General features: G+C 63.7%; 108 protein-coding genes and 1 tRNA gene (2 of these 109 running past the window's edge). 51 read left to right on the plus strand and 58 right to left on the minus strand.

What is annotated here, in order from left to right:
• Positions 1-406, plus strand: the 3' end of a protein-coding gene (gene ahpF, locus ACIPHM_RS08230; RefSeq protein WP_400326708.1) for an alkyl hydroperoxide reductase subunit F. It extends 1,181 nt beyond the left edge of the window; only the last 406 of its 1,587 coding nucleotides appear in the window; its start codon lies off the left edge, out of view; the stop codon is at positions 404-406.
• 127 nt (positions 407-533) lie between these two features.
• Here ahpF and ACIPHM_RS08235 read toward each other — a convergent pair whose 3' ends face one another.
• The 6 genes from ACIPHM_RS08235 to ACIPHM_RS08260 all read right to left on the minus strand — a co-directional run bounded on the left by ACIPHM_RS08235 (position 534) and on the right by ACIPHM_RS08260 (position 7,206).
• Complete coding sequence (locus ACIPHM_RS08235) at positions 534-2,201, minus strand: ABC transporter permease (protein WP_400326711.1); 1,668 nt, start codon at positions 2,199-2,201, stop codon at positions 534-536.
• Between the two features lie 2 nt (positions 2,202-2,203).
• Positions 2,204-3,142: an ABC transporter substrate-binding protein gene (locus ACIPHM_RS08240; RefSeq protein WP_400326713.1), complete on the minus strand. Its 939-nt coding sequence runs from the start codon at positions 3,140-3,142 to the stop codon at positions 2,204-2,206.
• Between the two features lie 39 nt (positions 3,143-3,181).
• Positions 3,182-3,901, minus strand: coding sequence for an ABC transporter ATP-binding protein (locus ACIPHM_RS08245; RefSeq protein WP_400326716.1), 720 nt, complete (start codon positions 3,899-3,901; stop codon positions 3,182-3,184).
• On the minus strand, positions 3,901-5,037 hold the full coding sequence (locus ACIPHM_RS08250) for a porin (RefSeq protein ID WP_400326718.1): 1,137 nt from the start codon (positions 5,035-5,037) through the stop codon (positions 3,901-3,903). The genes ACIPHM_RS08245 and ACIPHM_RS08250 overlap by 1 nt, the downstream gene beginning before the upstream one ends.
• Before the next feature lie 159 nt (positions 5,038-5,196).
• Positions 5,197-6,498, minus strand: coding sequence for an ATP-binding protein (locus ACIPHM_RS08255; RefSeq protein WP_400326721.1), 1,302 nt, complete (start codon positions 6,496-6,498; stop codon positions 5,197-5,199).
• 3 nt (positions 6,499-6,501) lie between these two features.
• Positions 6,502-7,206, minus strand: coding sequence for a response regulator (locus ACIPHM_RS08260; RefSeq protein ID WP_400326727.1), 705 nt, complete (start codon positions 7,204-7,206; stop codon positions 6,502-6,504).
• A 256-nt stretch (positions 7,207-7,462) separates the two neighbouring features.
• Here ACIPHM_RS08260 and ACIPHM_RS08265 point away from each other — a divergent pair, with 256 nt between their 5' ends.
• A complete protein-coding gene (locus tag ACIPHM_RS08265; RefSeq protein ID WP_400326729.1) occupies positions 7,463-8,359 on the plus strand; it encodes a MipA/OmpV family protein in 897 nt (298 codons plus the stop codon).
• Positions 8,360-8,402: 43 nt separating this feature from the next.
• A complete protein-coding gene (locus ACIPHM_RS08270; protein ID WP_400326732.1) occupies positions 8,403-9,509 on the plus strand; it encodes an SDR family oxidoreductase in 1,107 nt (368 codons plus the stop codon).
• Positions 9,510-9,583: 74 nt separating this feature from the next.
• Here ACIPHM_RS08270 and ACIPHM_RS08275 read toward each other — a convergent pair whose 3' ends face one another.
• The 3 genes from ACIPHM_RS08275 to ACIPHM_RS08285 all read right to left on the minus strand — a co-directional run bounded on the left by ACIPHM_RS08275 (position 9,584) and on the right by ACIPHM_RS08285 (position 12,363).
• Positions 9,584-10,492: a LysR family transcriptional regulator gene (locus ACIPHM_RS08275; RefSeq protein WP_400326734.1), complete on the minus strand. Its 909-nt coding sequence runs from the start codon at positions 10,490-10,492 to the stop codon at positions 9,584-9,586.
• Between the two features lie 72 nt (positions 10,493-10,564).
• Entirely contained in the window at positions 10,565-11,503 is a 939-nt protein-coding gene (locus ACIPHM_RS08280; protein WP_400326736.1) for a carbohydrate kinase, read from the minus strand.
• A gap of 68 nt (positions 11,504-11,571) precedes the next feature.
• Complete coding sequence (locus tag ACIPHM_RS08285) at positions 11,572-12,363, minus strand: sulfite exporter TauE/SafE family protein (protein WP_400326739.1); 792 nt, start codon at positions 12,361-12,363, stop codon at positions 11,572-11,574.
• 130 nt (positions 12,364-12,493) lie between these two features.
• On the opposite strand from ACIPHM_RS08285, the gene ACIPHM_RS08290 reads away from it, so the two are divergent.
• Both ACIPHM_RS08290 and ACIPHM_RS08295 read left to right on the plus strand, forming a co-directional pair.
• Positions 12,494-13,405 (plus strand): LysR substrate-binding domain-containing protein, encoded by a 912-nt coding sequence (locus tag ACIPHM_RS08290; protein ID WP_400326742.1) that lies wholly within the window; start codon positions 12,494-12,496, stop codon positions 13,403-13,405.
• A gap of 269 nt (positions 13,406-13,674) precedes the next feature.
• Positions 13,675-15,087 (plus strand): methyl-accepting chemotaxis protein, encoded by a 1,413-nt coding sequence (locus ACIPHM_RS08295; protein WP_400326745.1) that lies wholly within the window; start codon positions 13,675-13,677, stop codon positions 15,085-15,087.
• A 120-nt stretch (positions 15,088-15,207) separates the two neighbouring features.
• On the opposite strand, the gene ACIPHM_RS08300 is transcribed toward ACIPHM_RS08295, so the two are convergent.
• From ACIPHM_RS08300 to ACIPHM_RS08320, 5 genes are all read right to left on the minus strand, one after another.
• Positions 15,208-15,513: a hypothetical protein gene (locus ACIPHM_RS08300; RefSeq protein ID WP_400326748.1), complete on the minus strand. Its 306-nt coding sequence runs from the start codon at positions 15,511-15,513 to the stop codon at positions 15,208-15,210.
• Positions 15,514-16,017: 504 nt separating this feature from the next.
• The gene (locus ACIPHM_RS08305) at positions 16,018-16,602 is read right to left on the minus strand and encodes a hypothetical protein (RefSeq protein WP_400326751.1); all 585 of its coding nucleotides are present in this window, start codon (positions 16,600-16,602) and stop codon (positions 16,018-16,020) included.
• A gap of 114 nt (positions 16,603-16,716) precedes the next feature.
• Positions 16,717-16,854, minus strand: a complete 138-nt coding sequence (locus ACIPHM_RS08310) for an entericidin A/B family lipoprotein (RefSeq protein WP_400326754.1) — start codon at positions 16,852-16,854, stop codon at positions 16,717-16,719.
• Positions 16,855-16,944: 90 nt separating this feature from the next.
• Positions 16,945-17,151, minus strand: a complete 207-nt coding sequence (locus ACIPHM_RS08315) for a CsbD family protein (RefSeq protein WP_400326757.1) — start codon at positions 17,149-17,151, stop codon at positions 16,945-16,947.
• Positions 17,152-17,428: 277 nt separating this feature from the next.
• Complete coding sequence (locus tag ACIPHM_RS08320) at positions 17,429-18,841, minus strand: CHASE3 domain-containing protein (RefSeq protein ID WP_400326759.1); 1,413 nt, start codon at positions 18,839-18,841, stop codon at positions 17,429-17,431.
• Positions 18,842-19,185: 344 nt separating this feature from the next.
• On the opposite strand from ACIPHM_RS08320, the gene ACIPHM_RS08325 reads away from it, so the two are divergent.
• The 9 genes from ACIPHM_RS08325 to ACIPHM_RS08365 all read left to right on the plus strand — a co-directional run bounded on the left by ACIPHM_RS08325 (position 19,186) and on the right by ACIPHM_RS08365 (position 26,642).
• Positions 19,186-19,362 (plus strand): DUF1328 family protein, encoded by a 177-nt coding sequence (locus ACIPHM_RS08325; protein WP_042114863.1) that lies wholly within the window; start codon positions 19,186-19,188, stop codon positions 19,360-19,362.
• A gap of 116 nt (positions 19,363-19,478) precedes the next feature.
• The gene (locus tag ACIPHM_RS08330; protein WP_039374862.1) at positions 19,479-19,640 is read left to right on the plus strand and encodes a DUF1328 domain-containing protein; all 162 of its coding nucleotides are present in this window, start codon (positions 19,479-19,481) and stop codon (positions 19,638-19,640) included.
• A 186-nt stretch (positions 19,641-19,826) separates the two neighbouring features.
• Positions 19,827-20,384, plus strand: coding sequence for a bacterioferritin (locus ACIPHM_RS08335; protein WP_400327478.1), 558 nt, complete (start codon positions 19,827-19,829; stop codon positions 20,382-20,384).
• A 72-nt stretch (positions 20,385-20,456) separates the two neighbouring features.
• Positions 20,457-21,098, plus strand: a complete 642-nt coding sequence (locus ACIPHM_RS08340; protein ID WP_400326765.1) for a response regulator — start codon at positions 20,457-20,459, stop codon at positions 21,096-21,098.
• Between the two features lie 13 nt (positions 21,099-21,111).
• Complete coding sequence (locus ACIPHM_RS08345) at positions 21,112-21,534, plus strand: response regulator (protein ID WP_400326768.1); 423 nt, start codon at positions 21,112-21,114, stop codon at positions 21,532-21,534.
• A 158-nt stretch (positions 21,535-21,692) separates the two neighbouring features.
• On the plus strand, positions 21,693-22,727 hold the full coding sequence (locus tag ACIPHM_RS08350; protein WP_400326771.1) for a methionine ABC transporter ATP-binding protein: 1,035 nt from the start codon (positions 21,693-21,695) through the stop codon (positions 22,725-22,727).
• Positions 22,717-23,370 carry a methionine ABC transporter permease gene (locus ACIPHM_RS08355; protein WP_400326774.1) on the plus strand — a complete coding sequence of 218 codons (654 nt, stop codon included), beginning with the start codon at positions 22,717-22,719 and terminating at the stop codon, positions 23,368-23,370. The genes ACIPHM_RS08350 and ACIPHM_RS08355 overlap by 11 nt, the downstream gene beginning before the upstream one ends.
• A 58-nt stretch (positions 23,371-23,428) precedes the next feature.
• Positions 23,429-24,241: a MetQ/NlpA family ABC transporter substrate-binding protein gene (locus ACIPHM_RS08360; protein WP_400326777.1), complete on the plus strand. Its 813-nt coding sequence runs from the start codon at positions 23,429-23,431 to the stop codon at positions 24,239-24,241.
• Between the two features lie 634 nt (positions 24,242-24,875).
• Positions 24,876-26,642: a GGDEF domain-containing protein gene (locus ACIPHM_RS08365; RefSeq protein WP_400326780.1), complete on the plus strand. Its 1,767-nt coding sequence runs from the start codon at positions 24,876-24,878 to the stop codon at positions 26,640-26,642.
• A gap of 116 nt (positions 26,643-26,758) precedes the next feature.
• On the opposite strand, the gene ACIPHM_RS08370 is transcribed toward ACIPHM_RS08365, so the two are convergent.
• From ACIPHM_RS08370 to ACIPHM_RS08380, 3 genes are all read right to left on the minus strand, one after another.
• On the minus strand, positions 26,759-28,375 hold the full coding sequence (locus ACIPHM_RS08370) for an APC family permease (RefSeq protein WP_400326783.1): 1,617 nt from the start codon (positions 28,373-28,375) through the stop codon (positions 26,759-26,761).
• 412 nt (positions 28,376-28,787) lie between these two features.
• A complete protein-coding gene (locus ACIPHM_RS08375) occupies positions 28,788-30,239 on the minus strand; it encodes an NAD-dependent succinate-semialdehyde dehydrogenase (RefSeq protein WP_400327480.1) in 1,452 nt (483 codons plus the stop codon).
• A gap of 273 nt (positions 30,240-30,512) precedes the next feature.
• Complete coding sequence (locus ACIPHM_RS08380; RefSeq protein ID WP_400326785.1) at positions 30,513-32,063, minus strand: UbiD family decarboxylase; 1,551 nt, start codon at positions 32,061-32,063, stop codon at positions 30,513-30,515.
• Positions 32,064-32,631: 568 nt separating this feature from the next.
• Between ACIPHM_RS08380 and ACIPHM_RS08385 the strand changes: the two genes are divergently transcribed.
• Positions 32,632-33,690, plus strand: coding sequence for a transglycosylase SLT domain-containing protein (locus ACIPHM_RS08385; protein ID WP_400326787.1), 1,059 nt, complete (start codon positions 32,632-32,634; stop codon positions 33,688-33,690).
• Between the two features lie 191 nt (positions 33,691-33,881).
• Here the strand turns inward: ACIPHM_RS08385 and ACIPHM_RS08390 are convergent, their stop codons facing one another.
• The 4 genes from ACIPHM_RS08390 to ribBA form a co-directional block, all read right to left on the minus strand.
• Positions 33,882-35,084, minus strand: coding sequence for a pyridoxal phosphate-dependent aminotransferase (locus tag ACIPHM_RS08390; RefSeq protein WP_400326789.1), 1,203 nt, complete (start codon positions 35,082-35,084; stop codon positions 33,882-33,884).
• Positions 35,085-35,088: 4 nt separating this feature from the next.
• The gene (gene nusB / locus ACIPHM_RS08395; RefSeq protein ID WP_400326791.1) at positions 35,089-35,541 is read right to left on the minus strand and encodes a transcription antitermination factor NusB; all 453 of its coding nucleotides are present in this window, start codon (positions 35,539-35,541) and stop codon (positions 35,089-35,091) included.
• Positions 35,541-36,056 (minus strand): 6,7-dimethyl-8-ribityllumazine synthase, encoded by a 516-nt coding sequence (gene ribH / locus ACIPHM_RS08400; RefSeq protein ID WP_400326794.1) that lies wholly within the window; start codon positions 36,054-36,056, stop codon positions 35,541-35,543. The genes nusB and ribH overlap by 1 nt, the downstream gene beginning before the upstream one ends.
• Positions 36,057-36,183: 127 nt before the next feature.
• Entirely contained in the window at positions 36,184-37,305 is a 1,122-nt protein-coding gene (gene ribBA / locus ACIPHM_RS08405; RefSeq protein WP_400326796.1) for a bifunctional 3,4-dihydroxy-2-butanone-4-phosphate synthase/GTP cyclohydrolase II, read from the minus strand.
• Between the two features lie 146 nt (positions 37,306-37,451).
• Between ribBA and ACIPHM_RS08410 the strand changes: the two genes are divergently transcribed.
• Positions 37,452-37,784, plus strand: coding sequence for an ArsR/SmtB family transcription factor (locus ACIPHM_RS08410; RefSeq protein ID WP_400326799.1), 333 nt, complete (start codon positions 37,452-37,454; stop codon positions 37,782-37,784).
• A 2-nt stretch (positions 37,785-37,786) separates the two neighbouring features.
• Complete coding sequence (locus tag ACIPHM_RS08415) at positions 37,787-38,284, plus strand: SRPBCC family protein (RefSeq protein WP_400326801.1); 498 nt, start codon at positions 37,787-37,789, stop codon at positions 38,282-38,284.
• A gap of 191 nt (positions 38,285-38,475) precedes the next feature.
• On the opposite strand, the gene ACIPHM_RS08420 is transcribed toward ACIPHM_RS08415, so the two are convergent.
• The 6 genes from ACIPHM_RS08420 to ACIPHM_RS08445 form a co-directional block, all read right to left on the minus strand.
• Positions 38,476-39,177, minus strand: coding sequence for an ABC transporter ATP-binding protein (locus tag ACIPHM_RS08420; RefSeq protein WP_400326804.1), 702 nt, complete (start codon positions 39,175-39,177; stop codon positions 38,476-38,478).
• Positions 39,177-39,944 (minus strand): high-affinity branched-chain amino acid ABC transporter ATP-binding protein LivG, encoded by a 768-nt coding sequence (gene livG, locus ACIPHM_RS08425; protein WP_400326807.1) that lies wholly within the window; start codon positions 39,942-39,944, stop codon positions 39,177-39,179. The genes ACIPHM_RS08420 and livG overlap by 1 nt, the downstream gene beginning before the upstream one ends.
• On the minus strand, positions 39,941-41,215 hold the full coding sequence (locus ACIPHM_RS08430) for a high-affinity branched-chain amino acid ABC transporter permease LivM (RefSeq protein ID WP_400326810.1): 1,275 nt from the start codon (positions 41,213-41,215) through the stop codon (positions 39,941-39,943). The genes livG and ACIPHM_RS08430 overlap by 4 nt, the downstream gene beginning before the upstream one ends.
• Before the next feature lie 8 nt (positions 41,216-41,223).
• A complete protein-coding gene (livH, locus tag ACIPHM_RS08435) occupies positions 41,224-42,147 on the minus strand; it encodes a high-affinity branched-chain amino acid ABC transporter permease LivH (RefSeq protein ID WP_400326812.1) in 924 nt (307 codons plus the stop codon).
• A gap of 105 nt (positions 42,148-42,252) precedes the next feature.
• Positions 42,253-43,365 carry a branched-chain amino acid ABC transporter substrate-binding protein gene (locus ACIPHM_RS08440; protein ID WP_400326815.1) on the minus strand — a complete coding sequence of 371 codons (1,113 nt, stop codon included), beginning with the start codon at positions 43,363-43,365 and terminating at the stop codon, positions 42,253-42,255.
• Positions 43,366-43,796: 431 nt separating this feature from the next.
• On the minus strand, positions 43,797-44,702 hold the full coding sequence (locus ACIPHM_RS08445; RefSeq protein ID WP_400326817.1) for a LysR substrate-binding domain-containing protein: 906 nt from the start codon (positions 44,700-44,702) through the stop codon (positions 43,797-43,799).
• Positions 44,703-44,853: 151 nt separating this feature from the next.
• Here ACIPHM_RS08445 and ACIPHM_RS08450 point away from each other — a divergent pair, with 151 nt between their 5' ends.
• From ACIPHM_RS08450 to ACIPHM_RS08460, 3 genes are read left to right on the plus strand one after another with little or no spacing between them, the layout of a single operon-like run.
• Positions 44,854-45,063: a tautomerase family protein gene (locus tag ACIPHM_RS08450; RefSeq protein WP_400326820.1), complete on the plus strand. Its 210-nt coding sequence runs from the start codon at positions 44,854-44,856 to the stop codon at positions 45,061-45,063.
• Entirely contained in the window at positions 45,063-45,893 is an 831-nt protein-coding gene (locus ACIPHM_RS08455; protein ID WP_400326822.1) for a 2-keto-4-pentenoate hydratase, read from the plus strand. The genes ACIPHM_RS08450 and ACIPHM_RS08455 overlap by 1 nt, the downstream gene beginning before the upstream one ends.
• Positions 45,890-46,651: a 2-keto-4-pentenoate hydratase gene (locus ACIPHM_RS08460; RefSeq protein WP_400326825.1), complete on the plus strand. Its 762-nt coding sequence runs from the start codon at positions 45,890-45,892 to the stop codon at positions 46,649-46,651. The genes ACIPHM_RS08455 and ACIPHM_RS08460 overlap by 4 nt, the downstream gene beginning before the upstream one ends.
• Before the next feature lie 108 nt (positions 46,652-46,759).
• Here ACIPHM_RS08460 and ribD read toward each other — a convergent pair whose 3' ends face one another.
• The 5 genes from ribD to hemL form a co-directional block, all read right to left on the minus strand.
• Positions 46,760-47,869 carry a bifunctional diaminohydroxyphosphoribosylaminopyrimidine deaminase/5-amino-6-(5-phosphoribosylamino)uracil reductase RibD gene (gene ribD / locus ACIPHM_RS08465; protein ID WP_400326828.1) on the minus strand — a complete coding sequence of 370 codons (1,110 nt, stop codon included), beginning with the start codon at positions 47,867-47,869 and terminating at the stop codon, positions 46,760-46,762.
• A 14-nt stretch (positions 47,870-47,883) separates the two neighbouring features.
• A complete protein-coding gene (locus tag ACIPHM_RS08470; protein WP_400326831.1) occupies positions 47,884-48,402 on the minus strand; it encodes a TPM domain-containing protein in 519 nt (172 codons plus the stop codon).
• A gap of 35 nt (positions 48,403-48,437) precedes the next feature.
• Positions 48,438-49,331 carry a TPM domain-containing protein gene (locus ACIPHM_RS08475; protein WP_400326833.1) on the minus strand — a complete coding sequence of 298 codons (894 nt, stop codon included), beginning with the start codon at positions 49,329-49,331 and terminating at the stop codon, positions 48,438-48,440.
• Between the two features lie 10 nt (positions 49,332-49,341).
• The gene (locus tag ACIPHM_RS08480) at positions 49,342-49,956 is read right to left on the minus strand and encodes a LemA family protein (RefSeq protein ID WP_400326836.1); all 615 of its coding nucleotides are present in this window, start codon (positions 49,954-49,956) and stop codon (positions 49,342-49,344) included.
• A gap of 118 nt (positions 49,957-50,074) precedes the next feature.
• Positions 50,075-51,379, minus strand: coding sequence for a glutamate-1-semialdehyde 2,1-aminomutase (gene hemL, locus ACIPHM_RS08485; RefSeq protein ID WP_400326838.1), 1,305 nt, complete (start codon positions 51,377-51,379; stop codon positions 50,075-50,077).
• A gap of 148 nt (positions 51,380-51,527) precedes the next feature.
• On the opposite strand from hemL, the gene rnk reads away from it, so the two are divergent.
• Positions 51,528-51,953, plus strand: coding sequence for a nucleoside diphosphate kinase regulator (gene rnk / locus ACIPHM_RS08490; RefSeq protein WP_400326841.1), 426 nt, complete (start codon positions 51,528-51,530; stop codon positions 51,951-51,953).
• 163 nt (positions 51,954-52,116) lie between these two features.
• Here the strand turns inward: rnk and ACIPHM_RS08495 are convergent, their stop codons facing one another.
• Positions 52,117-52,719 (minus strand): phosphatase PAP2 family protein, encoded by a 603-nt coding sequence (locus ACIPHM_RS08495; protein ID WP_400326844.1) that lies wholly within the window; start codon positions 52,717-52,719, stop codon positions 52,117-52,119.
• 611 nt (positions 52,720-53,330) lie between these two features.
• Here ACIPHM_RS08495 and ACIPHM_RS08500 point away from each other — a divergent pair.
• Both ACIPHM_RS08500 and mgtA read left to right on the plus strand, forming a co-directional pair.
• The gene (locus ACIPHM_RS08500; protein WP_400326847.1) at positions 53,331-53,525 is read left to right on the plus strand and encodes a hypothetical protein; all 195 of its coding nucleotides are present in this window, start codon (positions 53,331-53,333) and stop codon (positions 53,523-53,525) included.
• Positions 53,526-53,599: 74 nt separating this feature from the next.
• Positions 53,600-56,356, plus strand: a complete 2,757-nt coding sequence (gene mgtA / locus ACIPHM_RS08505) for a magnesium-translocating P-type ATPase (RefSeq protein WP_400326849.1) — start codon at positions 53,600-53,602, stop codon at positions 56,354-56,356.
• Positions 56,357-56,468: 112 nt separating this feature from the next.
• On the opposite strand, the gene ACIPHM_RS08510 is transcribed toward mgtA, so the two are convergent.
• The 4 genes from ACIPHM_RS08510 to edd all read right to left on the minus strand — a co-directional run bounded on the left by ACIPHM_RS08510 (position 56,469) and on the right by edd (position 60,537).
• Entirely contained in the window at positions 56,469-57,062 is a 594-nt protein-coding gene (locus tag ACIPHM_RS08510) for a hypothetical protein (RefSeq protein ID WP_400326852.1), read from the minus strand.
• Positions 57,063-57,121: 59 nt separating this feature from the next.
• Positions 57,122-58,003, minus strand: a complete 882-nt coding sequence (dapA, locus tag ACIPHM_RS08515; RefSeq protein ID WP_400326855.1) for a 4-hydroxy-tetrahydrodipicolinate synthase — start codon at positions 58,001-58,003, stop codon at positions 57,122-57,124.
• Positions 58,004-58,070: 67 nt separating this feature from the next.
• Positions 58,071-58,559 (minus strand): hypothetical protein, encoded by a 489-nt coding sequence (locus ACIPHM_RS08520; protein ID WP_400326857.1) that lies wholly within the window; start codon positions 58,557-58,559, stop codon positions 58,071-58,073.
• Positions 58,560-58,689: 130 nt separating this feature from the next.
• Positions 58,690-60,537 carry a phosphogluconate dehydratase gene (gene edd, locus ACIPHM_RS08525; protein ID WP_400326860.1) on the minus strand — a complete coding sequence of 616 codons (1,848 nt, stop codon included), beginning with the start codon at positions 60,535-60,537 and terminating at the stop codon, positions 58,690-58,692.
• Between the two features lie 220 nt (positions 60,538-60,757).
• On the opposite strand from edd, the gene zwf reads away from it, so the two are divergent.
• The 7 genes from zwf to ACIPHM_RS08560 all read left to right on the plus strand — a co-directional run bounded on the left by zwf (position 60,758) and on the right by ACIPHM_RS08560 (position 69,029).
• Positions 60,758-62,233, plus strand: coding sequence for a glucose-6-phosphate dehydrogenase (gene zwf, locus ACIPHM_RS08530; RefSeq protein ID WP_400326862.1), 1,476 nt, complete (start codon positions 60,758-60,760; stop codon positions 62,231-62,233).
• A gap of 123 nt (positions 62,234-62,356) precedes the next feature.
• Positions 62,357-63,034, plus strand: coding sequence for a 6-phosphogluconolactonase (pgl, locus tag ACIPHM_RS08535; protein WP_400326865.1), 678 nt, complete (start codon positions 62,357-62,359; stop codon positions 63,032-63,034).
• Complete coding sequence (locus ACIPHM_RS08540; RefSeq protein WP_400326868.1) at positions 63,012-64,883, plus strand: bifunctional transcriptional regulator/glucokinase; 1,872 nt, start codon at positions 63,012-63,014, stop codon at positions 64,881-64,883. Before pgl ends, ACIPHM_RS08540 begins: the two co-directional genes overlap by 23 nt.
• A 128-nt stretch (positions 64,884-65,011) precedes the next feature.
• Positions 65,012-65,578, plus strand: a complete 567-nt coding sequence (locus tag ACIPHM_RS08545) for a MarR family winged helix-turn-helix transcriptional regulator (RefSeq protein WP_400326871.1) — start codon at positions 65,012-65,014, stop codon at positions 65,576-65,578.
• Between the two features lie 46 nt (positions 65,579-65,624).
• Entirely contained in the window at positions 65,625-65,834 is a 210-nt protein-coding gene (locus tag ACIPHM_RS08550) for a dodecin (protein ID WP_400326874.1), read from the plus strand.
• A gap of 126 nt (positions 65,835-65,960) precedes the next feature.
• On the plus strand, positions 65,961-67,460 hold the full coding sequence (locus ACIPHM_RS08555) for an AMP nucleosidase (RefSeq protein WP_400326876.1): 1,500 nt from the start codon (positions 65,961-65,963) through the stop codon (positions 67,458-67,460).
• Positions 67,461-67,652: 192 nt separating this feature from the next.
• Positions 67,653-69,029, plus strand: a complete 1,377-nt coding sequence (locus tag ACIPHM_RS08560) for a gluconate:H+ symporter (RefSeq protein ID WP_400326879.1) — start codon at positions 67,653-67,655, stop codon at positions 69,027-69,029.
• A gap of 106 nt (positions 69,030-69,135) precedes the next feature.
• Here the strand turns inward: ACIPHM_RS08560 and ACIPHM_RS08565 are convergent, their stop codons facing one another.
• Both ACIPHM_RS08565 and ACIPHM_RS08570 read right to left on the minus strand, forming a co-directional pair.
• Complete coding sequence (locus ACIPHM_RS08565) at positions 69,136-70,389, minus strand: Hsp70 family protein (protein WP_400326881.1); 1,254 nt, start codon at positions 70,387-70,389, stop codon at positions 69,136-69,138.
• A gap of 111 nt (positions 70,390-70,500) precedes the next feature.
• Entirely contained in the window at positions 70,501-71,889 is a 1,389-nt protein-coding gene (locus ACIPHM_RS08570) for an MFS transporter (RefSeq protein WP_400326884.1), read from the minus strand.
• Between ACIPHM_RS08570 and ACIPHM_RS08575 the strand changes: the two genes are divergently transcribed.
• A complete protein-coding gene (locus tag ACIPHM_RS08575) occupies positions 71,825-72,172 on the plus strand; it encodes a hypothetical protein (RefSeq protein ID WP_400327507.1) in 348 nt (115 codons plus the stop codon). The genes ACIPHM_RS08570 and ACIPHM_RS08575 overlap by 65 nt on opposite strands.
• On the opposite strand, the gene ACIPHM_RS08580 is transcribed toward ACIPHM_RS08575, so the two are convergent.
• Positions 72,130-73,329: a cytochrome P450 gene (locus tag ACIPHM_RS08580; RefSeq protein ID WP_400326887.1), complete on the minus strand. Its 1,200-nt coding sequence runs from the start codon at positions 73,327-73,329 to the stop codon at positions 72,130-72,132. The genes ACIPHM_RS08575 and ACIPHM_RS08580 overlap by 43 nt on opposite strands.
• 111 nt (positions 73,330-73,440) lie before the next feature.
• Here ACIPHM_RS08580 and ACIPHM_RS08585 point away from each other — a divergent pair, with 111 nt between their 5' ends.
• Positions 73,441-74,169 (plus strand): ArsR/SmtB family transcription factor, encoded by a 729-nt coding sequence (locus ACIPHM_RS08585; RefSeq protein WP_400326889.1) that lies wholly within the window; start codon positions 73,441-73,443, stop codon positions 74,167-74,169.
• A 331-nt stretch (positions 74,170-74,500) separates the two neighbouring features.
• Here ACIPHM_RS08585 and ACIPHM_RS08590 read toward each other — a convergent pair whose 3' ends face one another.
• The 4 genes from ACIPHM_RS08590 to ACIPHM_RS08605 form a co-directional block, all read right to left on the minus strand.
• A complete protein-coding gene (locus tag ACIPHM_RS08590; RefSeq protein ID WP_400326891.1) occupies positions 74,501-75,493 on the minus strand; it encodes a hypothetical protein in 993 nt (330 codons plus the stop codon).
• Between the two features lie 512 nt (positions 75,494-76,005).
• Positions 76,006-76,551 (minus strand): glutathione peroxidase, encoded by a 546-nt coding sequence (locus ACIPHM_RS08595; protein WP_400326894.1) that lies wholly within the window; start codon positions 76,549-76,551, stop codon positions 76,006-76,008.
• Positions 76,552-76,607: 56 nt separating this feature from the next.
• Positions 76,608-77,471: an NmrA family NAD(P)-binding protein gene (locus tag ACIPHM_RS08600; RefSeq protein WP_400326896.1), complete on the minus strand. Its 864-nt coding sequence runs from the start codon at positions 77,469-77,471 to the stop codon at positions 76,608-76,610.
• 57 nt (positions 77,472-77,528) lie between these two features.
• The gene (locus ACIPHM_RS08605) at positions 77,529-78,920 is read right to left on the minus strand and encodes an FAD-dependent oxidoreductase (protein WP_400326899.1); all 1,392 of its coding nucleotides are present in this window, start codon (positions 78,918-78,920) and stop codon (positions 77,529-77,531) included.
• A gap of 114 nt (positions 78,921-79,034) precedes the next feature.
• On the opposite strand from ACIPHM_RS08605, the gene ACIPHM_RS08610 reads away from it, so the two are divergent.
• From ACIPHM_RS08610 to ACIPHM_RS08620, 3 genes are all read left to right on the plus strand, one after another.
• Entirely contained in the window at positions 79,035-79,922 is an 888-nt protein-coding gene (locus ACIPHM_RS08610; protein WP_400326902.1) for an AraC family transcriptional regulator, read from the plus strand.
• On the plus strand, positions 79,919-81,013 hold the full coding sequence (locus tag ACIPHM_RS08615; protein WP_400326905.1) for an ArsO family NAD(P)H-dependent flavin-containing monooxygenase: 1,095 nt from the start codon (positions 79,919-79,921) through the stop codon (positions 81,011-81,013). Before ACIPHM_RS08610 ends, ACIPHM_RS08615 begins: the two co-directional genes overlap by 4 nt.
• A gap of 148 nt (positions 81,014-81,161) precedes the next feature.
• Positions 81,162-81,920: a hypothetical protein gene (locus ACIPHM_RS08620; protein ID WP_400326908.1), complete on the plus strand. Its 759-nt coding sequence runs from the start codon at positions 81,162-81,164 to the stop codon at positions 81,918-81,920.
• 100 nt (positions 81,921-82,020) lie between these two features.
• Here ACIPHM_RS08620 and ACIPHM_RS08625 read toward each other — a convergent pair whose 3' ends face one another.
• Both ACIPHM_RS08625 and ACIPHM_RS08630 read right to left on the minus strand, forming a co-directional pair.
• The gene (locus ACIPHM_RS08625) at positions 82,021-82,341 is read right to left on the minus strand and encodes a hypothetical protein (protein ID WP_400326910.1); all 321 of its coding nucleotides are present in this window, start codon (positions 82,339-82,341) and stop codon (positions 82,021-82,023) included.
• Between the two features lie 396 nt (positions 82,342-82,737).
• A complete protein-coding gene (locus ACIPHM_RS08630; protein ID WP_400327509.1) occupies positions 82,738-83,124 on the minus strand; it encodes a hypothetical protein in 387 nt (128 codons plus the stop codon).
• On the opposite strand from ACIPHM_RS08630, the gene ACIPHM_RS08635 reads away from it, so the two are divergent.
• The 3 genes from ACIPHM_RS08635 (at position 83,030) to ACIPHM_RS08645 (ending at position 86,194) form a co-directional block, all read left to right on the plus strand.
• On the plus strand, positions 83,030-83,254 hold the full coding sequence (locus ACIPHM_RS08635; RefSeq protein WP_400326912.1) for a DUF1353 domain-containing protein: 225 nt from the start codon (positions 83,030-83,032) through the stop codon (positions 83,252-83,254). The two genes, ACIPHM_RS08630 and ACIPHM_RS08635, sit on opposite strands and share 95 nt — an antisense overlap.
• A gap of 212 nt (positions 83,255-83,466) precedes the next feature.
• The gene (locus ACIPHM_RS08640; protein WP_400326913.1) at positions 83,467-85,479 is read left to right on the plus strand and encodes an acyltransferase family protein; all 2,013 of its coding nucleotides are present in this window, start codon (positions 83,467-83,469) and stop codon (positions 85,477-85,479) included.
• Positions 85,480-85,882: 403 nt separating this feature from the next.
• On the plus strand, positions 85,883-86,194 hold the full coding sequence (locus ACIPHM_RS08645) for a hypothetical protein (protein WP_400326915.1): 312 nt from the start codon (positions 85,883-85,885) through the stop codon (positions 86,192-86,194).
• 147 nt (positions 86,195-86,341) lie between these two features.
• On the opposite strand, the gene ACIPHM_RS08650 is transcribed toward ACIPHM_RS08645, so the two are convergent.
• The 4 genes from ACIPHM_RS08650 to ACIPHM_RS08665 all read right to left on the minus strand — a co-directional run bounded on the left by ACIPHM_RS08650 (position 86,342) and on the right by ACIPHM_RS08665 (position 88,889).
• Entirely contained in the window at positions 86,342-86,875 is a 534-nt protein-coding gene (locus ACIPHM_RS08650) for a hypothetical protein (RefSeq protein ID WP_400326916.1), read from the minus strand.
• Complete coding sequence (locus tag ACIPHM_RS08655) at positions 86,872-87,273, minus strand: hypothetical protein (RefSeq protein WP_400326918.1); 402 nt, start codon at positions 87,271-87,273, stop codon at positions 86,872-86,874. The genes ACIPHM_RS08650 and ACIPHM_RS08655 overlap by 4 nt, the downstream gene beginning before the upstream one ends.
• A 177-nt stretch (positions 87,274-87,450) precedes the next feature.
• Positions 87,451-87,535: transfer RNA gene (locus ACIPHM_RS08660), tRNA-Leu, on the minus strand.
• 184 nt (positions 87,536-87,719) lie between these two features.
• Positions 87,720-88,889, minus strand: a complete 1,170-nt coding sequence (locus tag ACIPHM_RS08665) for an ABC transporter substrate-binding protein (protein WP_400326921.1) — start codon at positions 88,887-88,889, stop codon at positions 87,720-87,722.
• Between the two features lie 524 nt (positions 88,890-89,413).
• Between ACIPHM_RS08665 and ACIPHM_RS08670 the strand changes: the two genes are divergently transcribed.
• On the plus strand, positions 89,414-89,764 hold the full coding sequence (locus ACIPHM_RS08670) for a hypothetical protein (RefSeq protein WP_400326924.1): 351 nt from the start codon (positions 89,414-89,416) through the stop codon (positions 89,762-89,764).
• Between the two features lie 19 nt (positions 89,765-89,783).
• Here ACIPHM_RS08670 and ACIPHM_RS08675 read toward each other — a convergent pair whose 3' ends face one another.
• A complete protein-coding gene (locus tag ACIPHM_RS08675) occupies positions 89,784-90,725 on the minus strand; it encodes a CysB family HTH-type transcriptional regulator (protein WP_400326927.1) in 942 nt (313 codons plus the stop codon).
• A gap of 133 nt (positions 90,726-90,858) precedes the next feature.
• Between ACIPHM_RS08675 and ACIPHM_RS08680 the strand changes: the two genes are divergently transcribed.
• The 5 genes from ACIPHM_RS08680 (at position 90,859) to cobA (ending at position 95,899) form a co-directional block, all read left to right on the plus strand.
• On the plus strand, positions 90,859-91,635 hold the full coding sequence (locus ACIPHM_RS08680) for a sulfite exporter TauE/SafE family protein (RefSeq protein ID WP_400326930.1): 777 nt from the start codon (positions 90,859-90,861) through the stop codon (positions 91,633-91,635).
• A gap of 104 nt (positions 91,636-91,739) precedes the next feature.
• Entirely contained in the window at positions 91,740-92,456 is a 717-nt protein-coding gene (locus tag ACIPHM_RS08685) for a phosphoadenylyl-sulfate reductase (protein ID WP_400327482.1), read from the plus strand.
• A 124-nt stretch (positions 92,457-92,580) separates the two neighbouring features.
• Entirely contained in the window at positions 92,581-93,528 is a 948-nt protein-coding gene (gene cysD / locus ACIPHM_RS08690; protein WP_400326933.1) for a sulfate adenylyltransferase subunit CysD, read from the plus strand.
• 146 nt (positions 93,529-93,674) lie between these two features.
• Positions 93,675-94,976, plus strand: coding sequence for a sulfate adenylyltransferase subunit 1 (locus tag ACIPHM_RS08695; RefSeq protein WP_400326936.1), 1,302 nt, complete (start codon positions 93,675-93,677; stop codon positions 94,974-94,976).
• Between the two features lie 134 nt (positions 94,977-95,110).
• Positions 95,111-95,899, plus strand: coding sequence for a uroporphyrinogen-III C-methyltransferase (gene cobA, locus ACIPHM_RS08700; protein WP_400326939.1), 789 nt, complete (start codon positions 95,111-95,113; stop codon positions 95,897-95,899).
• Between the two features lie 154 nt (positions 95,900-96,053).
• Here cobA and ACIPHM_RS08705 read toward each other — a convergent pair whose 3' ends face one another.
• Genes ACIPHM_RS08705 through lptF form a run of 3 tightly spaced genes read right to left on the minus strand, consistent with a single transcriptional unit; the run spans position 96,054 to position 98,711 of the window.
• Complete coding sequence (locus ACIPHM_RS08705; RefSeq protein WP_400326942.1) at positions 96,054-96,434, minus strand: sirohydrochlorin chelatase; 381 nt, start codon at positions 96,432-96,434, stop codon at positions 96,054-96,056.
• 10 nt (positions 96,435-96,444) lie between these two features.
• The gene (gene lptG / locus ACIPHM_RS08710; protein ID WP_400326945.1) at positions 96,445-97,584 is read right to left on the minus strand and encodes an LPS export ABC transporter permease LptG; all 1,140 of its coding nucleotides are present in this window, start codon (positions 97,582-97,584) and stop codon (positions 96,445-96,447) included.
• The gene (gene lptF, locus ACIPHM_RS08715; protein WP_400326947.1) at positions 97,584-98,711 is read right to left on the minus strand and encodes an LPS export ABC transporter permease LptF; all 1,128 of its coding nucleotides are present in this window, start codon (positions 98,709-98,711) and stop codon (positions 97,584-97,586) included. Before lptF ends, lptG begins: the two co-directional genes overlap by 1 nt.
• Before the next feature lie 91 nt (positions 98,712-98,802).
• Here lptF and ACIPHM_RS08720 point away from each other — a divergent pair, with 91 nt between their 5' ends.
• From ACIPHM_RS08720 to ACIPHM_RS08730, 3 genes are read left to right on the plus strand one after another with little or no spacing between them, the layout of a single operon-like run.
• Positions 98,803-100,314, plus strand: coding sequence for a leucyl aminopeptidase (locus tag ACIPHM_RS08720; protein ID WP_400326950.1), 1,512 nt, complete (start codon positions 98,803-98,805; stop codon positions 100,312-100,314).
• Positions 100,311-100,727: a DNA polymerase III subunit chi gene (locus ACIPHM_RS08725; protein WP_400326953.1), complete on the plus strand. Its 417-nt coding sequence runs from the start codon at positions 100,311-100,313 to the stop codon at positions 100,725-100,727. Before ACIPHM_RS08720 ends, ACIPHM_RS08725 begins: the two co-directional genes overlap by 4 nt.
• Before the next feature lie 2 nt (positions 100,728-100,729).
• The gene (locus tag ACIPHM_RS08730) at positions 100,730-101,098 is read left to right on the plus strand and encodes a DUF2486 family protein (protein WP_400326956.1); all 369 of its coding nucleotides are present in this window, start codon (positions 100,730-100,732) and stop codon (positions 101,096-101,098) included.
• Positions 101,099-101,182: 84 nt separating this feature from the next.
• Here ACIPHM_RS08730 and ACIPHM_RS08735 read toward each other — a convergent pair whose 3' ends face one another.
• The 3 genes from ACIPHM_RS08735 to ilvD (ACIPHM_RS08745) all read right to left on the minus strand — a co-directional run bounded on the left by ACIPHM_RS08735 (position 101,183) and on the right by ilvD (ACIPHM_RS08745) (position 105,620).
• Positions 101,183-101,575 (minus strand): c-type cytochrome, encoded by a 393-nt coding sequence (locus ACIPHM_RS08735; RefSeq protein ID WP_400326959.1) that lies wholly within the window; start codon positions 101,573-101,575, stop codon positions 101,183-101,185.
• A gap of 256 nt (positions 101,576-101,831) precedes the next feature.
• Positions 101,832-103,505 carry a dihydroxy-acid dehydratase gene (ilvD, locus tag ACIPHM_RS08740; protein WP_400326963.1) on the minus strand — a complete coding sequence of 558 codons (1,674 nt, stop codon included), beginning with the start codon at positions 103,503-103,505 and terminating at the stop codon, positions 101,832-101,834.
• Between the two features lie 246 nt (positions 103,506-103,751).
• Positions 103,752-105,620: a dihydroxy-acid dehydratase gene (gene ilvD, locus ACIPHM_RS08745; protein WP_400326966.1), complete on the minus strand. Its 1,869-nt coding sequence runs from the start codon at positions 105,618-105,620 to the stop codon at positions 103,752-103,754.
• Between the two features lie 228 nt (positions 105,621-105,848).
• Here ilvD (ACIPHM_RS08745) and ACIPHM_RS08750 point away from each other — a divergent pair, with 228 nt between their 5' ends.
• Positions 105,849-106,814: a LysR family transcriptional regulator gene (locus ACIPHM_RS08750; RefSeq protein ID WP_400326969.1), complete on the plus strand. Its 966-nt coding sequence runs from the start codon at positions 105,849-105,851 to the stop codon at positions 106,812-106,814.
• A gap of 190 nt (positions 106,815-107,004) precedes the next feature.
• Complete coding sequence (gene lgt, locus ACIPHM_RS08755; protein WP_400326972.1) at positions 107,005-107,895, plus strand: prolipoprotein diacylglyceryl transferase; 891 nt, start codon at positions 107,005-107,007, stop codon at positions 107,893-107,895.
• 117 nt (positions 107,896-108,012) lie between these two features.
• Here the strand turns inward: lgt and ACIPHM_RS08760 are convergent, their stop codons facing one another.
• Positions 108,013-108,684 (minus strand): GntR family transcriptional regulator, encoded by a 672-nt coding sequence (locus ACIPHM_RS08760; RefSeq protein WP_400326975.1) that lies wholly within the window; start codon positions 108,682-108,684, stop codon positions 108,013-108,015.
• Positions 108,685-109,034: 350 nt separating this feature from the next.
• On the opposite strand from ACIPHM_RS08760, the gene dctP reads away from it, so the two are divergent.
• Both dctP and ACIPHM_RS08770 read left to right on the plus strand, forming a co-directional pair.
• A complete protein-coding gene (gene dctP / locus ACIPHM_RS08765) occupies positions 109,035-110,081 on the plus strand; it encodes a TRAP transporter substrate-binding protein DctP (RefSeq protein WP_400326978.1) in 1,047 nt (348 codons plus the stop codon).
• A protein-coding gene (locus tag ACIPHM_RS08770; protein WP_400326981.1) for a TRAP transporter small permease crosses the window boundary here: on the plus strand, positions 110,078-110,346 show its 5' end (the start). It continues 334 nt past the right edge of the window; only the first 269 of its 603 coding nucleotides appear in the window; the start codon lies at positions 110,078-110,080; its stop codon lies beyond the right edge, outside the window. The genes dctP and ACIPHM_RS08770 overlap by 4 nt, the downstream gene beginning before the upstream one ends.

Below are 110,346 nucleotides of genomic sequence, written 5' to 3' on the forward strand. Positions count from 1 at the left end.
CAAACTGCGCAGCCTGCCTAACGTGCGTGTATTGATGAATGCGCAGACCACCGAGATCGTCGGTGACGGCCAGAAGGTGAGCGGTCTCACGTATCGTGACCGCACATCGGGTGAAACGTCGACCCTCGCGCTCGAAGGGGTCTTCGTGCAGATCGGTCTGGTGCCGAACACCGAATGGCTCAAGGGCACGTTGGCGCTCTCGCGTCATGGCGAGATCGAAGTCGATGCCAAGGGCGCGACGTCGGTGCCGGGTGTGTTTGCCGCGGGCGACGTGACGACCGTGCCGTTCAAGCAAATCGTGATCGCGGTTGGCGAAGGTGCCAAGGCATCGCTCGGCGCGTTCGAACATCTGATGCTCAGTTCGGTGGAAGACGAAGTGGCAGTGCCCGAGAAAGTGGCTGCCTGACGGACGTGCTGTACCGGTTGTCATCGTTGTACCGGTCTGACGAAAAAGTCCTCACGCGTGATGCGCGTGAGGACTTTTTTTCATGGTGCGCCGGTTGCGCCCGTTGTGCAGATACGCCCGGAGACGCTTAGCCGTTTGCCGGTTTCGCGTTGAGTTTCGAGGCGAGGCCGAGCAGCGTGCCGCTCACCGCCATCGACACGACCCCCATCGCCATGCCCTGACCGATGGAGCCCTGCTCGAACTGACGCCACACGAAGATCGAGACTGTCTGCACGCCGCTGGGCGCGAGGAGCAGCGATGTCACCAGTTCGCGCGAGGCGATGGCGAACACGATCATCAGCGACGCGCCGAGCGCAGGCATCACCAGCGGCAACGTAATGCGCCGCAACGCCACACCGGCAGGTGCGCCGTGCACGCGCGCCGCCGCTTCGAGCGAGGCGGCCGTCTGACGCAAGGCGGCGCTCGTATAACGCACCGGATACGGCAGCAGCAGACAGCTGTACGACAGCAGCAGAATGCCCCAGGTGTTGTATGGCGTCACGGGCCAGAACGGCAGGTTCCACGCGAGGATCAGCCCCACGCCGACGACGATGCCCGGCAAGGCATGCGGCAGCAGCGAAAGACCGTCGATCAGCAGGCGTGCACGCATCGTCGACTTCACGACACACCACGCACACAGGAACCCCAACACTCCGGTCACGAGCGACGTGCCCAGCGCCAGCGACAGACTCGTCGCCAGGGCTTCGAGACCTTCCGCGCCTTGGCCGAGCAAGGCCGCGAAGTGTGCTGTCGTCAGGTTGCCGAACGACAGACCGCCCGAGAGCGTGCCGGAGAACGCCGTTGCCAGAATCGAGAACAGCGGTGCAACCGTTGCCAGCAGCGCCACCAGTGCGAAGCCGGACAGGGCAAGGCCTTTATATCGTCCCAGCTCACGCGGGGGTGACGCAATGGGCTTGCCGGTCTGCGTCTCGAAGTCCTTGCCCGCCGCGAGCCGGTGCTGCAACACGAAGGCGAGCAGGGCCATGACCGCCAGCACCACTGACAGAATCGACGCCCCCGGCAGATCGATCGGCCAGTCGGCAAAACGGCCTTCGATCGCGGTGACGAGCACCGAGAAGCCGGCGCGTGCGCCCAGCGCTGCGGGCGCGCCGAACTCTTCGATGGCCATGGTGAACGCGAGCAGCAAGCTGGCCGCGAAGGCCGGAAGCGCCAGCGGCAGGGTCACGCGTGCAAACGCGCGCCATGCCGACGCGCCGTGCACGCGCGCGACGTCCGCCAGTCGAGAGCCTGTGGTGGCGAGCGCGCGTGAGACTGCGAAGTAGACGACCGGGAAGATGTTGAGCGTCATCACGAAGACGAGGCCCGGTAGCGAGAACAGGAACTGCCCGGCGTCCAGCCCGGTGAGCTGCTGGGCGTAGCCGCCCGTTTGCAGCAACAGCATCCAGCCGAGTGCCGCGAGATACGGCGGCACGAGAAATGGCAGGAGGAAGCACAGATCCCAGAGCCGGGCGCCCGGTACCTGGAACAGGCCGCGAACCGCCCCCAGCGCACCGCCGACCAACGCCGTGCCGAGCGCCACCGACAAGCCGAGCCGCAGCGTGTTGGTGACGAGCGGCAGCGTGCTGTCGTGCGACAGCGTGGGCCAGACAGCGGAGAAGGGCTCGCGAAATGCGTCCAGCGAGCCCTGCGCGAGATGCGCAAAGACCGCCTGTAACAGGACGAACGCGACCGGCAACGCCACCACGACGGCGAGGGCTGCAACCGTCGCCGCGGGGAGTAGTCGGAACGATTTCACCGTCAGTGCTGGCCGTTGAGTTTGGCGAAACGTGCCAGGACTTCGGCGCGCGAGGCGCTCGACGATTGGGCGTCGCCTTGCGGCAGCAAACGCAGATCCTTGAACGACGCACGCTTGATGGCGATGTCTTCGCGCGCCGGAATCAGCCACGCTTCGGCCACCATTTGCTGACCTTCTTCCGAGAGCACGTAGTCGATGAACTGACGCGCTTCGTTTTGCTGCTTCGACGTGTTCAGAATCATCATCGGACGCGGCGCGATGACCGTGCCGCTCGTCGGGAAAATCACCTTCACGGCTTCGCCATTGGCTGCGGCGGCATAGGCGACGTAATCGACTGCACCGAACACGGCCGCCTTCGCGCCCTGGAGCACCGGGTTGAGCGCCTGGGCGTTCGGGCCCGAGACGACCATGCCGTTGTGCTTGAGATCGTCGAAGAGCTTCCACGCTTCGCCGCCCAGGCGCGCTTGCAGACCCAGCAACAAGTCGGCGGAGGCACCCGAGAGTGCGGGGTCGGGCATCGTCACGAGGTTGCGGTAGGCAGGCTTGGTCAGATCGCGCCAGTCATGCGGCTCGGGCGTGCCCGATTTGGCGTTCCACACGATGCCGAGTGCCGAGAGACCTTGCGCGACGTAGTGCGACGTCTTGAACGGTGCAGGCACGCGCGAGGCGTTGGCGCTCTGGAACGGGGCCAGCCAGCCGCGCTTTTCGAGATCCTGCGCGGTGTCCCACGAGGCCGAGATCAGCACGTCGGCGCGCGGGTTGGCTTGTTCGGCTTCGATGCGTGCCATGACCTTGCCGGTCGTGGCCTGGAATACATCGACTTTGATGCCGGTCTTCTTCTCGAAACCTGCAGCAAGCTTCTTGCTGAGGTTGCCGGGGCCGGCGGTGTAGACGGTCAGCGCATGTGCGTGTTGCGCGCCGACGCTTGCAGCAAAGGCCATGGTGAGTGTCGCGATAATTTTGCGGTGGAGCATTATGGGCTACCTCGTAATACGTTTGTCAACGCGCCCGTGGGCGAGGATCACGATCTGGTCGGCTAGCGCCTCGGCTTCGTCGCGGTCATGGGTCACATAGACGGCGGTGGTGCCAAGGCGCGAGAGCAGCGCGCCGATGTCGGCGCACAAACGCGTGCGCAGATCGCGGTCGAGGTTGGATAGCGGCTCGTCGAACAGCAGCAAGCGCGGGGCCGAGACGATGGCGCGTGCGAGAGCAACGCGCTGTTGCTGACCACCGGAGAGTGCCTGCGGGCGGCGCGAGCCGAGGCCGGCCAGGCCGACGAGCGAGAGGGCGTCTTCGACACGCTCGGCGCGCTCTGTGCGTTTCACACCGCGCATCTCAAGCGGGAAGGCCACGTTGGCGGCCACACTCATGTGCGGCCACAGTGCGTAGTCCTGAAAGACCATGCCCAGCGAGCGCAGCTCGGGAGCGTGGCAAACGCTGGCGCTGGCGATAACCGTGTCGTCGAAACGGATTTCGCCCCCGGTGGGGGCGAGCAGGCCGGCGAGCAGTTTGAGCAAGGTGCTCTTGCCGCAACCCGAGGGTCCGAGCAGAGCGGTCGTGGTGCCGGCCGGGACATCGATATCGATGCGGTCGAGCACGCGCGCCGCACCGAAGGTCTGGTGCAGCGCGCGCAGCGACACGGACACGCCCGCCAACGACGGCGATGTGCCGCCCTGCATCGCGCGAGTGTCGCTGGTCATCAGAACGTGTGCTTGATGCCGGCCATCGTGCCGAACTGGTTCTTGCCGGCGACCACGTTGGTGCCGAACCCGTTCAGACCGAGGTCGGAGCCGTTGCGGTTCACGACATAGCCCATGTTGACGTAGACGTCCGTACGCTTCGAGAAGCTGTAGTCGGCGCTGACCTGGAACGATAGCGGGTCGCGGTTCGTACCGTAGAAGTCCTGGTACATGGCCGTGGCCGAGAGGTCGAGCGCCGGCGTGGCGTGCCACGTCGAGCCGATCCAGTAGTAGCTCGACGCTTCCACCGGGCTCTTGTTCAGGGCCGAGAGGTGGATCGCCTTGGCGTTCAGGTAGCGGTAGCCGACATAGAGGTCGACGCTTTGCAGCGAGTACTGCACGGCGGCGGCGATGCGTCGGTCGATGTTGCCTTCGTAGCCACCGACCTTCGAGGTCATGGCGGCGTTCGGCAGGGTCGAGCCACCGTTCTTCTGGTCGTAGGCGACGACGAACGACAGCGGGCCGTTGGCGTAACGCACACCGGCGTCGACGACCTGGGCGCGGCGGTTGTCGCCCGGCGTGGTGCTGGCCGCACCGAAGCTCACGTCGTCGTAACCCTTCGAGTACTGGACCATGGCTTCGAAATCACCGAGCTTGGCGGTGTAGCGGAAGCTGTTGTCCAGACGGTCGGAGAACGCCGTGTCTTGCATCTTGATGGCGTACACGGCGTTGTTGAGCGGGTTGAACTTGCTCACCCAGTCAAGGAACACGCCGCCCTGACGGCCGATCGTGAAGGTGCCGTACGCCTTGTTCGACAGGCCGACGTAGGCCAGACGGCCGAACTCGCGGCCGCCCTGGAGCGACTGGCCGTTGCCGAGGTTAAAGCCGTTTTCGAGCAGGAACAGCGCCTTGTTGCCGCCGCCGAGGTCTTCGGTGCCCTTCAGGCCCCAGCGCGAACCGGCGAGGTTGCCCGAGGTGAAGCGCGTGAGGTTGACGGTGCCGCCGGAGGCGTTCTTGTCGGCGTTGGTGAGGAATTCGACGCCCGAGTCGATCAGCCCGTAGAGCTGAACGTTTGACTGGGCCATAGCGGGCACGGGCAGGCTGCTGGCGAACGCCAGGTAGCACCCGGCCGCCGCGATGCGGAGGTTGGGTTTCATTACAAGGTCCTCTTTGGGATTAAATTGAGTCGCCAATGTAAGCGGCCAACATGTCGCGAACATGACAATGCATCGTCATCCGAAAGAGGGGCGGCCGTGCAAGCGGCCGGCGATGAGCGCGCCGGCCGTCAGTTTGGGGAGGGGGAGGGCGTCGGCCGTTCAGGCCGGCTGGGCGCCCGGCAACGTGATCGTGAAGCGAGCGCCGCCGAGTGGTGAGGTCTCGACGCCGACGCGTGCGCCGTGCAGCAGCGCGATGCGTCGTACGATGGCCAGCCCCAGGCCGAAGCCGCCGGTTGCGCGATTGCGGCTGCTGTCGAGCCGGTGGAACGGCTCGAAAATACGCGCGCGATCAGCGGCGGGTACGCCTTCGCCGTCGTCGTCGACGTAGATCAGGATCTCGCCGTTTTCACACGCCTTCGCGCCGCAGACAATGCGTCGCGAGGTGTGCCGCATGGCGTTGTTGAGCAGATTCTGCACCGCGCGCGCAAGCAGCTTGGGCTCTACTTCGACACGATCCGCCCCCGGCTCGGCCGAGATGTCGAGCGCAATCGAGCGCGTCGCCAGCACTTCGGTGCAATTCGCCGCGAGACTGTCGAACAGCAATCGCAACGACACGACCTGACGCGTCGGGGGCGTGGTGATCTGGTCGAGGCGAGCGAGCGAGAGCAATTCGGTGACGAGCTCGTCCAGTTCGCGGATGTCTCCCTTGAGCGCGTTGATACGGTCGTCTGCGTCAGGTTCGTGACGTCGCTGCTGCAGGATCTCCAGCCCGAAGTCGAGCCGCGCGATCGGCGTTCGCAATTCGTGCGAGACCGCGTTGATCATGTCCTTCTGCGTCTTGATGGAGCGCTCGATACGATCGGCCATCGTGTTGAACACCCCCACCAGCGCTGTCAGATTGGAGAAGCTGGAAACCTTTGCCCGCGAGCTGAAATCGCCTTCGCCAAAGCGGCTTGCCGCGCGGTTGAGCGACTTCAGATCGGTCCAGTACCAGCGCACCCACGTCAACACGGCAATCAGCATGAGTAACGCCACCACCGCGTACGCAAGGTAGTTGATCTGTTTCATGCTCAGGTCGGTGCCGCTCTCGGACGTCAGCACCCATTGCGAGTTGCGCAGGCGCATGGCGTAGTGCTCGCCATCGGTGCCGTTCACAATCGGCAGCCCGGCTTCGAGATCCTTGCGCACGTACTCGCGCACCAACGGAAAATTCTTCAGCGGTTTGAGTTCCAGCTTGTCCTGCGTCTTCAACGAGAACTCGGCAATGAACCTGGGCCACTCGGCTTCGGGAATGTCTCCGAGCTTTTCGTTGATCAGCCATGCATAACCCGCGAGCTGGGTCTGCGCCGAGCGGTTCATGATGTCGAAGAACAAGTACCCGAACGTGTAGGTGATGATGAGAATGGCCGCAACGATGGAAACACCCACGAGCGCATACAGCTTGAGCAGCACGCGAAACATGGTTCAACTCTCCCAGGCCGACGGGCTGAACAGGTAGCCCCGGCCCCAGACGGTCTTGATACGGTGCGGCTCGCCGTCGGTGTCTTCGAAGCGCTTGCGCAAGCGGTAAATGCCGACGTCGACCGTGCGGTCGATGCCGTCGAATTCGATGCCTCGCAATTGTTGCAGGATTTCGTCGCGCGTGACGACGCGTCCCGCGCCGCGCGCGAGAATCAGCAACAGGCTGAACTCGTTGGACTTCAGCTCGACGCTCGCGCCGCGCCAGAACACCATGCGGTCGCGCGGCACGATGCGCAACTGGCCGAACGTCAGCCCGTCGTCGCTGGCGACTTCCACCTCCGTGAGCGGCACGGCGCGCCGCAGCAGCGCGCGCAAACGCGCGAGCAGCAGGCGCGGCTCGACCGGCTTCACGACGTAATCGTCGGCGCCGACTTCCAGTCCGGCGACTTGATCGTAAGTGTCCTCGCGCGCCGTGAGGATGAGGATCGGTGTAGCGCTCACCGCGCGCAACTGGCGGCAGATTTCCATGCCGTCCATACCGGGCAACATCAGATCGAGCACCACGATATCCGGGGAAAACGCCCGGAAACGCTCCAGTGCGCGTGAGCCATCGCCGACGACCATCACTTCGAAGCGATAGGCGTGCAGATATTCCGTGACGAGCGCGGCCAGGCGCGCATCGTCTTCGACCAGCAAGACACGGTACATGACCGTATTCCTTTCATTTTGTGCCGTGCCGCACAACGCTGGCGGCACTCCCGTGGAACGCATTTTACTGCGCCGGAGCCCCGCCGGGCGGGCGTTTCAAACCTGCGAACAAATGAAAACATTTGTTCACAACTCTCCTAAATCGGATAACAGCCACGCGGGTGCTTCGCGCCTACCATGCGTTCACCTTGCGATCCGTCTGAAGGTCGCATAACCCCCCCAACTACCGAAACACACTGGATTTTGTAGGAGTGCCATGAAAAGCCGTCACGCCAGTTCCCTCTCTCATGTTTGCCTTAGCCGTAATCTTCGCCATTTTCATCGCTTCGCCGCGGTGAGCGCGGCGGGCCTGCTGCTCGCTGGTGCCGCTTCGCATGCGCATGCGGTCGAACCGGCGCGTTATAGCGGCATTCAGCCCGATCAGAGTCTGCCCACGAAGGCGGCGGACAGCGGCTATGAGTTCACCCTCGGCGGTGGCGTTGGCTATTCCCCCCGTTACATGGGCAGCGACGAATATCACGTCACGCCCGCACTGAATCTCGCGCTGCAAACGCCCTACGGCGTATTCGTCGGGCTGGGGGGCGTGGGCTACCGGTTGTCGCTGCCGGCAGGCTTCTTCCTGTCGGCCGCACTGTCGTATGACGGCGGTCGCAAGGACAACCCCAAAGGGCTCGACAACGGCTCCACCAAGCTGCGCGGCATGGGCGACATCAAGGGGTCGCTCTTCACCACGCTGCAAGCCGGTTATGCGATCGGCGATCTGGCGGTCGTGAGCGTGGCGAGCGATATTCCGCTCACGCAGCGCAATCGCGGCAACGTTTATCGCTTCGCGGTGGACAGCGTGCTCTACAAGTCGGCGTCGGATTCGGTCGGCCTCGGCGCGACGGCGCACTTCGCCAGCGGCAAGTACGCACAAACCTATTTCGGCGTGACGGCCAACCAGAGCCTGAATTCCGGCTTCGGGCAATACGCGCCCGGTGGCGGTCTTTACGGCGTGAGTCTCACGGCGAACTGGACGCACAAGTTCACCAAGCACTGGAGCACGACGCTTGCCGGCGGCGTGATGCATTACACCGGCAACGCGGCGAAAAGCCCCATCGTCTTCAAGAAGACCAACTATCAGGTCGCCACGACGCTCGACTACACGTTCTGATCGGTCACGTCGCGGTTCCGTTTTCTCCAGCGAGGCCAAAGCCATGCGAATTCTCGTCACCGGCAGTACCGGTTTTGTGGGCGGCGCCGTTATCGCCCAACTTCTCAAGGATGGGTTCGGACCGTCGTTGTTGCTGCTCGTGCGTGCGCGCACCCGCAGCGATGGCCTGACCCGTGTGCGCGCCGCGATGGATCGTTTCCGGGTCGCGCCGGTGCATCGGCTCTCGCTCACGGACGAGAACATCGTGTGCGGCGATCTTGCGCAGCCGGTCACGTTCGACGACGATCCGCGCATGCGCCGCGTCACGCACGTGATTCACGCCGGGGCGATTGCGAGTTTTTCGGCGCATCCGCAACTGGAAGCGGTGAACGTGGGCGGCACCTTGGCGCTCGCGCGTGCCGTCGCAGTGTCGCCGGTGCTGGAGCGCTTCGTGCATGTCGGCACCGCCATGGCGTGCGGCGATGCGCTGTCGGGTGTGGTGCAGGAGTCGCACGATCTCGCGCTGGCCGATCATCAGGTGGTGGCCTACACGGCGTCCAAGGCCGAAGCCGAGCGACGTTTGCGACGCGAGTGGTCCGGGCTGCCGTTGGTGGTGGCCCGTCCGTCCATCGTGGTGGGACACACGCGCCTTGGTTGCGAGCCGTCCGGCAGCATCTTCTGGATGTTCCGGATGGTGCAACTGCTCGGGGCGTTCACCTGCGGGCTCGATGACCGGCTGGACGTGGTGCCGGTCGACTTTTGCGCCGATGCGCTGATCGACCTCGCGTTCCTGCCGCATCTGCGTCACGACCTTTATCACGTGTCGGCGGGCGAGGGCAGTGCCCGCACGATTCGCGAGATCGAAGCGGCGCTGGCGAAGGCGCGTGGCGTAGCGCCGCTGGGTGAGCGGTTCCGGCACATTGGCGCGGCGGAGATCGAGCGTCTGACACCTGCGCTGGCGCATCAACTGGGCCACGGCAATAGCCGTCTGATGGCGAAGGCGTTGCGTCGCTACGGCGCTTTCGCTGCGCTCGACTACGTGTTCGATAACGGCCGTCTGCTCTCGGAGGGGACGCCCCTGCCGCCGCCCGTCACCGATTATCTGGACGTGTGCGTGCGCTCGTCGGCGTCGACCTCAGTGGCCGAGCAGATGGCGTGGGATTTCAAGTGAGACAGTAGGCGGCCGGTTCGACTCGACCGTCGGGTGAAGTATTGCGCTGGGGGCGTCGTTACGTCGGTATCCCGTTAGCGTGTGACGCCCGCATCGGCGGCATCTCCCGCGAAGCATTGCGCGAGAAAGCGCTCGGTGGGACGTGACAGAGCATCCGCGTGTGGCACGAGCGCGGTCAGCAAGCGCTTGAGGCCATGCGGCGGATCGATGCGTACGGCAGCGAGTGCGGCATCTTCATGGCGCATCGACATCGCGGACACGAAGCCCACGCCCATGCCCGCGCGCACGGCTTCCTTGATACTTTCCACGCCGGCGAGTTCGAGCGCCACGCGCGGTTCGAGCCCCGATACCGAGAATGCGCGAGCCACCAGCGCCCGCACGCCGGAGCCGGGTTCGCGCATGATCAGCGCATACCCCGCGATGGTCTGCAACGAGGCGCCTTCGGGGTGTTGCGCCAGCGGATGATCGGCGCGAGCGATGGCGACGATTTCGTCGTCTCGCCACGGACGCACCGCGATCTCGGGTGACAAGCCCGGCGGCACGGCGCCTTCGATGAACGCGACGTCGAGCTGGTCGAGTTGCGTCACGATTTCGCTGGTGTTGCCATCCACGATATGCAGCGCAACCGCAGGGTAGCGCTGATGGAATTCCGCAATGACGTAAGGCAAGAGGTAACTCGCGGGCGTGGTGCTCGCCCCGATGCGCAAGGCACCGGTTTCCAGCCCGCGCAGGCCGTCTCGCAAAGCCATCGCCTGCCGATAGTCCTGACGCAGTTTGTTGGCGTACACCGCCACCTGCTCGCCCACTGCCGTGAGGCGGATGCCACGGCCGTCGCGCCGGTACAGCGGTTCGCCGAACGATTCCTGCAAGAGCCGCAATTGCCCCGACACGGCGGGTTGCGACAGGTGCAAGGCCTGCGCCGCGTGGCTGATGTTGCCCAGTTCGGCGACCGTTGCGAAGGTCAGGAGTTGGTCCGGCGTCATGTCGAATTCATCGGATATGGTGATGATTGGCTCTCATCATAGCCATTATTCGGATGATTGGCGCGGCAGTGCTTACGCGGGGCGATGGACGCGTTGGGCGATCACGAGCGCTTCGACCTCATTCCATTGCGGGGCATGTGCCCCGGTGCGGGTGCAGGCGAGGGCTGCCGCCGCAGCAGCGCGATGAAGGTGTTCGGCAAGCGGAGCGTGCGGGGCGCGCGACAGGCTGGCGAGCCAGCCGCCGATGGCGGCGTCGCCCGCGCCGACCGTGTCCGCGACGTCGACGGTGTAGGCTGGTTGGACGAACGTCGTGCCGTCGGGCATCTGCAATTGCATGCCGCGCGCGCCGTTCGTCAGCAACAGGCCGGCCTGCGGCGCGATGCGGCGGACTTCGGCCAGCGCGTCGTCGTCCGTGAGCGAGGGGTAAAGCCCGCGCAGGTCTTCTACCGAGAGCTTGAGCCATGTGGCCAGCTTCGCCATGCGAGCGAACGTCGCGAGGTAAGCCGGGCCCATCAGATTGCGCAGGTTCGGATCGAAGCTGATCGCCACACCGCGGGCATGCAACTGCGCCGCGATCGATAGCAGGGTGCCCGCCAACGGCTCTCTCACCAAACTGATGCAGCCGAAATGCGCGACGCGAGCGGCGTCTTGCCAGCCAGCAGGCAACGCCGCGGGGTCGAACGCCAGATCGGCCGCGCCTTCGCCAAGAAAGAAATACGCTGGCGGATCGTGACGATGCACCACGGCCACGAGCGGCGGCGCGTCGACCGCTTGCAGGTAGCGTTCGTCCAGCCCGGCCTCGCGCGAAAGGGCGAGCAGTTCGGTGCCGAACGGCGCATGCGTGCTGATCGCGCCGCCATAGCCCGTCGCCACACCCATCGCAGCGCACACACGCGCGACGTTCCAGCACGCCCCCCCTGCGCGGCTCACCCATTGGCGCGCGTCGCCATCCGGTTGACGGATCAGATCGGTAAGGGCTTCGCCGAAGACGAGCAAGGCGGGCAGGGACATGACGTGAAGACCTTGGGGGCAGCAAAGGCTGTCAGCATACCTGCTTGTGCGCGGCGTGCTCACCGTGCTTACCGGCTGCGCAGCAATAGCGCGATACCCGCTGCCAGCACCACGACATTCACCGCTTTGACGAACTGCTGGCGCGAGAGGCGCAGCGTGATGTGCTTGCCGAGCCACATGCCTGCGATCATCGCGGGCACGAGCGAGGCGGCCGTCACGAGCATCGAGACGTCGGCGTAGACCCCGGCGAACAGAAACAGCGCGGCGCGTGCGAGCGTGCTGAAGCCGATGAGCGTGGCCTGCGTCACGCGCATCGCCTCGACACGCTCCAGGCGGCTCGTCAGATAGATGGCGAAGACGAAGCCGCCGCTGCCGAACATCGCACCGAACATGCCGCCCACGGCGCCGAACGGAATCGCCCACGCCCGCGACAGACGCGATTTCGCGCGCGGTCCGATCAGGGCGAATACGGCGTAACCACAGACGAACCATGCGAGCGCACGCAGCAGCACTTCCGGTCGCAGATGCAGCAGCAGTGCGCCCCCGGCGAGGCTGCCCGCGAGGATGGCGGGCAGCAGGCGGCGCAGTTCGTCGAGGTCTGCGGCGCGGGCGTTGCGCACCACATTGCCGGAGGCGGCGCTGAAGTCGAGTAGCGCGAGCATCGGCACGATCTGCGCGACGGGCATCGCGTACGCGAGTACGGGGCTCGCCACCAGCGCCGTGCCGAAGCCCGCAATGCCGAAAATCACATAAGCGATCACAAGGACGGCACTCATCAGCAGCCAGTGGCCCGGTGTGGGGAGCGCGGCGAGGAGTGTGTCGAGAGACGCGGCGGGCGTGGCGAACAGCGTTGAGAACATGGTGACGATTGGGCAAGACCCTTCGGGGGCGGGCGCGAACCCTGACGGCACGCGGGTTTTCCGTCAGCATAGGGCCGCGTGCGGGTGTCGCGCCAATATAGAATGTGGCGGTGTTCGATCTCGAAACGGCATGGTCATGGTGTCGCTGCGGCAGTTGCGTTATTTCCTGGAAGTGGTCGATGCCGGCGGGTTCAGCGCGGCGGCGGAGCGTCTGTTCGTTGCGCAATCGGCGTTGAGCCGCCAGATTTCCGAGCTTGAGCGCGAATTGCAGGCGGTGCTGCTCGAACGCTCGTCGAAAGGCGTGACGCTCACGCCAGCCGGACGCACGTTCGTCGTCGAGGCGCGGCGGGTGCTCACCGAACTCGAAGGCTCCGTTGCGCTCACACGCAGCGTGGCGCGCGGCGAGCAAGGCACCGTGCGGCTGGCGCACTCCAGTTCGGTGCCGTTCGCCGGGCCCTTGCCCCCGGCGCTGTATGCGCATCTGCAAGCCAATCCTGGCGTAAGCGTCGATATCTCGACGCTGTCCTCCGAACAGCAACAGGACGAAATCGAAGCCGGCCGGATCGACGTGGGGCTCGTGCGCTTGCCTGTGCTGCGTCCGGCGCCGTCGCTTGTTTGCGAGACGATTGTGCGCGAGCGCCTGCTACTGCTCGTGCCGCAGGGACATGCGCTGGCCGGTGAGACGTCGGTGAGCGTGGCGGCGCTGGCGTCGGAGCCGTTTGTATCGCTGCCGCATCGGGAGCGCGGCGGGCTGAGTTATCGTGTGGCGCAACTGTGTCAGCAGCACGGGTTTTTTCCGGTGGCCGCAAGGGCGACATCGCGCAAGGCGACGCTCGTCAATCTGGTGGCTGCCGGGTTTGGCGTGGCCATCGTGCCGGAGAGTCTTGCCGCGCTGGCCGGGGCAGACGTGCGCCGCGTCGCGCTCAACGAGGCGAATGCCGACAGCGAAGTTGCGTTGCTGCGCCGGCGCGACGCCGGCGGGCTGGTCGTGGCGTTGGGGAGTGCGTTGCGGGAGGCGTTAGGCGCAGTAAGTCACGCGTAAGCCTTGCGTGAGAGTGTGGCTCCATCAAGTCGATGAGATCCATAAGATCTTTCAGGTCCATCGCGCCGGAGAACACGAATGGGCGAGCTGCGACAAGGGAATATTCCCTCAAGTCAGCCGAAATTTCGCCCGTTATACTCTTCGGCACAGGGTGAATACACCCGTACGTGTGGCGCAGACGTCTATCCGGCGTTTTTCGTTTCCGGCAGTTCCGGCGACCGTCCCGCCCTCGTCATAACAAGCAGATCAGCGATGCTAGGAGACTGACGATGGGGCTTTTTACGCGCTCAAGGGGAGCCGCGCATTCCGTCAATATCATGAATGAGGTGGCCGCCAACGCGGGCACCCTCGGCGTCGAGTTGTGCGATATCGCCGGTAACGTCGACGAAATTGCCGTTCGAATCAAGCGCCAGGCCGAAGTGTTTCAGGAGCTTCGCCGGGCCGCCACCGACACCAGCGAAGGCAATCAACGCATCGCCGGCGCGGCACGCGAAGCACGCGATGTGGCCGACCGGGCCAGCGCGGAAATCTCGGCGTCGCGCAGTACGGCAGACGCGTCGCTCGCCTCGATCCACGGCCTTGTCGAGGGTGTGTCCGGCATGGCGGACGAGATCTCCGGCTTGCGCGAAGCGCTCGATCACGTCGGTAAAGTGGCTGAAGGTATTTCGGTCATCGCCCGGCAGACCCATCTGCTCGCGCTGAACGCGGCCATTGAAGCCGCCCGTGCCGGGGTGGCCGGACGCAGCTTCGCGGTGGTCGCCAGCGAGGTCAAACTGCTGGCGAGCAAGACGGCCGAGGCGACGCAGCAGATCGAGCACACGCTGGCCGCACTGGCCGAGCGCACCGAGCGTCTCATGCGCGAGAGCAACACCAACGTGGCGCGTGCCAACGACGCCCGCGAAGGCACCCGCGCCATTGCCAGCGTGATCGAGACGGCCGGCACGGCGCTCGACACGTTCGACCGTCAGGCCGGACAGATTGCGCAGGCGAGCGAAGCCATCGAAAACGACTGCAGCACGCTGGCCGCTCACGTCGATGAAATGGCTGACGGTGTGGCGCACTCCGCCGATCACGTCGAGAGCGCCCGCGAGCGCATTAATGGCTTGCTGGGCGTGTCGGAGCATTTGATCGGGCTGATCGCCGAAGCCGACGTCGAAACCGAGGACACGCCGTTCATTCGCGCTGTGCGTCGCGCCGCCAAACAGGTCGGCGAGAGTTTCGAAGCGGCGCTGGCCAAGGGCAAGATCAGCGAACAGGAGCTGTTCGATCGGCGTTACGAGCCGATTCCGGGCTCGAACCCGCAACAGTTGATGGCGCGCTTCACGCGCTTTACCGACGAGACACTTCCCGCGATTCAGGAGCCGCTGCTCGGCATGAACGAGCGCATCACCTTCTGCGCGGCCGTCGACGAAAACGGCTATCTGCCGACGCACAATCGCAAATTCTCGCAAGCACCCACGAACGATCCAGTGTGGAACGCGGCGCATTGCCGCAACCGGCGGCTCTTCAACGACCGCACGGGCGCCGCTGCGGGCCGCAACACCAAGCCGCTGTTGCTGCAAACGTATCGTCGCGATATGGGCGGCGGGGAGTTTGTCGTGATGAAGGACGCTTCGGCGCCGATCTACGTCAATGGCCGCCACTGGGGCGGCTTCCGGATTGCCTATCGGGTTGCGCTCTGAACGTCACACCTTGCTCGCCGGGCATAAAAGAAACGCGCCGCCGACCTCGCAGTCGGCGGCGCGTTTTTTATTTCGGATCATCCGTCGATGCAAAGGGGCCGTCGACGCATGGTCCGTGGATCAATAGGCGTACCAGCGGCCGTGACGCCAGTAGCCGTGGCCGTAGTATCCACCATACGGACGACCGTAATACGCCGGCGGAGGACCGTAGTAGACCGGTGCCGGTGCCACGTAGACGGGCGGCGGGGCAACATAGACCGGGGGAGGCGGCGCCACGTAGACCGGTGCCGGTGCATAGACCGGACCCGGGGCGATCAGCGGTACACCAATACCGATACCGACCGACACGTGCGCCTGCGCCGTCCCGATCGCACTCGCGGCGAGCGCGACCCCGGCGATGGCAAGGGCGGCAAACTTGGTTTTCATGACATTTCTCCTGCGGACTTGGCAGCGTACTGATGACAGCGCTCGGACGGCACCATGCCGCTCGACGCGCCCGGTGCCCGCCGGCACCGTGGTTCGTCTGATTCGTTGACTTAACTGTACTGAAGTTCCGAAACGCAGGCGCAGCCCAATTGTTGCAAAGTATGCGCATTCGCCAGGTGTGGGGAACGTTCGGGCGTAGAAAAGCGGCCGCCAAACGTGTAAATCAGACCCCCATTCTATTCATAATCAACGGTTTGCGCTGGTTTTGGTTGACGTCACCCCGCACGGCAGTCGTGCCAGGCGGTGCCCGGCAGGCGACACTTGTTACATTCATTTACATGACGTCCGCCGTGTGTGGCGCAAAAACAGCGGGCGAATGCCACTTGCGCGACATTCGCCCGTTGCCGGCGTCGAGCGATATTCGCGTCAGACGCCTTCTCCTCCCTGCCTAACCCCGTGAACCGGTGAAACAAACTTTGGGAAATACCCTGTCAGGACCTGCGCTTACTGGTTGAAACGCGTCTTGGCGTCCGTCACGCAGTTGTCCTTGCTGGTGCCCGTCAGAGCGTCGCAACGCTCGAGCGCGGCTTTGTAATCGGCCTTGTTCGCGTCGGCATTGGCGTCCTGGCGGGCGGCCGACGTGTCCTTGGCCGACTCGCGGCTCGTGCGCATGACCTTGGCGTCGCCGTAAGCCTTGGTCTTGGCGGCATCGGCGTCTTTCACGCAAACGTCCTTGTCGTTGCCCTTCTTGTCGTCGCAGCGCAGCTTGGCGACGCTGTAATCGGCGTCTGCCTTCGTTACGGCGGCGTCATACCGCGCCTTGGGCGTTTGCTTGTAGTCGGCTTCCGCGTTGGCCTTGGCAATCTTTTCCTTGCCCTTTGCGTCCTCGGCGCAGACCTTCTTCGCGTTGTCCTTCAAGTCGTCGCAACGTGCGGCCGACGCCTTGTAATCCGCCTCTGCGGACTTTTGGGCGGCTTCGTAGCGATCCTTGGCGGCGGCGTCAGCGGCATTGGCTGCCGTTACGCTCAGCATGCCTGCGGCGGCAAGGCAGGCGCAGGTCAGGACGTTCATGGCGATTCGATGTGGCATCTCAGAGCCCTCCTTGGCTGGGAGTGTGACGGGCGGATGGCGCGACGCCTGAGCGTTGCCCATCGCCTAACGGGGGGACGTTGATTCAGCGCTCGGTTGCGCTACGGCGCAGCGTTACTTGTTGCGGTCGGCAGCGCCTTGAATGGCTTCGCCGCCCTTCTGGACGTCCTCGCCCGCGCCATGGATGGTGTTGCAGCCGGCCAGGCCCAGTGCGAAGCCCGACAGCAGTGCGATGGCGATCAATCGTTTCATTTTGATTTCTCCTTGGAAAGATGATGTCGTCCGCGGCGCGGTACAAGTGCGAGGGGAGGCCCGCCTCCCGGCGGGCGCGACGATGCTCGCTTACCAGATCTTGTGCTGCTTGTTCCACGTGTCGACTTCGCGTTCGGCGTCGGCCTTGGCCTTGCCGTAGCGTTCCTGAATCACGCCGACGAACTTGTCGCGATTGCCTTCGATCTTGAGCAGATCGTCGTCGGTCAGATTGCCCCATTGCTTCTTCGCTTCGCCCTTGAGCTGGTTCCACTTGCCCTTGATCAGATCCGAGTTCATAACAACTCCTTAGTGTTGGGTTGCGTTCAGGTACTTCTCGCGGGAGATTCCGCCATTCGGCACGCACAGTGCGGCGCGCGCTCAGAAACCAGAATCCGCGCCCCTTGGGGGCGGCGGCAGGTGATTCCATGGTAGGGAGTGCGAAGTGTGGGCGCTGTCAGCCGCGGGTGCGTCGCGGTGTAGGCGGAGTCGGGTTGCGCTGTCAGTGCATTCCGACCGGAGGGTGGGGGGCGAGGACGGGGAGAGGGATGCCGACGCCGGCGCACTCGCTTCGTCGTCAGCCGTGGGGTACACCGGGCATTTGCGGGCCGGCAGTCTGAACGACGGTGCTCTCGGTGACTTCGGTCGCGATTTCCGGGGCGTCGGCCGGGTTGCACAGCGGCAATACGACCTGAATCTCCGTGCCGAGACGCTGCGGCAGCGAGTGAATGTCGATGCGCCCGCCTTTGGCCGAAACTCGTTGACGCATGCCAAAAAGGCCATGGGTCTTGGGCTTGTTGAATTGATCGCGCGTGAGCCCGATGCCGTTATCGATCACTTCGAGACGCACACGCTGATCGTCGCAGGCGAGCGCCACGCGTACCGTCGTTGCACGAGCGTATTTGCCGGCGTTCGTCAGGGCCTCCTGTGCGACGCGAAACAGCACGATAGCCGTCGACTCGGGCAGGGCGAAGTCTTCTGCCGGCAGATCGAGATCAAGTTGCCAGTGTTGCTGATCGGCGGCCTCTTCGGCAAGCGAGCGCAACGCAGTGACGAGACCGAAATTAATCAGCACCGTCGGGCGAAGATTCTCGATGATGCGGCGCTTGGTCTGAATCCCGGAATCGAGATTGCGTTGCGCACGCGCGAGTTTTTCCGCGACGACCGGCTCGACGCTGCGCAGCTTGTGATGGGCCCACGTGACGTCCATCTTGCAGGCGGTGAGAATCGCGCCGAGCTCGTCGTGCAGTTCGCGCGACAGACGCGTCTTTTCGTCCTCGCTGACGTTTTGCAAGTGCGTGGCCAGTTCGTCGAGTTGTTCGGTGCGCTCGCGCACGAGCCGGTCGAGATGCGTCTGTTGCTCGTGCAATTGATCGCGTGCGAGCTGTTCTTGCCGCATTTGTCGGCCAAGCGTGCGGAACAGCAGCACGAACAGCAGGATCGTCAGCAGCGACAGCGCACCCGCACTTACGGCCGAAATCGCCTGATCGAAGCGGCCGTCGTCCTGGGCGGTGCGTGCGCGCGCCAATTCGCGGTTGTACAGATCGGTGATGCCGTTTTGCACCGGCTCCATGGTGCCGATACCGAGATTGGCCGGCGCGAGGGCTTCTTCCAGCGTCATTTCGCCCTGCGTGACAGCCGCGCGAGCCGTGTCCATGGCGGCGATGCGCTGGGAAAACAGCGTCATGACGCGCGCGAACTCGCTTGTTGCCTGCGTATCGCCCACATCCTGATAGTGCTGAACGATGAGTGCGGCGAGATCGCGAATCCGGCGCACGGCGGCGAGATACGGATCGAGATAGATGGGATTGTTCGTGAGCAGGTAACCGCGCTGGCTGGCCACCACGGTGGAGGTGCGCGCAATGATCTCGTTGAGTTCGTTGGCCGCGATCATGCCTTGCAGCGCGGCTTCGTAGGTCGACGCGAGCCGGCGGTGCGCCGATTCCAGCCCGATCAGGCTCCCGACCGTGATGACGATTGCGGCGATCATGGCGATGATCCAGCTTCGGCGACGTATCCAGGACGTAAACAATCGGGGCATTGGGGGCGGGGCCGGTGGCGGCGTTGGAGGCGTTGATGACGTCGATCTTGTTGGTCTTGTGGATCCTGCTGAGGGGATCTGCTTTCGATCATACGGCGAAAATTGCGTCATTCCGGCAATTGTCAGTCAATTCCTACGCAAAAACCAGCGTCGTCCGGGCATTCCCGTCAGCGAGGTTTTTCTACTATTCATACAGCACCCGAGAGTTTGCGCGCCGCTGTTCAGGCGGCACACCTTCCGATGGGGGTCAGGAAAGTCTCCGGGAATTGACGAAATAGACCAAGGAGAACGCCATGCTGAAGTGGGCTTTGTTGTTCGCACTGATCTCGATCGTGGCCGGCCTGTTGGGCTTCACCGGGATCGCTGCCGGTGCTGCCGGGATTGCGAAGATTCTGTTCGTGCTGTTCCTGGTGTTGTTCGTGATCTTCCTGCTGCTTGGGTTGACCGTCGCCAAGAAGATCGTGGATTAGAGGGTGCGCTGCGGCACCGCCATGAATGGCGCGCCGCAGCGACACCGCGACGCGCCGCAGCGGGCAGCTCGCGGTGCGCATGAGCCAAAGGGCCATCCCTATTGAAGGAGGTTGCGATGCTTCACTATGCCGTCGTGTTTTTCGTGATCGCGTTGATCGCCGCGGTTTTCGGGTTCACCGGAATTGCCGCCGGTGCGGCAGAGATCGCGAAAATCCTGTTCTTCATCTTCCTGGTGATCTTCTTGGTCACGCTGCTCTTCGGGGTGGTCCGACGATAGTCGCAGCGATGGCGCGAAGGGCGGCCCTTGCCGCCCTTCGCCATATCAAGCTCCATGGCGCGCAGCGATGTTCGATCTCCGAACACCGCTTACCGCGCCAAAGTCGTAAAACCGCAACAGGAGGATTCGCTAATGCATACCGCCAAGCAAGCCAAGCAGCCAGCCAAGCATCAGGGAAAGCGCACGATGACAGGCAATGGTCACGGCCCGCACGCAGGCGAGGACTTCGAAATCGACGTTCGCGCCCTGCGCGAGCGCGCTCGTGAGCATCTCGACGACGGTGCCGTCACCGAGGACTACCGCGCCGATCGCGATGCGGTCGTGCATATGCTCAACGACGCGCTGGCGACCGAACTGGTCTGCGTGTTGCGCTACAAACGTCACCATTTCATGGCCAGCGGCATTCACGCCGAGCCGGTAGCGGCCGAGTTTGCCGAGCACGCGACCCAGGAGCAGGAGCACGCGGATCGCATTGCGGCGCGTATCGTGCAACTGGGCGGCGAGCCCGATTTCTCGCCGGACAGCCTCTGCGCGCGCAGCCACGCCGAATACGTCACCTGCAACAACCTGCGCGACATGATTCGCGAAAATCTCGTCGCCGAACGTATTGCGATTGAGAGTTACCGCGAGATGATTCATTATTTGGGCGATCGGGATACCACGACACGTCGCATGCTCGAAGAGATCCTTGCGGTCGAAGAGGAGCATGCCGACGATATGCGGGATCTGCTCGACCGGGAGTGACGGCCATGGCGCGCGCCTCGAAACCATTCAAGCGCGGCCAGGAGGCCGACGGGGACAGTCTCTGGAGCTTAGATGTCACTGACAATAAAAATCCTCATTGCCGACGATCACGCGATAGTGCGTACCGGCTTCAAGCAATTCATCGCCGACGAGTCGGATATGGAAGTGATGGGCGAGGCCGCGAGCGGGGACGAGGTGATTCGTGCCGTGCGCGAAACCGCATTCGATGTCGTGCTGTTGGATATCGCCATGCCTGACAAGAACGGCATCGATACCCTGCGCGTGATCAAGCAGTTGCGGCCCGAGCAGGGGGTGCTGTTCCTGTCGACGTATCCGGAAGCGCAATATGCCGTGAATCTGCTGCGCGCCGGGGCCGACGGGTATCTGATGAAGGATGCGGCGCCGGAGGAGATCATCCGCGCCATTCGCACGGTGGCGCGCGGCCACCGTTATGTCAGCGAGGTCACGGCGGACCTGCTCGCACAGAAGCTCGACAAGCCGGTCGACGAGCCCATGCACGAGCAGCTCTCGGAGCGCGAGTTTCAGGTGTTCTGCAAGCTCGCGCAGGGGCGCACGCCCACCGAGATCGCCGATGAGTTGCATCTGTCGGTAAAGACCGTCAGCACGTATCGCGCGCGTGTGCTGGAAAAGATGCATTTGAAAACCAACGCCGATCTGACGCTCTATGCGCTTAAGAACGGTCTGATAAGTTGAGGGAGAGGCTGTCATGTCAACCGGGAACGCGGCAACGCTTTCGGGGTCCCGTTTGCCCCTCAAGGTGCTGTTGATCGAAGACTCGGCGGTGATTCGCGAGAGCCTGTCCGAAGCGCTCGGCTCGACCGGGATGCTGGAGGTCACGGGCGTGGCGGAGACGGCCGACGACGCGGTTCGCACACTCAAGGAAAATTCGTTCGACGCCGTGATCGTCGATATTCAACTGCGCCGCGGTTCGGGCATCGATGTGCTGTCGTATCTGCACGATACGGGCATGTTGCAGAAGCTCATGGCCATCGTGCTTACGAATTACGCGCTCGCGACCTACCGCAAGCGCTGCCAGCAGCTCGGCGTGCAGTACTTTTTCGACAAATCCCTGGAGTTCGACCGGGTCATTGAAGTGCTCGACGAATTCGCCACCGGCCGGCAGGCCTGAGCCCGGCCATCTCTACATCCCCAAAACGGTATAAAGAGATCAAAATTTATTATTTTCAACTATTTAGACGCATGGGCTAGAATGTCGCCTTTGCGCTAAATAGACTCTTGGCGGCGGCACTGCGAGCAGTTTTGGCAGTGGGGCTGCTATTTTTTTGCATGATCGAACTCCAGAACATTACCCAGCGTTTCGCTGGACCCAAGGGGCCGATCGACGCGCTTTCCAATATCAGCCTGTCGATCGAGCGCGGCGAAGTTTTCGGCATCATTGGCCGAAGCGGCGCCGGCAAGAGCACGCTCGTGCGTGTGATCAACCTGCTTAACCGTCCGAGCGACGGCACGGTGCGGGTCGACGGCCAGGAACTGACGTCGTTGTCGTCCGACGAACTGCGTCAGGCGCGCCGTCGCATCGGCATGATCTTCCAGCACTTCAACCTGCTCAGCTCGCGCACCGTCTACCAGAACGTGGCGCTGCCGCTGGAGCTCGCGGGCATGTCGGCCGACGAGATTCGTGCGAAGGTGCTGCCGCTGTTGGAGCTCGTGGGGCTGAGCGCGCAGAAGGATCGCTATCCGGCGCAGATTTCCGGCGGCCAGAAGCAGCGGGTGGGCATTGCCCGCGCGCTGGCGAGCGAGCCGCAGGTGCTGCTCTCTGACGAGGCCACGTCGGCGCTCGATCCGGAGACGACGCGCTCGATTCTCGAACTGCTCAAGCGCATCAATCGCGAACTGGGCCTGACCGTCGTGCTCATTACGCACCAGATGGAAGTCATCAAGCAGGTCTGCGACCGTGTCGCGGTGCTCGATGCCGGCCGTGTGGTGGAGCAGGGCGCCGTGATCGACGTGTTCCTGCGTCCGCGTCACGAAGTCACGCGCGCGCTGATCGGCGACGTGATTTCGCAGGAACTGCCTGCGGGCGTGCGCGAGCGCGTGGCGTCGCGTATCGGCAACGGTCATGACCATCTGTATCGTCTGGCGTTTTCCGGGGCGGGCGTGGATCAGCCGCTGATCTCCGAGGCCATTCGCCGCTACGAACTCGATTTCAACATCCTGCATGGCCAGATCGACGAGATCCAGGGGCAGGCGTTCGGATCGCTCGCCGTGATGGCGGGCGGCACCCCGGCCCGCGTGGCCGAAGCCATGGCGTTCCTCGCCAGTGAAGGCGTTGTCGTTGAGGAGCTGAGCCATGTGGAGTGAAATGTTCGATCTGTTCGTCTCCTCGTTCTGGGAGACGCTCATCATGGTCGGGATCTCGGGCCTCATCGGCGCCGTTGTGGGCGTGCCGCTCGGCGTGCTGCTGTATCTGACGGACCGCAACGGGGTGCTGCAGAACCTGCCGACCAATCGCATCGTCGGCATTCTCGTGAACGCCGTGCGCTCGACGCCGTTCATCATTCTGCTCGTCGCCGTGATTCCGTTCACGCGACTGATCGTCGGCTCGTCCATCGGCACGATGGCTGCCGTGGTGCCGCTCACCATCGCCGCTGCGCCGTTCGTGGCGCGTCTGGTGGAGACCGCGCTGCGTGAAGTCGACCGCGGCCTGATCGAAGCGGCGCAGTCGATGGGTGCGACGACCGCTCAGATCGTCACGAAGGTGTTGCTGCCCGAGGCGCTGCCCGGCATCGTCGCCGGCCTGACGATCACGTTCGTGAGCCTGGTCGGTTACTCGGCCATGGCCGGTGCCATTGGCGGCGGCGGTCTGGGCGACCTCGGCATTCGTTACGGCTATCAGCGCTTCCTGCCCGAAGTCATGATTACCGTGGTGCTGATCCTGATCGTGTTCGTGCAACTGGTGCAGACCTTCGGCGACTGGCTGGTGCGCCGCCTGAGCCACAAATAACATCTCAAAATAACGACTTGCCGGCGATCCGGCACGTCATTCACACGCGAGGTTTTCCATGCAACGTCGTACGCTTTTCAAGCTGCTGGCAGGTATCGGTGCCGCCACGGTTTTCGCCACGCAGTTCGCCGCGCCGGCTGCGGCCGCTGACGCCATTAACCTGAAGATCGGTGTTACGGGCGGCCCGCACGCCCAGATTTTCGACGAAGTGAAGAAGGTCGCCGCCAAGGATGGCCTGAACATCAAGGTCATCGAATTCAGCGATTACGTGCAGCCGAACGCCGCACTAGCCTCGGGCGATCTGGATGCGAACAGCTACCAGCACCAGCCGTACCTCGACGCGCAGGTGAAGGACCGCGGCTACAAGCTCGAATCGATCGCCAAGACGGTGATCTTCCCGATGGGCATCTATTCGAAGAAGATCAAGTCGTTGGCCGATCTGAAGACGGGCGACAAGGTGTCGCTGCCGAACGACCCGACCAACGGCGGCCGTGCGCTGCTGTTGCTGCAAAAGCAGGGTCTGATCAAGCTGCGCGCCGACGCCGGTCTGAAAGCCACCCCGATCGACGTGGCGGAGAACCCGAAGAAGCTGAAGTTCGTGGAACTGGACGCCGCCCAACTGCCGCGCTCGCTCGACGACGTGGCCGTGGCCGTCATCAACACCAACTTCGCGATGGAAGCCGGTCTGAACCCGAAGAAGGATTCGATCGCCATCGAAGACGCGAACGGCCCGTACGCCAACGTGCTGGTGATTCGCTCGGCCGACAAGAACAAGCCCTGGGTGGCCAAGCTGATCAAGGCTTACCACTCGCCGGAAGTGAAGGCCTTTATCGAACAGAAGTTCGGTGGCTCGGTCGTGACGGCCTGGTGAGTGCCCGGATGATGTGAGACGACGCGCCGGTTGACGGCGCCTCGTGCGAAAAACGGCAACGCTTTGCGGCGTTGCCGTTTTTTTTCGTTCTTGTGCCCATCTGGCATCTCGCTCACGCTACGCATTCCCGCGTGGCGGGACGCTGGGCGGCGTGCGTTCCCGAGATTTGTGGCAATTCCGATGCTGTCACCGTTTTGTCAAATAACGGCGATAGCCTGAATACCAAGCATAAGAGAGGGTGCCTGCGGGTACCGTCACAAGACGCGGATATGGGCCATAGAGCAGCGACCGCACGCGAAGCACGGGGAACGGGTGAGACTTCATCGGGGCGCATGGCCTGCGGTGCGTATGAGTGTGCCCGACACATGCCCGCACGACGTAAAGCTGTTTGCATGACGGCGGCGCACCGCACCGACTTACGGAGTCTCAGTTGAACCCTGTCCCGCCTGCCACAATTGCCGGGAATCCTGCAAATCCCGCCAATCCCACAAATTCAACGAATTCAGGACTGCGTCCGCCCGAGCGCTGCAACGCGCAAGCGGGAGCACGCGATGGGAAAACCGCATCGACACCCGCCTCAACACCCGCCTCAACGCCCGCGACCGGACCCTACGCCGAACCTGACGAAGCGTCGATGCTTGCCGAACTCTGCGAGGGCATCGGCCTGACCTGCGTGTTCCAGCCGATTCTCGACTTCCGGACATCGGAAATCGCCGGCTACGAAGGGCTGGTGCGCGGGCCTGCCGGAACGTCGATTTACTCCCCGATGGCGCTCTTCGCCGCCGCACGCCGCCACGGTCTGCTCGGTCCGCTCGAACTCGCCTGCCGCCGCGTGGTGCTGCGCGGCTTCGTCGAGCACGATCTGCCCGAGCGTCTGTTCCTGAACATCGGCCCGGTCATGCGGGCGCTGCCTGGCGGGGGCGTGAGCGAGTCGCTCGGCCTCGACGAAACGTTTGCCATGCTCCAGTCGTTCCGCCTCGCGCCCGAGCGCGTGGTGCTCGAACTCACGGAGCACGCACCCACGCTGGATCTGGCGAGCACGCGCGCGTCGCTCATGGCGTATCGTGCACTCGGCTTCGAAGTGGCGCTCGACGACATGGGCGAGGGTTACGCGAGCTTGCGTCTGTGGTCGGAGCTGCGGCCCGATTACGTCAAGATCGACCGGCATTTCGTTGACGGCATCGATAGCGACACCGTCAAACTCCAGTTCGTGCGCTCGATGCGCCAGATCGCGGAGACGAGCGGCACGCGTGTGATTGCGGAAGGCATCGAACATGCCGAGGAGCTTCAGGTCGTGCGCGATCTCGGCATTTTCCTCGGTCAGGGATATTTCATTGCGCGTCCCGAGGCGCAGCCGCAGCGGGCGATCACGGCGAATGTGCAGGAGGTCGTGAACGAGCGTCGTGCTTACGTGCATCAGCAGCCCAGCCAACTCGGGGCCGGCAATGTGACGCTGGAGCGCATTGCGTCGTACGTCGCACCGGTGTCGCCGGACACGCGCAGCGAAGATGTGGTCGCGCGCTTCGAAAGCGATCCGACGCTGGAGGTGCTGCCGGTGGTCGAGCGCGAGCGCGCCGTCGGGCTGATCGGACGGGCGTCGCTCATCGGCCGCTTCGCCCGACCGTTCACACGTGAGCTGTATGGGCGCAAGCCGTGCTCGGCCGTGATGGAGCCGCGCCCGCTCACGTTCGACAAGGCGGCGCGTGTGGAGGACCTGAGCCGGATGATTGCCGAAGGAGCGAGCCGGCAGATTGCGGCGGGCTTCATCGTGACGGATCAGGGACGTTATTTCGGCGTGGCGCAGGGGCATGCGCTGATGCGTCACATCACGGATATGCAGTTGGACGCGGCGCGTTACGCCAATCCCCTCACGCTGCTGCCGGGGAACGTGCCGATCGACGACTATATGGATCGCATGATCGGCGAGCGGCAATCGTTTCACGCCTGCTACGTCGACCTGGACAACTTCAAGCCGTTTAACGACGTGTTCGGCTACCGCCGCGGCGACGATCTGATTCAACTGGTCGCGCGTGTGCTCATGGCGGTACGCAATCCCGAGCGCGATTTTCTCGGGCATATCGGTGGCGACGACTTTCTGATTCTGTTTCGCAGCCCCGACTGGGAGGCGCGCTGCCGCGAAGCGCTCACGCGTTTCGGTGAAGCGGTGACGGAGTATTTCCATCCCGACCAGATCGCCGCGGGCGGCTTCGAAGCAGAGGATCGTCGCGGCATGGTCATCTTTCATCCCATCACCAGTCTGTCGATTGGCGTGGTCGCGGTCACGCCTGAGAGTTTCCCGTCGCACGTGGAAGTCTCGGCCGCTGCCGCGGACGCCAAGAAGATGGCCAAGCGTGCGCTCGGCAACAGCTTGTTCATCGAACGGCGGCGAGCGCACCGGTGACGCGGTGCGTCGTCTGCCGTCAGCCATGAAAAGAGCCCGCCGGTTTGGCGGGCTTTCGTTGGGCGACGGCGCGAGGCCGGGCGCCTGGTGATTCAGTACCCGAGCGCCTCAATACCTCAATGCGACAACGCAGGCATGCCTTCCATGCTGGCGGCATCCTGTTCGCGCTCTTCCGAGAGGTACGGCGTGCGCCAGCCGGCCTTCACGCCCCACTGGTAGAAGGCGAGCGAGAGGACTGCCACGACTACCATGTCCCATCCGTACGGCAACACGCCGAGGCCGCCGAATTCCTTGCTGCCGATGTACGAGCACAGCGCCATGCAAGGCAGATAACCGATCAGCCACCACGACGCCTTGAGGTCGCGGCCGAAGCCTTGCCACTTGTCCTTCGCCTGATAGTAGAAATACACGGGCAGCGCCACGACGACCAGCACGATGATCTGGCCCGTGAGCGGCCAACGCGCCCAGTACAGAATCAGCGACGCACACACGAAGGCGAACGGCGCGATCAGCGACAGGCCGGGCAGGCGCAGCGGACGGTGCAGGTCCGGCGCGGCGCGGCGCAGCGCCATCACGCTGATCGGACCCGTCAGGTACGAGATCACGGTGGCGACCGAGATCACGGCAGCCAGCGAATCCCAGCCGCGGAAGAAGAACATGAAGATGAACGAGATCGCGAGGTTGAACCACATTGCCTGACGCGGCACGCCATACAACGGATGCACGCGGCCGAAGATCGCGGGCAACGTACGATTGCGCTCCATCGCGTAGATCATGCGGCTGGTCGTGGCCATGTACGTGGTGCCGGTGCCGCTCGGGCTCAGGAAGGCGTCGAAATACAGCACGATGGCGAGCCAGTTCAGACCAAGGGCAATCGCCAGTTCCGCGAACGGCGAACTGAAGCTCACCATGTGCCAGCCGCCCGCCAGTTGCTCGGGCGAGAGTGCGCCGATGTATGCCACCTGGAGCAGCAGATAGATGACGGTCGCAAGCAGGATCGAGCCGACCACAGCGAACGGGATGCTGCGGCCCGGGTCGCGCGCTTCACCCGCGAGGTTCACGGGGCTCTGGAAACCGTTGAACGCGAACACAATGCCCGAGGTGGCCACCGCCGTGAGCACGGCCGACATGCCGTTCGGCGCGAAACCGCCGTGCTCTGCGATGTTGAAGTTGCCCGGGTGGAAGCCCGCGATCATCAGGCCGGCGATGGTCAGGGCCGGAATCGCGAACTTGAACAGCGTGATCGCCGTGTTGGCGCGGGCGAAGAGCTTCACGCCCCAGTAGTTCAGCATGAAGTAGACGATCACGAGCAGGGCGGATAACGCCAATCCGCTCGTGGTGAGCGTGCCGTCCACGAACAAGGCGTGCGCCCAGTCGTACGGCCACGTGCTCATGTACTGGATCGACGCTTCGGCTTCGATCGGGATCACCGAGACGATGGCGATCCAGTTTGCCCAGGCGGCGATGAAGCCGACCAGACTGCCATGCGAATAGCGGGAGTAGCGCACCATGCCGCCCGACTCGGGGAACATGGCGCCGAGTTCGGCGTAGGTCAGGGCAATGGCAAGAATGACGACTGCGCCGATGAGCCAGGCGAGCAAGGCGGCTGGGCCGGCGATCTTGGCGGCCTTCCAGGCGCCGAACAGCCAGCCGGAGCCGATGATCGAGCCAAGACCGGTCAACATCAGGGCGAACGGCCCGATGTTGCGCATGAGGGATTGGTTGTTATCCATACGATGTCTTCTCCACGCCCGGGGGGAGCATGCGGCAGCCTCACGGGGGGCGGGGCTGCACGTTGCGCGAGGGCGGACAAACTGCCGGCAGGCCGGTCGCCGTCACAAGGAGCATGACGGCGCGGGGGCGGCGCTGACGGACGCAACTTCTGTTGATCGGCTTCGCGAAGGTCAATGGGCTTCCGGCATCGGCCGCAAGGGGGCTTGCGGTACCCGAATTGGGGTCGGAGTCGCCGTTCGCGAAAAAAAGCGCGATTCTACCCGAGCCGGCCCCCCTGTGTGGGACTTTGTAACACTTTCGTGTTGGCGTCCCGTTCGGCGACGTTAGGTAAAAATGCGCGCAAGCCAGTCGCGACGCGGGTCGCGACGTGGGAAAGTGCCTATTACGAGATATTAAAGGGTCAGATCGACGTCACATCCCAGCGAGGCAGAGATACTTCATTTCAAGGTACTCGTCGATGCCATACTTCGAGCCCTCGCGCCCCAGGCCGGACTGCTTGACGCCACCGAACGGGGCGACCTCGTTCGAGATCAGGCCGGTGTTGATCCCGACCATTCCCGCCTCGATGCCCTCGGCTACACGCCACACGCGTCCGACGTCGCGCGCGAAGAAGTACGAGGCGAGACCGAAGTCGCTGGCGTTGGCCAGACGAATGCCGTCGGCTTCGTCCCTGAATCGGAACACAGGCGCGAGCGGACCGAAGGTTTCTTCCTGGGCGACGAGCATGTCGGCGCTGGCGTCGGCCACCACGGTTGGCTCGAAGAAGCGGCCGTGTAACACCTTGCCGCCGACGGTGACGCGCCCGCCCCTGGCGATGGCGTCTTCAACGTGGCGCTCGACCTTGGTAATGGCGGCGTCCTCGATCAGCGGGCCGATCACGACGCCCGGCTCGAAACCGTTCCCCACCCGCAGCTTGCTCACCGCGGCAGTGAGCTTTTCCACGAAGGTGTCGTAAATGCCGTCCTGCGCGTAGATGCGGTTCGCGCATACGCAGGTCTGACCGGCATTGCGGAATTTGGAGGCGATGCAGCCTTCCACGGCGGCATCCACGTCGGCATCGTCGAAGACGAGGAAGGGCGCGAGGCCGCCCAGTTCGAGGGCGACTTTCTTGATCGTCGACGCGCATTGCTCCATGAGTTTTGCGCCGACGGACGTCGATCCGGTGAAGGAGAGATGGCGCACGCGCGGGCTGGAGGTGAGCACGTTGCCGACGTCGGACGAGTTTTTCGACGTCACCACATTGAACACGCCCTTGGGCAGACCGGCACGCTCGGCCAGCACCGCGAGGGCGAGGGCCGACAGCGGCGTGAGTTTGGCCGGTTTGACGACGATGGTGCAGCCCGCCGCAATGGCCGGGGCGATCTTGCGGGTGATCATCGCGATGGGGAAATTCCAGGGCGTGATCGACGCGCACACGCCGATGGGCTGCTTGAGCACCAGCAGGCGCTTGCCGCTTTCGGGGGAGGCGAGCACGTCGCCGTCGATGCGCTTGGCTTCTTCCGCGAACCACTCGATGAACGACGCCCCGTAAGCCACCTCACCCTTGGCTTCGGCCAGCGGCTTGCCTTGCTCGGCGGTCATGATGGCGCCGAGATCGTCCTGGGCCTGCATGATGAGGTCGAACCAGCGGCGCATGATGCCGGCGCGCGCTTTGCCGGTCTTGCCGCGCCACTCGGGCAGGGCGGCTTCGGCCGCGACCAGTGCGCGCTCGGTCTCTTTCGCGCCGAGATCGGCGACATGGGCAATGTCGGCGTCGGTGGCCGGATCGTTGACCACGAAGGTGGCGCGGGAGTCGGCTTGCGTCCAGGCGCCGTCGATATAAGCGTCGGACCTGAGCAGTTCGGGATCTTTGAGACGTGCCAGCGCGGGATGCGTCTTGGTCGACGTGCTGGACTGTGTGCCGTGCTGGGATTGGCGGGATGATGACACGATCAGCTCCTTTCGATGGCCGGGCGGCGCTGTCGGGGGACGTTGCGCCACACGGGGACGGAAACGGATACGTCTTATCTGTCTGTCGGGTGCCAGCATACGCCTGAAAGGCGTGTCGTTCGTGACGCTCGTTCGTGACGCTCGAAAGCACAAACGCCGGCAGTCTGACGGCCGCCGGCGTTCGGCATGGCAAGGGATTGGCCAGTCTTACAGGCCGAGATCCCTATATAGAGCAGCCATGCGCGTGTCGACGTCGGCGGTCATTTCAATCGGACGTCCCCATTCGCGCGAAGTTTCGCCCGGCCACTTGTTGGTCGCGTCGATCCCCATCTTCGAGCCGAGCCCCGCTTTGGGCGAGGCGAAGTCGAGATAGTCGATGGGCGTCTGGTCGACGAGCGTGGTGTCGCGGGTGGGGTCCACGCGCGTGGTGATCGCCCAGATGACTTCCTTCCAGTCCCGGATATCGACGTCTTCGTCCACAACGACGATGAACTTCGTATACATAAACTGGCGCAAGAAGCTCCAAACCCCGAACATGACCCGTTTGGCATGGCCCGGATAGGCCTTCTTCATCTGAACGATGGCCATCCGGTAGCTACAGCCTTCCGGCGGCAGATAGAAATCGGTGATCTCGGGGAATTGCTTTTGCAGCAACGGCACGAACACTTCATTCAACGCCACACCGAGCACGGCGGGCTCATCAGGCGGCTTGCCTGTATACGTAGAGTGATAGACGGCGTTGCGACGCATCGTGATGCGCTCGATCTTGAACACCGGGAACCACTCCTGCTCGTTGTAATAGCCGGTGTGATCGCCATAAGGACCTTCCAGTGCATGTTCGTACCCGGCGGTCGCGCCTCGCGACGGGGGGGGCGGCGCGCCATCGGGGGCAACCGGTGGTCGTTCGGACGGATAAATAAAGCCTTCGAGCACGATCTCGGCGCGAGCCGGTACCCGCAGCGACTCCAGTCCCGGCGTGAGGCACTTGGCCAATTCGGTCCGGCTACCCCGCAGCAGGCCAGCGAATTGGTACTCGGACAACGTATCCGGCACAGGCGTGACGGCACCGAGCATGGTCGCCGGATCGGCGCCGAGCGCGACGGCGATCGGGAAGGGCTTGCCGGGGTTCGCCTGTGCGAACTCGCGGAAGTCGAGTGCGCCGCCGCGATGCGCGAGCCAGCGCATGATGACCTCGTTACGGCTGATGACCTGCTGGCGGTAGATGCCCAGATTCTGGCGCTTGCGGTGCGGTCCCTTGGTGATGACCAAGCCCCACGTAATTAGCGGTGCTGCGTCGCCTGGCCAGCAAGTTTGAATCGGCAGACGCGCGAGGTCGACATCGTCGCCCTCCCAAACGATCTCCTGACACACCGGGCTGCTGATTTCCTTCGGGGCCATATCCCAAACTGCTTTGGCCATGCCGAGCAGTTTGCCCGCCTCCTTGAGTCCGCGTGGCGGTTCGGGTTCCTTGAGCGCCGAGAGAAGACGGCCGATATCGCGCAGCGAGCTCAGGGCGTTGTCCCCCTGCTCGACGCCCATGCCCAGCGCCACTCGCTCAGGGGTGCCAAACAAGTTGGCGAGCACGGGCATGTCGTAACCCGTCGGCCGCTCGAACCACAGCGCCGGACCCCCCGCTTTGAGCACGCGGTCGGCGAGCGCGGTCATCTCCAGTACCGGCGAGACGGGCACGTCTACGCGACGAAGCTGGCCGGATCGCTCCAGTTGCGCGGTGAAGTCACGAAGATCGAGATATTTCATGAAACAAACCGTTACCAAAAATTTTTACGAAATTCATACGTCCAGGGAAAACGGCCGTTTGAATCCGGTAAAAGTCGGGGTGACACCCTTGTAAACGCAGGGTGGGGCAGGGCATTTTACCGGTCAGGACGACCGAACGTCACGGCAAAACGACCGTTACAAATTACTTTTAGTAATGATTTTTCATAATAATAGTATTGACGGTTTATATATCACTGCTACAATCCGCCCGTTGAATCCAGAAAGGCGGCTTCGATGACGGGTAGGCCAACCCGCTCGAGCTTAGCGACAACTACAACATCGACGTGGATTTTCAGTGGCTGGTTTTCTCACCGAGGTCGGGAAACCAGTGTTTTAGGAAGCAGCGCGAGCGATAGCTCGTCAGCGCCGGGGACCTGAACAGGTCGGCGCGCTGCGGCGGTAGCGGCATCGTCCATGACAAACACGATGCACCGCCTTGTCCATATGCCGTAAATAAGCGCTTCACGGGATGCCTGGCGGGCATACCGGCTTATTTCCTTACGCCTCGGGGCCACCCCGTGGTGACGGCGTAACCGGAGTACGTAGTATGAAGAAGTCTGGTTTATCACCCTGGCTACTGGCCGCTTTCCGTGCGCTTGGCGCGCGTGGTGCGGCAACGGTAGCCGCGGCTCGTCGCGATTGGCGTCGCCTTGCATGGCACGGCGGTCGTGTTGGACTCTATACGTCCAGCGCGGTCGGCTTGGTCGCCGTGGTCGGCACGCTGGCGCTGTGGGCCCGACCGACGTGGCGTGCCGATCTGGCATCGCACGTGGGTCCGCTGCTCGAAGCAGCCACTGGTTCGGCCAATGCGGCCAGCCAGGACACCACCACCGGCAGCACGGTCGCACAGGGTTCCCTGTCCGACTCCGCGATGATGGCGCAAGCGGCGCAGCACGTGCCGTCGGCCGCTGTCCTCGCTGCGTATATCCCGAACCAGCGTGTGGCCGCCGATGCGCGCGCCACCAAGGCGCTGGATACGCGTGAACAAATCGCCGTCGCTGATTATCTGGCCCGCCGTTATCGTGTGGCGGGCGACGTCACTGGCAACCTTGTGCGCGCAGCGTACTCGACCGGCAAGGAAGTCGGCCTCGATCCGCTGCTGCTGCTCGCCGTGATGGCGATCGAATCGGGCTTCAACCCGTATGCCGAGAGCACCGTCGGTGCGCAGGGCCTCATGCAGGTCATGTCGAAGGTACACCGGGACAAGCTCGAGTACTTTGGCGGCCCCGAAGCTGCCTTGCACCCGCTCGCCAATATCAAGGTGGGCGCGCTGATCCTGAAGGAATGCATCGCACGCGGCGGTTCGCTCGCGGGTGGTCTGCGTCTGTATGTCGGGTCGACCAGTGTGGGCGACGGCGGCTACGGCGCCAAGGTGCTCGCCGAGCGCGATCGTCTGCGTGGCGTGTCCACGGGACGTAAGGTTTCGCCGAATGAGCCGCAAGCGCCGGTGATCGTCAGCTCGGCTAAGCCGGTGACGAAGCCGGTCTCGGCCGGCAAGTCGGACGACTCGACGCAATCGCTGCCCGCACCGGCAGCATCGACGTCGGCAGGCAAGGCGGCAGCGACCACCAAGCCGCTCGAAGCGGACGACAGCACGGCGGCCTGAGCGGCCATCGACCTCGCGTGATGCGCTACGGCCGGCGCGTCCACCGGCTCGCAATGCTATCTATATAGAGACGCAGTGCGCAGCCAACGAAAAACCCATCGAAGCGATTCGGTGGGTTTTTTGCTTTCCGGGGATTTTCGGGACTTTCCGCCGGGCAAGGCAGAAAAGAGGCGCGGAGGAGCGAGGAGCGCTCAGCCTGCGGCGAACACCTTGCCGATCCGGTCCATCGCTTCGTGCAGTTGCGCGAGCGACGTGGCGTACGACAGGCGAATATACCGGCGGGGTTCGGCAAAACCAAAGTCCAGGCCCGGCACCAGTACTACATCGGCCTGCCGGAGCAGCGCCTGCGTGAGGCGATCGCTGTCGGCGGCGTCCGGATGCGCAACGCCGGTGCCATCGGCATATACGTAAAACGCGCCGTCCGGCATGACCGGCACCTTGAAGCCGATACGCTCCAGCGCGGGCACGATAAAGTCGCGGCGCTCACGGAACGCGTTCTTGCGCTGCTCGTAAATCGCCAGCGTTTCCGGAAGGAAGCAGGCCGTCGCGGCGTGTTGGGCAACGGCAGACGGGCAGATGAACAGGTTCTGCGAGAGCTTCTCGAACGTCGCCGTCATCGACGGTGGTACGACCAGCCAGCCGAGACGCCAGCCCGTCATGTTGAAGTACTTCGAGAAGCTGCTCACGACCAGAACGTCATCGCCGAAGCTCAGCGCCGTGGTGGGCTTGCCGTCGTAGGAGAGGCCCTGATAGATCTCGTCGACGAGCGTGAAGCCCCCGCGAGCGCGCACCGTCTTCACAATGCGCGCCAGTTCTTCCGTTTCGATCGATGTGCCCGTCGGATTCGAGGGCGATGCGAGCAGCACGCCCTTCGTCGCCGGTCCCCAATGCGATTCGATGCGCTCGGCGGTAAGCTGGAAGCGTTCCGCCGGGCCCGAGGGAATCAGCACCGGTTTGCCGTCGAACGTCGACACGAAGTGCCGGTTGCACGGATAGCAGGGGTCCGGCATCAGCACTTCGTCGTCCCGGCTCACGAGCGCCGCACAGGCCAGCACGAGCGCGGCCGATGCCCCAGCCGTCACGACAATGCGCGACGGATCGACATCGACCCCGTAGTCATGACGGTAGTGCTCGGCGATGGCCTCGCGCAGCGCGGGAATGCCCATGGCGCCGGTGTATTGCGTGCGACCGTCGCGCATGGCCTTCGCTGCGGCCTCGATGACCGCCTCGGGCGCCGTGAAATCCGGCTCGCCGATCCCCATGTGAATCACCCGGTGTCCCGCTTTTTCACGGAGCGCGGCCTGTTTGGCCAGCTCCATGACGTGGAACGGGGCGATGTGCTCGACACGCTGTGCGAGTGTCAATGCGGGGGCGAGGTCGGACGTGCGGTCCATGATGTCAGGCGCTTTTGCCGCGGCCGCCGTGACGATTGGCGGCGACTTCTACCGGACGCACTTCAGCGGCGAACTTGTCGAGCACGCCATTCACGAAGCGATGACCATCGGGGCCGCCGAACGTCTTGACGACTTCGACAGCCTCGTTGATGACCACGCGGTACGGCACGTCCTGAAGATGAATCAGTTCGTACGCACCGGTGATGAGCGCGGCGTGTTCGATAGGCGAGAGTTGCGCCGCCGGCCGGTCCAGGTAAGGCTGGAGCTGCTGCGACAGGGCATCCGCCTCGTTGATGCTGCCGTACAGCACAGCCTCCAGGAGGGCGTGGTCGGCCTTGTCATAGCCGGGGGTGGAGCGCAGGTGAGCGTCGATCTCCCTCGCGTGGCCGCGCGAAATCAGCCATTGATACATCCCTTGCAGCGCAAATTCGCGCGCGCGGCGGCGTGCACTCTTCATTACCGATCTTCCTCTTCTTCATCTTCGTCTTCGCCCTCCCCGTCGTCGCCACCGAGCATGTCGACGGCTTCGAGCAGGTTGGCCATTTCCACCGCCACGCGGGCAGCATCGCGGCCCTTCTCGGCGGCGCGCACTTCGGCCTGTTCGTCGTTTTCGGTCGTGAGCACCGCGTTGGCGATGGGGATGCCGAAATCGAGACCGATGCGCGAAATGCCGGCACCGCTTTCGTTCGACACCAGCTCAAAGTGATACGTCTCACCGCGGATCACCGCGCCGAGCGCGATGAGCGCGTCGAACTGGCCGCTTTCGGCCATCTTTTGCAATGCCAGCGGGATTTCCAGTGCACCGGGCACCGTCACGAGCAGCACGTCTTCGCCGTCGACACCGAGGCGGTCGAGTTCGGCCACGGCGGCAGTGCGCAATGCGGTGCAGACGGCGTCATTGAATCGCGATTGCACGATGCCCACGCGTAGGCCTTCACCGTCGAGTTCCGGCTGGTATTGTCCGATTTCCATAATGGGCTTCCTCAAAAAAGTACCGTCCAGGCGGTGCGGCCAACGTTGTGCCGGCACGCCCGAGACAGGCAATGCTCGGCAAGATAACGCCCCGCCTTCTACGGGCGGGGCATCGATACGGGAATGCTCAGGCAGTTGCGGCGCCGGGCATCGGTTGGAAACCGGTTACCTCGAGGCCATAACCTGCCATATTGGGAATCTTGCGCGGGCTCGAGAGCACTCGCATTTTACCGACGCCCAGCTCGCGCAGGATCTGTGCGCCGACGCCGTGCGTGCGGAAGTCCACCGGGCGACGCTTGGCGCGCGCGGCCTTCTCGGTTTCGTCGAGTGCTTCGAACTGATTGAACAGATGCTCAGGGGTTTCCACGCAGTTGAGCAGCACCACCACGCCCTTGCCGGCTTCGGCAATCGCCTGCATCGCGCCCGCGAGGGTCCACGAGTGCGTCGACACGCCGGTCTCGAGCAGATCGAGCACCGACAGCGGTTCGTGCACGCGCACCAGCGTTTCGTCGTCGGGGGAGGGCACGCCGCGAACGAGTGCCAAATGCGGATTGCCGCTCGGCTTGTCCCGGTAGAGCGTTGCCTGGAACGTCCCCCAGGCGGTCTGCATTTCGCGCGAGGCGACCGTCTCGATCATCGATTCGGTGCGGCTGCGATAGTGGATCAGATCGACGATCGTGCCGATCTTGATGCCGTGCTGCTCCGCGAATTCCAGCAATTGCGGCAGACGCGCCATCGTGCCGTCGTCGTTCATGATTTCGCAGATCACGGCGGCGGGGGTAAGGCCTGCCATCGCCGTCAGATCGCAACCGGCTTCGGTGTGACCGGCGCGCACGAGCACGCCGCCCGGCTGCGCCATGATCGGGAAAACGTGACCCGGCTGGACGATATCTTCCGGACGCGCGTCGCGCGAAATGGCCGTCTGCACCGTGTGCGCGCGATCTGCTGCCGAAATACCGGTGCTCACGCCCTCGGCCGCTTCGATCGACAGCGTGAACGCCGTGCCGTATTGCGTGCCGTTGCGGTAGGTCATGAGCGGCAGGTTGAGCTGCTTGCAGCGCGCCTGCGTGAGCGTGAGGCAAATCAGGCCGCGGCCGTACTTCGCCATGAAGTTGATGGCTTCGGGCGTCGCGAATTCGGCCGCCATGACCAGGTCGCCTTCGTTTTCACGATCTTCCTCATCGACGAGGACAACCATGCGGCCGGCCTTCAGCTCGGCAATGATTTCTTCTGTAGTGGCCAACGGCATAGCGACAACGCGGGGGCTGAATTTGGAAAGGCTCTATTCTACGCCAAGCCGGTGCGCGGCTGCGGCCGATCTGGTGCCCCGGCCAACGGAAATGTCGCAATACAAAGGCATTGACCTAAGTAATTGCGGCCACTATAGTCAGCCACATGACTACCCCCTCCATCCCGCTCGACCGAATCTTCCAGGCACTGTCCGATCCTACCCGGCGTGCGGTCGTCGAGCGTTTGACCTTGGGTCCTGCGTCGGTGAGCGAGCTGGCGCGTCCGTTTTCGATGGCGTTGCCCTCGTTTTCGCAGCATCTGGGCGTGCTGGAGGAGAGCGGTCTGGTCGTCTCGCGAAAGACCGGACGCGTGCGCACGTACGCGCTGGAAACCGAAACGCTGGCAGGTGCGCAGGATTGGCTCCAGTTGCAGCGCGACCAGTGGACGCGCCGCCTCGATCAACTCGATAACTACCTGCTGCAGATGAAGGAGACGTGAACATGAGCCGTGCCAACCTTTTCTCCGTCGACCCGAAGCTCGATCTAGTGCTCGAGCGCTATGTCGATGTGCCGTGTGAGCGCGTCTGGGCGGCGTGGACGCAGCCGGAGCATCTCAGGAAGTGGTTCACCCCCGCGCCGTGGCAGACGGTGGAATGCGAGATCGATCTGCGCCCGGGCGGCTTGTTCCGCACGGTTATGCGCTCGCCGGAAGGACAGCAGTTCCCGAACGTGGGGTGTTACCTGGAAGTGGTCGAGAACTCGCGACTCGTGTGGACGAATGCGGTGCTTCCCGGTTTTCGTCCGGCACCCGCACCGGTCGCCGAGCACGGCGGTTTTCACTTCACGGCCGCTGTGCTGATGGAGGCGCAAGGCAAGGGCACGCGCTACACGGCGATTGCGATGCATGGCAACGAAGCCACGCGTGCGCAGCACGAAGCCATGGGCTTCCATGACGGCTGGGGCAAGGCGCTCGATCAGTTGGTCGAACTGATGCAGTGAACGGCAACGCAGGCGTCTTCGCCGTCACATGAAAAAGGGAGATATGCCCGAAGGCATGTCCCCCTTTTTGCTTGACAGCGAGCTGCCGCGCCCCCCTGGCAATCGACGTCATCCGTAGCGAGTCTTACCGCGGCAAGCCTCGCCGCAGCGCGTGACGCCATGCGCCGGGTCACGCGCCGGGTCACGCCAAATTACGCACCGAGATAAGCACGCTTGATGTCGTCGTTCGCGAGCAGATTCGAGGCCGAATCGGCGAGCACGACGCGTCCGGTTTCGAGCACATAACCGCGATCGGCAACGTGCAGCGCCTTGTTCGCGTTCTGCTCCACCAGAAACACCGTCACGCCTTCCTCGCGGATTGCACGAATGATGTCGAAGATCTGCGCGATCACGAGTGGCGCGAGACCGAGCGTCGGCTCGTCGAGCAACAGCAGGCGCGGACGGCTCATCAACGCCCGCCCGATCGCCAGCATCTGCTGCTCGCCACCGGACATCGTGCCTGCGCGTTGCTTGCCGCGTTGCGCGAGTCTCGGGAATAGCTTGAAGACGTGGTCCATCCCGGCATCGATCTCGTCATTGGACGCAAAGAAGCCGCCCATCTTCAGATTCTCGATGACCGTCAGACTCGGAAACACGCGACGGCCTTCCGGCGAAATCGCCAGCCCCATGCGCATGATTTCGTGCGTGGGACGGCCGGTGATGTCATTGCCCTCGAACATTACGCGACCGCTCGAGGCGCGCGGCGTGCCGCACACGGTCATCATCAGCGTGGTCTTGCCCGCGCCGTTACTGCCGATGAGCGTAACGATCTCGCCCTTGTTTACTTCGATCGACACGCCCGAGAGCGCTTCGACGGCCCCGTAATGGGTATGGATCTGTTCGAGCTTCAGCATTATTCCTCCCCGAGGTAGGCCTTGATGACGCGCGGGTCGTTGCGCACCTCGTCGGGCTTGCCGGTCATGATCGGCTTGCCGTGTTCCATCACGAGAATCCGGTCCGACACGCCCATCACGAGACTCATGTCGTGTTCGATGAGCAGCACCGAAATCCCGAACTCGTGACGCAGGTTGTCGACGAGCTGCTGCAGCTCGACCTTCTCCTGCGGGTTCAGACCGGCAGCCGGTTCGTCGAGCATGAGCAGACGCGGCTCGGTAATCATGCAGCGCGCGATTTCGAGCCGGCGTTGGTGCCCATACGACAGCGTGCCCGCCTCACGGTTGGCCACGGCCGTCAGGCCGAGGCGGTCGAGCCACGTCTTGGCGCGTTCGAGCGCCGTGCGCTCGGCACGACGGAACGCACCCGTCGAGAACAGCCCTTGCAGAAAACCGCTGTGCACTCGCATGTGCTGCGCGACCAGCAGGTTCTCCACGACCGTCAACTGACGGAACAGACGAATGTTCTGGAACGTGCGCACCAGACCGCGCCGGGCCACCATATGACTCGGCAGGCCGGTGATGTTGTCGCCGTCGAGCATGATCGAGCCACCGGTCGGGCGATAGAAGCCACCCACACAATTGAAGACGGTCGTCTTGCCGGCGCCGTTCGGGCCAATGATGGCGAAGACTTCGTTCTTGCGGACGTCGAACTCGACGCCATCGACCGCCAGCAGACCGCCGAAGCGCATCTGCAGGCCGGAGAGTTTCAACAGTTCTGCACTCATTGCGGCAACTCCACATGCGGGCGGGTGGCGGGCAGCAGACCTTGCGGACGCCACATCATCATCAGCACCATCACCAGACCGAAAATCAGCATGCGGTACTCGGCGAAGTCACGCGCCACTTCCGGCAGGACCGTCAGCAGAATGGCCGCGAGAATCACGCCGATTTGCGAGCCCATGCCGCCGAGCACCACCACGGCGAGAATCAGCGCCGATTCGATGAACGTGAACGACTCCGGCGTCACCAATCCCTGACGCGCCGCAAAGAACGCACCGGCGAGCCCCGCGAACGATGCGCCCAGCGTGAACGCCGAGAGCTTGATGCGTGTGGGGTTCAGACCGAGCGAGCGGCAGGCGATTTCGTCTTCGCGCAGCGCTTCCCACGCACGGCCGATCGGCATGCGGATCAGGCGGCTGGTCACGAACAGCGTGAAGCCCACCAGCGCAAAGGCAAGCAGGTAAAGGAAGATCACCATATGCGAGCCGCTGTATGGCAGGCCGATCAACTCGTGGAATGTCGTCGCGCCTTCAACGCTGGCCGAGCGCGCCATTTCGAAGCCGAACACGCTGGGCTTCGGAATGCCCGACACGCCGTCTGGACCGCCGGTGAGGCTCGTCAGATTGTTGAGCAGCAGGCGAATGATTTCACCGAAGCCCAACGTCACGATGGCCAGATAGTCGCCACGCAAACGCAATACCGGGAAGCCCAGCAGGAAGCCGAACGTGGCCGACATGAGCGCGGCGAGCGGCAGGCATTCCCAGAAAGTCAGGCCGAAGTACTGGTTGAGCAGGGCGTACGTATAACCGCCCACCGCGTAAAAGCCGACGTAACCCAGATCGAGCAGACCGGCGAAGCCCACCACGATGTTCAGGCCGAGACCCAGCACGCAGTAGATGAGGGCGAGCGTGGCCACGTCCACCGCGCCGCGCGAGCCGATGAACGGCCACACGAGCCCGACGGCCAGCAGCACCCACATCGCGCTCAGTTGCTGACGACGCCCCATGGTGGGCATCGTCGGCAGCTTCACGGCTTGCTTCGTACGCAACAGAAACGGCTTGAGCAACTGGAAGACGAACACGATGGCGGTCGCGATCCAGACCGGACGCCAGTGTTGTTCGAGCACGACCTTGTAGCCGTCGAGTTTCAGTTGCAGGCCCAGGATCGGGGCCGTGAGAACGATCGTCACGAGGGCGGCGATGACCGCACCCTTGAGCGTCTCGCCCGCCGGTGCGCGGTTGGCGGCACCGGACTTCAGAGTGAGTTGTTGTGTCATGGTCGACCTCAGACTTTCTCGACGTCAGGCTTGCCCAGCAGGCCAGTCGGGCGGAACAGCAGCACCAGCACCAGCAGGCAGAACGCCACGATGTCCTTGTACTCGGAGGGCATATAGCCCGAGGCGAGCGTCTCCGCCAGCCCCAGCAGCACACCGCCGAGCATGGCGCCGGGAACGCTGCCGATACCGCCCAGCACCGCCGCCGTGAAGGCCTTGATGCCGGCGATGAAGCCGATATACGGATTGAGCTTGCCGATGGTCAGGCCGATCAGCACGCCGCCCACGGCCGCGAGCATGGCGCCGAGCACGAACGTGAACGAGATCACGCGGTTCGTATCGATGCCGAGCAGGTTGGCCATGCGCATATCCTCGGCGCAGGCACGGCAGGCGCGGCCCATGCGCGAGTTGGCGATGAACAGCGTCAGCAGAATCATCAGTGCGATCGTCACACCTACGATCAACATGCGAGCGTAGGGAATGGTCACGGTGAAGTCACCCATCGGGATGTCGACGGCACCGGAGATCAGCATCGGCACGGAAACATCGCGCGCGCCCTGACCGATCTGCACGTAGTTCTGCAGGAAGATGGACATACCGATCGCGGAGATCAGCGGTCCGAGGCGAGGTCCGCCGCGCAGCGGGCGATACGCCACCCGCTCGATCGCGAAGCCGTAAAGGCCCGTGATCAGCACCGATACCAGCAGCGCTGCACCCAGCACGAGCGGCAAGGGGTAGCCCGCCGCCGTTCCGATTGCAGTCAGTGTGACAAGCCCGACATACGCGCCGATCATGTAGATCTCGCCGTGGGCAAAGTTGATCATGCCGATGATGCCGTAGACCATTGTGTAGCCGATGGCAATCAACGCGTAGATCGCGCCCAGCGTCAGGCCATTGACCAGTTGCTGGGCAAGCTGTGGGAAAAATTCGTTCATGCGGGAAGCCTCGCGACAAGCGGGGGCCGAGCGCGAATGCGAGCCGCCCGCCGGGGTCGGCGGGCGGCTAGAGGGTGATTCGCTGGCCGGTAATGCGTCAGGGAATCAGTTTGCGGCGGTCTTGGTGGCGTCCTTGTGCCAGGTGAAGACGACGAACTTGAACGACTTCAGATCGCCCGCCGCGTCATACGCGACCTTGCCGATCGGCGTGTCGAACGTATTGGCGTGGAGGTACTTGGCCACCTTTTCCGAGTCCGTGCTCTTCGCACCGGCAATGCTCTTGGCGATCAGTTGCACGCCCGTGTAGGCCGGCATCTGGAACGGACCGTTCGGATCACGCTTGGCATCGGCGAAAGCCTTCACCAGTTTGGCGTTGGCCGGATCGGCGGCGAAATCGGCTGGCAGCGTCACGAGCATGCCTTCCGAGGCCGGGCCGGCGATGGCCGTCACGTCCTTGTTGCCCACGCCTTCCGGTCCCATGAACGTGGCCTTCACGCCTTGCTCACGTGCCTGACGCAGCAGCAGGCCCATTTCCGGGTGGTAGCCGCCGAAGTACACGAAGTCCACGCCCTGTGCCTTGAGCTTGGTGATGACGGCCGAGTAGTCCGAGTCACCGGCGTTGATGCCTTCGAACAACACGACCGGCACCTTGGCGGCGTCAAGATCCTTCTTCACCGACGTGGCGATGCCCTGACCGTACGACTGCTTGTCGTGCAGCACGGCGACCTTCTTCGGCTTGACCTTGTTGATGATGTACTGAGCGGCTGCCGGGCCTTGCTGGTCGTCGCGGCCGATGGTACGGAAGATGAAGTGACGCTTCTTGCCTTCGGTGAGCTGCGGCGCCGTGGCCGACGGCGTAATCATGACCACGCCTTCGTTTTCGTAGATGTCCGATGCCGGGATCGTCGAGCCCGAGCATACGTGACCGATCACATACTTGATCTTCTGGCTGACGATCTTGTTGGCGACGGCGACAGCCTGCTTCGGCTCACAGGCGTCGTCCATGAACACGGCTTCGAGCTTGTTGCCGTTCGCACCGCCTGCGGCGTTGACTTCTTCGATGGCGGTCAGCGCACCGGCCTTGACCATGTCGCCGTACTGAGCAACCGAGCCGCTGAACGGACCGGCGATGGCGATCTTGACGGTCTCTGCATTCGCAGCCGTTCCGAAGAGGGCGAGAGCAGCGGCAACGAACAGGGATTTGTGACGAAACTGCATTCTGAACATCTCCTTGATTTGTATTTTTTGACCACCCAGGTGTTCGAGGGGGCCTGATCGACTGCTGATTCTGGTCGGTATCGGATCATTCAAGCCGTTGTCGGCGGGAACGATTCGCCATAGTAGCGTAATACTCTCTCCAATAGAAACAGGTATCCTGAGTTCCCCGGAAACCCGCATGGACAAAGGGCTTCAAAGGGGTCAAAAGAAAAAAATAAGAGTCCTCACAACGATTATCCGTAGTACTACGCAGATTGGAAAAACATAAAAAACGCTTCAAATCGGCGAATCGGGGCCACGTTGAATGGTGATGAAAAATTACGCATCAGGACATTTTGGATACAATCTGTCGAAAATTGAAATCCAATCATGATGTTTTGCATCCCATCTGTTGACGGGAGATGTGATAAGCCGTTTTGCGGCCGAAATTTTCACATCGATAGCGCGTGACGCCGGTTGCGAGACTGCCGGATGCGCGCGAGAAATGCGGCGAGGATCGGTGAGTCGTCGTCGCGCCGGTACATGCAGTTCAGTTCGATCGATCGCAGCCGCTGCGATTTCAGTGGGCGATACACCACGCCGGGCAGACGCAGGTTCGCGGCCGACTCGGTCGTCACGCAAATGCCGAAGCGGCTCGCCACCAACGCAATCGACGTCACCACGTCCTCCACTTCCTGTTCCACGCGCAGCGTCACGCCTTCGGCGCGAAACGCAGCGGCGACTTCTTCCGCCAGCCCCGGCACCGGGGCGTTCGGATAGAGGATCATGCGTTCGTTATCGAGATCGGCCAGCGTCAGCGACGCGCGCTTGCACAGCGGATGCTCCTCGTAGAGCGCGACCAGAAAGGGTTCGCGATGAATCCAGTCGACGACGAGATCCGGCTCGTCCGGAATCAGACGATTGAAGCCGATGGCGATGCGCCGCTCGCGCAGGGCGGCGATCTGCGCCGTCTTCGAGAGGTTGTGCAGGCCGATCTTTACTTCGGGACGTTCGGAATGAAAGCCCGCCAGCAGTCGTGGAATGACGTTGAGAATGCCTGAGCTGAAGATGCCGACGTCGAGCCGCCCGATGTAGCCTTCGCCAGCCAGGCGTGTCTGTTCCTCCGCCCGCCGCGTGAGCGACAGGATATTCGGCACCTCCGCGAGCAGCGTCTGCCCGGCGGCGGTCAGCGTGGCGCCTTTGGGCGTGCGCAGGAAAAGCGGCGCGCCGAGCTGTGCTTCGAGCGCGTGAATGTGACGGGTGAGCGGCGGTTGCGCCATGTTCAGCCGTGCGGCGGCTCGTCCGAAATGTCCTTCCTGCGCGACGGCCAGGAAGTACCGCATTTGCTTGATGTCCATGAATTTCCCCTCCCAAGCGCGTTGTCAGTGCAAAACAGCGCAATACCGAAATGGTATCGGAAACTGAAAATTTGGTATTGGACGGTATCTTCCGGTGCACGCATGATGGCGTACGAACCCGCTTGCTCGGGCATTTTCAGGGGACAGCATCATGCCGATCGTACATATCAACCTGGTGGAAGGTCGCGACGACGCCACCGTAAAGGCCTGCGTGAAGGCCGTCGCGCGCACCGTGCACGAGACGCTCGGCGCGCCGCTCGAATCGATTCGCGTTTATGCCACGCAGGTGCCGGCCGCGCACTGGGCCGTGGGCGAGCGCACCAAGGACGAGCCGGTCGCGCCGGCGAAGGCAGGCGCGTAATGGGCGTCTCCCCCCAACGCGACGCCGCCGCGCAAGCACGCCTCCAGCAGGCCGCCGACGCGCTGCTCGAAGCCGAACGCTCGCGCCGCTTCATCGCCCCGCTACGCGACACGTACGCGCCGCTCACCATCGACGAGGCCTACGCCATCCAGCGCATCAACACCGAGCGACGCCTCGCCGCCGGACGCCGCATCGTCGGCTGCAAGATCGGCCTGACGTCGGTGGCCGTGCAGAAGCAGCTCGGCGTCGATCAGCCCGACTTCGGCATGCTGTTCGACGACATGGGCTATGGCGACGGCGAGCCGATCCCGGCATCGATCCTGACGCAACCGAAGATCGAAGCCGAGATCGCCTTCGTGATCGGGCGCGATCTGGATGTCGAAAATCCGGGGCAGCTCGATGTCCTCAATGCCATCGAATACGCGCTGCCTGCGCTGGAAATCGTGGGTAGCCGCGTGGCCGACTGGAATATCCGCATCACCGATACGATTGCGGACAACGCCTCGTCGTCGGCCTACGTGATTGGCAATACGCCGAAGACGCTCGCCGAATTCGACGTGCGCATGTGCGGCATGGTGATGGAGCGTCGCGGCGAGCCGGTGTCGGTGGGCGCAGGGGCGGCCTGTCTGGGCAGCCCGATCAACGCCGTGGTGTGGCTCGCACGCACCATGGCCGCCGTGGGCACGCCGCTCAAGGCGGGTGATCTGGTGCTCTCGGGGGCACTCGGCCCGATGGCCGCCGTCACCCCTGGCGACATCTTCGAGACCCGTATCAACGGCCTGGGCTCGGTCCGCGCCGTTTTCGAAACCGCCAGCGAGGCTGCACGATGAGTCATATTCACGATTACGCCAAGCGGCTCGACGATGCCGCGCACTTCGCCCACGAGGTCGAGCAGTTCGACACCGACAACCGTCTGTCGCTCGACGACGCCTACGCCATTCAGGCCGCGTCGCTCGCGCGCCGTGCCGAACGCGGCGAGACGCGTGTGGGCGTGAAGATGGGGTTCACGAGTCGCGCGAAGATGATTCAGATGGGGCTGTCCGATGTGATCTGGGGACGGCTGACGTCCGGCATGCAGGTCGAAGAGGGCACGGCCATCGATTTCAAGCGCTATGTGCATCCGCGCGTTGAGCCCGAGATCGCGTTCATTCTGAAGAAGCCGCTCGAAGGCAACGTCACCGGCCCGCAGGCGCTCGCGGCAGTCGAGGCGATTGCCCCGGCCATCGAGATCATCGATTCGCGCTACAAGAATTTCAAATTCACGCTGCCAGAAGTGATCGCCGACAACGCGTCGTCGAGCGGCTTCGTGATCGGTGCGTGGCACGATCCGTACGTCGACTTCTCGAATCTGGGCTTGGCGATGACGATCAATGGCCGCACCGTGCAGGTCGGCTCGACGGCGGCGCTGCTTGGGCATCCGCTGCGCTCGCTGGTGGCGGCGGCGCGTCTGTCGGCGGCCGCTGGCGAGCCGTTGCAGGCTGGCTGGATCGTGATGGCGGGCGGCGCGACGCCGGCTGAATACATCGCGCCGGGCCAGTATGTATCGGTCGAGATGGAGTCGCTCGGTCGCGTGGGTTTCCACGTCTGAGCGGGCGCAAAGTCCGGCGCGGCGGCGCTTTCCGCGCGCGCTGCATCTGTCATGCAAAACGGGGTGGGCCACACGGCTCACCCCGTTTTGTATTGTGTGCGGCGCCGCTTAGTCGCCCTTTGCGCGAGCCACCACGCGCGCCATCACGCGAAGGTCGTCTTCGATCATGCGCACGTCGGTGAACTTGAGCGCCAGTTTGTCGTCGAGCGACGTGAGCGCAGGCAGATGGAACATGCCCTGCGCCTCGCCGACGATGCTGGGCGCGAAATACGTCAGCAGTTCATCCACACAGCTCTCGCGCAGCAGCGAACCGTTGAGTTTGAAGCCCGCTTCGACGTGAATTTCGTTGAACTGACGCTCGCCAAGCGCACGTAGCAGTGCGGGCAGCTCAACCTTGCCGCTCGCGTTGGGCAGGTCGAGGACTTGCACGCCCAGATCGCGCAGCCGCGACACACGGTCCGGATCGCCGTTAGCGCAGACCACGAGCGCGTTGCCGTGCGCGAGCACCTTGGCGCCCGGGGAGATGTCCAGACGCGAATCGACGACGATGCGCAGCGGCTGACGCGTCGTTGGCACCTCGCGCACCGTTAGCGACGGATCGTCTTCGCGCACGGTGCCGATGCCGGTGAGAATTGCGCAGGCGCGCGCACGCCATGCGTGGCCGTCGGCGCGCGCGGCCGGGCCGGTGAGCCACTGGCTCACGCCGTTGTTCAGCGCGGTCTTGCCGTCGAGACTGGCGGCCACTTTCATGCGCACCCACGGCGTGCCGCGCGTCATGCGGGCGATGAAGCCGATGTTCATTTCGCGCGCTTCGTTCTCCAGCAAGCCGCAGCGCACTTCGATGCCGGCGTCGCGCAGCATGCCCAGACCGCGTCCGGCGACAAGCGGGTTCGGGTCTTCCATCGCAGCGATCACGCGCTTCACGCCCGCTTCGATGAGGCCCTTGGCGCACGGCGGTGTGCGGCCGTAGTGGCTGCACGGTTCAAGCGTGACGTAGGCCGTCGCGCCGCGCACCGATTCGCCGCGCACGCGGGCGTCTTTCATGGCCTGGACTTCGGCGTGGTCCTGACCGGCGGGCTGTGTGAAGCCTTCGCCGATGATGCGGCCGTCCTGCACGATCACGCAGCCCACGCGCGGGTTCGGCGTGGTGGTAAACATCGCGCGCTCGGCCAGTGCCAGCGCGCGGCGCATGTAAGCAAAATCCTGTTCGGAAAACATGAGACGTCGGATCGTCAGATCATCAGCGGCCGGTCGGTCAACGCATTGTCCGGTGCTGCGCCGGCATGGGCCGGCAGGGATTCGCGCGCAATGCCGCGCAGGGTGTTCAGCGCGTCGAGCACGCTCTGGACATAGCGTTCATCACGAAAACCGGCGCTCATCTGCGCGACGACGCCGTCCCATTTCCGGTCGGCCACCAGCGCATTGACACCCTTGTCGGCGATCAGCTCGATATCGTGATCGGCGATGTTGATGTAAAGCAGTATGCCCGTGCGCTCGCCCGTATGGGTCACGCCGAGATGATGAAACAGTTGAACGGCGCGTTGACGGCACGATTGCCCGTGCCAGACTGCCGCAAGCGGCATGGCCGCTTCGATCACAAGGCGTATCTCGCAGCGATGCTCGCGCTCCGATTCGCGAATGGCGGTCTCGAGCGTGTCGAGCGCCTTGTCGGGGAAAATCCAGCGGGCATGCGCACGCCAGGTGCCGGCATGACGCAGCCAGCGCGAGACGTCGTGTGGCTTGTGTTGCATCGCGAATGCCTCCTCGTGTGCGGTTGCCATCGCTGTCACCAGTTCCCCGACGAGCCGCCGCCGTCAAAGCCACCCCCACCCCCGCCGCCGAAACCGCCGCCGCTGTCTCCACCGCCGCCGAATCCGCCGCCGTCGTTGCGTCCCCAGCCGCCCAGTCCGCCAGCGATACCGCCACCCAGCCCGGCACCGAAACCGCCGGCACCGATGCGTCCGCGTTGTCCCGTGAGCACGCGCGAGCGCGGATCGCTGGGGGGAGCGCCCGGCAGTCCCGGTCCGCTGAAGCGTCGCCGGCTTTCCATGATCACGACCATCGCGATGATGAAGACGATGAAGAGCAACGGCAGGAAATCGGACAAATCTGAATGCTCGGCACGTGTCGACGGTAGGTTCGGTGCGGGCAGGGGCTCGTTGTTCATCGCCGCTTGCACGGCGGCTACGCCGGCGGCCAGACCGCCGAAGAAGTCGCCGCTGCGAAAGTGCGGTGCCATCACGTCGCGCAGGATTCGCCCGGAGATGGCGTCGGTGAGGGAGCCTTGCACACCGCGTCCGACTTCGATGCGCATCTTGCGCAGGTCGTTCGGATTGTCCTTCGCGACGAGCATGATGACACCGTCGTCCACGCCCTTGCGGCCGGCCTTCCAGGCATCGGCCACGCGGATGCTGTACTGATCGAGGGTCTCGGGCGCGGTGCTCGGCAGCATCAGAATGAAGATCTGACTGCCGCGTTGCTGCTCATATTGCGCGAGTTGCGTCTCGAGTGCGTTGCGTTGCTCGGGCGTGAGCGTGCCGCTCAGATCGGTCACGCGCGCCGTGAGCGCGGGCACGGCCACCAGCGCCTGCGCGCCGGCCGGCAGCGCCAGCCAGCACAGACTTGCCAGCGCCAGGGCGCGGAGCACCCACAGCAGACGCTTCGGCTGGATGAGCGCCATGGCCCGCTCCTCAGAACTTGACGGTCGGCGCCGTCGAAATCGCTTTCTCGTTTTCCACCGTGAAGTTCGGCTTCGGTCCGTAGCCGAACATCTTGGCCGTCAGATTGTTCGGGAACTGACGGACATACACGTTGTAATCCTGCACCGACTGGATATAGCGATTGCGCGCCACGGTGATGCGGTTTTCCGTGCCTTCGAGCTGCGATTGCAGGTCGCGGAACAGGCCGTCGGCTTTGAGGTTCGGGTAGTTTTCCGAGACGGCCATCAAGCGCGAGAGGGCACCGGACAATTCGCCCTGCGCCTGCTGGAAGCGCTTGAACGCGTCGGGGTCGTTGAGCGTTTCGGGCGTGACCGTAATGCTGGTGGCCTTGGCGCGGGCATTGATCACGTCGGTGAGTGTCGACTGCTCGTGCGTTGCGTAGCCCTTGACCGTATTCACCAGATTCGGCACCAGATCGGCGCGCCGCTGGTACTGGTTGACGACCTCGCTCCAGGCGGCCTTGACCGCTTCGTCCTTGACCTGGATTTCGTTATAGCCGCAAGCGCTGAGCAGCGACGTGAGAAACCCCAGCGCCAGCCAGCGCATGAACGACTGACGGCGCTTGATCGGCAGCAGCGTTTGCATGATGTTCCCCCTTGTTATGGCCGGAATGGCCGGACAAGCGTCCGGCGGACTACGCATGACGTGTAAAAAGCCGCGCTGCCCCTTGTGGCAGACGAGCGCGGCATGACCGACGGATGGCTCACGCAATCACCGCGAACGCGTCGCGCGCGGCGTCGAGCGTGGCGTCGATGATCGCGTCGTCGTGCGTCGCCGAGACGAAGCCCGCTTCGAACGCGCTCGGTGCGAGATAGACGCCGCGATCGAGCATGGCGTGGAAAAACTTATTGAAGCGCGCGACGTCCGAGGTCGTGACTTCGGCAAAGCTCTGCGGCACGTTGGCACGGAAATACAGCCCGAACATGCCGCCGACGCTGTCGCCGGAGAACGGCACACCGGCGGCCTGCGCCGCATCGACCAGCCCGTTCACGAGCTTCGACGTACGTTTGGCCAGATCTTCGTAGAAGCCCGGCGCCTGAATCAGCTTGAGCGTAGCGAGACCGGCGGCAACGGCGAGCGGGTTGCCCGAGAGGGTGCCGGCCTGATAGACGCCGCCCAGTGGCGCCAGATGCGACATGATGTCGCGACCGCCGCCGAAGGCGGCCGCCGGCATGCCGCCACCGATGACCTTGCCCAGACAGGTGAGGTCGGCCGTGATGCCGTAGAGCGCTTGCGCGCCGCCCAGGCCGACGCGGAAACCGCACATCACTTCGTCGAAAATCAGCACAGCGCCATGCGCCGTGCACAATTCACGCAGCGTCTGCAGGAAATGACGCGAGCCGCGCACGAGATTCATGTTGCCCGCGACCGGTTCGACGATCACGGCGGCAATTTCGCCGCCCTGGCCCGCAAACAGCTCGCGTAGCTGCTCGACGTTGTTGTACTCGAGCACGAGCGTATCGCGCGTGACTTCCGGTGGCACACCTGCCGAAGACGGGGCGTTGCGCGTGGAATCGGCGAACGTGAGCAGGCCCGAGCCGGCCTTGACCAGCAGGCTGTCGGCGTGGCCGTGATAGCAGCCTTCGAACTTGACGATCTTGTTGCGGCCCGTGAAGCCGCGTGCCAGACGCAGCGCGCTCATCGTCGCCTCGGTGCCGGAGGACACCAGACGCACCTGTTCGATGGACGGCACGAGACGGCAGATTTCTTCGGCCATCACCACTTCGGCTTCGGTCGGCGCGCCGAAGCTGAAGCCTTGCGACATGGCGCTCTGCACGGCGGCTACGACGTCCGGATGCAGATGGCCGACGATCATCGGGCCCCACGAGCCGATGTAGTCGATGTAGCGCACGCCCTCGGCGTCCCACATGTAGGGGCCTTGCGCGCGGGCAATGAAGCGTGGCGTGCCGCCGACCGAGCGGAAGGCGCGCACCGGCGAATTCACACCGCCGGGAATGGTTTGCTGGGCGCGCTCGAAAAGCGCGGCATTCGTAGTGTTTTCGGACATGACTTCAGCTTTGCGGCGATTAGGCCTATTCACCTTAATGCGTCGATTCTAGCGGATGGCGGTCAAGTCCGGGACTTCTCGCCGCGCGGGGCTTCTGTTAGATTGAAGGCAACTTTCTCAACGCCAAGGAAATTCAGGGCCCGTCGACATGTCCACCGTCAACTCGCAACGTCCTTCGATCACTGTCTCGTCTCTCGACCTCGATCGTCTCTATTCGGTCATCGAGAATGCGCCGCGCACGGCCTTGCCGTATGTGGAGGCACTCGAAACAGAGCTCGCCCGGGCGAGCGTCGTCGATCCGGAACAAATGCCGGCCGACATCGCCACGATGAATTCGGTGGTGCGCTATCGTGACCTTGCCACGCAGCAGGAGCATCGTGTCACGCTCGTGTATCCGCAGCATCTGGCGGCCACGGAAAACGGTATTTCGGTCTTGGCCCCGGTGGGCAGCGCCTTGCTGGGCCTGCGCGTCGGCCAGTCGATTCACTGGCAGGTGCCGGGTGGCAACCTGATCGAGCTCGAATTGCTCGGCCTCGATTACCAGCCCGAAGCCGCTGGCGAATACCACCGCTGATTGACATCTCCGCAGCATCATTGGGAGATTCGGATCTCCCGAGTCTCCCAACCCTTAGCTTCACCGCCGCTCTACCCCTCTCTTCCCCCCGCGCCGTTTCCGAAGTTCCCGTAGTTCCCTGAATCCCACAGTTTTCCCCGGAAATTCGCCGGTTTCCCGTATTTCAGCGACGCAGCCAGCCGCGCGCGATCGGCCACGCCAGCAACCGTCGATAAACGCCTTCGAGGATCGCTGCGACGATACGGCTGGTCTCGCGAGCGCCTGTCGTGCGCATGATGAGCGCCACGACGATCGACACGACCAGCGCGCCGACCATGTCGAGCGGCCAGTGCACGCCGAGATAAACGCGCGCCCAGCACACCGGCAGCGCACAGAGCAGCAGAAGTTTGCCGAGCATGCGCGGCGTGCGTGCGAGCGTGCCCATCAGCACGAAGGCCGAGGTGAACATGATCGCGCCATGGTTGCTCGGAAAGGCGCTCGTCGGGGCGTGCGCGAGCATATTGGTGCCGAGGCCGACGACAAACGGCCGGGGCTCGAACCACGCGAAGCCGATCACCGAATTGATCAACAGCACGAGGCCCACGCCCAACGCGCCATGCACGGCGCCTTCGCGATCGCGTCCCCCCGCAAGCCACAGCGTGACGAGACCGACCGGCAGCAGCAGGATCAGATATTTGGCCAGAAAGACGGCAACGGCCAGTTCACCTTCACTCACATTGGGCGAGGCATTGATGGCAAGAAAGAGGGCGCGGTTGAGCGAATCCATGAGCTCCGGAGGGATCGGGTGCCCGCCGGTCGCGCGCGGCGCGCGGCCATACATTCGGTACGGGGGCGGCGCCTCGACGGCCGCCGGCTGGCGGTTTGTGACGAAAACATGACAGATTCTGACCGAGCTGCCGCGCGGAGGAAAGTTCGATTTGTCATCAATTTGTAACACGTTGAATTGTCACTTTTCTTTCGACGCACTCGGGGGTAGAATCGCGCCGTCATAGCTCTCAGGAGGTCCTTCCGTGGACAGTAGTTCTAGTGGTAGTTGCCGGTCGACTGACGTCGACACCATCACCGCGAGTTAGTCCCCGGGATCTTCCCAGCCGCTAACTCGCATTGTCGGGTTGGCGCGCAACTTCAGATGTTCGCACCGAATGCCTTGCCCCTTTCTCACCGCCTTGCTGGTGACGAAGGGATGTGTTGGGCCATATCGATAGCGTCCGTCTTTCGTAGCACGCTCCCTTATTAAGTTTTACGTCTGCCGTTCGGGCTGTCCCGTCGTGCGCGTGTGTTCGCGTGGTTTTTCATGCCGTCTGCCTGATGCACCGGTCATGAAACGCGAGCCCCACGCTGGCGCCGGACGGCTGCCGTGTGGCCGGGAGATTCATCGTGTTCCGTTATTCCATGACCCTGCGCGGAGGCAATCCGCAAGCCCTGATGCTGCCGTCCGAGTGCCTGCATCACTATCACGTCGACGTGCATGCCGACGCCGCCGTTGCCAACGACGCCGCAGCGCGCGCCAGTGTCCGGGCGCGTCTCGGGCAGTGGCTGCGCACCGTCGTGCGCCGCGACAAGCGCGGCTGAGCTGACGCCTTGCCGTTTCCCGGGGCACTGGCGCTTGTCCGGTGCCCCTCAAAGCATTTTTCTGGATGTATCCGATGCAACAAGCTCTCACGCTCAGCGAGCGACTGATTGCGGTGCTTGGCGCGCGCCTCGGCCTGCGCTTTTTCCGCCGCCGCGACATGCTCGAAACGCTCGACGCGCCTGCGCATGGCCATGAGGCGCCGCCAGGTTTGCTCGAGGCTGCCCGCGATACGGGCCCTGACGTGCTCGCGCGCCTGCGCACCACGCGTGAAGGGCTGTCGAACGACGAAGCCGCCACCGTGCGCGCGCACGTCGGCCCCAACGAAGTCGAGCATGAAAAGCCGTTGCCCTGGTGGCGGCACCTCTTCAACTGCTACCGCAATCCGTTCAACCTGCTCCTCACTGCACTGGCCGCTGTGTCTTACGCGACCGACGACACCGAGGGAACGATCATCATCGCGTCGATGGTGATCATTTCCACGGTGTTGCGATTTGTGCAGGAAGCCCGCTCGAACAAGGCGGCGGAGAAGCTCAAGGCGATGGTGAGCACCACGGCCACGGTGTTGCGTCGCGAGTCGCCGGGCGTGGGCGTGGGTATGGGCGAGGCGGAGAACATGCGGCGTCTTGGTCGCATGGGCCGCGAAATCCCGCTGGCCGAACTCGTACCGGGCGATATCGTGCTGCTCGCGGCAGGCGACATGATCCCCGCAGACGTGCGTATCCTTGCGGCCAAAGACCTGTTTGTCTCGCAATCGGCGCTCACCGGCGAGGCGCTGCCCGTCGAGAAATTCGCACATCCCTGCCAGGCGGGTGGCGCCGGCGGCAGCAATCCGCTGGCATACGACAACCTCGCTTTCATGGGAACGAACGTCGTGAGCGGCTCGGCCACGGCGGTCGTGGTGGCCACGGGCGGTCGCACGTTCTTCGGCTCGCTCGCCCAGCGGGTGACGGCGCAGCAACCGAGCGTCACGTCGTTCCAGCAAGGCGTGAATCGCGTGTCGTGGGTGCTCATCCGCTTCATGATGGTCATGACGCCCATCGTTCTGCTCATCAACGGTTTCACGAAGCACGACTGGCTCGAAGCCTCGCTCTTCGCGCTGTCGGTGGCGGTCGGGCTCACGCCAGAAATGCTGCCCATGATCGTGACGGCGACGCTGGCCAAGGGCGCCGTCGTGCTCTCGCGCAAGAAGGTCATCGTCAAGCGGCTCGACGCGATCCAGAACTTCGGCGCGATGGACGTGCTCTGCACCGACAAGACCGGCACGCTCACGCAGGACAAGATCTGTCTGGAGCGTCACACCGACGTCTGGGGCCATTTCTCCGAAGACGTGCTCGAGTACGCCTATCTGAACAGCTTCTACCAGACCGGCCTGAAGAATCTGCTCGACGTGGCGGTGCTCAACCATGGCGAGCTGCATCAGCGTCTGGATGTGGTCAATCGCTATCGCAAGATCGACGAGATTCCGTTCGACTTCCAGCGCCGTCGCATGTCGGTGGTGGTGAGCGAGAACGGCGACCATCACGAGCTGATCTGCAAGGGCGCCGTGGAAGAAGTGATGGCGGTGTGCGATCGCGTGCAGCATGGCGCGAACGTCGAGCCGCTCACGCCGGACGTGCTCGCGCGTTTGCGTCGTGTGACTGCCGATCTGAACGCTGAAGGGCTGCGCGTGGTGGCGGTGGCAACGCGGCATCTGCCGCCCGTGCGCGAGCGCTACAGCGTGGCGGACGAAAGTGAGCTCGTGCTCGTGGGCTATATCGCCTTTCTCGATCCGCCCAAGGAGTCCGCTGCGCCGGCACTCAAGGCGCTGGCGGCTTCGGGCGTGGAGGTCAAGGTGCTCACGGGCGACAACGATCTCGTGACGGCCAAGGTCTGCCGCGAAGTCGGCCTGAAGGTGAGCGGCTGCGTGCTGGGCGACGACATCGAATCGATGAGTGACGCCGAACTCGCGCAAACGGTCGAGCGCGCCAACGTCTTTGCGAAGCTCACGCCCGCGCACAAGGAGCGCCTGGTGCGCATGCTGCGTGCGAACGGGCACGTCGTCGGGTTCATGGGCGACGGCATCAACGACGCCCCGGCGCTGCGTGCGGCCGACATCGGCATTTCGGTGGACACGGCGGTGGACATCGCCAAGGAAGCGGCCGATCTGATCCTGCTGGAAAAGAGCCTGATGGTGCTGGAGCAGGGCGTGATCGAGGGGCGTCGCACGTTCGCGAACATGCTCAAGTACATCAAGATGACGGCCAGCTCGAACTTCGGCAACGTTTTCTCGGTGCTGATCGCGAGCGCATTCCTGCCGTTCCTGCCGATGCTGCCGTTGCAGTTGCTCACGCAGAACCTGCTCTACGATCTGTCGCAGACGACGATCCCGTTCGATAACGTCGACGACGAACAACTGACCAAACCGCAGCGCTGGAATCCGGCGGATCTGTCGCGCTTCATGGTGTTCTTCGGCCCGATCAGCTCGATCTTCGACGTGCTGACGTTCCTCGCGATGTGGCATTTGTTCGGTGCGAACAGCGCCGAGCACCAGACGCTGTTCCAATCCGGCTGGTTCGTCGAGGGGCTGCTGTCGCAGACGCTCATCGTGCACCTGATCCGCACGCGCCGTCTGCCGTTCGTGCAGAGCCGCGCGGCGTGGCCATTGCTGCTGATGACGGGCGCGGTGATGCTGATTGGCGTGATGCTGCCGATGTCGCCCTTCGCCGAGACTTTCAGGATGCAGGCCCTGCCGCTCGCCTACTTCCCGATGCTCGCCGCGATTCTGCTGGCCTATGCCGTGCTCACACAGATGATGAAGGGGATGTTCGCCCGGCGGTTCGGATGGCAGTGACGTTTCCTCCGTAGCGCGAGACAACAAAGCCAGCGGCGAGTCGCTCACCGCTGGCTTTTTTCATTGCGATGCTTTATCGATCCACGCACCGGTCAACCCACCGCTCAGTCGTCTACCCAAGTCTCTGACGGCCGGTCGAAGTGCTGGCTGCGTGGAGCGAAGACGTCGCGTGCGTCGTCGAGTTCGAGTGTAGACGCACCGCTTCGCCAACTGAAGGATAAGGACGGAGGCCCGCCTCCAAACGGCGTTTGGCGGAGACGGCGATGCCCAGTTCCGCGTACAGCTCGTCGAGCGCTTCGCGGGTGCCGACGAGCAGCGCCGTCGTTTGTCCGCTAATGTCGGTGACAACGCTCACCAGCGTCTTGCCCTGACACGTCTCGCGCGCGGCGACGAACCGCGTCGAGGTCAGCGCAGCGAGGGTTGCGAAACGTTCGGCCTGCACGAGCCCGTTGATCTGGAACACCGGTTGCGTCGCCCCCGTGGCGCGATGCGCGAAGCGAACGTTCACGCCATCGCTGCACACGCCGAGCGCCGCGAACAGCTTTTCGCGCCCCTGCGGCCCGAGTGCACAGTGATCGCCATGCACCCATCGCGAAATTGTGTTGCCGGTGATGCCGGTCGCGTAGGCGAGCCGTGCCAGCGTGGTGCCCGAGAGCTTGATCAGCAGACGGGCGACGGTGCGGTGACGTTGTTCGATGTCATCCATGGCGAGAGTCCTGTCGTGAGTGCGGGTGCGAAATCCGGGGGCCGTGGCGGCGTTTTGTGTCAGAACGCCATCGTCACTTCAAGCTGTGCCTCGATATCTCTGCGAAGCGCGGCAGAGCAGGGCATGAGTGGGCGGCGAACCGTCTCCGTGCACAACCCAAGCGACGTGAGGGCGGCCTTGATCGCTACCGGATTCGGCTCGGAAAACAAGCGCCGGATCAGCGGCCTCATGCCGTTGAAGAGTTTTGTCGCATGGTCCGTGTCGCCTTCGCGCACGTAGCGAACCAGCTTCAGATAAAGGTCGGGACGAATGTGCGCGGCGGCCGAGATACAGCCCACGGCACCGGCTTGCAGGGCGGGCAGAATCTGCATGTCGTCGCCGCACAGCATGCGCATGGTGACTTGCGAGGGCAGATGGGTGAGCGGATGCGCGTCGCATTCCTTGATCGCGGCGAAGGACTCGTGCGACGCCAGTTCGCGAATCGTGTCCACGCCGAGCGTCACACCGGTGCGCAACGGCACGTTGTAGAGCACCAGCGGCTTGCGCGTACCGGCGGCCAGCGTGCGGTAGTGCCAGAGAATGCCCTCCTGCGACGGACGCAGGTAATACGGCGGCGGCACGAGGTAGCCGGCGAGCGGCAGGTCGTCGAGATTGCGGATCTGACGTGCAGTGTTCGATGTGTCGGCAGCCCCGGCACCGGCCATCACCGGCGCGTGACCGTGGGCGAGATGGCAGGCGGTCTCGACGAGCCAGCGACGCTCGTCGTCACTGAGTAGGGTGCCTTCCCCCGTGGTCCCGGCCACGACAAGGCCGTCTACACCGGCAGCGAGGTAGTAATCGACCAGACGCGCGAACGCGTTGCGATCGATCTGGGCGCCATTGGCGCCGGTCATGGGCGTGACGAGCGGAACCCACACGCCTTCGAAGATGGCTGTGTTCATAACCAGATGAAACGGTGTTAGCGGAGAACGTAAGAGATTTGTCGCATGTCGGCGGGAATCATGCGGCTCATGCGGCAGGGCGCAGTCGCAGCGCGCCAAATTCGGCTTCAGGCAACGACTGCATGACGACATCCATGGCACGCGAGGCTTCGATACGCGGCAACGCAATCGACACCACGGCGGCCGTATCGCGCCGGATCGGCCGAATCGTCTCGACGCGCCACGGCAGCGGCAGACTCATCGCCAGCGTGACCGCGAGCGATGAGACGGCGGCACGGCTGAGCGTGATGTCGAGCGTCGCATCGAGGCGTACGCGAGGGTTGTGTCGATTGCGTTGCCGCGCGGGGGCGAAAGCGTCGGCGGGCGGTGCGGTCTGGGTGCTGGCCGCAGATGCTGCGAAGGCAGTGCCGGCAGACGAGACCGAAGCGCGGGCGGCAGGTGCCGGCGCTGTGCTGTAAGTCGAGCCGTAAGTTGCAACGGCGGCGCGCGAGGCGTCGGTCGAGGTGGCGTTCGCACCAGGAGGTTCAAGGCTGGCGCGCTGAGCGATGGCGGGCATGGCAACGTGTCGTTTGACGACTGAAGTGACAACGAAGCCAGTCTAGGGAGGCGCAGATAAAAAAGGCGTCAAGATTTTTGACGCCTGCCGGATGCCGGGTATCGGGTATGGAACCGAAGCAATGTGAGCGTCAGTCGTGCTTCGGATATTGCGTGTCGTCGAACAGCACGCATGCGCCGTGGGGCGCGGCACCGACGTTATTGCGAAACAGACCGAACACGTTGCGCCACGGATCGAATGGCCGCTGCGGCACGGGCTCCGGTGTGCGGGCGGCGAGCGTGGCGTCGTCGACTTCGCAATGCAGGGTATTCGTCTCGCAGTCGATGCAGAGGATGTCGCCGTCCTGCACGCGCGCGAGCATGCCGCCTTGCTCGGCTTCCGGCGAGAGGTGAATGGCCGCAGGCACCTTGCCCGAGGCGCCGGACATCCGCCCGTCCGTCACCAGCGCCACGCGATGCCCTTCGTCCTGCAACAGGCCGAGCATCGGCATGAGTTTGTGCAACTCCGGCATGCCGTTCGCCCGCGGCCCCTGGAAGCGCACCACGACGATCACGTCGCGCGTCAGCTCACCCGCCTTGAACGCCGCCTGTGCCGACTCCTGATCCGAGAACACGCGCGCCGGGGCGCGCACCTTCTGGTGTTCCGGTTTGACGGCGGACGACTTGATGACGGCGCGTCCCAGATTGCCGGCGAGCATGCGCAGGCCGCCTTCCGTTGCGAACGGCCGCGACGCCGGCCGCACGATGTTCTCGTCGAGGCTCTCGGCGGGGGCCTCGTGCCAGGAGAGAACGTCGTCGCGCAGGAAGGCCTCCTGCGTGTAGGCGCGCAGACCGTGACCCATGACTGTGGTCACGTCGTTGTGCAGGAATCCGGCGTCGAGCAGTTCGCGAATGAGGAAGCTCAGGCCGCCTGCCGCGTGGAACTGGTTCACATCCGCTTTGCCGCTCGGATAGACATGAGCGAGCAGCGGCGTGACGTCCGAGAGCTCGGCGAAGTCCTGCCAGTCGAGCAGAATGCCGCCCGCGTGCGCCATTGCGACGAGGTGCAGCGTGTGATTGGTCGAGCCGCCGGTGGCGAGCAGGCCGACTACGCCGTTGACGAACGCGCGCTCATCGAGAATATGCGACGTGTTGATGCCGGACTTCGCCAGCGCCACGGCACGCGCCGTGGCGGCCTGCGTGAGCGCGTGACGCAACGGCGTGTGCGGGTTGACGAACGACGCGCCCGGCAGATGCAGGCCCATGAACTCCATGAGCATCTGATTGCTGTTGGCGGTGCCGTAGAACGTGCAGGTGCCTTCGGTGTGATAGGCGGACAGTTCGGCATCGAGAAGCGCGGCGCGCGTGACGCGGCCTGCGGCGTACTCCTGCCGGATGCGCGACTTCTCGTCGTTGGGCAGCCCGGAGGGCATGGGGCCTGCCGGGCTGAACACGGCGGGCAAGTGGCCGAACGCCTGGGCTGCGATCACCAGACCCGGCACGATCTTGTCACATACGCCGAGGAACATGGCGGCGTCGAACATCTGGTGCGAGAGCGCGACGATGGACGCCATGGCGATCACGTCACGCGAGAACAGCGAGAGCTCCATGCCCGCGTAGCCTTGCGTCACGCCGTCGCACATGGCGGGCACACCGCCGGCGACCTGGGCACTCGCGCCATGCGCACGCGCGGCGGATTTGATGATGTCGGGGAATTCGACGAACGGTGCGTGCGCCGAGAGCATGTCGTTGTAAGCGGTGACGATGCCGATGTTGGGCATGCGCTCGGAACGGATCTTGAGACGATCGTCGGCGGGCGCGGCGGCCAGCGCGTGGGCAAGGTTTGCGCAACCGATCTTCTCGCGACCGGGTTGCCCCTCGGTAGCGCGGGCCACGCCTTCAAGATAAGCCTGACGGGACGACCGGCTGCGCTCGATGAGGCGCTCGGTCACGCGTTGTACCACCGGATGCAGCGACACGTTATGAGATGACTGGGTCATGGTGATTCCGGGACGTGGTGGGGCGCCCATGCGGTCATCCATCTCAGTGCTCAGGCCTGTCGGAGGTGCCCGGCGTGCCGCATGCTGGCGTTCAATGTGCCCTGTCCGACATCTCTTGCGAGATGTAGTCAAAACACGAGATTTTGTTGAATTTAAGTGTAGTTAAACTACAATGCAGTGTCAAAGTTGCACTTTCCCAGTGACACGCGGACGTCTGCTCATGAACACGCCTTCACCCTATACCTTTGTGTTGTTCGGCGCTACCGGCGATTTGTCGCTGCGCAAAGTGGTGCCCGCCCTGTTCCGGGCCTACCGTACCGGGCAACTCGGCCCGGACGACGCGAGCGCGGCGGGCCGCATTCTCGCCGTCTCCCGCAAGCCGATGGACGACGCCGAGTACCGCGCATGGTGCGAGCAGCACGCGCGCGATCACATCAAGCCAGATGTCTGGGACGAGACCGCCTGGAAGTCTTTTTTGTCCACCATCGACTACATGCCGCTCGACCTCGGGCGTGAAGCCGAATTCGGTGCGCTGGCCGAGCGGCTGGCGAAGCGTCCCGGCGTGCGCATCTTTTATCTGGCGACTGGTCCGTCGCTGTTCATCCCCATTTGCGAAGGCCTTCGCAGCGCCAAGCTCAACGAGAACAGCAGGATCGTGCTCGAGAAGCCGCTGGGGAACGATCTGGCGTCGTCCGAGGCGATCAACAACGCCGTGGGTGCGAGCTTCCGCGAAGATCAGATCTACCGTATCGATCACTACCTCGGGAAAGAGGCGGTGCAGAATCTCTTGGCGCTGCGCTTCGGCAATGCGATTTTCGAGCCGCTGTGGCGACGCGAGTTGATCGACAGCATTCAGATCACGATTGCCGAGGAGATCGGTGTCGAAGGGCGCGGCGAGTTCTACGAGCAGACCGGCGCCTTGCGCGACATGGTGCAGAACCATCTGCTGCAACTGCTTGCCATCGTCGCCATGGAGCCGCCGCTGTCGATGGACGCCGACGCCGTGCGCGACGAGAAACTGCGCGTATTGCGCTCGCTGCGTCATCTCGACGACGAGACCGTGGCGCGCAACGTGGTGCGCGGGCAATACGGCGGCGGTGCGATCGGCAAGTCCGCGGTGCCTGCGTATGTGGACGAGCCGGGCGTGCCGGCAGACAGCCAGACGGAAACGTTCGTCGCGCTCAAGGCCGATATCGACAACTGGCGCTGGGCGGGCGTGCCGTTTTTCCTGCGCACCGGCAAGCGTCTTGGCGAGCGTGTGGCGGAGATCGTCGTGAACTATCGCGCCACGCCGTACCCGTTGCTCGGCGACGTGACCGCGCAGCCCGGCGTGAATCGTCTCGTGATTCGCCTGCAACCGAACGAATCGATGCGGCTGTACTGTCTGGCGAAGCAGCCGGGTGAGGGCATGACGCTGCAATCCGTTCACCTCGATCTGGCATTCGATCAGTTCTTCAAGGGACACCGGATGGATGCATACGAGCGTTTGCTGCTCGATGTCATCAACGGACGTCTCGCGCTCTTCGTGCGACGCGACGAGCAGGAGCAGGCGTGGCGCTGGGTCGCACCGATTCAGGCGTACTGGTCGCGTCAGCACAAGGGGCCGAAGCGCTACGCCGCCGGCACGTGGGGGCCGCCTGCCGCGAGCGCGTTGCTCACGCAATACGGCACGAGCTGGGTTGAAGAGGACAACTGAGTCATTCGAGTGATCGCAGTGATCTGAGCGATCCGTGAGATAACGATAGAGACCGATCGCCGCACGCGGCATCACGGCGTCCGGCGCATTTCGTCCACCGCCAAGGCAGGGAGGCAGACACGCATGATCCACTGGCGAACATTTCCCACGCGCGAGGCGCAGGCGCACGCACTGGCCAACGCTGTCGTGGCAGGCGTCGACGAAGCCCTGACCATTCGGCGGCGCGCGTTGCTCGCCGTCTCGGGCGGCACCAGTCCCCGAGCATTTCTCTCGCAATTGGCGCGGCTGCCCGTTGCCTGGCGCGACGTCGACATCACGCTGGTCGACGACCGCTGGCTGCCGTCCGATCATGCCGACAGCAATGCGCGTCTCGTGGCCGAGACGCTGCTGCCTGGCGCCAGCGGTGCGCGCTGGCTCCCGCTTGTCGACACGGCGACGGCGGCCACGCTGCAAGTGCGCACGCTCAACGACTCGTGGACCCATGGGGTGCCGCAGGTCTGCGTGCTGGGCATGGGCGAGGACGGCCACACGGCGTCGCTCTTTGCCGACGCCCCGCAATGGCAAGACGCCATCACCACCCACGACAAGTTCGTACTCGTGCAGCCGCAGCACGCGCCGTATCTGCGCGTGTCGTGGTCGCTCGCCGCGCTCGCGGCCTGCGACCGGCTGATCCTGCAAATTCAGGGCCCGGCCAAACGTGCCGTGCTCGAAGCGGCGCAGGCGAACGAACAGGACAACGCCATCTCCCGGCTGATCCACCGTGAAGGAGTCAAGATCGATGTCTTCTGGAGTGAGGAATAACCCGCCGCATCTGAGCGGCCCGCGCCTGCTGGCTGACATCGGCGGCACCAACGCCCGTTTCGCGCTGGAGATTGCGCCGGGCGATCTCGTCGAAATTCGCGATTACGCCTGCGACGACTATGCCGGCGTGCCCGAGGTCATTCGTGCTTATCTCGACGACGCCGATCACGCCGAGCCGGTTCTGCATGCGGCGATTGCCATCGCCAACCCGATCGAGGGCGACGAAGTCCGCATGACGAACCGCGACTGGCACTTCTCCATCGAAGCGACGCGTCGCGCGCTGCGCTTCGAGACGCTGCTGGTCGTCAACGATTTCACCGCGCTCGCGATGGCGCTGCCTTATCTCACGCCCGCGCAGCAGCACCAGATCGGAGGCGGCGAGCCGCGCCCGAACGGTGTGCTCGGGCTACTCGGTCCGGGCACCGGCGTGGGGGTTTCCGGCCTGATTCCCGCAGGGGATCGGTGGATCGCTCTGGGCAGCGAAGGCGGCCACACGACCTTCGCTGCGGCGGACGAGCGCGAAATCGACGTGCTGCGCTACGCCTGGAAGCATTTCCCGCACGTGTCGTTCGAGCGTCTGGTGGCTGGGCCCGGCATGGCGCTCGTCTATCAGGCGCTGGCCGAGCGCGCGGGCGCACGCGTCGAATCGCTGGAGACGCCGGCCATCGTCAAGCTGGCGCAGTCGGGGGACGCGCTCGCGCGCGAGACCGTCGATTGCTTCTGCGCGATGCTCGGTACGCTCGCGGGCAACGTTGCCGTGTCGCTGGGGGCGGTCGGTGGCGTGTATCTCGGCGGGGGCGTGATTCCGAAGCTCGGCAAGTTGTTCGAGGACTCGCCGTTTCGTCAGCGCTTCGAAGCGAAGGGACGTTTCGAAGCGTATCTGAAGAAGATTCCGACGTATGTCATCACGGCCGATCATCCGGCGTTTCTCGGCACGTCGGCGATGCTTGCCGAACAACTCGGCACGCATGCCGCCGGGGCGGGCGCGTTGATCGACCGTCTGCATCGCCTGCGCGACCGCTTGAGTCCCGCCGAACAACGTGTGGCCGAACTGACGTTGAAGCAGCCGCGTGCGCTGCTGGCCGAGCCGGTCGCCGAAATTGCGCGTCTGGCGCGGGTGAGCCAGCCGACGGTGATCCGTTTTTGCCGCAAGCTCGGCTGTCAGGGGCTGTCCGACTTCAAGCTCAAGCTCGCGAGTGCGTTGACGGGCACGCTGCCGGTGCGTCACGGACAGGTGCACGTGGGCGATACGGCGGCGGAATTCAGCGCGAAGGTGCTCGATAACACCGTGTCGTCGATCCTGCAATTGCGCGAGCATCTCGACGCGCGCACCGTCGAGGCCGCCGTGACGCTGCTCGACGGCGCGCGGCGCATCGAGTTCTACGGATTGGGCAACTCGGGCGTGATCGCGCAGGACGCGCACTACAAGTTCTTCCGCTTCGGCAAACCGACCATCGCGTACGGCGATCCGTACCTGTTGCAGGCGTCGGCCGGCTTGCTGGGAGAGGCGGACGTGGTCGTGGCGATCTCGGCGTCGGGCCGCTCGGCGGATCTGAACCGTGCCGTCGACATCGCGTTGGCGCGCGGCGCGCGGGTCATTGCCCTCACGTCGCGCAATTCACCGCTGGCCCGCAAGGCGACGCTCGTGCTGCCCAACGATCACGTCGAGACGATGGGCGCGCACGTCACGATGATCGCGCGGATTCTGCATCTGGCTGTGATCGATGTGCTGGCCGTGGGCGTTGCGATACGTCGCGCAGGCCCCGGGGCGGAGACGGCGGGCGAGGGCGCGCTCGACTGGCTCGGCCACGGCAGCGGCCAGGATTCGGGTACACCCGCCGCGGCTTGAGATCCGTTCGGATTCCGGTGGATTTCGTATTTGGGGACGGATGGCCGCGCAAGACATGACGGGACTATGCCGGACGCCGAATCTTCGGCGTCTTGATATCCCTAAACATGTTTAGCATAATGCGGCATATGAAAGTGTCCGATTCCGCCCAACGTTTCGGCTTTCTCGTAGCAGACATCCAGCGTCTGTTCGGGCGCCGCTTCGAGCAGTTCGCGCAACGCACGCTGCCGATGACGCGCGCGCAATGCCGCTTGCTCGCCTATCTCGCCGTGAACCGCGGCGTGAGTCAGACGGTGCTCGCCGATATTCTGGAAACCCCCGCGCAGACGCTCGCCCGTACGCTGGCGGGCATGGAAGAAGCGGGATGGGTGCGGCGTCGTTCGGACGCTCGCGATCCGCGTATCGAACGCCTGTTCGTCACGCGTGCCGCTGTCGCGCAATTGCAGATCGCCCGCAGACTCTCGGACGAAGTGCGCGACGAGGCGCTGCACGGCCTGACCGCGTTCGAAGCGGTGCAGCTCACGCAGTTGCTGCAAAAGGTGCGGCGCAATCTCGGCAACGTCGTACCCACACCGCTCGATACCGTCGTGCCCGCCACGCTGCGCCGCGCGCAGGGCGACGACACTCCGCCATCGCCCCACATCGACGGCGCCGACGACGGTACGTCGGAATTCCCCGACTTGCGGCCTCGATAGCACGCGCCTAGCATGGAAAGTCTCCCTACCAACCCCGGAGACTGGCATGAAGAATCACGTGTACAAGCAAATCGAGCTCACCGGCTCGTCGACCAAGTCCATCGATGATGCAGTCAAAGGCGCCATCGAGCGCGCGAGCAAGACACTGCGCAATCTGAACTGGTTCGAGATCACCGAAACGCGCGGTCATATCGAGGACGGGAAGGTCGCTCACTGGCAAGTCACGCTCAAGGTCGGCATGCGGCTGGAGGACTGAGCGCGCCGGCGTCCGACGGGCTGGGAGTGATGTCGCATGCTCCCAGCATGTCCCGCAGATGTCGTACAGTCGTGTCACAATAGGCGCGTACTTCGAGATCATGAAAAAGACAGAAGAGGTTTGCGTATGTCGGAACAAGAACCGGTCCATGCCACCCGATCGATCGCTGATCCGGTGGGAGCCGTCGCCTACCTGAAGACGATTTACGACGCCAATACGGCCTATCTTCGCGCCGCTTTCGAGCGCTTTTGCAAGCAGAAAGACCTGGCGCGGCGGGTGAGCGCGCATTACCCGTTCATCCGCGTCACCACCGAAGACATCACCCAGCTCGACAAGCGCCTGTCCTATGGCTTCGTGTCGGGGCCGGGCAGCTATCAGACCACGGTCACGCGCCCCGATCTGTTCGAGAACTACTACATCGAGCAGCTTCGCCGTCTCGCGCACAATCACGGCGCGGCCTTCGAAGTGGGTGTCTCCGACGAGCCGATTCCTGTGCACTTCGCCTATCAGGACGGCGTGTACCTCGAAGGCGATCTCGATCAGACGCACCTGCGTGCCATGCGCACCGTGTTCGACGTGCCCGATCTGGCCAAGATAAACGACAGCATCGTGAACGGCACGCGCGATCCGTTGCCCGGCGAGATCCTGCCGCTGGCGCTGTTTACCGCGCCGCGCGTGGACTATTCGCTGCTTCGTCTGCGCCATTACACGGCGACGTCGCCCGAGAATTTCCAGAACTACGTGCTCTTCACTAACTATCAGTTCTATATCGACGAGTTTGTCGAGTTGGGCCGCGAGTTGATGAGCGCCACCGACGACCCCGCGCTGCGCGAGTATCGCAGCCAGTACACGTCGTTCGTCGAGCCTGGCAACGTGACGCACTGGAACCAGAACATCGAGACGCGCGAGGCGCAGGGCACGCCGCTCGCGCGTCTGCCGCAAATGCCGGCGTATCACCTCGTGCGCCCGGACAACACCGGTATCACAATGGTGAACATCGGCGTGGGGCCGTCCAACGCCAAGACCATCACCGATCACATTGCCGTGCTGCGCCCGCATGCGTGGGTGATGCTCGGGCACTGCGCCGGGCTGCGCAATTCCCAGCGCCTGGGAGACTACTGCCTGGCCCACGGCTACGTGCGCGAAGACCATGTGCTGGACGACGACCTGCCGCTATGGGTGCAGGTGCCGCCCCTGGCCGAAGTGCAGGTTGCGCTTGAGCGTGCCGTGGCCGACGTCACGCAGTTGGACGATTTCGAACTCAAGCGCGTGATGCGCACGGGCACGGTCGTGACTGTCGATAACCGTAACTGGGAATTGCGCGATCATCGCGAGCCGATGCAGCGCATGAGCCAGAGCCGCGCGATTGCGCTCGATATGGAGAGTGCGACGATTGCCGCGAACGGGTTCCGCTTCCGGGTGCCGTATGGCACGTTGCTGTGCGTGAGCGACAAGCCGCTGCACGGCGAGCTGAAGCTGCCCGGCATGGCGGACCGGTTCTATCGCGAGCGCGTCGATCAGCATCTGAAGATCGGCGTGAAGGCGATGGAACTGCTGCGTGATAACGGTCTGGATCGTCTGCATAGTCGCAAGCTGCGCAGTTTCAACGAAGTCGCGTTCCAGTAACGCTCCCCGCTGCGAAATATATCGTTTTGCGATGTTTCATCGACTGAAACTCGCAGCGGCACCCCCTCTGCCCCGTATCACGGGGCGTTGCGCCCCATGCGTGCATGCAGGCGCCATCGGTAGCACAATTCCCGCACACACCGGCCGCGCGCTGCGCGCCGGTGTTCTCGTTTCTCGTCATCAAGGATCATCGTGGAGATAGTCAACCACGTCGTGCCCTGGGCAGCGCACGACACTCGCCTTCTACTGTCCTGTCTTGTCGGCCTCGTGGCCATCATCGTTTTCATCAGCGCGCTAAAGCTCTCGCCGTTCCTGTCGATTCTCATCGGCACGTTCATCGCGGGTCTTGGCGCGGGCTTGCCCCTCGAAGCGGTGGCGAGTTCGTTCAGCAAAGGCGCGGGCAGTCTGCTCGGCGACGCCGGCATGATCATCGCGCTCGGGGCCATGCTCGGTGCGTTGATGGCCGATACGGGCGCGGCCGACCGGATCGTGACCGTCTTGCTCAAGTTCGCGAAAGGCTCGGCGCTACCGTGGATGATGGCGCTCGTTGCGATGATCATCGGCCTGCCGCTGTTCTTCGAGGTCGGTCTGGTCATGATGGTGCCGATCATCTTCGTGATGGCGCGCCGTGCCAATACCCCGATTCTGCGTGTCGCGATTCCGGCCCTCGCCGGCATGACGACGCTGCACGCGCTCGTGCCGCCGCACCCGGGCCCGCTGATCGCCGTGTCGGCGTTGCACGCGGATCTGGGCATGACGATGGGCCTCGGCCTGCTGATCGCCATTCCGGCCGTGATTCTCGCGGGGCCGCTGTACGGGATGTGGCTTGCGCCGCGTCTGCATGTCGAGGCGCCGCAGCAACTGGGTGACCTGTTCACCAAGCGCGACGACGACATCGCACCGCCGCCGTTCGCCGCCGCGCTGCTGGTGATTCTGCTGCCGGTCGTGCTGATGCTGGGCCGCACGCTGGCCAAGGTCGCGCTCACGCCCGACACGCCCGTGTTCGATGCGCTGAACTTCCTCGGCGAGCCGATCATTGCGCTGGCGCTGACGGTCGTCGTGGCCATCGTCGTCCTCGGCTGGGGACGAGGCTTGCCGCGTGCGCGCGTGGGCGAAACGCTGCGTCGCGCGCTGCCGCCGATTGCCGGTCTGTTGCTGACCATCGGGGCGGGCGGCGGTCTGAAGCAGGCGCTCGTGACGGCCGGTATCGCCACGACCATCGGCAAGGTCGCCGTCGGCACGCATATGCCGCTGATTCTGCTGGCGTGGCTCATTGCCGTGGCGCTGCGTCAGGCCACGGGCTCGGCGACGGTCGCCACGACCACCACGGCCGGCATCGTCGCGCCGCTGGTGATGCATCTGCCGCCGGTGCAGGGCTCGCTCATCGCGCTGGCGATTGGCGCGGGGTCGGTGTTCTTCTGCCACGTGAACGACGCGGGTTTCTGGATGGTGCGCGAGTACTTCGGTCTCAAGCTCAAGGAGACGTTGTGGGTCTGGTCGGTCTTGCAGACCATCGTGTCCGTGGTCGGGCTGGTGATGACGCTGTTGCTCTGGCAATTGCTTGTCTGAGCCGGCTTGGCTGACGGCATAAAAAAAGCGCGCTGACCTGTCGGTCGCGCGCTTTTTTCGTCCCCGGCCCTACGTTCCGGGGCCGGGGTGCTCAGGGCTCAGGCGTTCAGGAAAACACGCGTTTGGCGTGAATGCCCAGACCCAGCGCCACGCTGGCGAGGCGATCGCCGAAGACCGGCGTGGCGTTCGGGAACGCGGCGCACATCGCGCCGGACAGGCAGCGCAGGCCGGTCGAGCCGCCGGTGAAGTAGAGCGCATCGACGTCCTGCGCACGCAGACCAGCCAGCGAGGCCGTGTGCACTGCGCCCGCCGTAATGCTCGCGATTTCGTCGCTGACGGCTTCCACCAGCCCGGCTTCCGAGAAGGCGACCGCCAGATCGCGTTCGATGAGCGATAGATCGATGCTCGTCTCGCCGCCGGCGCTCACGTCGATCTTGGCGTCTTCCGCATGGCCGACGAGGGCGTGGCCGAGGCGTTGCTCGACGGTGCGCATGAGGCGGCGGTGATGCGTCGGATCGGCATAGAGATGCGCCGTGAGCGCCAGTTCGCCCACGCGTTTGGGCGTGTAGACGGTATTGATCAGATGCCAGGTAGCCAGATCGAAATAGATCCGGTTGGGGACTTCCTTGCCGTCCGGGCCGAGGGCCTTGTAGCCGATCTCGCGCAGGATCGTCGCCAGTTCGATGCGACGGTCGAAGTCCGTACCGGCGATGTGCACGCCGTGGTGCGCAAGCACATCGTCCTTGCGATCCAGATGGCGGGCGCGATCCGGGCCGACGCGCACGAGCGAGAAGTCCGACGTACCGCCGCCGATGTCGACGACGAGCACTTGCTGTTCTGCCGAGAGACGCGACTCGTAATCGAAGGCGGCCGCAATCGGTTCGAACTGGAATTGCACGTCCTGAAAACCCACATCGCGCGCGCTTTGTTCGAGCGAGCGTTGCGCGGCGGCGTCTGCGCGCGGGTCGTCGTCGACGAAGAACACCGGACGGCCCATGACCACCTGACGCAGATCGCCGCCGTCGGCCTTGAGCGCGTGCGTGCGCAGATGGCGCAGGAACGTGGCGATGATGTCGATGTAGCGCATCGCCGAACCGTTACCGAGGTCGGTGGTGCTTTCGATCAGGGAGGAGCCGAGCAGGCTTTTGAGCGAGCGCATCAGGCGCCCGTCGTAGCCGTCGACGTAATCGGAGACGGCCTGACGGCCGAACGAAGCGCGGCCGCCTTCATCGGCGTTGAAAAACACGGCCGTGGGCAGCGTGCCGTAGCCGGCCTCAAGTTCGACCAGACGCATGGTGGCGTCGCCTTGCACGGCGACGGCAGAATTCGAAGTGCCGAAATCGATGGCGCAGAAACTCATGGCATTTGCGGCCCGCGCTGGCGAGCCGTAAAAGGTCGGCAGTGTAGCACGGCCGGACGGTCGGCCGAATTAACGCACCGAGCCGCCGCATGCGGCCCGGTCGTTCCCCGCTCAACGGTCAGACGTTTTTGCGTCCGGCTGGGCGGAGGGCAACGTGCGCAGGCTGCTCACAATGGCCGCAACTGCCGCGAACACAGCCGCGACATACAGCGACGCGCGCGTGCCGTATCCCTGCGGCGAGACACTGAAGACGAGCGCCACGAGCGCGGCGCCCGTTGTCTGCCCGGTCAGGCGCGCAGTGCCCAGCATGCCGCTCGCGCCGCCGCTGCGATGCCGGGGCGCAGACATGAGCATCGCGTAATTGTTGGGCGACTGGAAGAGGCCGAAACCGAAACCGCACAGCGCCATGCGCCAGATGATGTCGAGCTGGCTCGGTTGCTCGGGCAGCAGGCCGAGCGCGAGCAGACCCAGCGCGAAGGCGGCCATGCCGATGGCGCCGAGCAGGCCCGGTTTGTAGTACTCCAGCAGACGTCCGGCCAGCGGGGCGACGACCACGATGGTGAGCGGCCACGCCGTCATTAGCAGGCCGGTCTGCACGTGGTCGAAGCCGAGCGTGTCCTGAAGGAAGAACGGCAGCGAGACGAACGCGAGCATCTGCGCGCAGAACGATGCCATCGACGTGCAGATCGACAAGCCGAAAATGGGAATTCGCAGCAGATCGAGAGGCAGCAACGGCAAGGGCTGACTGCGCTGGCGATGCACGAAGATCGTGCCGATGACAACGGCGGCAACGAGTTCGACGGCCACGAGCCAGCGCTCCTGGCCATGACCGAAGGAATCGATGCCGGAGATGAGCAGCCCGAACGTCAGCGCACTGAGCACCGCGCCCGTCCAGTCGAACGGATGCGAGGCGCGTGTGCTGTCGGGCAGCGAGCGCACGGCAATGGCGAACGCGACGATGCCCAGCGGCACGTTGATCGCGAAGAGCCACGGCCAGTGCGCGATCGACAGCACCCCGGCGGCAATGGTCGGCCCGGCGGCAGACGAGACGGCAACGATCAGCGAGTTGAGCGCGACGCCGCGTCCGAGCCAGCGCGACGGATAGATCGTCTTCACCAGCGCCGTGTTCACACTCATGATCCCGGCCGCGCCGAAGCCCTGCGCCACGCGCGCGAGTGTGAGCGTGACGAGCGAATCGGAGAGGGCGCACGCCAGCGAGGCGACCGTGAAGAGCGCCAGCCCCACCGTATACACGCGCCGATAGCTCACGATCTCGCCCAGCGCGGCGAGCGGCAGCAACGAAATGGTGATGGCCAATTGGTACGCGTTGACGATCCAGATCGACGTGGCGGGGCTGGCGTTCAGATCGCGCGCGATGGTCGGCAACGCGACGTTGGCAATGGCGCTGTCGAGGACCGAAAGCGAGATCGAAAGCATGACGGTTGCAATGGCCCAGACCCGGGCGGGCATGGGCATTCCGTCAGAAAGTGTGTCGGACATGAGGGCGGCGAAAGACCAGACGATCGCGCATCGGTCGCGCGCGGGAATGCCGCGATGCGGATGGGCGAGGGGGAAAGCGTCATCCTGCCCGAAATCCCGAAGCGACGACGAAGGCCCGCGCAAAGCCTTGTGTTTACAGGGTTTTGTGTTTCTGGAATCGGTTTTATCTGATGAAATTAATATTTCATCAGATAAAACAAATGACTTGAGCGCAAGCGCAGCGTTCGAATGCGCCAATGCCTACGCGCAAAAGCGGGCGATGCGCACGTTCCCCAGCGGGTGATAAGCCGTGCCGCTGGCCAGCGACGAAAGATCGACGCCACTGTCGAGAATCGCGTGAACCCCGACGGCGGCAATCGTGCTGGCGGGCGAGCGTCCCGGGCAGGTGTGTGGGCCGTGTCCGAAGGTCCACGCGACGTCGTCGGGCGAGGCGCCGCCCGACGACACCGACGCCAGCACGACGAGAATCGCGTCGCCACGCGCTAACTCCCGTTCGCAGACAACGGCCGGCATGTGCAGAAAGCGGCGCGTGTTCTGCACCGGCGGATCCATGCGGATGACGTCGCTCACGGCCTTGGTCGCGACGGCGAGATCCGCAGGCGCAGGCGTTGTCGGTGCGTGCCGAGCGAGCCGTCGCACGCTGTTGGCGACGAGCCCCGCGCAGGCGTCGTGCGTTTGTGTGAAGAGACCGACGACATTCGTCGTCAGCTCGCCGAAGTCGATACTGTCGTCGCGTGCGGCGCATCGCGCGGTGTCACGCAACCAGGTGACGGAAGCCGCGCCGGTATCGAGCCAGCGGGCGGCGCGACTGCGCAATGCCGTGGCGGCGCGGTGTCCTGACTTGATCTCGTCGGCGCGTGGGGTCGATCGGGCGGATTCCGCCATCGCGGCAACGAGTCGATGGACGTCTTCATAGACTTCGGTCCACTGCGCAGGCGGCACGCCGAGCCACGCCGCGAGTCCGTAAATCGGCTGGCGGAAGACGAAATCGTCGAGACGGGCGGCGGGCGTTTCGCCGCAGGCGAGGTAAGCGTCGGCGCACGCGGCCTGACTGGCGTCGCGCAGCCGGGCGAGCGTATCGCGGTCTGCGCGCAGGGTAGCGAGTTGTGCCTTGAGCCATGGCTTGATCGCGGCGTGTGCGGTGCCGTCGTTCATGCGCATGAGCGCGCCGAACCAGTCGCCTGCCGGGCCGCTGGCCAATGCGGTGGGTACTCTCGCACCCGCGGGGCGCACACCGCAAGCGGCATGACGCAGCACTTCGGCTGCCGCCTGCGGCCCGGCAGCGACCCACATACCGAGCGAAGCATCGAAGTCGAAGGGACGCCGCGCGGCAAGCGAGGCGTAATAGGGATAGGGATCCGGATGCACGACGGCGTCCAACGGATTGGCGGGGCGCAGCGTTCGCTGTGTGCTGGGGGAATCGACGGTGGCGACTGACATGACGGGGTGCCCTTGGCGAATGTCTCGATGATGCCCAGCATGCGCCCCGACACGACCGGCATGTTTCACCGTGTCATGAAGTGTTGCGCGCATCGCCGGGCCTATACTGCGATGCATGTTCCTCACAGGAGTCCCGCTGTGGATATCGCACGAGATCCCGCGCCCGGTGTCAGCTCGCTAGCGGCGCTTCTGGCCGATGCCGGCCGCATGACCATGCTTTGGGCATTGATGGACGGCTCGGCACGTCCGGCGGGCGAGTTGGCGCTGGTTGCCGGGCTATCGCCGTCCAGTGCGAGCGGGCATCTTGCGCGGCTGGTCGACGGCGGCGTGCTCGCGCAGGCGTCTCGCGGACGCCATCGTTATTTCCGGATTGCCACGCCAGAGACGGCCGCGGCTATCGAGGCGCTCGCCAGCGCCGTGCTCGCCACGCGCGAACTTCGTCCGAGGCCGGTGCCGGTCAGCCGCGCGACGCCCGTCCCCTTGCGTCACGCTCGCACCTGCTACGACCATCTTGCCGGCGAGATCGCCGTCGACCTCTTCGCCCGGATGCATGACCATCGCTGGCTTCGAATCGATGGCAGCGACGTGGCGCTGACCGACGCGGGTGTCAGCGGGCTGACGGCGCTCGGCGTCGACCTCACTGCGGCTCGTGCACGTCGACGTCGCTTCGCGTGCACGTGTCCCGACTGGAGCGAGCGCAAGCCGCACCTCGGCGGCGCTTTGGGCGCGGCACTTCTGAGCGCCTGTCTCGATGCCAAGTGGCTTGAGCCGACGCGCGAGCCGCGCGCCTTGCGCGTCACGCCGCTCGGTGAGCGCAAGCTCTCGCGCATCGCGCTCTGATCCGTAGGTCGTGAGCACCGGGTACTGACTATCGGTCTGGACGAGCGAGCCTTGCGCGTCGATCAGTGCCTGACGCACCTGAGCGCGCGGCACCGTCAGCCTTTCGCTATACACGCGCGATTGCCAGAAGAGGTTTCGTTCGGATATCCATTGCCGCCGGTGCCTGCGAGCGCAGTTGGGACAGCGACCGAATCGCCTCGAAACCCTCGTGAAATAAGCGTTTCAAGGCATCGGTCGACACAGGGCAATGTCGAATAGCGCTTCTAATGAATAAGTTAATAAAAAGGATTCCGATAGGATGTGGAAGTCCAGAGTCGGCTTACGTGCGGGGTCAGAACTTGTAGCCGACGCCCGCGAGGAAGATGTCGCTGTCGCGGTCGTAGCCCGTCACGACACGGTTCCATGACACGCGCGCGACCCAGTGGTCGGCGAAGCGGTAGGCAGCGCTCATCGTGAGCAGGCCAGCCACGACATTCTGGGCGCCGTCCGCTTCACGATTCTGCTTGTACTTGTTCCACGTGACGTATGGCCCGAAGCCCAGACCAAGACTGAAGCGGCTGTTGAAGAAGTCGTTCTTGACCCATGCCTGAGCGGCCACGCCCTGGCGGTTGCCGAGGTTGCTGTGTCCTTCGTTGATGAGAGAGACGGTGCCGTCGAAGAAGCGGCCGAAACCGTGCCGGTATTCGATCGCTTCGGCAGCAGCGTTCTGCGAGTCCAGACTGTTGACGATAGACAGGCCCGCCATCACGGAGAGCACATCGCCTGTCGGTACGGCTTGCGAATTGCCGCCCGTGAGTGGGCCGGCGGACGCAGGTTTTTCGAGCTGATAGCCCACGCCGAGCAGATACGTCACGGTATTGATGCTCGATGGCGACTGGACATAATTCGCACGCGCCTGGAGGTACCAGCGGCTCTCGAAATACCACGTTGCGGCGACCGATAACATCGCGCCCCAGCCGTGATCGTCCTGATAGCGGTTGCCGCGATTGGCGGCGACGGTGTCGTAATAGCGATAGGGGCCGACACCCACCGCGAGGTCGAAGCGCCGGTCGAAGAATGGCTGGTGCGCCCAGAATTGCAAGGCAAAACCGTCACGATGATGGTCCGGCACGTGTCCTTCGTTCATCCACGTGAAGCTGGCGGCGAAATGCTCGCTCAGCGCCTGTCGATAGTCGAATCCCCACGAGTAAGTGTGCGCATTGTCGTCGTTGCGAGCGTTCATGCCACCTGCGAACACCGTTGCTTCCTGTGCCTGCGCAAACGCCGAGGCACCGCAAAACACGCCAGCCAATGCCGCGTGTTGCCACCACCGATAGTTTTTCATATCTTCCCTTACAAAACGCACGGCCGTATGTGTCTTCCATCGCGACGCGGGACCGCCTGACATGGAAAATGCTAGCAATTGCGCGCGACGGCGGGGGCTTTCAGAGGACAAGGAAAGGGAGAAACCGCGTTACGGATTATTACGCAGCTTGCTGCTTCGGTGTGCCAGAAATTGCGATTGACCTGCTCGCGATACAACACCGTACGGGTGTCGGCAGGTCAAGCCTATGAAAGTCGGGCAATGGCAGGCTCAGGCGCGTTCCTCTGTGGCGGGGAAGGCTGACACGTCTGTCAGTAATACGGCGAGATTGGTGATGACCCGACTTTGCGGTGTGGCGGGGAGCGCTCGCGGGGGCAGGCAACGCTACGGGATGCCAATGGTCCGCTGAGCGCCTGGCGAACGCCATGGCTGGGGCCATTCGCATGCTTGAGCCGTGTGACTTCGCTCAGGGGAATGGCGCACGCGTCCGGCCTGGGCGACGACGCGTGCGTTTGTCTTCTCTTTGCTGCGGCTTACTTTGCCAGTTCGGCGTCGATGGCGGCCACGAGACGCGGGTCGTCGGCCTTCACATCCGGCGAGAAACGCGCCACGACCTGACCGTTACGGCCGATCAGGAACTTCTCGAAGTTCCACAGCACGTCGGCAGGGTTTTCCCGCTCGACGCCGAATCCTTTCAGACGCTCACGGAATGGGCCTTCGCCAATCGCTTCGGGCTGTGCCGTGACGAGCGCCGTGTAAAGCGGGTGACGGTCGTCGCCCAGTGCCGAGAGCTTGGCGAACAGCGGAAACGTGACGTTGTATTGCGTGGTGCAGAAATCGAGGATCTCCGCGTCGGTGCCCGGTTCCTGGCCCTTGAAATTGTTCGCGGGGAAGGCCAGCACTTCAAGACCGGCGGCGCGCTTGTCTTCATACAGACGTTCGAGGCCTTCGTACTGCGGCGTCAGACCGCACTTCGATGCCACGTTGACGACCAGACGCACTTTGCCGGCGTAGTCGCCCAGCGTTGCGGCGGAGCCGTCGTTACGATTGAGGGCGATGGTTTCGATGTTCGTGCTCATGGGAATTCCCTGTCTTTGATGAGTCCGGCGAGTGTAGCGCAAGCGCGCTCGACGCGTCAGGTCTCGCGAACCAGCGCTGCGATGGCCTCCGGGAGCGTGACGTCGCCACGCAAAGCGTATTTGCCGTCGTCGCGGAATCGGAAGGTGCCGTCGTTGAAGCCGTCCAGCATCTGAATGCGTGGCAGCGGGTTGCGCATGCCTTGGGCGCGGAACAGCGGATCCCAGCCGGCGTGCGGTACCGCCTCGGCGCGCACGTCTCGCACCAGCGCGCGTGCCAGCGCTGCGGCGATGTCGTCAGGGGAATAATGCTCGGGGCCTTCGATCTCCCAGATGCGTTCGTCGCTGAAATACTCCTGCATGGCGCGCGCGGCGAAGTGGCCCACGTCGTTGGTCGACACCATCGGAATGGCGCGATCGACTGGCGCGAGATAACTCGGCAGCTCACCGCGTTCGCGCGCGGGCGCAATGTCCCAGGCGAAGTTTTCCATCAGCCATGCGGGACGCAGAAAAGTCACTGGCAGATTCAGCGACACCATGGCCGTCTCGAACATGCGCAACGCGCTGAGCAGGCTCGGCGCTTCACAATCGGCGCCGATGCTCGACAGGCACACCACACGCGCCGGACGGGTTGCCGCGAGCGCCTGGCGGACGGCGTCGATCAGGTGCCGCGCGTGGGAGAAGTCCGGCTCGGGATCGGCGTTCGGGGGGAGCATGACGAAGACTGCCTCGCTGCCGTGAAAGGCGTTGGTGAGCGCATCGACGTCACCGTTCTCGGCGACCGCGATTTCACCGCCAAGCGTCGCCCATCGGCTCGATTTGACGGGATCCTGAACAATGGCCCGCAGCGGCAGCCCTGCCTTGAGCAAATCGTGGCCGATAACACCGCCAACCCGGCCCGTGATACCCATTACGGTGTACATGGTCACTCCTAGCGCGCAGTCACGTTACCGTAAAAGTAACACGGGAGGGCGGGCGTCTCACAGAGGCATGGCGTCGGCGGTGGTATGTATGGGCGGGGGCAGGGGGTGGCGACGCGCGTTGAGCAACGCAGCGCCGGCGTCGGCGAGACGAACGGCTTCTCGTGCGCGCTCGCACATGTCGCGCTCGTACGTCGCGATAGCCTGCGACAGCGGGGTGCGCCCATGTGCGACGGCCTTGAGATGCGTGGCCAGCCGGGCCGCGTCGCGCAACGCGGTGTTGGCGCCGAGTCCGCCCGCGGGACTCATGGTGTGCACCGCGTCGCCCAGCCCGGTCACGCCGTCGATCTGCCAGGGCAGCGGGCAGGTTGTGCTGCGCACCGGCATCGTGCGAATCGTCTCGGGAACGGCATGCGCGAACAGCGAAGTGAGGTGCGGATGCCAGGTGTGCGTGAGCGCGTCGATGCGAGCAACGGGAGAGATCCCAGACATGCCCGCGCTGGTGTGAGGGGCGCCCAGCAGCGTTTGCGCGGGGCCGATGAACGCCCAATAGAGGTAGTCGGACACGGGCGTGAGCGGCATGCGCCCGGGGGACGTGTCGGGCGGCGTCGAGGCAAGTGTACGAGTCGGGCGAAGTGGACGAAGTGCGCCAGGCGCACCAGGTGCACCAGGTGCACCAAGCGGGCGGCGGAACAGCATCGCCTCGATGACGACGGCGAATCCGTCGGCAAACACCACGGTGCTGCCTTCCATCGTCGTGGCTTCGCCGTGCGCGTCCATCAGCACGAGCAACGCGGTGGACACCGGCGTCAGGCCGTAGATGCAAACATTGCCGGTGTCGCGCGGCGCCATGCCCGGCAAGAGGTATTCGCGCACACGCGAGTGCGTGCCGTCGGCGGCGACGACGAGGCCCGGTGCGCTCTGGGAGCCGTCGTCGAAATGCGCGATGCGACGGCCGTTTTCGGCAGTGGTCGTGCGTGAGAAGGACTTCCCGAAATGCACGCGATCGAGAATGCCGTCGAGCAGGATTTCGCGCAGCGTTTGGCGATGCAAGCTGACGTCGCCCGGAATTTCAGGCAAATGCGGCGCCGGACGTGCCGCAACGCTCGCGGTGCGACGGCGATGCGCACTTACGCTCGTATCCATGTGGGCATCTTGCCAACTGGGGGGCAGGACGACGTCGGCATCGTCCAATTGAGGCGTGACGAAGCGTCCGCCCGTGCGTGCGACGGCCGCGCGCTCGCGCACCCGATCGACCTGGCCGCCGGGCAGGCATTGGGTCAATGCGTCGAGGCCGTCGGCGTCGATCCGCAGGCGGTACCCCTGGAAGCGGGCTTCGGGCGCTTCGTCGCGCTCATAGACATCGAACGAGATACCTGCGCGACGCAGGCCCTGGGCCAGGCACAGGCCGCCCAGACCCGCGCCGATAATGGTGACATGCAAGGCTGACATGATTTGAAAGGACGCCCGAAGGCGCCTGCAGTGGCACTGCATCCATTGTCTGCGTGGCGCGGGCTGACCTGATAACATTGTTTGGTCATAAAACAATGCCAATCGGACAAAGCTATGCGCATCGATCCTTCGCGAAATAAGCCGGGCGTATCCACGATGACGCTGGAGGATTCGCCGTTTGCGCGTTACAAGCCCAACGACCGGCTCGACGGGCCGCCGGTCTGGGCGTTTGGCGGCAGCGACCATGAACGCAGTCTCTTCAGGATCGGCACACGTGAGCTGGACTGGCATTCGCACGTGCGGGGTCAGTTGTTTTGCATCCACTCGGGGCTGGTTCATGTGCACACGCCTTACGGTGCGTGGGTATTGCCGCCTTACCGCGCGGGATGGATTCCGTCGGGGGTGACGCATCGCGTGTCGTTTGCCGGCGTGGTGAGCGGATGGATCGTGCTGGTCGCGCCGAGCGCCGCGCAAGAGCTGCCGTCGGCGCCTTGTGTGGTGGGCGTCTCGGAGCTATTGGCGGCGCTCGTCAAACGGGCGGTGTCGTGGGCTTCGCGTGACGTGCTGGCGGAGGACGAAATGCGTCTCGCCCAGGTGTTGATCGACGAGATTGCGCGCGCGCCCGCCGAGCCGCTCGGGTTGCCCATGCCGATCGACGCGCGCGTGGTGCGGGTGGCGCGCGCGGTGCTCGACGATCTGGGCGGACAGGCGTCGCTCGAAATGCTGGCGCAGCGCGCGGGGGTGTCGTCGCGCACGGCGCGGCGGCTTTTCGTCGCCGAGACGGGGATGGGATTCACCCATTGGCGGCAGCAGGCGCGTCTGGTGAGTGCGTTGGAGCGACTCGCCAATGGGGAGCCTGTCGGCACCATTGCCGACTCGCTCGGGTACTCCACGCCGAGCAATTTCATTGCCATGTTCCGTCGCGCTTTCGGTGAGTCGCCCGGACGATATTTCCGGCAGATCGGGCCACGCATGCAGCCGGATGAAGAGGACGCGACATGAGCTGGCGCGAGACGGCATCGCTGCGTCACGTCGACACGCTTGTGGTCGGTGGCGGGCAGTCGGCACTGGCGACGGCGTATTTCCTGCGCCGCTGGCAAGTGAGCTACGCCGTGCTCGACGATCAGGACGCGGCGGGCGGTGCGTGGCAGCGCGCCTGGCCGTCGTTGCAACTCTTTTCGCCCGCGCAGTGGAGCTCGTTGCCGGGATGGCCGATGCGCGGTGGTGAGCAGCACTATCCGTCGCGTGACGAGGTCGTGACGTATTTGCGTGAGTACGAGGCGCGTTATTCGGTGCCGGTGGAGCGTCCCGTGCGTGTGACGGCGGTCGTCGCCGAGCCTGATGGACTGCGCGTGCAGACGGACCGTGGTCACTGGTTGGCGCGCACGGTAATCAGTGCAACGGGAAGCTGGCGCTCGCCGTATTTGCCGTCGTATCCCGGACAGACGTCGTTTCGCGGCCGTCAGATGCATTCGGCGGATTACGCCGGTGCACAGGCTTTGCAAGGACTGCGCGTGCTGGTCGTCGGCGGGGGCAACTCGGGTGCTCAGATATACGCCGAGGTATCGCGTGTGAACGAGGCGACCTGGGTCACGCTGAGCCCGCCGTCGTATTTGCCGGACGATGTCGACGGCCGTGTGCTGTTCGAACGCGCGACGGCGCGATGGCAGGCCGCTCAGCGCGGCTTGCCCGATCCGTACCCCGACAATGGACTGGGGCACATCGTCATGGTGCCGCCGGTGCGCGCGGCGCGTGGGCGCGGGGTGTTGCATTCGGTGCGTCCGTTTGTGCGATTTGTCGACGACGGCGTGATATGGGAGGACGGCACGCATTCGCCCGTCGATGTCGTCATCTGGTGCACCGGATTCCGGCCATCGTTGGCGCATCTGACGTCGCTGCCGATTGCGCAGGCGGACGGACGGATTCGTCTGGCGGGCACGCGTTCCGTAGATGAGCCGAGGCTGTGGCTGGTCGGCTATGGCGAGTGGACGGGGTACGCGTCGGCCACGTTGATTGGCGTGATGCGCAGCGCACGTGCGACCGCGCAGGAGGTCGTGGCTTACCTCGACGCGCCGGCGGCAGCAACTACGTAGCGCCGAAACGGCGGAGCGACGGGTAGAGTGGTTCCCATGCAGTGACGAGAGCTAACGGTTCGGGCGCGTGTGACCCGAAAAATACCGGGGATTTGATACGAAACCTCTTGCGCTGCACATCGTTTTTCAACGCGTTGACGTCTGCGAAGTGAGTGCGAAGACGCGGCAGAAGGTGCAGATGAAAATGGGAACACTCCGGAAAATTGACTCACGTGTCGCGCGTTCGAAAGCGAGTCACGGCGATGCCAAAGACAAGCACGACGAGATGCTGTTGCACGAACGTATGACGGCCATCGAGGCGGTACTGCCTAAGCTCGCGACGAAGGAGGATCTGGCCAGAGAGATCGGGACCGTGTGTGCCGAAATGCATCAGCAGAACGGCGGGTTGCGAGCTGAAATGCACGAAGGCTTTGGCAGCTTACGGGTCGAGATCCATGAGAAGCACGGTAGCTCACGAGCCGAAACGCATCAGGGGTTCAGTAGCCTGCGCACTGAAATGCATCAGGGGTTCAGTAGACTGCGCACTGAAATGTATCGGGAGCTTGGCGGTTTGCGAACTGACATGCATCGGGAGCTTGGCGGTTTGCGGAAAGAAATGCATCAGGGGCTCGTAGCCTTGCAGGATGAGATGCATCGGGGATTCAGTAGCTTGCGGACTGAAATGCATCAGGAAATCGGAGAGGTGCGCAGCGAGGTTGCGCGAGAGATCACCTCCGTGCGTCACGATATGGCGGCCGAGTTCGTGGGCGTGCGCAAGGACATCAGCGAATTGCGCTCCGACTTTCAGGGGCTTGGTGTGGGCTTGCACCGAGAGTTGCATTTACTGACGTGGCGCCTGATTGGAACCATCGTGACGGTTGGCACAGCATTGGTCGCCGCCACTCACTTTCTCTCGAAAGTCGCTTAGCCATGTACAGCCGGTGTGGGACGGCTAACGTCTTCCGGCACGCGGAGCTAATTCAAGGCGGGTTGACGGCCCGTCTTTGCCGACGGGCCGTCAATTCGAACTACCCCATCAGCTTCGGCCGTTCTCCGGGGCCGGGTGAATGGAGGACGCGACAGGGACTGATGAACTTGTGGCACGCGATAGCCGCCTGCGCGAACGTTTCGAAGTAAATCGCATGATCGGCATCCGTGACATGCGCTCTCTCGATCTCCGCCGCCGATTCATTCCATGCCAGCCCCAGGTACTCACCGTGCTCATGGAACCACACGACATATCCCGTTCTTGCCAGCGAGGTCGGTACCTTCCGTATCCCGTCGACCTTGCGCCTCTCCTTCGTGACAGTGTCGCGAGGTTTCACGATGTCGTCGTTCGAGTCACTCATCTGTCTCTCCCTGGTCGAGTCTGCGATTGAAAATCGGGGGGGTGTTTTCATCATCGCAGGCGTGAAGTGACTTGAGTTTCAGCAACGTCCGAATAAAAGATTTGAGAGGCCTGTGCTCGAAAGACGTTGGTCGTTTCCCAAATGGATGTGGGGACACGGACTTTGCTTGGTGCTATGTGCTAGGCGGTTTTCGCGAGGGATCGTGGTATTGCCTTCAAACGGCAAGACGTTGTGGGGCGAGAAGGTTCAGCGACGAGAGTTTCGGAAATCCCGTACTGTTATGACGAGGAATGCGTTGGTGAAATGCTGTGTCCGATGGCCGCTCTGACGTTATCGAATGAGATTGGGGTGGCGACATGGATGCCGGCGGACGGGGCGAAGTTCTTGCGCTTGGTGTCAGGCTGCAGACTTTAGATCCGTGGTGTTTCCTGCGGCGTTCAGGACAGATGCGCGAACATCGGATTCGGAGGGATACCGCCGCACGTCGAGTCGGACAAAGCGTACATCGATGGCTTTCATCACGACGCCCTTCTTCGCGTCGCGCGCGCGTTGTTGCGCGCGGTCATGCGATTGGTCGCCATGGTGATGGAAAACGCCACTGGCTGCGATGACGGCTGGTGGCGGATCGTGCGGGCGCTTGTGTATCAGTCGGATGTCGCCGGCGAGATATTCGTTTTGCCGCGCGGGTATGTCACCGACCTTGGTGCCTCGGCTGCCGCTGGTGTACTGGCTGACCGGCGGCACGTCGAACGAGGCAGCCGTCGTGCACGACTGGCTGTACACGACCAAACCAGTTGATCGTGAGACAGCCGACCATGTTTTGCGCGAAGCGTTGTCAGTGACGTGCGTACCGGCTTGGCGCCGTTGGCTGATGTATTGGGGGGGACGACTTTTCGGTGCCGAGCATTGGTAATGACGTCGAAGGTGCGGGTGATGTTCTGAGAGTGAAAGCTAATTTTAATGAGTAAAACTTAGAAAAATATAGTTATGGCTATCTTTTCCCGGGCCTTAATCGTTTTTTCGCTGAACAATTTTCACCTTGGTATTTGCTCTGCTTGCACCTGATTCGACGCTTTGCTTTCAGTGTAATATGGCATCCGAAAATAATGAGTCGAGAAAAACTAAGTGAATAGCAATCCGGGGAACGTCCGTGCCCGTGCGTATCGGGCGGACATTGACGGACTTCGCGCAGTAGCGGTGTTGTCGGTTCTGGTGTTTCACGCTTTTCCGTCGGGGCTTCCCGGAGGGTTTGTCGGTGTCGACATATTCTTCGTGATCTCTGGCTATCTGATCACGTCGATCCTAATCACCCAAATCGACGCCGGTTGCTTCAGCATCTTCGATTTTTACGCTCGCCGCGTACGGCGCATCTTCCCCGCGTTAGGTCTAGTTCTAGCGGCGAGTCTTGCGTTCGGCTGGATTTCATTGCTTCCCGACGAGTTTGCAGCACTCGGTCGGCACGTCGCTGGCGGTGCGGCATTCATTTCCAACTTTGTGTTGCGTGGCGAGACTGGGTACTTTGATACGTCAGGAGAGATGAAGCCATTGCTTCATCTGTGGTCACTTGGGGTAGAAGAGCAGTTCTACCTCGTCTGGCCGCTCATGCTCTACGCTGTGTGGCGTATTCGCATGCCGCGATATCTCATGCTGCAGCTCGGACTTGTAACGTCGTTCGCGATTAGCGTATGGCTCACGTACCGCAGCCCGGTGTATGCCTTTTACCATCCGATCCCTCGATTTTGGGAATTGCTGGTGGGAGCTGCATTGGCGTGCGCGCCGCGCTTCTCGTCGGCGCTTCGTGAAAATTCGAGGCTGGTAAATATCGCCACCGTGCTTGGAATTGCCGGGATTGTCGGCGCGATTGCTTTGTTGAAAGCAGACAGTGTATTCCCCGGGTGGCGCGCGCTGTTCCCTGTGGTTGGTTCTGCACTCGTTATCGCTGCAGGCCCCGAAGCGTGGCTGAATAGGAAACTGCTCGCTCACCCCGTTGCCGTATTCATCGGCTTGATCAGTTACCCGCTATACCTTTGGCATTGGCCACTGTTGTCGTTCGCGAACATACTTTTTGCTGGGCCGCCGCCTGTTGCTGTTCGAATAGGATTGCTGGTCGTGGCACTGGTTCTCGCATACCTCACGTATCGGCTGGTGGAAGTGCCCTTGCGATCCAAGCCTCGCATCCTCGCGAGGCCGGTGGTGCTTTGCGCCATCGTCTGGTTCTGTGGTGCTGTCGGCTTCGGTGTGTTGACGGATGGCGGGGTAGCTTCAAGAGCAGTCACTGCCATCAACGCGGAAAACACGGTCAACGCAGATCTGGCTACCGCCAGCCTCGGTAAGGGGAATGACCTTGTCGAACCCGGATGCGGTGTGCCCGCAGCGGACGCGGGGCTCTTTCTATGGTGCTATCACGATAAACGGCAGGTGCCAACCGCCGCTGTTTGGGGGGATAGCCATGCCAATGCGTTGTACTGGGGAATCGTGCGCGAATCGGACCCGTCTATGAGATGGTTGCATATCGGCCGCCCGAGTTGTCCCCCGATGATCGGTGCGAACATCGATCCAGACTGTGATCGTGCGAACCGGGTGGCGCTAAACGCGCTGATCCAGGATGAAAATATCAAGCTCGTGCTGATCACTGGTGCGAAGTGGGCTATATCGGATAAGCGATACCCAGCCCAGGGCAATGGGCGGCGTGCAACCGATTCGGGTGAAGCTGGGCTCGCGGCCACGGTGGCCGCGTTGGAAGCTGCCCATAAGCGCGTCGTATTCACAATCGACAATCCAGAACTCGCAGATCCGAAGCGGTGCATGACGTCGCGTGAGACGTCATCAACAGTGTTCAATCATCTGCTGGCCTACCGAAAGCCCGCGACATGCTCGATGACGCTCGAGGAGTTCTACAAGGACACGAAGGGATATCGTGCGATGGTCGCTCGTTTGAAAGACAGCTTTCCCAATGTTCTCGTCTACGACCCGACGCCGGTTCTTTGTGACGTTGCTGCCGATGAGTGCTCGATGTGGCGCGGCCGTGCGTTCCTATACAGCTATGGCGATCACATTTCCGATGTATCGAACGGATTGATTGCGTCGAGTCTGCTGCCTTTGATTCGAACTTTCGTGGGGCAACCCACGGCAAGCTAGGCAGTTAGCGTCTGCGCCGTACCTCCGGCTCTGGCTTCTCCCACCACTCATCCCAACCCCCTTCATACCGGAACTCGCTCAGCTTAGGTGCGCGCTTGAGCAGGGCGGGGCCGTCCATTCTCGGGTTCACTTCGGATCATGGCTCGTGTCAGTCGATGCGACCGCTTATCGGGGCGGTGCTCCAGGAATTCGCGGGGATTCCCGCTTGGTCGTCCTACGTTCCCCAAGTAGCGCCTTGAGGCATTCCAGCGCAATCAGGGTGCTACCTACCTCCTCCCGCCATGCTTGGTGGATCACCACGTAAAGCGTCTCAACTTCCCGCAGCACCTCGTCCTTTCGCTGAGCTTCCCACCGGCAAAACGCGACTTCTTCGAGCGCACGCCGGACGTCCGGATCCTTGTTTGTGAGCCACAAGCTGCGCAACTGGTCGATGGTCTGTTTTGACGGACGGGGATTGAGAGGCATAGTATGCCGCAGCATGCTCGTCGATCGCCGGAATTCGACCGTGCTGAAAGAGGGCCTTCGGCGATTCCATCGCCCCGGTGTCGGGGTCGAGCAGGACTTCGTAGGCGGCCACGCCGACATGACGTTCGCGCATCGAATGAGCGACGCGCACCGCGCCGACGCTTGTGCCGGCCGGACGCACCTCGACGGGCAGCAGATCGCCACCAGCCCCTTTGCGGAAGGGGATGATGATGAAATGGGTGAGGTGTGACGCTCGCATGGCGGCCTCCCTCGTGGAGCTAGTGAGGGAGGTGAACCAGCATGAAATACTGTGCAAAAACACAGAAATTAAAACAAAATCAGCAACAAAAAGAGCCCGTATTTAACGGGCCTTCTGTATTTACGGCATCGACATCGGCTACCGATGTGATCGTCGAGCCGACGGAAAAAGTTTGTCAATAGACGACGCCGGCGCGAGAAGCAAGTGTCTAGCCAAACGCGAAAAAGAGTCCATTAGGACAAAAGACGCGGCTATCGGGACGATATACACGAACCAACCGCCTGAATTAGTCATCATGGCTTGACGAAGAACATCGTTCGTCTTTTTAAAAACCGATCGTATTACAGGATTCTCCGCGTTCAGCACTTTGTTCAAATGCTCAACAAAAATACGTTCGCGCTCTTTATCCTGCTCGACTACGCTCTGAATCTTTCGGCTGCGATCAATGGTGATGCCTGGCAGTCGGTTGAGAAAATTGTTAATACCAGTGTGTACAAACCAAAAGGCCGCTTGATCATCTTTCGATAACTCGGATTCCTGAACTTCGCGAAGCTCGTCACGAAGCGCAAACAGCCTATTCCGAAGGTGCTGCCGAATCGAAGGGGCGATTATGCCGTCGTACACGTAATGCCACATCGCCAACACCATCGCGATTAGGATCAACGTTTTCATGGCTTATCACTAGATTTGTATGGAACGCCTGTTACTTGGGACTGGAGTCGCGATTTTTCGTTCCCAATACGGTCGAACTCGTCGCTGCTGATCTTTCGCATAACTTTGGCGTGCCAGAACCATCCCAAGGCCAAGAGGCCAGACACAATGTATGCGATCAACTCACCTTGCTTCAGGCAGGCAAGCAGCTCAAACACGAGACGAGACACGTCCTCTGCGGGCATCTTCAATACCAGAACTACGATGATGAAGAAGAACCCAAACAGCGGTAGTTGCCCGCGATTGATAGATGCTGTAACCATGTCTCGGACAGCCTGTGCCCATGAGACATTTGCGCGTTGTTGCTTCTTCCCCGTGCTTCCGCCACCTCGTGATGGCTTTGCTATTGGTTTGCTCATCGCTTATATGCATGCGCTGTGTAGTCCGATCGTATCAACGAACGCGCATCAATACAACGCGAAACCGCGCATGCGTCAAAATTTTACGACGACCCACAGCTACTATTAGTTGCGGAATATTCCGCAATGATGAATATTTTTGTTAGCGGGTACTACCGAAAAAACTCGCATGCTGCTTGGTGCCCAGGGCCGGAATCGAACCGGCACGCCTTGCGGCGGGGGATTTTGAGTCCCCTGCGTCTACCAATTTCACCACCTGGGCAGGTGTGCGTGCACCGAGCGGTGCCGCAGCGTGACTCGTTCGATAAACCTTGAGGCTCACCGGACGAAGGCGAGATTATGACCGAAATTTCCCTCGGCCACAAGCCCGCCTTGTTTGCATCCAATGGCCTCTGCTGTTGGGTCGCAAGCCAACCCGACAGACGCCATGAGGTATCGACCCGGAATCAATCAGAAACGTACACGAACTTGCCGTTCTTGATCTGCCCCATCACCCCCGCGCGCTGATCCAGCCCCACGTGATCCTGTGGGCTCAGATTCATGATGCCGTTGGGGATTGCGAGGTTATGCGTCGATTCCAGTGCGTTGCGCAGCGCCACCCGGAATGCCGGGGTGCCGGGCGATGCGGTCTTCGCAGCGCGCGGCACGGCGTCGTTGAGCAGGTCCCATACGCCGTACGCATCGGCAGCGAACTGCGTCACGGTATCCGCGCCGTACTTGGCTTCGTACTTCCTGGTGAACGCCAGTGCAGCCGTGCGCGCCGGATGCCCCGCCGGCAACGTCTTGGCGACGACCCCCGGCTGCGTCGGGAAGAGCGTGCCTTCCACGTCCTTGCCGCCCACACGCACGAAGTCATACGTGGCGATGCCGTGCGTCTGGTAGATCTTTCCGGTGTAGCCGCGCTCTTGCAACGTGCGCTGCGGCAGTGCCGCCGGCGTGCCTGACCCGGCGACCAGGATGGCGTCGGGTTTGGCCGACATCAGCTTCAGCGCTTGACCGGTCACGCTCGTGTCCGTGCGGTTGAATCGCTCCTGCGCGACGATCTTCAACTTGCGCAGCTCGGCGAACTTCGTGAATTCCTTCAGCCAGCTATCGCCATACGCGTCGGCAAAGCCGATGAACCCCACCGTCTTGACGCCGTGATTCGCCATATAGCGCGTCATCACATCCGCCATGGCCGAATCGTTGGCGGCCATCTTGAATGCCCAGCGACGCTTGGCGTCCTGCGGCTCCACGGCAACGGCCGAGCCGATCAGCGTGATCATCGGCGTTTCCGACTCGGAGATCGGGTCGAGCATGGCCAAAGCGCTCGGCGTGATGTTCGGGCCGACGATGACGTCTACCTTGTTCTCGCTGATGAGCTTGCGCGTGTTCTTCACGGCGGTGCCGGGATCGGAGGCGTCATCCAGGAAGATGTAGTGCACCTTCTGGCCGCCGATCTGGTCGGGCCAGAGCTGCATGGCATTCTTGCTGGCGATACCGATGGCTGCCGCCGGGCCCGTCGAGGACAGATCGATGCCGACGGTGAGGTCGGCATGGGCAGCCGTTGCAACGCCGGCCAGGGCCATGGCAAGCAATACACCCGAGAAGCGGATGCCGCGAAGAGGTGAGCGCATGGGGTCTCCTTTTGATCGAATCGCGTAAGCATACCGCACGGGTTGCGTTCGGCTAACAGAGAAAAATACTTCCCTGGCGGACCCGTTGCGATCCGTGCTTCTCGCGCCCTGCGACGCACCTCGTATCGGATATTTCGATGCCCGAATCGCTCATCGATTCGTGGAGCGTGGCGCCAGCGTTCGACCACGGCACAGCAGGACTTTCTTTTCTGCTTTCGTGACAACGCTTTCGGATTAAGGCGGGTCTCGGGAAGGTATTTCCCGATTCGCCATTCAGACGAACTGGAAGGGGAACGAGGTATTGACGAGGCGGGTCATTCGTAGCGCACAGCCCAGTGACAAACCCACCGTTGCGCATTTTCCCCTGAGGTTTGATTTCGATATCTGCAAGCATGAGACTCTCTCCCCAAGCCGCGCCATCATTCGCCCAACAAATCGCCGACGCGAAGCAAGTCATCGACAGCGCCACCGCGCCGCACTCGCTGAACAGTCACGGACGTGTCAGAACGAGCGCCTTCAAAGCGATGTTCAAAGCACTGAGCAATGTCGACATCCAGGGTTACAGCTTCGATCGGGCGGATACGAAGACTGTCGACAATCTGAAGGCAATCAACACGAAGCTGCACGATCTTCGCGTCATGCACCGTCTTCACGAGCCGATGATTTTCGCGAGTAAATTCGAGCGAGTGGAGAATTTGCAGAAAACGTTCCGGGACATGCTCAAGGGCGCTTCGGAAGCGCCTCCGGCACTGAGGCCGTCGCCCGTGACTCAGATGGAGTTGGCGAAATTGCGAAAGGCGGTTGGCCCGGTAGCGGTACCTCCTCATCCCGTCACCCGCGAACTATCCCAGGAGAGTCCGCAGATGAAAGGATGATCCCGTCAGGGCTCACGACTCAAAGCTCGTAGCTCTCGTGCTCACCCCGCAGCGCCTGCTCAACCAGCTTGCGGGTCAGAATCGGTGAAAGCAGCTCAACCATCGTGAAGACATATCCGCGCAGATAGGCCCCCTGCTTGAGGGCGACGCGTGTCACGTTGGTCCCGAACAGATGTCCCACCTGAATCGCCCGGAGATTGCGATCGCGCTCCGGGTCGAACGCCACGCCGGCGAGAATCCCCACCCCCAGCCCCAGTTCGACGTAAGTCTTGATGACGTCGGCGTCGATGGCTTCGAGCACGATGTCCGGTTGCACATGACGCAACGCGAACGCCTGATCGATCTTGGCGCGGCCGGCGAACTGCGGGTCATAAGTAATCAGCGAATACTTCGCCAGATCCTCGATGCCGACGGACGACAGTTGCAGCAGCGGATGGTCGGGGGGGACCACCGCCACGTGCTGCCACTGATAGCAAGGCAGCGACACCAGATCCTTATAGCCGGCGATGGCCTCGGTCGCGATGGCCAGGTCGGCCTGATCGTGCAACACCATCTCGGCGATCTGCGTCGGGCTGCCCTGCAATATGGAGAGACGCACTTTCGGGTAGCGCCTCTTGAACTCGGCCACCGCGTGGGGCAGCGAGTAGCGCGCCTGCGTGTGCGTGGTGGCAATCGTCAGGCTGCCCTGATCTTGCGCGGCATAGTCTTTGCCGATCCGCTTGAGGCTTTCCACCTCCATCAGGATTCGCTCGACAGACTCGAAGATGATGCGCCCGGGCTCGGTCAGATTACGGATGCGCTTGCCGTGGCGGGCAAAGATATCCACACCGAGCTCTTCTTCAAGCTCGATGATGGCCTTGGACACGCCCGGTTGGGAGGTAAATAGTGCCTTGGCGGCCTCCGTCAGATTGAAATTCTGGCGGACGGCCTCGCGCACGAAACGAAACTGGTGCAAGTTCATTTGTATAACTTTAGAAAATATACAAACAATTTTTAATTCGTTTGAAGTATATAGCCTTTTCATTACAGTGGGTGCCACTGTTTCGATAACGTTATTCCCTGCAGTCATTTAGGAAGCACCAGGAACGTCATCCATGTCGCTGTGGCTCGAACCCCTTTCCGGATTTGGCGTCGGCCTGCTGGTCGGTCTGACCGGTGTAGGCGGTGGCTCGCTGATGACACCTCTGCTCACCCTATTGCTGGGTTACGCTGCGCCGGTCGCGGTGGGCACCGATCTCGCGTTCGCCGCCATCACGAAGAGCTTCGGCACGGTGGCGCACCGCTCGCACGGCCACGTGAAGTGGCACATCGTGCGGCGTCTCACGCTTGGCGCATTGCCGGCGGCGCTCGTAACGATCCTTTTCCTGAAACGCCTGGGCGGCATCGACGATTCGGCGCTGCACGTCATCAAGTTGACGATTGCGGCGTCGGTCCTGCTCACGGTGCTCTCGCTACTGTTTCGCGCGAAGCTGCTCGCGACGCTGCGCGCACATCCCACCTGGCAATTGACGGGCCGCTCGCAGATCGTTGCCACCGTGGTGGTAGGCGCAGTGATCGGCGTGCTAGTGACGATTTCCTCGATTGGCGCCGGTGCCGTGGGCGCGACGCTGATCCTGATGCTGTACCCGCAGTTGGAACCGGCCGAAGTCGCCGGTACCGATATTGCCTACGCGGTGCCGCTCACGGCCATTGCCGCGCTGGGTCATATCTGGCTAGAGACGGTGCACTGGGCCCTGCTCGGCAGTCTGTTGATCGGCTCCCTGCCCGGGATCTGGCTGGGCGCGAAGCTCACTCGTCATCTGCCCGAGCGCATCGTGCGCGCGGCGCTGGCGGCAACGCTCACGCTCGCGGCCGTCAAGCTGGTCGGCTGACATCCCACCTATAACAAGGAGTTCGCGAAATGCGAAACGAATCGCGCTGGGAACCCACCCCGGCAGCCGTGCCGTCGAACGTGGCCGATGCCGAGCATCAGAACATGGCGCTGCTCGACGAAATGGAAGCCGTGCTGGCCGAGCGCCTCGCACGCATCGCGGCTTCGCATCGTAACGTGAAGTTTGCGAGCAGCCTCGCCGCCGAGGACATGCTCCTCACGCACGTGATTCTGCGTCAACAACTCCCGATTACCGTCTTCACGCTCAATACCGGACGTCTGCACGACGAGACGCTGGGCATGATCGACAAGATCAAGTCGCGCTATGGCTATGACGTCGCCCAGTACGCGCCGCAAGCCGACGCCGTCGAGCAGTACGTGGCCGAGCACGGCGCGAACGCGTTCTACGAAAGCGTGGACCTGCGCAAGGCCTGCTGCCAGATCCGCAAGGTCGAGCCCCTGGGCCGTGCCCTGGCCGATGCCGATGCCTGGCTCACCGGCCAGCGCCGCGAGCAGTCGGTCACGCGCGGCGAACTGGCGTTCGCGGAGCAGGACGACGCCCGTGGCATCGCGAAGTACAACCCGCTGTTCGACTGGACCGAAGCGCAGGTATGGGCTTACCTCACCGCGCGCGATGTGCCGGTCAACCCGCTGCACGCGCGTGGCTACCCGAGCATCGGCTGCGAGCCGTGTACGCGCGCCATCCGCCCTGGTGAAGACAGCCGGGCAGGGCGCTGGTGGTGGGAGTCGCGCGACAGCAAGGAATGCGGGCTGCACGCGGGCAACCTGAGCAAGATCCCGGTCTCGGTGCAGTCGAGCTGAATCGGACGCACCGGCTGGATAGTCGGGCAAACAAGATAGATGGCGATGTGACGGCGCAACTGCGACGGCACATCGCGGCAAACCGAATCTCGGAAATCTCGGAATCGTCAAGGAAGGGAACACTATGGGTGCGATGCACGAAGTCGCGCAGGCCAATGGCTCGCGAATGGATCATCTGGACTGGCTCGAAGCCGAATCGATGTACATCCTGCGTGAGGTCGTGGCGGAGTGCCGCAAGCCCGCGCTGCTGTTCTCGGGCGGCAAGGACTCGGTCGTGGTGCTGCATCTGGCGCTCAAGGCGTTCGGCCTCGGCCCGGGCCGCAAGACCGAACTCCCGTTCCCGCTCGTGCACATCGACACCGGCCACAACTATCCTGAAGTGATCGAGTTTCGCGACCGTCACGCCAAGGCACTCGGCGCCGAGCTGGTCGTCGGGCACGTGGAAGACTCGATCGCGCGCGGCACGGTGCGTCTGCGTCGCGAGAACGATTCGCGCAACGCCGCGCAGGCGGTCACGCTGCTCGAGACGATTGCCGAACACGGCTACGACGCGATGATCGGCGGCGCACGTCGCGACGAAGAAAAGGCGCGTGCGAAAGAGCGCATCTTCTCGTTTCGCGACGAATTCGGTCAGTGGGATCCGAAGGCGCAGCGCCCGGAACTTTGGCATCTGTTCAACGCCCGTCTGCATAAGGGCGAGCATCTGCGCGTGTTCCCGATTTCGAACTGGACCGAGCTGGACGTGTGGCAATACATCGCGCGCGAGAACCTCGATCTGCCCTCGATCTATTACACCCATGAGCGCGAAATCGTGCGCCGTAACGGCCTGCTCGTGCCGGTCACGCCGCTCACGCCCAAGCAGGACGGCGAGTCGAGCGAACTGGCGTCGGTACGTTTTCGCACGGTTGGCGACATCAGTTGCACCTGCCCGGTCGCGAGCGTTGCGTCGAGCCCGGTGGAGATCATCGCCGAGACGGCCGTGACCGATATCACCGAGCGCGGCGCCACGCGTATGGACGATCAGACGTCCGAGGCGGCCATGGAGCAGCGCAAGAAGCAGGGGTATTTCTGATTTGGCAACGCGATGGAAGCCTTTGAACCCTTGAAGCGCTTCGATCGCCACGGCCATCAGTCCCACGTTCAGAGACACCGGCCCGCAGGGCGCGCGCACCGTCACGGAATTGCCGCCCCGGGCCTCGCAATCGAGTTGAAAAGATCATGAGCCTCACCCCGCATCAGGAAGACCTCGGCGTGCTGCGTTTCATCACGGCAGGCAGCGTCGACGACGGCAAGAGCACGTTGATCGGCCGTCTGCTGTACGACAGCAAGTCGGTGCTGACCGACCAGCTCTCTGCCCTCGCACGCGCCAAGAACAAGCGCACCGCGGGCGAAGACATCGACTTCTCGCTGCTCACGGACGGCCTCGAAGCCGAGCGCGAGCAGGGCATTACCATCGACGTCGCCTACCGTTACTTCACGACGGCTCGCCGCAAATTCATCATCGCGGACACGCCGGGCCACGAGCAATACACACGCAACATGGTCACGGGTGCATCGACGGCGCACGCCGCCATCGTGCTGATCGACGCTACGCGCGTGACCGAAGTCGATGGCCGCACGGCGTTGCTCGCGCAGACCAAGCGCCACAGCGCCATCGTGAAGCTGCTCGGCTTGCAGCACGTGATCGTCGCCATCAACAAGATGGATCTGGTCGATTACAGCGAGACGACGTTCGACGCCATTCGCGCCGCCTATCTGGAACTCGCGCACCGCCTCGGCTTGCAAGACGTTCGCTTCGTGCCGGTCTCGGCGCTCAAGGGCGACAACATCGTGTACGCCAGCGAGCGCATGCCCTGGTATCAGGACGAGCCGCTGCTCGACGTGCTCGAATCGCTGCCGGTCGCGCAGACGGGCGGCGAGCTGCGCTTCCCGGTGCAACTGGTGGCGCGTCAGGACGGCTCGCAGGCCGACGATTTCCGTGGCTACATGGGCCGCGTGGAATCGGGTACGGTCCGTGTGGGCCAGACGCTGCGCGTGCTGCCCGCCGGACGTACGGCGACGGTTGCCGAAATCGTCGGACCGCGCGGTCTGCTCGAAGAAGCATTTGCCGGATTGTGCGTGACGATTCGTCTGACGGAAGACGTGGATGTGTCGCGCGGCGACACGTTCGTGAGCGCGGAGTCGGTGCTCGAACCGTCGCGTAAGCTCTCGGCGGACGTTTGCTGGTTCGACGAAGAGGCCCTCGCGCCGCAGCGCAAGTATCTGCTCAAGCAGGCCACGAGCACGGTGTATGTGAAGGTCGGCAGCGTGGATACGGTGCTCGACGTCAGCACGCTCTCGCACGGCACCGACAAGACGACGCTCGCCATGAACGATATCGGCCGCGTGCAGTTAAGCCTGCAAAAGCCGGTCGCCGCCGACACGTATGATGCGAACCCCGCCACGGGTGCGTTCGTGCTGATCGACGAAGCCACGCACCACACGGTCGCCGCCGGTATGATCCGGGCGTTGGCGGCCTGATGGCGGCTCGATAGCAATGTGACGGCGGCTTCGGCGCGTTTCGATCCGCATCACGCCAAAACACTTTTTCGCATGACATGACATACGGCGCACGCGACGGCGCCGATGTCGATTCACTGAACAACGGCTGCATCATGACGACGACGCTTTCACAATCTGCCTCGGCGCCCGGCAAGGTCTATCTGGTCGGTGCCGGTCCCGGCGCTGCGGATCTGATTACCGTGCGCGGGGCGCGTCTGCTCGCGCAAGCGGATGTGGTGCTGCACGACGCCCTCGTCGAGCCGGAAATGCTGGCGTTGTGCCCGCAGGCCAAGCTGATCGCGGTGGGCAAGCGCTGCGGCAAACAGTCGAGCGCGCAGCACTTCATCAATAAGCAACTGATCGATCACGCGCTGACGCATGCGGTTGTCGTGCGCCTGAAAGGCGGCGATCCCATGCTGTTCGGGCGGGCGGACGAGGAGTTGCGCGCGCTGGAGGCGGCCGGGATCGAGGTTGCCGTCGTGCCGGGTATTACGGCCGCGCTGGCGAGTGCGGCGACGCTGGGGCGTTCGCTGACCTTGCGCGGCGTGGCGCGCAGTGTGGCGTTCGCCACGCAGAGCCGCGCCCCCGAATCGGCGGAGATCGCGGCGCAGGCATCCGCGGACTCGCTCGTCTACTATATGGGACGCGATAGTGCGCAACGCATCGCAATGGCGCTGATGGCGGCCGGCAAGCCGGCGTCGACGCCTGTGGCGATTGTCGAAGCGGCAACGACGTCGCGCGAGCGGCGCGTGCGGCTCACGCTGGACGATCTGGGACAAGGGCTGGCGGCCTCGTGGTTCGACGCCTCGCAGCCCAGCGTGCTGCTCATCGGTGAGGCGTTCGCCAACGCGGATGCCGTGGCGTTGCATGATGGGGCGCAGCAGGCGGTGAGGGCGGCCTGACGACGAGGGCTGTCCGTTGGCGACACGTTCGTCGTCGTTCGTACGCGTTCGAATTCGCTGGTATTCGCTGGTATTCGTCGACCGAATCGATCGAAACCATGAAAAAACGGCGTCACAGATGACTGTGACGCCGTTTTTCGTTTTCAGCTTGCGCTTACTGCCCGTCCATCATTCTTGCGCAGTAGTTGGCCAGGGCGTCGAGCACCTGATCGTCTTCGCCGATGGCCGCGCTCACGCGCAGCGTGAGGCCGGGGTGGGCGGCGCGGCACGCCTCGGCGAGCGCGGGCAGATCACGCCGCACGTGGCCGCCTTGTCCCAGAAAGACCGGCACCAGCGTGATGTCGGTCGTGCCTTGCGACGTCATGGCGCTCACCGCGTCGGCCAGATTCGGCGTCATCAGCTCCAGAAAGGCGAGCCGGACGTCCGCCGACGGACGCTGCGCGCTCAACTTCTCGCGCAGTCGCTCGAATGGCTCGGCCCAACGCGGATCGCGCGAGCCGTGTGCAAAGAGGATGACGCCGGGGCGATGACTCATGATGGGCGCCTCAGTGCTTGTCTACCCAGCGCAACGCCCCGATGGCGAGCACCAGATAAAGCAGGGACGGTAACGCTGCCGTGAACCACGCGGGCCAGGTGTTGAGCAGCCCCAGGTGCGAGAACAGGTTGTTGAGCAACTGGAAGCTCATGCCGAGCATGATCCCGCCGAACACCTTCAGGCCGATGGCCCCGGCGCGCGCGTGCAGATAGGCGAACGGCAGCGCCAGCGCCATCATCACGAAGACGGCGAACGGATAAAGCAGCTTCTGCCAGAGCGCGAGGGTGTAGCGGTCGGTGTTCTGCTGGTTTTCCTTCAGGTGGCCGATGTAGCGGTACAGGCTGCCAATGGCCATGTTGTCCGGCGAGACCATCAGCACGGACAGGATCTGCGGCGTGAGCTCCGAGCGCATCTGCACCGTGTCGATGTGCACCTGCTTGCTCTGCACGAGCGCGCGCAACGGGTCTTTGCTCGCCGTGGTGTCGTCGATGGCGCTGAAAACCGTCTCCGACACGTCGGTCAGTTTCCAGAAATTCGGCGCGTCGAACTGCCCCAGCTTGGCCAGACGCACGCTGTCGAGTCGCAGTTTGTCGTCGAACTCGTAAATGCGAACGTTGGCGATGGTGTTATCGGGGTTGAGCGTGCCGACGTTGATGAAACGGGTGAGGCGCTGGCCATCCTGATCGACGGTGTCCTTGACCCAGACGCCCGAGCGGAAACCCGCCGAGACCGAGCTGCCGAGTGCCTCGAGGCGAATCTTCTGCGCAAGCTGCTCGGCGTTCGGCGCGATGTACTCGCCTATGACGAAGGTCACCAGCACGATCGGAAAGCCGATCTTCAGCAGCGAGCGCAGCGCTTGCCCCGTCGACAGGCCGGAGACACGGAAGATGGTGAATTCCGAGTTGCCGGCGAGCTGCGCGCAGACATAGATGGCGGCGATCAGCGAGGCGACCGGAATGATTTCGTACATGCGCTGCGGCGCGAACAGCAGCACGTAGGCCAACGCATGTTGGAAACGGTAACCGCCCCGGCCCACGTCGCCGAGCTCGCTCACCAGATCGAAGAAGACGAACAGGCCGACGAACGCGAGCAGCACGAACAGGAACGCCAGATAGATCTGGCGCGCAAAGTATTTCTCATAGACGCGCATCAGCGAGCCCCTCCCGATGCGCCCATGCCGCCGGATGCGCTATTGCGGCGCCGCCCGAACAGGCCGCGGAAACGCACGCGACGCACGTAAAGCAGCACGATGATGCCAAGCGCCAGCGCGTGCAGCAGCCACACGCCGATGGCGAGCGGCATGCGCTCCTGCGCCACCCACGCCTGCGACAGGCTCAGCAGGTTGGTGTACGCCAGATAGATGAGCACGGCCATGACGAGGTTGACGGTACGTCCATGCCGCGGGTTCTGATAGGCGAGGGGCACGGCGAGCAGCACGAGCGCGAGCGCGAGCAGCGGCAGACCGATACGCCAGACGATTTCGCCGCGGAAGATCGGGTTCTTGATCTCGCGGAACAGGCGCGCCGTCGGCACGCCTTTGGTCGGGGTGTTGTCGGTGTCGGCCGCGGCCGGGTTGTCGATCTTCACGCCGTAGCGCTCGAACTCCATCACGCGGTAGTCGGGCTGGCCCGGCACGCCGTCATAACGGCGCCCCTTTTCGAGCACGATGTAGCGGTTGCCGTCCTTGGCCGTTTCGATATGACCGTTGTTGGAGACGACCACGTTGACCTTGCCGTTTTCCGTGCCGGAGACGAAGACGTTATGCACCTTCGTGGAATCCGGGGACACTTTCTCGACGAAGAACACGCGATGGCTCGCTGCGCTTTCGCGGAACTGACCGGGCGAGATCATCGAGACGTCGTCGCGCTGGGCGAAGCGCGCTTCGAGCAGGGAGATCTGCTGATTCGCCCACGGCCACGCGACCAGGGCGCAGAAGGTGACGACAGCCAGATAGGGCGCGGCGAAGCGCAGCACCGGTTTGATGAAGTCGGTGATCGACAGGCCCGAGGCAAACCACACGACCATTTCGGAGTCGCGGTACCACCGGGTGAGCACGAACAGGATCGAGACGAACAACGTCACGATCAGAATGACGGCGAGGTAGCCGATCACGGCCAGGCCGATAAGCACAAGAACGTCGCGCGGATCGGCTTTCCCCGACGCGGCGAAGCCCAGGATACGGATCATCATCGTGGTGAGCATGACGGTGATCAGCACCATGAAGACGGCCCCGGCGGTGTAGTTCAGCTCGCGCTGCAGGGAACGCTGAAAAATCATGTGGTGACGGTTGGGGTGCTCTCGCGGTTGGGCGAGCGCGGAAAAAAGCGGATAATTGCGGCTCGTACGAATTTTACCCGAGGAAAGCGCGATGGACTTTAGCACAAAAGCCTTCGATTCGACCAAGGCGGGCCAGGCCGGTCTCGCCAACGCAAAGACCGAATGTCTGGTGGTTGGCGTGTTCGAGCAGCAGCCGCTCGCAGGGCTCGCCAAGGCGCTCGACGCCGCGAGCAAGGGCTTGCTCGCGCGCATGGTCAAGCGTGGCGAGCTCGACGGCAAGCTCGGCAGCACGCTAATGCTGCACGAAGTCGCCGGCTGGAGCCCGGCACGTGTGCTGTTCGTCGGTCTCGGCCGTGAAGACCAGCTCTCGCAAAAGGGCTTCGGTGAGGCTACCCGCGCCGCCGTGCGCGCCGTGCTCGCCTCGCGCGCGGCCGACGCCCTCTGGACGCTCCCGCAAGCCAAGGTCGTCACCCAGGACGCTGCGTGGGCCGTGCGCGCCTCGGTGATCGCGCTGCGCGAGGCGACCTACCGCTTCACGCAGATGAAGAGCAAGCCCGAGGCCGCCAATACGGCGCTGCGCAAGGTCGTCTTCCCGGTCGCACCGCACGATCTGAAGGCCGCCAAGCAGGCCGCCAAGCACGGCGAGGCGATTGCCAACGGCATGACGCTCACCAAGGATCTCGGCAACCTGCCGGGCAACGTGTGCACGCCGACGTATCTGGCCGACACCGCCCGCAAGCTCGCGCGCGAATTCAAGCTCAAGTCGGAAATCCTCGGGCCGAAGCAGATCGAGGCGCTCAAGATGGGGTCGTTCCTGTCGGTCGCGCGCGGTTCGGTCCAGCCGCCGCAGTTCATCGTCCTCAAATATGAAGGCGGCAGCGCCAAGCAGGCCCCGATCGTGCTGGTGGGCAAGGGCGTGACGTTCGACACGGGCGGCATTTCGCTCAAGCCGGGCGAGGGCATGGACGAGATGAAGTACGACATGTGCGGCGCAGGCTCCGTGTTCGGCACGATCCGCGCCGTCGCCGAAATGGGCCTCAAGCTCAACGTCATCGCCATCGTGCCCGCCACGGAGAATATGCCGAGCGGTCAGGCAACGAAGCCGGGCGACGTGGTCACCAGCATGTCCGGCCAGACCATCGAAGTGCTCAATACCGACGCCGAAGGCCGCCTGATCCTGTGCGACGCGCTCACCTACGCGGAGCGCTTCAAGCCGGCGGCCGTGATCGACGTCGCCACGCTCACGGGCGCGTGCATCATCGCGCTCGGCCACGTGAACTCGGGCCTCTTCTCGAAGAGCGACACGCTGGCCGACGAACTGCTTGCCGCCGGGCGCACGACGGGCGACACCGCCTGGCGTCTGCCCGTCGAAGACGAGTACCAGGAGCAGCTCAAGTCGAATTTCGCCGACATGGCGAATATCGGCGGGCGTCCGGCCGGTAGCGTGACGGCCGCCTGCTTCCTGGCGCGCTTTACCGAGAAGTACGAGTGGGCCCACCTGGACATCGCCGGTACGGCATGGAAGAGCGGTGCGGCCAAGGGGGCGACGGGCCGTCCGGTGCCGTTGCTCACGCAGTTCCTGCTGGATCGCGAAGCCCGGTGACGCGCGTCGACTTTCATACGCATGTGGCGAACCGGCTCGATTACGCGTGCCGGTTCGCGCGCAAGGTCTACGGGGCCGGGCAGACGCTTGTGGTCGTCGGGGAACCCGACGTGCTGCGCGCGTTCGACCAGACCCTGTGGACGTTCTCGCCGTTGGAGTTCGTGCCGCATTGCTTTGCCCGCGACCCGCTCGCCGCTCGCACGCCCGTCGTGCTGGCCGGTCCCGACGAGCAGGCCCAGCATCATCAGGTGCTGCTCAATCTGGCGGGGAGCGTGCCGACGCACTTCGCGCGCTTCGAGCGTGTGGTGGAGATCATCGGCGACGCGCCCGAGGACCTGTCGGGCGCTCGCGAGCGTTACCGTTTCTACCGCGACCGTGGCTACACCCTGAATAACTACGACCAGCGAGGTTGACCGTGACGAACGAGCCCGAGCGCAACGATCCAGGCATTCCCACGCTGACCGAAGTGCTCACGCCCGGCGAGGTCGCGCCGTCGCCCGAAGCGCTCACCGGCGCAACGACGCAGGCGGTCGAACAGGACGGGGTGCCGGCCGACGTTGCGGTCTTCGCCGAGCGGGTGAGCGCGCGGCTCACGCGGCAACTGGCCGATGAAATGACCGCGATGGTGGAGCAGCGCTGTCACGACGCGTTGATCGATCAGACGTCGTGGCTGGTGCAACTCATTGGCCGGCAGGTCGCCGACACCTTGCAGTCGCAATTGCCGGACCGCATCCGGCAGGCCGTGATCGAAGAGGTCGCGAAGCAGGTCCGCTCACAGGGGTAGCACAGGGGTAGCACAGGGGAGAATCGCTTCGTGGTGTCCGGGTCGGGCAACCTGGACCGTCCGGCGCCCGAGCGGACCTCTGCGTCACGACCGTGACGGATGCGCCATCCCGAGAATCCACTGCGCCAGCCGATTCGCCTCGCCAGGGGCGAGTTGCAGACTGGCCGGCATCGGAATACTTCCCCATTTCCCCCGGCTGCCGTCCGCAATGGCGCGGGCGAGCTCGTCGGCAGCACCGGGTTGTCCGGCGTAGCGTCTGGCGATGTCGCGGTAAGAGGGCGCGAGCAGGGTACGGTCGGGGGCGTGACACGTCATGCAGTTGCGCGCCCGGGCAAGTTTTTCCATGGCGCGGGTGTCTTGCACCGCCGGTAAATCGGGGGCGGACGGCTCGCTCGTCTGCGCGAAGGCAGCGCCCGCCACGACCATCAGCCACACGCTCGTCATTGCCCCGGCACACGCGCCGGCAAATCCCTTCATTCGATACTCCCCGATCGTTGACGGATTCCGATGCAAGGCTGCGGGAGACGGACGTCTGTGGGGGGCAGGTGCATCGACGCGCCATTATACGATCGCAAGCCGAGCGCCCGGCGCGGCACGACGACGCACGAAAAAAACGGCACGCCCGCCAAGTGAGCGGGACGTGCCGTTGTGCGGTTTGCCGCGGACTTGCGTTCATCGCGTCGATTCGTCGGCATCAACCGACTTCAAGCGACTTCAAGCGACTCAAGCGATATCAACCGGTCGCACCGCCCTTGTTGGCCGGTTGCGCGAGTGCGGCGTACTTCGCCAGCACCCCTCGCGTGTAACGCGGCGCAGGGGCCTTCCATGCTGCCCGACGCCGCGCGAGTTCATCGTCGGCCACGTTCAGTTGCAGCAGCAGCTTGTGGGCGTCGATGGTGATCGAGTCGCCTTCGTGCACGAGCGCGATGGTGCCGCCGACGAACGCTTCCGGCGCAACGTGCCCCACGACCATGCCCCACGTACCGCCCGAGAACCGGCCGTCGGTGATGAAGCCGACCGACTCGCCGAGACCCTTGCCGATGATGGCCGAGGTCGGGGCGAGCATCTCCGGCATGCCCGGGCCGCCCTTCGGTCCGAGATAGCGCAGCACGAGAATGTCGCCCGCCTGAATCTTGTCGCTCAGAATCGCTTCCATCGCGCTTTGTTCGTCGTCGAACACGCGCGCCGGGCCGGTGATGACCGGGTTCTTCAGGCCGGTGATCTTCGCCACCGCACCGTCTTCGGCCAGATTGCCCTTGAGGATGGCGAGGTGGCCTTCCTTATAAAGCGCGCGCTCGACGGGGAAGATCACGTGCTGATCGGCGCGCGGCACCGACGGCACGTCTTTCAGTTCTTCGGCGATGGTGCGTCCGGTAATGGTCATGCAATCGCCGTGCAGCAGGCCCGCATCGAGCAGGATCTTGAGCACTTGCGGAATGCCGCCGGCCTTGTGCAGATCCGTCGCCACGTATTTGCCCGACGGCTTCAGATCGCAGATGACGGGCACGCGGGCACGAATGCGTTCGAAGTCCTCGATACTCCACTCGACCTCGGCAGCGTGCGCGATGGCGAGATAGTGCAGCACGGCGTTGGTCGAGCCGCCGGTGGCCATGATGAGCGCGACGGCATTCTCGATGGACTTGCGCGTAATGATGTCGCGCGGCTTGAGGTCTTGCTTGACGGCCTCGATCAGCACCCGCGCCGATTCGGCTGCCGAGTCGACTTTCTCCTGATCGGGGTTGGCCATTGTCGACGAGTACAGCAGGGACATGCCCAGCGCTTCGAACGACGAGCTCATGGTGTTGGCCGTGTACATGCCGCCGCAAGAGCCGGTCGACGGACAGGCGTTCTGTTCGATGCCCTTGAAATCGGCCTCGGTCATGCGGCCGGCGGTGAATTCGCCCACGGCTTCGAACGACGAGACAATGGTGAGATCCTTGCCTTTCCAGTTGCCCGGCTTGATCGTGCCGCCGTAGACGTAAATGCCTGGCACGTTGATGCGCGCCAGCGCAATCATGCCGCCCGGCATGTTCTTGTCGCAGCCGCCGATGACGACCACGCCGTCCATCCACTGACCCTGCACGGCCGTCTCGATACAGTCGGCAATGACTTCGCGCGAGACGAGCGAATACTTCATGCCCTCGGTGCCCATCGACATGCCGTCGGAAATGGTCGGGGTGCCGAAGGTCTGCGCGTTGGCCTGATGGGTTTTGATAGCGTTTACCGCGGCGTCGGTCAGACGCTGCAATCCCGCGTTGCACGGGGTGATCGTCGAATGGCCGTTGGCCACGCCGATCATCGGATTGTCGAAGTCTTCTTCCTTGTAGCCCAGCGCGTAGAACATCGAGCGGTTGGGCGAGCGTGCCACGCCTTGCGTGACATGACGCGAACGACGGTTGAATGCCATGACGTCTCTCTCCTGTGGGGATGCGCCACGCCACTGGCTGTCGCAGCGTCGCGCATAGGCGTTGTTGTATCACGCTCTCTCGTCGGCGGCACCTCCGGAGGCCGGGGCGCTGCCCAATGTCAATCCTGTCACTGCTGCATCGCGCGTTTTTCACGCTTCACGACTTTGGTACTGCACGGGCGGGGCCGCTCGCATGACGCGTGCCGCCCCGCCCGTTTCAAGCGATTACCGCCTTCGCCGACAGGCTCATCCGCGCTTGGCCAGCTTCAGTTGCGACAGATCGCGCACGGCGCCACGGTCGGCCGAGGTGGCCAGCGCGGCGTAGGCTTGCAGCGCCTGCGAGACAACGCGCTCGCGGTTCACCGGCTGCCAGGCCTGATCGCCGCGGGCTTCCATTGCGACGCGGCGGCGGGCCAGTTCCTCGTCCGACACGGCCAGATGCATCTTGCGCTGGGTGATATCGATCTCGATCACGTCGCCGTCTTCCACCAGACCGATGGTGCCGCCTTCGGCCGCTTCCGGCGAGGCGTGACCGATCACGAGACCCGACGAGCCGCCCGAGAAGCGACCGTCCGTGAACAGTGCGCAGGTTTTGCCCAGGCCCTTGGACTTCAGATACGACGTCGGGTACAGCATTTCCTGCATGCCCGGGCCGCCCTTCGGGCCTTCGTAGCGGATCACGACCACGTCGCCCGCCTGCACCTTGTCGCCCAGAATGCCTTCGACGGCGTCGTCCTGGCTCTCGAACACGCGTGCGCGGCCGGTGAAGACCCACTGCGATTCGTCCACGCCGGCCGTCTTCACAATACAGCCCTTCTCGGCGAGGTTGCCGTACAGCACGGCCAGACCGCCGTCCTTCGTATAGGCATGTTCCTTGTCGCGGATGCAGCCGATTTCACGGTTCAGGTCGAGCGACGGATAGGTCGACGACTGGCTGAACGCGATGGTCGTGGGCACGCCGCCCGGGGCGGCGCTATAGAACGTATGGGCGCGGTCGTTGGCGCTGTCCTTCACGTCCCACCTGGCGATGGCTTCGCCGAGCGTGCCGCTGTGGACGTTGCCGCACGACGTGTCGAGCAGCCCGCCGCGCGCGAGCTCACCGAGAATACCGATGATGCCGCCTGCGCGGTGCACGTCTTCGATGTGGTACTTGTCGGTCGCCGGCGCGGCCTTGCACAGGCACGGCACGTTGCGCGAGATGCGGTCGATGTCGGCCATCTTGAAGTCGACGCCCGCTTCCTGCGCGGCGGCGAGCAAGTGCAGCACCGTGTTGGTCGAGCCGCCCATGGCGACGTCGAGCGTCATGGCGTTTGCGAACGCGGCCTTGGTGGCGATGTTGCGCGGCAGGACCGAGGCGTCGTCTTCCTGATAGTAGCGGCGGCACAGATCGACCACGAGGCGGCCGGCCTGCTCGAACAGCCCGCGACGCCAGGCGTGCGTGGCCACAATGGTGCCGTTACCCGGCAGCGCGAGACCGATGGCTTCGGTCAGGCAGTTCATCGAGTTGGCGGTAAACATGCCCGAGCACGAACCGCACGTCGGGCAGGCGCTGCGTTCGACTTCGGCCACTTCGGCGTCGCTGATCTTCGGATCGGCGGCCTTGATCATGGCGTCGATCAGGTCGATCTTGGCGATGACCTGACCGTCGCCCGACTTGACCTTGCCCGCTTCCATCGGGCCGCCCGAGACGAACACGACGGGGATGTTCAGGCGCATGGCGGCCATGAGCATGCCCGGGGTGATCTTGTCGCAGTTGGAGATGCAGACCATGGCGTCGGCGCAGTGCGCGTTGACCATGTACTCCACCGAGTCGGCAATCAGTTCGCGCGACGGCAGCGAGTACAACATGCCGCCGTGCCCCATGGCGATGCCGTCGTCCACGGCGATGGTGTTGAATTCCTTGGCCACGCCGCCGGCTGCCTCGATCTCCTTGGCCACGACGGCGCCCAGATCGCGCAGGTGCACGTGACCCGGCACGAACTGCGTGAAGGAGTTCACCACGGCGATGATCGGCTTGCCGAAGTCGGCGTCGGTCATGCCGGTGGCACGCCACAGGGCGCGGGCGCCGGCCATGTTGCGGCCGTGGGTGGAGGTGCGGGAACGGTATTGAGGCATGGTCGTGTCTGAAACGCTGTGCTTGTGGGATGAACGAAAACCGGGGCCGTCGGCGCCTTTTTACGCGATTCGCACATTCGCAGATTCGTCGAATCGGGTGCGGGTGCTGGCGGGCAATGCCGCGCTACGCGTCGCAAGCGGTGCCATCCGGCCGGACGTCAAGATTCGTCTTTCCTTGGATGCTTGTCAAATATATTATTTGACTCGGATTGAGTCGAAAAACATATCATGGACTTACGTCAATTCAGATACTTCGTGGCGGTAGCCGAAGAGCGACATTTCGGACGCGCCGCCCAACGGCTCTCGATGACCCAGCCACCGCTCTCGCAGCAGATCCGGGCGCTGGAGGCGTCGCTCGGGGCGCCGCTGTTCGTGCGCACCAACCGGTCGGTGGAGCTAACGGCCGTCGGGCGGCAACTGCTGCCCGAAGTGCGCCGCATTCTGGCGGACGCCGACGCGCTGCCCGCGCTTGCGCAGGGGCTTGCGCACGGGGAGGTGGGTACGCTGTCGCTGGGCTTCGTCTCGACGGCGGACTACGGCATTCTGCCGCCGCTGCTGCGCGAGTTCGGCGAGCGCTATCCGCGCGTGCGTCTGCAACTGCTCGAAGCCACGAGCGATGTTCAGGTCGAGGCGCTGATGGACGGCCGCATCGACGCAGGCCTTTTCATTCCGCCGGTGCCTGCGCGTTACGCGAACGAGTTGTCTTACCTGCCGATCGTTCGCGAACCGCTGATGCTGGCGTTGCCCGCCGGGCGTGACGACACGGGGCACGAGAGCCCCGGGCAAGTGCAGACGGCACAGACGCAGGGCCTGCCCGGTGCGCCGGTCAGTCTGGCCGAGTTTGCGCACGAGCCGCTCGTGATCTTCCCGCGCCGGGTGGCGCCGGCGTTCTACGACATCATCATGGGATGCTATGCGGCGCTGGGTCTGACGCCGCGCGTGGGACAGGAGGCGATCCAGATGCAGACCATTGTGAGCCTCGTGTCGGCGGGCATGGGCGTGGCGCTGGTGCCGCAGTCGCTGTGTCATCTGCGACGCACCGGCGTGACGTACCGGGCGCTGCGTGAGACGAGCACGTTCATCGAGACGGGCCTGCTCTGGCGCACCGCCGAAGTCACACCGGTGCTCGAAGGCTTTCTCGAGACGGCGCGCGGGGTCGCGCACACGCCGCCGGGGGCCACGCTCTCGGCCTGAGCGTCGCAATGATGGAGCCTGCGCTCGCGTGCGCCGCGAGGTCGTGCGCTCGTGGTATCGTGCTGCCCAACCCATAGCTCGGCGGGGCCACGTCTCACCTGATGGCACGGGCCGTGGCCGCAATCGCTTGCGACGGCAGTGCCTTCACCCCCTGGCGGAACTTTTGTTCACGAATCGATTCTTCTGATCCATGCTGATTCATCCTCAATTCGACCCGGTCGCGATTCATCTCGGCCCGCTCGCTATCCGCTGGTACGGCCTGATGTATCTGGTCGGCTTCATCCTGTTCCTGCTCGTGGGGCGTCTGCGCGTGCGTCAGCCGTCCATCGCAGCGCAAGGCTGGAAGCCGCAGGATCTCGACGACATGCTGTTCTACGGCGTGCTCGGTGTGATTCTCGGTGGACGACTGGGCTACGTGATCTTCTACAAGCTGTCGTTCTATCTGGCAAACCCTCTCGACATCTTCAAGGTGTGGGAGGGCGGCATGTCGTTCCACGGCGGCTTCCTCGGCGTGCTGGTCGCGATGTGGCTGTTCACACGTCGCCGCGGGCACTCGCTGCTCGAAGGCACCGATCTCATTGCGCCGATGATTCCGCTGGGACTCGCTGCCGGCCGGCTGGGAAATTTCATCAATGGCGAGTTGTGGGGACGCGTAACGTCGCCCGATTCGCGTTTCGCGATGCTGTTCCCGCAAGCGGCGGCCGAAGACGCGCAGTGGATGTTTGCACATCCCCAGGCGATGGCCGATAACGCGATGGCGATGGTCTTCGCGCAATTCCACGGCCTGCCGCGTTATCCGTCGCAACTGTTCGAATTCGCGCTCGAAGGCGTGGCGCTGTTCCTGCTGCTGTGGTTCTTCTCGCGACGTGCGCGTCCGGTGGGCGCCGTGTCGGGCATGTTCCTCGTGGGCTACGGAGCGTTCCGTTTCCTCGCCGAATTCACGCGTGAGCCGGATGCCTTCCTTGGCCTGCTGTCGTTCGGTCTGTCGATGGGGCAGTGGCTCTCGATGCCGATGATCGTAGCGGGCGTGATCATGCTGGTGTGGTCGTATCGCCGCAAGTCCGCGACGTCGGCCGCGTGATGCCGATGGATGCGCTGAAGAACGCGTCGACCTGACGTTCTACTGCGCTGCGAACGAAGACGGGCCGCCGGAGAATCCTCCGGCGGCCCGTTGTCTTTTATGGCGATACGACGGCCCTCAACTCGCCTTGCGCTCAAGCGCGGTCAACGACGCCATCAGATCGGCAAAGCGTTCGCCCTGCACGGTGACGTGAGCGCGCAGGTGTTCCGATGCGGCGTTCGCGTCACCCGCCTCGATGGCGTGGAACACGGCGTCGTGCTCCGAGAACGAATGCTGCGGCCGGTCGCGCACCCGCAGTTGCAGGCGGCGATACACGCGCAGCCGCCGATGCAGTTGCAACGCCGTCTCCTGAAGATAGGTGTTATGGCTCGCCTGATAGATCAGCGCATGGAAACGGGCGTTGACTTCGTAATACGTGTCGATGTCCCGGGCCTCGGCCGCCGCCCGGCTGGCCTCGTGCGTGCGACGCAGTTCGTCCAGTTCCTCCTCGGTAATGCGACGCGCGGCGAGCCGTGCGCACATCGACTCCAGCTCGGCCATCACTTCGAACATCTCGCACAGACGCTGCGGGTCGATTTGCGCGACGACCGCCCCCCGGCGGGGCCGGATCTCGATCACGCCAGACGACGCCAGTTGAATCAGCGCCTCGCGCAGCGGCGTGCGCGACACGCCGAACGTGGTGGCCAGTTCGACCTCGTCGAGTCGCATGCCGGGCGGGTATTCGCCCACGGCAATCTTCTCCTCGATGGCCTGTCGCAGCGCTTCCGATCGCTTCGGTTTCACGCTCATGAGGCGCTCGCTCGGTCGGGGGACGATCCCGTCATACGGGGCTGTGTGGGGTTCATGGTTGCCAAGGTAACGCGTGAATCCGCCGCTGAAGATCGGGGTAAACGCGGGAGATGTATTTTTTAACGTGTCAATTTGTATACACGGCGATGGATTAACTATACGATTTCATTCCGAGAGCGGCAACTCGCGCCCTCGAAACATCAAAACAAAGCAGTCATCCGTACATGCAGTGCCGGCGAGCCGGCGGTGCACCCGGTGCCGGTCTTCAGCGCTTTAGCGCACCGGTGCCGGGCGATGTCAGGCACCGGGCTTCGCTGGTTCATCGCTGACAAAAAGTGACAGGAGACGCCATGGAGACAACACCTTCCCCGCTGCGGCGGCAACTCATGCTCGGTGCCGCTTCGGCGCTGGTCACCGGCGGGCTGGCCAGCCCGTGGGGCGGCGCATTCGCACAATCCGGCCCGCTCAAGATTTCCCACCAATTCCCCGGCGGCACGCTGACCGAAGGCGACTTCCGCGACCGGCTGTGCCGCAAGTTTGCGCAGGAAGTCGAGAAGCGCACCCAAGGCGCGCTGAAGTTCCAGATCTATCCGGGCAGTTCGCTCATGAAGACCAACGCGCAGTTCTCGGCGTTGCGGCGCGGCGCGCTCGATCTGTCGCTTTATCCACTGCCGTACGCGGGCGGCGAAGTCCGTGAGCTCAACATCGGTCTGATGCCGGGACTGGTGACGTCCTACGCGCAGGGCGCCGCCTGGCGCAACGGCGAAATCGGCAAAGTACTCACGGACGTGCTCGCCGAGAAGAACATCGTGATCGTCAGTTGGGTCTGGCAGGCCGGCGGTGTCGCGAGCCGGGCCAAGCCGCTCGTCACGCCTGAAGACGCCAAGGGCCTGAAGGTGCGCGGCGGCAGTCGCGAGATGGACATGATGCTCAAGGAAGCCGGGGCGGCCGTGATCTCGCTGCCGTCGAATGAGCTGTACGCGGCCATGCAGACGGGGGCGATGGACGCGGCGATGACGTCGTCGACCAGCCTGATGTCGTTCCGTCTCGAAGAAGTCTCGAAGCATCTGACGACGGGGCGCAACAAGTCGTACTGGTTCATGCTCGAACCGCTGCTCATGTCGAAGCAGATTTTCGACAAGTTGCCGAAGGAGCAGCAACAGGTGATTCTGCAAGTCGGCGCGGAACTGGAGTCGTTCGGCACGGAAGCGGCCAAGGCCGACGATGCGCAGATCGCGAGCGTCTACACCAAGGCGGGCGCGAAGGTCTACGACCTTGATGAAGCGACAGTGATGAAGTGGCGCGACATTGCGCGGCGCACCGCGTGGAAGGATTACGCGAGCAAATCGGACACGTGCGCGAAGCTGCTCGCGATGGCCGAGAAGGTGCCTGCATGAGCGGGGCCGTTGCGAGCGCGCCACCGGAGCTCGCGCGCTCCCGCGCGTTGCGCCGGCTTGACGCCCTGTTGCAGGGCGTGAGCCGTCTGCTCATGGGCGTGTGCATGCTGGCGCTCGTGGGCGCCGCGCTGGTGCTCACCTACAGCGTGTTCGCGCGGCATGTGCTCAAGCTCGCCACCGATTGGCAGGACGAAGCCGCCGTGTTCCTGCTGGTCGGCGCCACCTTCGTCTCTGCCGCCCACGTCCAGCATCTGCGCGGACACAT

Origin of the sequence: Pandoraea sp. NPDC087047 (genome assembly GCF_044745225.1) — a bacterium.
Taxonomy (GTDB): domain Bacteria; phylum Pseudomonadota; class Gammaproteobacteria; order Burkholderiales; family Burkholderiaceae; genus Pandoraea.

What these genes read in the sequence shown, in the direction of transcription:
- mgtA (WP_400326849.1), top strand. Translation starts at nt 53,600, where the DNA reads ATGCAACAAGCTCTCACGCTCAGCGAGCGACTGATTGCGGTGCTTGGC.
- ACIPHM_RS08415 (WP_400326801.1), top strand. Translation starts at nt 37,787, where the DNA reads ATGAGCCGTGCCAACCTTTTCTCCGTCGACCCGAAGCTCGATCTAGTG.
- ACIPHM_RS08270 (WP_400326732.1), top strand. Translation starts at nt 8,403, where the DNA reads ATGCGAATTCTCGTCACCGGCAGTACCGGTTTTGTGGGCGGCGCCGTT.
- ACIPHM_RS08600 (WP_400326896.1), bottom strand. Translation starts at nt 77,471, where the DNA reads ATGTACACCGTAATGGGTATCACGGGCCGGGTTGGCGGTGTTATCGGC.
- ACIPHM_RS08335 (WP_400327478.1), top strand. Translation starts at nt 19,827, where the DNA reads ATGACAGGCAATGGTCACGGCCCGCACGCAGGCGAGGACTTCGAAATC.
- ACIPHM_RS08565 (WP_400326881.1), bottom strand. Translation starts at nt 70,389, where the DNA reads ATGAGTTTCTGCGCCATCGATTTCGGCACTTCGAATTCTGCCGTCGCC.
- ACIPHM_RS08380 (WP_400326785.1), bottom strand. Translation starts at nt 32,063, where the DNA reads ATGAAATATCTCGATCTTCGTGACTTCACCGCGCAACTGGAGCGATCC.
- ACIPHM_RS08575 (WP_400327507.1), top strand. Translation starts at nt 71,825, where the DNA reads ATGACGGTTGCAATGGCCCAGACCCGGGCGGGCATGGGCATTCCGTCA.
- zwf (WP_400326862.1), top strand. Translation starts at nt 60,758, where the DNA reads ATGAACACGCCTTCACCCTATACCTTTGTGTTGTTCGGCGCTACCGGC.
- ACIPHM_RS08245 (WP_400326716.1), bottom strand. Translation starts at nt 3,901, where the DNA reads ATGACCAGCGACACTCGCGCGATGCAGGGCGGCACATCGCCGTCGTTG.
- ACIPHM_RS08240 (WP_400326713.1), bottom strand. Translation starts at nt 3,142, where the DNA reads ATGGCCTTTGCTGCAAGCGTCGGCGCGCAACACGCACATGCGCTGACC.
- ACIPHM_RS08365 (WP_400326780.1), top strand. Translation starts at nt 24,876, where the DNA reads ATGCTTGCCGAACTCTGCGAGGGCATCGGCCTGACCTGCGTGTTCCAG.
- ACIPHM_RS08675 (WP_400326927.1), bottom strand. Translation starts at nt 90,725, where the DNA reads ATGAACTTGCACCAGTTTCGTTTCGTGCGCGAGGCCGTCCGCCAGAAT.
- ACIPHM_RS08345 (WP_400326768.1), top strand. Translation starts at nt 21,112, where the DNA reads ATGTCAACCGGGAACGCGGCAACGCTTTCGGGGTCCCGTTTGCCCCTC.
- ACIPHM_RS08605 (WP_400326899.1), bottom strand. Translation starts at nt 78,920, where the DNA reads ATGTCAGCCTTGCATGTCACCATTATCGGCGCGGGTCTGGGCGGCCTG.
- pgl (WP_400326865.1), top strand. Translation starts at nt 62,357, where the DNA reads ATGATCCACTGGCGAACATTTCCCACGCGCGAGGCGCAGGCGCACGCA.
- ACIPHM_RS08255 (WP_400326721.1), bottom strand. Translation starts at nt 6,498, where the DNA reads ATGTTTCGCGTGCTGCTCAAGCTGTATGCGCTCGTGGGTGTTTCCATC.
- ACIPHM_RS08545 (WP_400326871.1), top strand. Translation starts at nt 65,012, where the DNA reads ATGAAAGTGTCCGATTCCGCCCAACGTTTCGGCTTTCTCGTAGCAGAC.
- ACIPHM_RS08735 (WP_400326959.1), bottom strand. Translation starts at nt 101,575, where the DNA reads ATGAAGGGATTTGCCGGCGCGTGTGCCGGGGCAATGACGAGCGTGTGG.
- lptF (WP_400326947.1), bottom strand. Translation starts at nt 98,711, where the DNA reads ATGATTTTTCAGCGTTCCCTGCAGCGCGAGCTGAACTACACCGCCGGG.
- ACIPHM_RS08595 (WP_400326894.1), bottom strand. Translation starts at nt 76,551, where the DNA reads ATGAGCACGAACATCGAAACCATCGCCCTCAATCGTAACGACGGCTCC.
- ACIPHM_RS08265 (WP_400326729.1), top strand. Translation starts at nt 7,463, where the DNA reads ATGAAAAGCCGTCACGCCAGTTCCCTCTCTCATGTTTGCCTTAGCCGT.
- ribD (WP_400326828.1), bottom strand. Translation starts at nt 47,869, where the DNA reads ATGTTTTCCGAACAGGATTTTGCTTACATGCGCCGCGCGCTGGCACTG.
- ACIPHM_RS08295 (WP_400326745.1), top strand. Translation starts at nt 13,675, where the DNA reads ATGGGGCTTTTTACGCGCTCAAGGGGAGCCGCGCATTCCGTCAATATC.
- ACIPHM_RS08680 (WP_400326930.1), top strand. Translation starts at nt 90,859, where the DNA reads ATGTCGCTGTGGCTCGAACCCCTTTCCGGATTTGGCGTCGGCCTGCTG.
- ACIPHM_RS08285 (WP_400326739.1), bottom strand. Translation starts at nt 12,363, where the DNA reads ATGTTCTCAACGCTGTTCGCCACGCCCGCCGCGTCTCTCGACACACTC.
- ACIPHM_RS08450 (WP_400326820.1), top strand. Translation starts at nt 44,854, where the DNA reads ATGCCGATCGTACATATCAACCTGGTGGAAGGTCGCGACGACGCCACC.
- ACIPHM_RS08360 (WP_400326777.1), top strand. Translation starts at nt 23,429, where the DNA reads ATGCAACGTCGTACGCTTTTCAAGCTGCTGGCAGGTATCGGTGCCGCC.
- ACIPHM_RS08510 (WP_400326852.1), bottom strand. Translation starts at nt 57,062, where the DNA reads ATGGATGACATCGAACAACGTCACCGCACCGTCGCCCGTCTGCTGATC.
- ilvD (WP_400326966.1), bottom strand. Translation starts at nt 105,620, where the DNA reads ATGCCTCAATACCGTTCCCGCACCTCCACCCACGGCCGCAACATGGCC.
- ACIPHM_RS08760 (WP_400326975.1), bottom strand. Translation starts at nt 108,684, where the DNA reads ATGAGCGTGAAACCGAAGCGATCGGAAGCGCTGCGACAGGCCATCGAG.
- ACIPHM_RS08520 (WP_400326857.1), bottom strand. Translation starts at nt 58,559, where the DNA reads ATGCCCGCCATCGCTCAGCGCGCCAGCCTTGAACCTCCTGGTGCGAAC.
- livG (WP_400326807.1), bottom strand. Translation starts at nt 39,944, where the DNA reads ATGAGTGCAGAACTGTTGAAACTCTCCGGCCTGCAGATGCGCTTCGGC.
- ACIPHM_RS08305 (WP_400326751.1), bottom strand. Translation starts at nt 16,602, where the DNA reads ATGCCACATCGAATCGCCATGAACGTCCTGACCTGCGCCTGCCTTGCC.
- ACIPHM_RS08260 (WP_400326727.1), bottom strand. Translation starts at nt 7,206, where the DNA reads ATGTACCGTGTCTTGCTGGTCGAAGACGATGCGCGCCTGGCCGCGCTC.
- ACIPHM_RS08625 (WP_400326910.1), bottom strand. Translation starts at nt 82,341, where the DNA reads ATGAGTGACTCGAACGACGACATCGTGAAACCTCGCGACACTGTCACG.
- ACIPHM_RS08480 (WP_400326836.1), bottom strand. Translation starts at nt 49,956, where the DNA reads ATGCAAACGCTGCTGCCGATCAAGCGCCGTCAGTCGTTCATGCGCTGG.
- nusB (WP_400326791.1), bottom strand. Translation starts at nt 35,541, where the DNA reads ATGAAGAGTGCACGCCGCCGCGCGCGCGAATTTGCGCTGCAAGGGATG.
- ACIPHM_RS08430 (WP_400326810.1), bottom strand. Translation starts at nt 41,215, where the DNA reads ATGACACAACAACTCACTCTGAAGTCCGGTGCCGCCAACCGCGCACCG.
- ACIPHM_RS08460 (WP_400326825.1), top strand. Translation starts at nt 45,890, where the DNA reads ATGAGTCATATTCACGATTACGCCAAGCGGCTCGACGATGCCGCGCAC.
- ilvD (WP_400326963.1), bottom strand. Translation starts at nt 103,505, where the DNA reads ATGGCATTCAACCGTCGTTCGCGTCATGTCACGCAAGGCGTGGCACGC.
- edd (WP_400326860.1), bottom strand. Translation starts at nt 60,537, where the DNA reads ATGACCCAGTCATCTCATAACGTGTCGCTGCATCCGGTGGTACAACGC.
- hemL (WP_400326838.1), bottom strand. Translation starts at nt 51,379, where the DNA reads ATGTCCGAAAACACTACGAATGCCGCGCTTTTCGAGCGCGCCCAGCAA.
- ACIPHM_RS08720 (WP_400326950.1), top strand. Translation starts at nt 98,803, where the DNA reads ATGGACTTTAGCACAAAAGCCTTCGATTCGACCAAGGCGGGCCAGGCC.
- ACIPHM_RS08420 (WP_400326804.1), bottom strand. Translation starts at nt 39,177, where the DNA reads ATGCTGAAGCTCGAACAGATCCATACCCATTACGGGGCCGTCGAAGCG.
- dctP (WP_400326978.1), top strand. Translation starts at nt 109,035, where the DNA reads ATGGAGACAACACCTTCCCCGCTGCGGCGGCAACTCATGCTCGGTGCC.
- ACIPHM_RS08350 (WP_400326771.1), top strand. Translation starts at nt 21,693, where the DNA reads ATGATCGAACTCCAGAACATTACCCAGCGTTTCGCTGGACCCAAGGGG.
- ACIPHM_RS08495 (WP_400326844.1), bottom strand. Translation starts at nt 52,719, where the DNA reads ATGGATTCGCTCAACCGCGCCCTCTTTCTTGCCATCAATGCCTCGCCC.
- ribBA (WP_400326796.1), bottom strand. Translation starts at nt 37,305, where the DNA reads ATGCCGTTGGCCACTACAGAAGAAATCATTGCCGAGCTGAAGGCCGGC.
- ACIPHM_RS08705 (WP_400326942.1), bottom strand. Translation starts at nt 96,434, where the DNA reads ATGAGTCATCGCCCCGGCGTCATCCTCTTTGCACACGGCTCGCGCGAT.
- ACIPHM_RS08300 (WP_400326748.1), bottom strand. Translation starts at nt 15,513, where the DNA reads ATGAAAACCAAGTTTGCCGCCCTTGCCATCGCCGGGGTCGCGCTCGCC.
- cobA (WP_400326939.1), top strand. Translation starts at nt 95,111, where the DNA reads ATGACGACGACGCTTTCACAATCTGCCTCGGCGCCCGGCAAGGTCTAT.
- rnk (WP_400326841.1), top strand. Translation starts at nt 51,528, where the DNA reads ATGTCCACCGTCAACTCGCAACGTCCTTCGATCACTGTCTCGTCTCTC.
- ACIPHM_RS08355 (WP_400326774.1), top strand. Translation starts at nt 22,717, where the DNA reads ATGTGGAGTGAAATGTTCGATCTGTTCGTCTCCTCGTTCTGGGAGACG.
- ACIPHM_RS08540 (WP_400326868.1), top strand. Translation starts at nt 63,012, where the DNA reads ATGTCTTCTGGAGTGAGGAATAACCCGCCGCATCTGAGCGGCCCGCGC.
- ACIPHM_RS08570 (WP_400326884.1), bottom strand. Translation starts at nt 71,889, where the DNA reads ATGTCCGACACACTTTCTGACGGAATGCCCATGCCCGCCCGGGTCTGG.
- ACIPHM_RS08275 (WP_400326734.1), bottom strand. Translation starts at nt 10,492, where the DNA reads ATGACGCCGGACCAACTCCTGACCTTCGCAACGGTCGCCGAACTGGGC.
- livH (WP_400326812.1), bottom strand. Translation starts at nt 42,147, where the DNA reads ATGAACGAATTTTTCCCACAGCTTGCCCAGCAACTGGTCAATGGCCTG.
- ACIPHM_RS08685 (WP_400327482.1), top strand. Translation starts at nt 91,740, where the DNA reads ATGGCGCTGCTCGACGAAATGGAAGCCGTGCTGGCCGAGCGCCTCGCA.
- ACIPHM_RS08290 (WP_400326742.1), top strand. Translation starts at nt 12,494, where the DNA reads ATGGTCATGGTGTCGCTGCGGCAGTTGCGTTATTTCCTGGAAGTGGTC.
- ACIPHM_RS08650 (WP_400326916.1), bottom strand. Translation starts at nt 86,875, where the DNA reads ATGAAAACGTTGATCCTAATCGCGATGGTGTTGGCGATGTGGCATTAC.
- ACIPHM_RS08635 (WP_400326912.1), top strand. Translation starts at nt 83,030, where the DNA reads ATGTCACCGACCTTGGTGCCTCGGCTGCCGCTGGTGTACTGGCTGACC.
- ACIPHM_RS08250 (WP_400326718.1), bottom strand. Translation starts at nt 5,037, where the DNA reads ATGAAACCCAACCTCCGCATCGCGGCGGCCGGGTGCTACCTGGCGTTC.
- ACIPHM_RS08590 (WP_400326891.1), bottom strand. Translation starts at nt 75,493, where the DNA reads ATGAAAAACTATCGGTGGTGGCAACACGCGGCATTGGCTGGCGTGTTT.
- ACIPHM_RS08325 (WP_042114863.1), top strand. Translation starts at nt 19,186, where the DNA reads ATGCTGAAGTGGGCTTTGTTGTTCGCACTGATCTCGATCGTGGCCGGC.
- ACIPHM_RS08315 (WP_400326757.1), bottom strand. Translation starts at nt 17,151, where the DNA reads ATGAACTCGGATCTGATCAAGGGCAAGTGGAACCAGCTCAAGGGCGAA.
- ACIPHM_RS08695 (WP_400326936.1), top strand. Translation starts at nt 93,675, where the DNA reads ATGAGCCTCACCCCGCATCAGGAAGACCTCGGCGTGCTGCGTTTCATC.
- ACIPHM_RS08370 (WP_400326783.1), bottom strand. Translation starts at nt 28,375, where the DNA reads ATGGATAACAACCAATCCCTCATGCGCAACATCGGGCCGTTCGCCCTG.
- cysD (WP_400326933.1), top strand. Translation starts at nt 92,581, where the DNA reads ATGGGTGCGATGCACGAAGTCGCGCAGGCCAATGGCTCGCGAATGGAT.
- ACIPHM_RS08655 (WP_400326918.1), bottom strand. Translation starts at nt 87,273, where the DNA reads ATGAGCAAACCAATAGCAAAGCCATCACGAGGTGGCGGAAGCACGGGG.
- ACIPHM_RS08550 (WP_400326874.1), top strand. Translation starts at nt 65,625, where the DNA reads ATGAAGAATCACGTGTACAAGCAAATCGAGCTCACCGGCTCGTCGACC.
- ACIPHM_RS08750 (WP_400326969.1), top strand. Translation starts at nt 105,849, where the DNA reads ATGGACTTACGTCAATTCAGATACTTCGTGGCGGTAGCCGAAGAGCGA.
- ACIPHM_RS08455 (WP_400326822.1), top strand. Translation starts at nt 45,063, where the DNA reads ATGGGCGTCTCCCCCCAACGCGACGCCGCCGCGCAAGCACGCCTCCAG.
- ACIPHM_RS08440 (WP_400326815.1), bottom strand. Translation starts at nt 43,365, where the DNA reads ATGCAGTTTCGTCACAAATCCCTGTTCGTTGCCGCTGCTCTCGCCCTC.
- ACIPHM_RS08610 (WP_400326902.1), top strand. Translation starts at nt 79,035, where the DNA reads ATGCGCATCGATCCTTCGCGAAATAAGCCGGGCGTATCCACGATGACG.
- ACIPHM_RS08280 (WP_400326736.1), bottom strand. Translation starts at nt 11,503, where the DNA reads ATGTCCCTGCCCGCCTTGCTCGTCTTCGGCGAAGCCCTTACCGATCTG.
- ACIPHM_RS08555 (WP_400326876.1), top strand. Translation starts at nt 65,961, where the DNA reads ATGTCGGAACAAGAACCGGTCCATGCCACCCGATCGATCGCTGATCCG.
- ACIPHM_RS08410 (WP_400326799.1), top strand. Translation starts at nt 37,452, where the DNA reads ATGACTACCCCCTCCATCCCGCTCGACCGAATCTTCCAGGCACTGTCC.
- ACIPHM_RS08320 (WP_400326759.1), bottom strand. Translation starts at nt 18,841, where the DNA reads ATGATCGCCGCAATCGTCATCACGGTCGGGAGCCTGATCGGGCTGGAA.
- ACIPHM_RS08585 (WP_400326889.1), top strand. Translation starts at nt 73,441, where the DNA reads ATGCATGTTCCTCACAGGAGTCCCGCTGTGGATATCGCACGAGATCCC.
- ACIPHM_RS08385 (WP_400326787.1), top strand. Translation starts at nt 32,632, where the DNA reads ATGAAGAAGTCTGGTTTATCACCCTGGCTACTGGCCGCTTTCCGTGCG.
- ACIPHM_RS08580 (WP_400326887.1), bottom strand. Translation starts at nt 73,329, where the DNA reads ATGTCAGTCGCCACCGTCGATTCCCCCAGCACACAGCGAACGCTGCGC.
- ACIPHM_RS08670 (WP_400326924.1), top strand. Translation starts at nt 89,414, where the DNA reads ATGTTCAAAGCACTGAGCAATGTCGACATCCAGGGTTACAGCTTCGAT.
- ACIPHM_RS08340 (WP_400326765.1), top strand. Translation starts at nt 20,457, where the DNA reads ATGTCACTGACAATAAAAATCCTCATTGCCGACGATCACGCGATAGTG.
- ACIPHM_RS08330 (WP_039374862.1), top strand. Translation starts at nt 19,479, where the DNA reads ATGCTTCACTATGCCGTCGTGTTTTTCGTGATCGCGTTGATCGCCGCG.
- ACIPHM_RS08390 (WP_400326789.1), bottom strand. Translation starts at nt 35,084, where the DNA reads ATGGACCGCACGTCCGACCTCGCCCCCGCATTGACACTCGCACAGCGT.
- ACIPHM_RS08445 (WP_400326817.1), bottom strand. Translation starts at nt 44,702, where the DNA reads ATGGACATCAAGCAAATGCGGTACTTCCTGGCCGTCGCGCAGGAAGGA.
- ribH (WP_400326794.1), bottom strand. Translation starts at nt 36,056, where the DNA reads ATGGAAATCGGACAATACCAGCCGGAACTCGACGGTGAAGGCCTACGC.
- lptG (WP_400326945.1), bottom strand. Translation starts at nt 97,584, where the DNA reads ATGCGCGTCTATGAGAAATACTTTGCGCGCCAGATCTATCTGGCGTTC.
- ACIPHM_RS08310 (WP_400326754.1), bottom strand. Translation starts at nt 16,854, where the DNA reads ATGAAACGATTGATCGCCATCGCACTGCTGTCGGGCTTCGCACTGGGC.
- ACIPHM_RS08470 (WP_400326831.1), bottom strand. Translation starts at nt 48,402, where the DNA reads ATGCAACACAAGCCACACGACGTCTCGCGCTGGCTGCGTCATGCCGGC.
- ACIPHM_RS08615 (WP_400326905.1), top strand. Translation starts at nt 79,919, where the DNA reads ATGAGCTGGCGCGAGACGGCATCGCTGCGTCACGTCGACACGCTTGTG.
- ACIPHM_RS08475 (WP_400326833.1), bottom strand. Translation starts at nt 49,331, where the DNA reads ATGGCGCTCATCCAGCCGAAGCGTCTGCTGTGGGTGCTCCGCGCCCTG.
- ACIPHM_RS08665 (WP_400326921.1), bottom strand. Translation starts at nt 88,889, where the DNA reads ATGCGCTCACCTCTTCGCGGCATCCGCTTCTCGGGTGTATTGCTTGCC.
- lgt (WP_400326972.1), top strand. Translation starts at nt 107,005, where the DNA reads ATGCTGATTCATCCTCAATTCGACCCGGTCGCGATTCATCTCGGCCCG.
- dapA (WP_400326855.1), bottom strand. Translation starts at nt 58,003, where the DNA reads ATGAACACAGCCATCTTCGAAGGCGTGTGGGTTCCGCTCGTCACGCCC.